105 protein-coding genes and 1 tRNA gene (2 of these 106 only partly in view) are annotated in these 113,046 nt (G+C 64.6%); 38 read left to right on the top strand and 68 right to left on the bottom strand.

Annotated elements, in window-relative coordinates; translation table 11 throughout:
- The 5 genes from L6639_RS08660 to ptsN form a co-directional block, all read left to right on the top strand.
- On the top strand, positions 1–603 hold the 3' portion of the coding sequence (locus tag L6639_RS08660; RefSeq protein WP_237860763.1) for an LptA/OstA family protein. It extends 117 nt beyond the left edge of the window; the window shows 603 of its 720 coding nt (coding positions 118–720); its start codon lies off the left edge, out of view; its stop codon occupies positions 601–603.
- A 237-nt stretch (positions 604–840) separates the two neighbouring features.
- Entirely contained in the window at positions 841–1,854 is a 1,014-nt protein-coding gene (gene lptB, locus L6639_RS08655; protein ID WP_237860761.1) for an LPS export ABC transporter ATP-binding protein, read from the top strand.
- Between the two features lie 90 nt (positions 1,855–1,944).
- Positions 1,945–3,570: an RNA polymerase factor sigma-54 gene (gene rpoN / locus L6639_RS08650; RefSeq protein WP_237860757.1), complete on the top strand. Its 1,626-nt coding sequence runs from the start codon at positions 1,945–1,947 to the stop codon at positions 3,568–3,570.
- An 84-nt stretch (positions 3,571–3,654) separates the two neighbouring features.
- Positions 3,655–4,254: a ribosome hibernation-promoting factor, HPF/YfiA family gene (gene hpf / locus L6639_RS08645; RefSeq protein ID WP_237860755.1), complete on the top strand. Its 600-nt coding sequence runs from the start codon at positions 3,655–3,657 to the stop codon at positions 4,252–4,254.
- A gap of 224 nt (positions 4,255–4,478) precedes the next feature.
- The gene (ptsN, locus tag L6639_RS08640; RefSeq protein WP_008141251.1) at positions 4,479–4,940 is read left to right on the top strand and encodes a PTS IIA-like nitrogen regulatory protein PtsN; all 462 of its coding nucleotides are present in this window, start codon (positions 4,479–4,481) and stop codon (positions 4,938–4,940) included.
- Between the two features lie 15 nt (positions 4,941–4,955).
- On the opposite strand, the gene L6639_RS08635 is transcribed toward ptsN, so the two are convergent.
- Positions 4,956–5,594, bottom strand: a complete 639-nt coding sequence (locus tag L6639_RS08635) for a TetR/AcrR family transcriptional regulator (protein WP_237860753.1) — start codon at positions 5,592–5,594, stop codon at positions 4,956–4,958.
- A gap of 278 nt (positions 5,595–5,872) precedes the next feature.
- Between L6639_RS08635 and L6639_RS08630 the strand changes: the two genes are divergently transcribed.
- From L6639_RS08630 to L6639_RS08620, 3 genes are all read left to right on the top strand, one after another.
- Positions 5,873–6,676: an SDR family NAD(P)-dependent oxidoreductase gene (locus L6639_RS08630; RefSeq protein ID WP_237860751.1), complete on the top strand. Its 804-nt coding sequence runs from the start codon at positions 5,873–5,875 to the stop codon at positions 6,674–6,676.
- Between the two features lie 39 nt (positions 6,677–6,715).
- Complete coding sequence (locus L6639_RS08625; protein ID WP_237860750.1) at positions 6,716–7,846, top strand: DUF5938 domain-containing protein; 1,131 nt, start codon at positions 6,716–6,718, stop codon at positions 7,844–7,846.
- Between the two features lie 204 nt (positions 7,847–8,050).
- Complete coding sequence (locus L6639_RS08620; RefSeq protein ID WP_237860748.1) at positions 8,051–9,589, top strand: acyl-CoA synthetase; 1,539 nt, start codon at positions 8,051–8,053, stop codon at positions 9,587–9,589.
- A 30-nt stretch (positions 9,590–9,619) separates the two neighbouring features.
- Here L6639_RS08620 and L6639_RS08615 read toward each other — a convergent pair whose 3' ends face one another.
- The 11 genes from L6639_RS08615 to L6639_RS08565 form a co-directional block, all read right to left on the bottom strand.
- Positions 9,620–10,552, bottom strand: a complete 933-nt coding sequence (locus L6639_RS08615) for an FAD binding domain-containing protein (protein WP_237860746.1) — start codon at positions 10,550–10,552, stop codon at positions 9,620–9,622.
- On the bottom strand, positions 10,549–13,236 hold the full coding sequence (locus tag L6639_RS08610) for a molybdopterin-dependent oxidoreductase (RefSeq protein WP_237860744.1): 2,688 nt from the start codon (positions 13,234–13,236) through the stop codon (positions 10,549–10,551). Before L6639_RS08610 ends, L6639_RS08615 begins: the two co-directional genes overlap by 4 nt.
- Positions 13,233–13,895 carry a TetR/AcrR family transcriptional regulator gene (locus L6639_RS08605; protein ID WP_237860742.1) on the bottom strand — a complete coding sequence of 221 codons (663 nt, stop codon included), beginning with the start codon at positions 13,893–13,895 and terminating at the stop codon, positions 13,233–13,235. The genes L6639_RS08610 and L6639_RS08605 overlap by 4 nt, the downstream gene beginning before the upstream one ends.
- 194 nt (positions 13,896–14,089) lie before the next feature.
- On the bottom strand, positions 14,090–14,362 hold the full coding sequence (locus L6639_RS08600) for a BQ00720 family protein (RefSeq protein ID WP_128948788.1): 273 nt from the start codon (positions 14,360–14,362) through the stop codon (positions 14,090–14,092).
- A 51-nt stretch (positions 14,363–14,413) separates the two neighbouring features.
- Positions 14,414–14,839, bottom strand: a complete 426-nt coding sequence (locus tag L6639_RS08595) for an Hsp20 family protein (RefSeq protein WP_212235616.1) — start codon at positions 14,837–14,839, stop codon at positions 14,414–14,416.
- 232 nt (positions 14,840–15,071) lie between these two features.
- Positions 15,072–16,157, bottom strand: a complete 1,086-nt coding sequence (locus L6639_RS08590; protein WP_237860740.1) for a sn-glycerol-3-phosphate import ATP-binding protein UgpC — start codon at positions 16,155–16,157, stop codon at positions 15,072–15,074.
- A 4-nt stretch (positions 16,158–16,161) separates the two neighbouring features.
- A complete protein-coding gene (gene ugpE / locus L6639_RS08585; protein WP_237860738.1) occupies positions 16,162–17,010 on the bottom strand; it encodes a sn-glycerol-3-phosphate ABC transporter permease UgpE in 849 nt (282 codons plus the stop codon).
- Between the two features lie 2 nt (positions 17,011–17,012).
- On the bottom strand, positions 17,013–17,894 hold the full coding sequence (gene ugpA, locus L6639_RS08580) for a sn-glycerol-3-phosphate ABC transporter permease UgpA (RefSeq protein ID WP_237860736.1): 882 nt from the start codon (positions 17,892–17,894) through the stop codon (positions 17,013–17,015).
- 66 nt (positions 17,895–17,960) lie between these two features.
- Entirely contained in the window at positions 17,961–19,277 is a 1,317-nt protein-coding gene (gene ugpB, locus L6639_RS08575; protein ID WP_237860735.1) for a sn-glycerol-3-phosphate ABC transporter substrate-binding protein UgpB, read from the bottom strand.
- A gap of 219 nt (positions 19,278–19,496) precedes the next feature.
- Positions 19,497–20,699 (bottom strand): CaiB/BaiF CoA transferase family protein, encoded by a 1,203-nt coding sequence (locus tag L6639_RS08570; protein WP_237860732.1) that lies wholly within the window; start codon positions 20,697–20,699, stop codon positions 19,497–19,499.
- A 171-nt stretch (positions 20,700–20,870) separates the two neighbouring features.
- On the bottom strand, positions 20,871–21,296 hold the full coding sequence (locus L6639_RS08565) for an organic hydroperoxide resistance protein (protein WP_237860730.1): 426 nt from the start codon (positions 21,294–21,296) through the stop codon (positions 20,871–20,873).
- 158 nt (positions 21,297–21,454) lie between these two features.
- Here L6639_RS08565 and L6639_RS08560 point away from each other — a divergent pair, with 158 nt between their 5' ends.
- Positions 21,455–21,913: a MarR family winged helix-turn-helix transcriptional regulator gene (locus L6639_RS08560; protein ID WP_237860728.1), complete on the top strand. Its 459-nt coding sequence runs from the start codon at positions 21,455–21,457 to the stop codon at positions 21,911–21,913.
- 7 nt (positions 21,914–21,920) lie between these two features.
- On the opposite strand, the gene L6639_RS43260 is transcribed toward L6639_RS08560, so the two are convergent.
- The 3 genes from L6639_RS43260 to L6639_RS08545 all read right to left on the bottom strand — a co-directional run bounded on the left by L6639_RS43260 (position 21,921) and on the right by L6639_RS08545 (position 22,889).
- Positions 21,921–22,157 (bottom strand): GIY-YIG nuclease family protein, encoded by a 237-nt coding sequence (locus tag L6639_RS43260; protein ID WP_237860726.1) that lies wholly within the window; start codon positions 22,155–22,157, stop codon positions 21,921–21,923.
- Positions 22,158–22,315: 158 nt separating this feature from the next.
- Positions 22,316–22,391, bottom strand: a tRNA-Ala gene (locus L6639_RS08550).
- 90 nt (positions 22,392–22,481) lie between these two features.
- A complete protein-coding gene (locus L6639_RS08545) occupies positions 22,482–22,889 on the bottom strand; it encodes a TIGR02300 family protein (RefSeq protein WP_128959501.1) in 408 nt (135 codons plus the stop codon).
- 160 nt (positions 22,890–23,049) lie between these two features.
- Here L6639_RS08545 and aroA point away from each other — a divergent pair, with 160 nt between their 5' ends.
- From aroA to trpB, 8 genes are all read left to right on the top strand, one after another.
- Positions 23,050–24,387, top strand: a complete 1,338-nt coding sequence (aroA, locus tag L6639_RS08540; RefSeq protein WP_237860724.1) for a 3-phosphoshikimate 1-carboxyvinyltransferase — start codon at positions 23,050–23,052, stop codon at positions 24,385–24,387.
- Positions 24,384–25,022: a (d)CMP kinase gene (cmk, locus tag L6639_RS08535; protein WP_237860722.1), complete on the top strand. Its 639-nt coding sequence runs from the start codon at positions 24,384–24,386 to the stop codon at positions 25,020–25,022. The genes aroA and cmk overlap by 4 nt, the downstream gene beginning before the upstream one ends.
- Positions 25,023–25,290: 268 nt before the next feature.
- Positions 25,291–26,997 carry a 30S ribosomal protein S1 gene (gene rpsA, locus L6639_RS08530; RefSeq protein WP_057752276.1) on the top strand — a complete coding sequence of 569 codons (1,707 nt, stop codon included), beginning with the start codon at positions 25,291–25,293 and terminating at the stop codon, positions 26,995–26,997.
- Between the two features lie 189 nt (positions 26,998–27,186).
- Positions 27,187–28,167 (top strand): signal peptide peptidase SppA, encoded by a 981-nt coding sequence (sppA, locus tag L6639_RS08525; protein ID WP_237860720.1) that lies wholly within the window; start codon positions 27,187–27,189, stop codon positions 28,165–28,167.
- A gap of 182 nt (positions 28,168–28,349) precedes the next feature.
- A complete protein-coding gene (locus L6639_RS08520; protein WP_007598410.1) occupies positions 28,350–28,655 on the top strand; it encodes an integration host factor subunit beta in 306 nt (101 codons plus the stop codon).
- Positions 28,656–28,725: 70 nt separating this feature from the next.
- Complete coding sequence (locus L6639_RS08515; protein ID WP_237860718.1) at positions 28,726–29,118, top strand: lipopolysaccharide assembly protein LapA domain-containing protein; 393 nt, start codon at positions 28,726–28,728, stop codon at positions 29,116–29,118.
- 65 nt (positions 29,119–29,183) lie between these two features.
- The gene (locus L6639_RS08510; RefSeq protein WP_237860716.1) at positions 29,184–29,843 is read left to right on the top strand and encodes a phosphoribosylanthranilate isomerase; all 660 of its coding nucleotides are present in this window, start codon (positions 29,184–29,186) and stop codon (positions 29,841–29,843) included.
- A complete protein-coding gene (gene trpB / locus L6639_RS08505; protein WP_237860715.1) occupies positions 29,840–31,057 on the top strand; it encodes a tryptophan synthase subunit beta in 1,218 nt (405 codons plus the stop codon). The genes L6639_RS08510 and trpB overlap by 4 nt, the downstream gene beginning before the upstream one ends.
- A 79-nt stretch (positions 31,058–31,136) precedes the next feature.
- Here the strand turns inward: trpB and L6639_RS08500 are convergent, their stop codons facing one another.
- Positions 31,137–31,481, bottom strand: coding sequence for an endonuclease domain-containing protein (locus tag L6639_RS08500; protein WP_237860713.1), 345 nt, complete (start codon positions 31,479–31,481; stop codon positions 31,137–31,139).
- Between the two features lie 72 nt (positions 31,482–31,553).
- Here L6639_RS08500 and trpA point away from each other — a divergent pair, with 72 nt between their 5' ends.
- From trpA to L6639_RS08470, 6 genes are all read left to right on the top strand, one after another.
- On the top strand, positions 31,554–32,390 hold the full coding sequence (gene trpA / locus L6639_RS08495; RefSeq protein ID WP_237860711.1) for a tryptophan synthase subunit alpha: 837 nt from the start codon (positions 31,554–31,556) through the stop codon (positions 32,388–32,390).
- A gap of 110 nt (positions 32,391–32,500) precedes the next feature.
- Complete coding sequence (accD, locus tag L6639_RS08490; protein WP_237860709.1) at positions 32,501–33,442, top strand: acetyl-CoA carboxylase, carboxyltransferase subunit beta; 942 nt, start codon at positions 32,501–32,503, stop codon at positions 33,440–33,442.
- On the top strand, positions 33,439–34,782 hold the full coding sequence (locus tag L6639_RS08485; protein ID WP_237860706.1) for a bifunctional folylpolyglutamate synthase/dihydrofolate synthase: 1,344 nt from the start codon (positions 33,439–33,441) through the stop codon (positions 34,780–34,782). The genes accD and L6639_RS08485 overlap by 4 nt, the downstream gene beginning before the upstream one ends.
- Positions 34,783–34,815: 33 nt before the next feature.
- Positions 34,816–35,556, top strand: coding sequence for a metallophosphoesterase family protein (locus L6639_RS08480; RefSeq protein WP_237860704.1), 741 nt, complete (start codon positions 34,816–34,818; stop codon positions 35,554–35,556).
- Between the two features lie 79 nt (positions 35,557–35,635).
- On the top strand, positions 35,636–36,061 hold the full coding sequence (locus tag L6639_RS08475) for an SRPBCC family protein (protein WP_237860703.1): 426 nt from the start codon (positions 35,636–35,638) through the stop codon (positions 36,059–36,061).
- Positions 36,058–36,534: a MarR family winged helix-turn-helix transcriptional regulator gene (locus L6639_RS08470; protein WP_237860701.1), complete on the top strand. Its 477-nt coding sequence runs from the start codon at positions 36,058–36,060 to the stop codon at positions 36,532–36,534. The genes L6639_RS08475 and L6639_RS08470 overlap by 4 nt, the downstream gene beginning before the upstream one ends.
- Positions 36,535–36,587: 53 nt before the next feature.
- On the opposite strand, the gene trxA is transcribed toward L6639_RS08470, so the two are convergent.
- The 15 genes from trxA to ubiE all read right to left on the bottom strand — a co-directional run bounded on the left by trxA (position 36,588) and on the right by ubiE (position 56,041).
- Complete coding sequence (gene trxA, locus L6639_RS08465) at positions 36,588–36,908, bottom strand: thioredoxin (protein WP_007598398.1); 321 nt, start codon at positions 36,906–36,908, stop codon at positions 36,588–36,590.
- A gap of 69 nt (positions 36,909–36,977) precedes the next feature.
- Positions 36,978–40,487, bottom strand: a complete 3,510-nt coding sequence (addA, locus tag L6639_RS08460; RefSeq protein WP_237860699.1) for a double-strand break repair helicase AddA — start codon at positions 40,485–40,487, stop codon at positions 36,978–36,980.
- Positions 40,481–43,624 carry a double-strand break repair protein AddB gene (gene addB / locus L6639_RS08455; protein ID WP_237860697.1) on the bottom strand — a complete coding sequence of 1,048 codons (3,144 nt, stop codon included), beginning with the start codon at positions 43,622–43,624 and terminating at the stop codon, positions 40,481–40,483. The genes addA and addB overlap by 7 nt, the downstream gene beginning before the upstream one ends.
- A 90-nt stretch (positions 43,625–43,714) precedes the next feature.
- Complete coding sequence (locus L6639_RS08450) at positions 43,715–44,437, bottom strand: nucleotidyltransferase family protein (RefSeq protein WP_237860695.1); 723 nt, start codon at positions 44,435–44,437, stop codon at positions 43,715–43,717.
- Between the two features lie 125 nt (positions 44,438–44,562).
- Entirely contained in the window at positions 44,563–44,880 is a 318-nt protein-coding gene (locus L6639_RS08445) for a PilZ domain-containing protein (RefSeq protein WP_237860693.1), read from the bottom strand.
- 89 nt (positions 44,881–44,969) lie between these two features.
- A complete protein-coding gene (gene tsaE / locus L6639_RS08440) occupies positions 44,970–46,502 on the bottom strand; it encodes a tRNA (adenosine(37)-N6)-threonylcarbamoyltransferase complex ATPase subunit type 1 TsaE (protein ID WP_237860692.1) in 1,533 nt (510 codons plus the stop codon).
- Positions 46,499–49,003, bottom strand: a complete 2,505-nt coding sequence (locus tag L6639_RS08435) for a sensor histidine kinase (protein ID WP_237860688.1) — start codon at positions 49,001–49,003, stop codon at positions 46,499–46,501. Before L6639_RS08435 ends, tsaE begins: the two co-directional genes overlap by 4 nt.
- A 188-nt stretch (positions 49,004–49,191) precedes the next feature.
- Positions 49,192–49,791 (bottom strand): TetR/AcrR family transcriptional regulator, encoded by a 600-nt coding sequence (locus L6639_RS08430; RefSeq protein ID WP_237860686.1) that lies wholly within the window; start codon positions 49,789–49,791, stop codon positions 49,192–49,194.
- Between the two features lie 10 nt (positions 49,792–49,801).
- Positions 49,802–50,479 (bottom strand): cupin domain-containing protein, encoded by a 678-nt coding sequence (locus L6639_RS08425; RefSeq protein ID WP_237860684.1) that lies wholly within the window; start codon positions 50,477–50,479, stop codon positions 49,802–49,804.
- Positions 50,480–50,504: 25 nt separating this feature from the next.
- Positions 50,505–51,215 carry an SDR family NAD(P)-dependent oxidoreductase gene (locus L6639_RS08420; RefSeq protein ID WP_237860682.1) on the bottom strand — a complete coding sequence of 237 codons (711 nt, stop codon included), beginning with the start codon at positions 51,213–51,215 and terminating at the stop codon, positions 50,505–50,507.
- A gap of 3 nt (positions 51,216–51,218) precedes the next feature.
- On the bottom strand, positions 51,219–51,590 hold the full coding sequence (locus tag L6639_RS08415) for an MAPEG family protein (RefSeq protein ID WP_377808202.1): 372 nt from the start codon (positions 51,588–51,590) through the stop codon (positions 51,219–51,221).
- Between the two features lie 143 nt (positions 51,591–51,733).
- Positions 51,734–52,192, bottom strand: coding sequence for a dUTP diphosphatase (gene dut, locus L6639_RS08410; RefSeq protein ID WP_237860677.1), 459 nt, complete (start codon positions 52,190–52,192; stop codon positions 51,734–51,736).
- Positions 52,189–53,637, bottom strand: a complete 1,449-nt coding sequence (gene coaBC / locus L6639_RS08405; protein WP_237860675.1) for a bifunctional phosphopantothenoylcysteine decarboxylase/phosphopantothenate--cysteine ligase CoaBC — start codon at positions 53,635–53,637, stop codon at positions 52,189–52,191. The genes dut and coaBC overlap by 4 nt, the downstream gene beginning before the upstream one ends.
- A gap of 71 nt (positions 53,638–53,708) precedes the next feature.
- Positions 53,709–55,283: a 2-polyprenylphenol 6-hydroxylase gene (ubiB, locus tag L6639_RS08400; protein WP_237860673.1), complete on the bottom strand. Its 1,575-nt coding sequence runs from the start codon at positions 55,281–55,283 to the stop codon at positions 53,709–53,711.
- Complete coding sequence (gene ubiE, locus L6639_RS08395) at positions 55,280–56,041, bottom strand: bifunctional demethylmenaquinone methyltransferase/2-methoxy-6-polyprenyl-1,4-benzoquinol methylase UbiE (RefSeq protein ID WP_237860671.1); 762 nt, start codon at positions 56,039–56,041, stop codon at positions 55,280–55,282. Before ubiE ends, ubiB begins: the two co-directional genes overlap by 4 nt.
- Before the next feature lie 81 nt (positions 56,042–56,122).
- Here ubiE and mutM point away from each other — a divergent pair, with 81 nt between their 5' ends.
- Positions 56,123–57,004 carry a bifunctional DNA-formamidopyrimidine glycosylase/DNA-(apurinic or apyrimidinic site) lyase gene (gene mutM, locus L6639_RS08390; protein WP_237860670.1) on the top strand — a complete coding sequence of 294 codons (882 nt, stop codon included), beginning with the start codon at positions 56,123–56,125 and terminating at the stop codon, positions 57,002–57,004.
- Between the two features lie 263 nt (positions 57,005–57,267).
- On the opposite strand, the gene L6639_RS08385 is transcribed toward mutM, so the two are convergent.
- Complete coding sequence (locus L6639_RS08385) at positions 57,268–58,008, bottom strand: ParA family protein (protein WP_237860667.1); 741 nt, start codon at positions 58,006–58,008, stop codon at positions 57,268–57,270.
- 244 nt (positions 58,009–58,252) lie between these two features.
- On the opposite strand from L6639_RS08385, the gene ggt reads away from it, so the two are divergent.
- Positions 58,253–59,932 (top strand): gamma-glutamyltransferase, encoded by a 1,680-nt coding sequence (gene ggt, locus L6639_RS08380; RefSeq protein ID WP_237860665.1) that lies wholly within the window; start codon positions 58,253–58,255, stop codon positions 59,930–59,932.
- Positions 59,933–59,938: 6 nt separating this feature from the next.
- Here ggt and L6639_RS08375 read toward each other — a convergent pair whose 3' ends face one another.
- Both L6639_RS08375 and L6639_RS08370 read right to left on the bottom strand, forming a co-directional pair.
- On the bottom strand, positions 59,939–60,343 hold the full coding sequence (locus tag L6639_RS08375; RefSeq protein ID WP_237860663.1) for a hypothetical protein: 405 nt from the start codon (positions 60,341–60,343) through the stop codon (positions 59,939–59,941).
- Between the two features lie 109 nt (positions 60,344–60,452).
- Positions 60,453–61,814, bottom strand: a complete 1,362-nt coding sequence (locus L6639_RS08370; RefSeq protein ID WP_237860661.1) for a serine protease — start codon at positions 61,812–61,814, stop codon at positions 60,453–60,455.
- Between the two features lie 89 nt (positions 61,815–61,903).
- Here L6639_RS08370 and L6639_RS08365 point away from each other — a divergent pair, with 89 nt between their 5' ends.
- On the top strand, positions 61,904–62,713 hold the full coding sequence (locus L6639_RS08365) for a HesA/MoeB/ThiF family protein (RefSeq protein WP_237860659.1): 810 nt from the start codon (positions 61,904–61,906) through the stop codon (positions 62,711–62,713).
- 3 nt (positions 62,714–62,716) lie between these two features.
- On the opposite strand, the gene L6639_RS08360 is transcribed toward L6639_RS08365, so the two are convergent.
- Together L6639_RS08360 and L6639_RS08355 are read right to left on the bottom strand one after the other, a co-directional pair.
- On the bottom strand, positions 62,717–63,553 hold the full coding sequence (locus L6639_RS08360; protein WP_237860657.1) for a hypothetical protein: 837 nt from the start codon (positions 63,551–63,553) through the stop codon (positions 62,717–62,719).
- A gap of 37 nt (positions 63,554–63,590) precedes the next feature.
- The gene (locus L6639_RS08355) at positions 63,591–64,592 is read right to left on the bottom strand and encodes a 2-hydroxyacid dehydrogenase (RefSeq protein WP_237860655.1); all 1,002 of its coding nucleotides are present in this window, start codon (positions 64,590–64,592) and stop codon (positions 63,591–63,593) included.
- A gap of 326 nt (positions 64,593–64,918) precedes the next feature.
- On the opposite strand from L6639_RS08355, the gene L6639_RS08350 reads away from it, so the two are divergent.
- Positions 64,919–65,449, top strand: a complete 531-nt coding sequence (locus tag L6639_RS08350; RefSeq protein ID WP_237860653.1) for an SH3 domain-containing protein — start codon at positions 64,919–64,921, stop codon at positions 65,447–65,449.
- 38 nt (positions 65,450–65,487) lie between these two features.
- Here the strand turns inward: L6639_RS08350 and irrA are convergent, their stop codons facing one another.
- Complete coding sequence (irrA, locus tag L6639_RS08345; RefSeq protein WP_237860651.1) at positions 65,488–65,976, bottom strand: iron response transcriptional regulator IrrA; 489 nt, start codon at positions 65,974–65,976, stop codon at positions 65,488–65,490.
- A gap of 351 nt (positions 65,977–66,327) precedes the next feature.
- On the opposite strand from irrA, the gene fabA reads away from it, so the two are divergent.
- The 3 genes from fabA to fabI all read left to right on the top strand — a co-directional run bounded on the left by fabA (position 66,328) and on the right by fabI (position 69,053).
- Complete coding sequence (gene fabA, locus L6639_RS08340; RefSeq protein ID WP_237860649.1) at positions 66,328–66,849, top strand: bifunctional 3-hydroxydecanoyl-ACP dehydratase/trans-2-decenoyl-ACP isomerase; 522 nt, start codon at positions 66,328–66,330, stop codon at positions 66,847–66,849.
- A gap of 40 nt (positions 66,850–66,889) precedes the next feature.
- Positions 66,890–68,113, top strand: coding sequence for a beta-ketoacyl-ACP synthase I (fabB, locus tag L6639_RS08335; protein ID WP_128948745.1), 1,224 nt, complete (start codon positions 66,890–66,892; stop codon positions 68,111–68,113).
- A gap of 139 nt (positions 68,114–68,252) precedes the next feature.
- Positions 68,253–69,053, top strand: coding sequence for an enoyl-ACP reductase FabI (gene fabI / locus L6639_RS08330; RefSeq protein WP_237860647.1), 801 nt, complete (start codon positions 68,253–68,255; stop codon positions 69,051–69,053).
- Here fabI and L6639_RS08325 read toward each other — a convergent pair.
- The 3 genes from L6639_RS08325 to L6639_RS08315 form a co-directional block, all read right to left on the bottom strand.
- Positions 69,050–69,646, bottom strand: a complete 597-nt coding sequence (locus L6639_RS08325) for a glutathione S-transferase family protein (RefSeq protein WP_237860645.1) — start codon at positions 69,644–69,646, stop codon at positions 69,050–69,052. The genes fabI and L6639_RS08325 overlap by 4 nt on opposite strands.
- Complete coding sequence (locus L6639_RS08320) at positions 69,643–70,107, bottom strand: GNAT family N-acetyltransferase (protein WP_237860643.1); 465 nt, start codon at positions 70,105–70,107, stop codon at positions 69,643–69,645. Before L6639_RS08320 ends, L6639_RS08325 begins: the two co-directional genes overlap by 4 nt.
- A gap of 76 nt (positions 70,108–70,183) precedes the next feature.
- On the bottom strand, positions 70,184–71,110 hold the full coding sequence (locus tag L6639_RS08315; protein ID WP_237860641.1) for a hydrogen peroxide-inducible genes activator: 927 nt from the start codon (positions 71,108–71,110) through the stop codon (positions 70,184–70,186).
- A gap of 113 nt (positions 71,111–71,223) precedes the next feature.
- Here L6639_RS08315 and katG point away from each other — a divergent pair, with 113 nt between their 5' ends.
- On the top strand, positions 71,224–73,383 hold the full coding sequence (gene katG, locus L6639_RS08310; protein ID WP_237860639.1) for a catalase/peroxidase HPI: 2,160 nt from the start codon (positions 71,224–71,226) through the stop codon (positions 73,381–73,383).
- Positions 73,384–73,463: 80 nt separating this feature from the next.
- Here the strand turns inward: katG and pnp are convergent, their stop codons facing one another.
- From pnp to rimP, 8 genes are all read right to left on the bottom strand, one after another.
- Positions 73,464–75,620: a polyribonucleotide nucleotidyltransferase gene (pnp, locus tag L6639_RS08305; RefSeq protein ID WP_237860637.1), complete on the bottom strand. Its 2,157-nt coding sequence runs from the start codon at positions 75,618–75,620 to the stop codon at positions 73,464–73,466.
- A gap of 377 nt (positions 75,621–75,997) precedes the next feature.
- Positions 75,998–76,267, bottom strand: a complete 270-nt coding sequence (rpsO, locus tag L6639_RS08300; protein WP_028133641.1) for a 30S ribosomal protein S15 — start codon at positions 76,265–76,267, stop codon at positions 75,998–76,000.
- Between the two features lie 2 nt (positions 76,268–76,269).
- The gene (gene truB, locus L6639_RS08295; RefSeq protein WP_237860635.1) at positions 76,270–77,385 is read right to left on the bottom strand and encodes a tRNA pseudouridine(55) synthase TruB; all 1,116 of its coding nucleotides are present in this window, start codon (positions 77,383–77,385) and stop codon (positions 76,270–76,272) included.
- Positions 77,382–77,837, bottom strand: a complete 456-nt coding sequence (gene rbfA, locus L6639_RS08290) for a 30S ribosome-binding factor RbfA (RefSeq protein WP_237860633.1) — start codon at positions 77,835–77,837, stop codon at positions 77,382–77,384. Before rbfA ends, truB begins: the two co-directional genes overlap by 4 nt.
- 156 nt (positions 77,838–77,993) lie before the next feature.
- The gene (gene infB / locus L6639_RS08285) at positions 77,994–80,684 is read right to left on the bottom strand and encodes a translation initiation factor IF-2 (protein ID WP_237860630.1); all 2,691 of its coding nucleotides are present in this window, start codon (positions 80,682–80,684) and stop codon (positions 77,994–77,996) included.
- Between the two features lie 70 nt (positions 80,685–80,754).
- Complete coding sequence (locus L6639_RS08280; protein ID WP_237860628.1) at positions 80,755–81,438, bottom strand: RNA-binding protein; 684 nt, start codon at positions 81,436–81,438, stop codon at positions 80,755–80,757.
- A 23-nt stretch (positions 81,439–81,461) separates the two neighbouring features.
- Complete coding sequence (gene nusA / locus L6639_RS08275; RefSeq protein ID WP_128948735.1) at positions 81,462–83,072, bottom strand: transcription termination factor NusA; 1,611 nt, start codon at positions 83,070–83,072, stop codon at positions 81,462–81,464.
- 2 nt (positions 83,073–83,074) lie between these two features.
- The gene (gene rimP, locus L6639_RS08270) at positions 83,075–83,836 is read right to left on the bottom strand and encodes a ribosome maturation factor RimP (RefSeq protein WP_237860626.1); all 762 of its coding nucleotides are present in this window, start codon (positions 83,834–83,836) and stop codon (positions 83,075–83,077) included.
- 383 nt (positions 83,837–84,219) lie between these two features.
- Here rimP and L6639_RS08265 point away from each other — a divergent pair, with 383 nt between their 5' ends.
- Entirely contained in the window at positions 84,220–85,302 is a 1,083-nt protein-coding gene (locus tag L6639_RS08265; RefSeq protein WP_237860623.1) for a DUF2336 domain-containing protein, read from the top strand.
- On the opposite strand, the gene trmB is transcribed toward L6639_RS08265, so the two are convergent.
- The 15 genes from trmB to murJ form a co-directional block, all read right to left on the bottom strand.
- Complete coding sequence (trmB, locus tag L6639_RS08260; RefSeq protein WP_237860620.1) at positions 85,299–86,009, bottom strand: tRNA (guanosine(46)-N7)-methyltransferase TrmB; 711 nt, start codon at positions 86,007–86,009, stop codon at positions 85,299–85,301. The two genes, L6639_RS08265 and trmB, sit on opposite strands and share 4 nt — an antisense overlap.
- Positions 86,006–87,163 (bottom strand): M20 family metallopeptidase, encoded by a 1,158-nt coding sequence (locus tag L6639_RS08255; protein ID WP_237860617.1) that lies wholly within the window; start codon positions 87,161–87,163, stop codon positions 86,006–86,008. The genes trmB and L6639_RS08255 overlap by 4 nt, the downstream gene beginning before the upstream one ends.
- Positions 87,164–87,248: 85 nt before the next feature.
- On the bottom strand, positions 87,249–87,662 hold the full coding sequence (locus L6639_RS08250) for a helix-turn-helix domain-containing protein (protein WP_148773487.1): 414 nt from the start codon (positions 87,660–87,662) through the stop codon (positions 87,249–87,251).
- Between the two features lie 229 nt (positions 87,663–87,891).
- Complete coding sequence (gene lnt, locus L6639_RS08245) at positions 87,892–89,505, bottom strand: apolipoprotein N-acyltransferase (protein ID WP_237860615.1); 1,614 nt, start codon at positions 89,503–89,505, stop codon at positions 87,892–87,894.
- Complete coding sequence (locus L6639_RS08240; RefSeq protein ID WP_237860611.1) at positions 89,502–90,620, bottom strand: hemolysin family protein; 1,119 nt, start codon at positions 90,618–90,620, stop codon at positions 89,502–89,504. Before L6639_RS08240 ends, lnt begins: the two co-directional genes overlap by 4 nt.
- 1 nt (position 90,621) lies before the next feature.
- Complete coding sequence (ybeY, locus tag L6639_RS08235) at positions 90,622–91,131, bottom strand: rRNA maturation RNase YbeY (protein WP_237860610.1); 510 nt, start codon at positions 91,129–91,131, stop codon at positions 90,622–90,624.
- Between the two features lie 62 nt (positions 91,132–91,193).
- Positions 91,194–92,192: a PhoH family protein gene (locus tag L6639_RS08230; RefSeq protein ID WP_092289320.1), complete on the bottom strand. Its 999-nt coding sequence runs from the start codon at positions 92,190–92,192 to the stop codon at positions 91,194–91,196.
- A 64-nt stretch (positions 92,193–92,256) separates the two neighbouring features.
- A complete protein-coding gene (gene miaB / locus L6639_RS08225) occupies positions 92,257–93,654 on the bottom strand; it encodes a tRNA (N6-isopentenyl adenosine(37)-C2)-methylthiotransferase MiaB (protein ID WP_237860607.1) in 1,398 nt (465 codons plus the stop codon).
- 128 nt (positions 93,655–93,782) lie between these two features.
- Positions 93,783–94,463: an HAD family hydrolase gene (locus L6639_RS08220; protein WP_237860605.1), complete on the bottom strand. Its 681-nt coding sequence runs from the start codon at positions 94,461–94,463 to the stop codon at positions 93,783–93,785.
- Between the two features lie 5 nt (positions 94,464–94,468).
- Positions 94,469–94,924, bottom strand: a complete 456-nt coding sequence (locus tag L6639_RS08215) for a Fur family transcriptional regulator (RefSeq protein WP_237860604.1) — start codon at positions 94,922–94,924, stop codon at positions 94,469–94,471.
- A gap of 38 nt (positions 94,925–94,962) precedes the next feature.
- Positions 94,963–95,448, bottom strand: a complete 486-nt coding sequence (rimI, locus tag L6639_RS08210; protein WP_237860602.1) for a ribosomal protein S18-alanine N-acetyltransferase — start codon at positions 95,446–95,448, stop codon at positions 94,963–94,965.
- The gene (tsaB, locus tag L6639_RS08205) at positions 95,445–96,137 is read right to left on the bottom strand and encodes a tRNA (adenosine(37)-N6)-threonylcarbamoyltransferase complex dimerization subunit type 1 TsaB (RefSeq protein WP_237860600.1); all 693 of its coding nucleotides are present in this window, start codon (positions 96,135–96,137) and stop codon (positions 95,445–95,447) included. Before tsaB ends, rimI begins: the two co-directional genes overlap by 4 nt.
- A gap of 190 nt (positions 96,138–96,327) precedes the next feature.
- Positions 96,328–96,897 carry a NifU family protein gene (locus L6639_RS08200; RefSeq protein ID WP_237860598.1) on the bottom strand — a complete coding sequence of 190 codons (570 nt, stop codon included), beginning with the start codon at positions 96,895–96,897 and terminating at the stop codon, positions 96,328–96,330.
- Between the two features lie 162 nt (positions 96,898–97,059).
- Positions 97,060–98,112, bottom strand: a complete 1,053-nt coding sequence (trpS, locus tag L6639_RS08195) for a tryptophan--tRNA ligase (RefSeq protein WP_237860597.1) — start codon at positions 98,110–98,112, stop codon at positions 97,060–97,062.
- A gap of 81 nt (positions 98,113–98,193) precedes the next feature.
- A complete protein-coding gene (gene murJ, locus L6639_RS08190; RefSeq protein ID WP_237860594.1) occupies positions 98,194–99,726 on the bottom strand; it encodes a murein biosynthesis integral membrane protein MurJ in 1,533 nt (510 codons plus the stop codon).
- Between the two features lie 125 nt (positions 99,727–99,851).
- Here murJ and L6639_RS08185 point away from each other — a divergent pair, with 125 nt between their 5' ends.
- Entirely contained in the window at positions 99,852–100,853 is a 1,002-nt protein-coding gene (locus L6639_RS08185) for an adenosine kinase (RefSeq protein ID WP_237860592.1), read from the top strand.
- Between the two features lie 126 nt (positions 100,854–100,979).
- On the opposite strand, the gene L6639_RS08180 is transcribed toward L6639_RS08185, so the two are convergent.
- Positions 100,980–102,686, bottom strand: a complete 1,707-nt coding sequence (locus tag L6639_RS08180; RefSeq protein ID WP_237860590.1) for an AMP-binding protein — start codon at positions 102,684–102,686, stop codon at positions 100,980–100,982.
- A gap of 109 nt (positions 102,687–102,795) precedes the next feature.
- Positions 102,796–103,989 carry a serine hydrolase domain-containing protein gene (locus L6639_RS08175; RefSeq protein WP_237860588.1) on the bottom strand — a complete coding sequence of 398 codons (1,194 nt, stop codon included), beginning with the start codon at positions 103,987–103,989 and terminating at the stop codon, positions 102,796–102,798.
- A 339-nt stretch (positions 103,990–104,328) separates the two neighbouring features.
- Between L6639_RS08175 and L6639_RS08170 the strand changes: the two genes are divergently transcribed.
- Together L6639_RS08170 and L6639_RS08165 are read left to right on the top strand one after the other, a co-directional pair.
- Positions 104,329–104,649, top strand: coding sequence for a hypothetical protein (locus L6639_RS08170; RefSeq protein WP_128948714.1), 321 nt, complete (start codon positions 104,329–104,331; stop codon positions 104,647–104,649).
- 270 nt (positions 104,650–104,919) lie between these two features.
- Complete coding sequence (locus tag L6639_RS08165) at positions 104,920–106,413, top strand: NAD-dependent succinate-semialdehyde dehydrogenase (RefSeq protein ID WP_237860587.1); 1,494 nt, start codon at positions 104,920–104,922, stop codon at positions 106,411–106,413.
- Positions 106,414–106,575: 162 nt separating this feature from the next.
- Here L6639_RS08165 and L6639_RS08160 read toward each other — a convergent pair whose 3' ends face one another.
- Positions 106,576–107,490, bottom strand: coding sequence for a phosphoribosylaminoimidazolesuccinocarboxamide synthase (locus tag L6639_RS08160; protein ID WP_237860585.1), 915 nt, complete (start codon positions 107,488–107,490; stop codon positions 106,576–106,578).
- 77 nt (positions 107,491–107,567) lie between these two features.
- Positions 107,568–108,485: a pirin family protein gene (locus tag L6639_RS08155; protein ID WP_237860582.1), complete on the bottom strand. Its 918-nt coding sequence runs from the start codon at positions 108,483–108,485 to the stop codon at positions 107,568–107,570.
- 242 nt (positions 108,486–108,727) lie between these two features.
- Here L6639_RS08155 and L6639_RS08150 point away from each other — a divergent pair, with 242 nt between their 5' ends.
- On the top strand, positions 108,728–109,789 hold the full coding sequence (locus L6639_RS08150; protein ID WP_237860579.1) for an AraC family transcriptional regulator: 1,062 nt from the start codon (positions 108,728–108,730) through the stop codon (positions 109,787–109,789).
- A 144-nt stretch (positions 109,790–109,933) separates the two neighbouring features.
- Positions 109,934–111,361 (top strand): serine hydrolase domain-containing protein, encoded by a 1,428-nt coding sequence (locus L6639_RS08145; protein ID WP_237860576.1) that lies wholly within the window; start codon positions 109,934–109,936, stop codon positions 111,359–111,361.
- 4 nt (positions 111,362–111,365) lie between these two features.
- On the opposite strand, the gene L6639_RS08140 is transcribed toward L6639_RS08145, so the two are convergent.
- Positions 111,366–112,736 (bottom strand): MmgE/PrpD family protein, encoded by a 1,371-nt coding sequence (locus L6639_RS08140; protein WP_237860574.1) that lies wholly within the window; start codon positions 112,734–112,736, stop codon positions 111,366–111,368.
- Positions 112,737–112,859: 123 nt separating this feature from the next.
- On the opposite strand from L6639_RS08140, the gene L6639_RS08135 reads away from it, so the two are divergent.
- Positions 112,860–113,046, top strand: the start of a protein-coding gene (locus L6639_RS08135) for an FUSC family protein (protein WP_237860572.1). Its footprint extends 929 nt past the window's final position; only the first 187 of its 1,116 coding nucleotides appear in the window; the start codon lies at positions 112,860–112,862; its stop codon lies beyond the right edge, outside the window.

The following is a 113,046-nucleotide window of genomic DNA, read 5'->3' as shown; positions in this document are numbered from 1 at the left end:
GCGATGCAGGGCTTTTCGCAGAATCGCGATCAGCCGATCCAGATCGAGGCCGCCGCGCTCGAAATGCGCGACAAAAAGAAGGAAGCAACCTTCTCCGGCAATGTGAAGGTCGTGCAGGGCGACACCACCATGACCTCGAAGACGCTGGTGGTGTTCTACGAATCCAGCAGCGACAAGCAGCCAGCGCCGCAGGCCGCGCCCGTCAAGGGCGCGAAGGCGGCGCCGCCGATACAGTCGGCGACGCCGGGGCCCGGCGGCGCCTCCTCGATCAAGCGGCTGGAAGCGCGTGGCAATGTCGTCGTCACCCAGAAGGACCAGGTGGTGACAGGCGAGACCGCCGTGTTCGACACCAAGACCAACCTGATCACCATGCTAGGTGGGTCTGGTGGCCAGGTGGTGCTGACCCAGTGCCAGAATGTGCTGCGCGGCGACCGCCTCAAGGTCGACATGACCACCGGCGTCTCCCGGGTGGAATCCGACAGCGGCAAGGTGCAGGGTCTGTTCATCCAGTCCCAGGGCGGCTCGGACGGGAAATGCGGGACGCCCGCAACGCCTGGCTCGGGCCCGGCGATGCCGTCGCTGATCCCCGGTAAACCAAAGTAAATCAATAGCTTATATAATAATTTGCGGCCGCCAGGTTGAAGCCGGCCCGACAAGATTGTATCTACCCCACGGGCTTTCGAAGCGGGGTTCGCCGCTTTTCGGGCGTGTTTCACTGGGCATGAGACATCCCTTCACTCATGCTGTGCTGTGCCGGCGAATCGCTGGGGCCGGTGCAGCAGATCGCGAGATCACGCACGATCGTCGTGCAAGATTGTCGTGAAAGGCTAGAAGGCGGGGATGGTCGATCTTTTCAGCATGTTCCGACGGCGCCCCGCCAAGCGCGGCCGGCCAGGATTTGCCCGTCAGGACATCACCGCGCTCGGCGACAGCGTCGGCGGGCTCATGCCGAGCCCTGTCAGGGATGCGCCGCCGATCGCGCGTGAGCAGCCCATGCACGCCTCGGATCCCTATGGCGTCGAGGCCCCGCCGCGGCCAAGGCCGGCGGCGGCCCCGCCTCCCCAGGCCAGATCCAGTGCGAAGTCCAATGCCAGGACCAACGGCACGGGCGGGCCGCAACTGTTGCGGCGACCCGGCTTCCTGGCTGTGCATAGCGTGGAAAAGAGTTTTGGCAGCCGCCAGGTCGTGCGCGGCGTCAGCATCTATGTGCGCCGCGGCGAAGCCGTCGGGCTGCTCGGTCCGAACGGCGCCGGCAAGACCACCGTGTTCTACATGATCACCGGCCTGATCAAGGCCGATCGCGGCGCGATCGAGCTCGATGGCCACGATGTCACGAAGCTGCCGATGTATCAGCGCGCGCGGCTCGGCATCGGCTATCTGCCGCAGGAAGCCTCGATCTTCCGCGGCCTCACCGTCGAGCAGAACATCCGCGCCGTGCTCGAGGTCGTCGAGCCTTCGCGCAAGAAGCGCGAGCAGCAGCTCGACTCGCTGCTCGACGAATTCAACATCACGCGCCTGCGAAAATCACCGTCGATCGCGCTGTCGGGCGGTGAGCGCCGCCGCGTCGAGATCGCGCGCGCGCTCGCAACGCGTCCGAACTACATGCTGCTCGACGAGCCCTTCGCGGGCATCGATCCGATTGCGGTGGGCGACATTCAGGACCTCGTCCGCCACCTCACCAATCGCGGCATCGGCGTCCTGATCACCGACCACAATGTCCGCGAGACGCTCGGCCTCACCGATCGCGCCTATATCGTCTATGCCGGCGAAATCCTGACGGAGGGAAGCCCGGACGAGATCGTCGCGGATCCGGATGTCCGTCGCCTTTACCTTGGCGAGGAATTCCGCCTCTAGCCCTTTTTTCCGTCTAGTCAAGCCGTGTACATCGGGTCGGGACTAAGATAAGCAAGAATCGGACCAATTTTCGGGAACGGTTCTTGTTAGATGGCGCTTTCGCAGAGATTAGAGTTCCGGCAATCGCAGTCGCTGGTCATGACGCCGCAGCTGATGCAGGCGATCAAGCTGCTGCAACTGTCGAATCTCGATCTCACCACCTTCGTGGAGGAGGAACTCGAGCGTAACCCTCTGCTGGAGCGGGCCAACGACGAGGGCGGCGGCGAAGCTCCGACTGAACCCGGCCAGTTCAGTGACCATGATGGCGACGATTCAGGCAATCAGGGCGCCGACGACGGCTTTGGCGGCAGTGGCGAGGCCTTCGAGCCTGGCCAGGAAGAATGGATGAGCAAGGATCTCGGCTCCCGCGCCGAGATCGAGCAGACCCTGGATACGGGCCTGGACAACGTCTTCTCCGAGGAGCCCGCCGAGGCGGCCGCACGCAACGCCCAGGACGCTGCGCCGACCACCTACACCGAATGGGGCGGCGGCGCCTCGGGCGACGAGGACTACAATCTTGAAGCCTTCGTCGCGGCAGAGATGACGCTGTCCGACCATCTCGCCGAGCAGCTGTCGGTGGCCTTCACTGGCGCGGCCCAGCGCATGATCGGGCAGTATTTGATCGACCTCGTCGACGAAGCCGGCTATCTGCCGCCCGATCTTGGCGGCGCGGCCGAGCGGCTTGGCGCAACGCAAGAAGACGTCGAGGGCGTTCTTGCCGTGCTGCAAAAATTCGATCCGCCCGGCGTCTGTGCGCGATCCCTGAGCGAGTGCCTTGCGATCCAGCTCCGCGAGCTCGACCGCTACGATCCGGCGATGCAGGCGCTCGTCGAGCATCTCGATCTCCTCGCAAAGCGCGACATCGTGTCCTTGCGCAAGCTTTGCGGCGTCGACGACGAGGACATCGCCGACATGATCGGCGAGATCAGGCGGCTCAATCCCAAGCCCGGCATGAAGTTCGGCTCGGCGCGGCTTCAGGCCATGGTGCCTGATGTCTATGTCCGCCCGGGTCCTGACGGCGGCTGGCATGTCGAGCTCAACAGCGACACCCTGCCGCGCGTGCTGGTCAACCAGACCTATTACTCCGAGCTGTCGAAGAAGATCGGCAAGGATGGCGACAAGTCGTATTTCACGGATGCACTGCAGAACGCGACGTGGCTGGTGCGCGCTCTCGACCAGCGCGCCCGCACCATCCTGAAAGTCGCCACCGAGATCGTGCGCCAGCAGGACGGCTTCTTCACCCATGGCGTCGCGCATCTGCGGCCGCTGAATCTGAAGGCGGTGGCCGACGCCATCCAGATGCATGAATCCACGGTGTCGCGCGTCACCGCCAACAAATACATGGCGACAAATCGCGGCACATTCGAATTGAAATATTTCTTCACGGCCTCGATCGCCTCGGCTGACGGCGGTGAGGCGCATTCGGCCGAAGCCGTGCGTCACCACATCAAGCAGCTGATTGATTCGGAAGTGCCGGCCGCGATCCTGTCGGATGATACCATCGTGGAACGCTTGCGCGCCTCGGGCATTGATATTGCCCGCCGCACGGTCGCGAAGTACCGCGAAGCCATGCGCATTCCGTCCTCGGTGCAACGCCGTCGCGACAAGCAGAGCGCTCTTGGTAACGTCCTTTCCACCGCAATGTCCGATCGTTCCCGCAACACCGAACCGGCCTGATTGCGCTGGCGCGAAATCGCGCTACTCTCTTCCCCCCATCGCGACCGATCCAAGCTAGGCCAATTGAACCAAGCGAGGCATCACATGACTCTTCGGATCTCGGGCAAGAGCGTTAGCGTCGGTGAGGCCCTTCGCGGCCGCGTCACCGACCGGACCGAAGAGGTCCTGCGTAAATATTTCGACGGCAATTATTCCGGCCACATCACGCTCAGCAAGGACGGCCTCGGCTTCCGCACCGACTGTGCGCTGCATCTCGATTCCGGGATTACGCTGGAAGCCGATTCGAACGCGCAGGACGCCTATGCCAGCGCCGACCAGGCGCTGATCATGATCGAGAAGCGCCTCAAGCGTTACAAGAGCCGGCTCAAGGACCGTTCGGCCCGCAAGGCCCATGTCGCCTCCGCGGCGCTGGCCGCGATGGACGCCACCGCCTACGTGCTCGAGGCCCCCGGCGAGGGCGACGACGAGGACGAGGTCACCGGCTATAGCCCCGTGATCATCGCCGAGGCCACGACGTCGCTGAAGCAGATGTCGGTCAGCGAAGCTGTCATGGAACTCGACCTCAGCGGGGCACCCTGCCTGGTATTTCAGCATGGGTCCTCCGGCCGGGTGAACATCATCTACCGCCGGGCCGACGGCAATGTCGGCTGGATCGACCCGCCAGGCACCAAATCGGGGGGTTAGACCGGTGTCCGGGGCAACCCCGTATCAACCACAGGTCTTAACAATGACCGTTGCAAAGCCGCACGCGGGAGTTGGCACCGGGATTGCGTTGGAGTAGAAGCGCCCCACATCAGGACCGGGGCTAAGTCCTCCTCCTGCTTGACCTTCTTGACGCCGGTCGGGCTCGATCTGATCGAGACGGCCAATTCGGAACCTGACGGTTTAATTCACTCCGGAACACTTCCATGCCGATTACCGATCTGGTCGCTCCCGAGGCGATTCTCCCGGCATTGAAGGTCAACAGCAAGAAGCAGGCGCTCCAGGAGCTCGCGGCCAAGGCTGCGGAACTGACCGGACAAAACGAACGCTCGGTGTTCGAGGTGCTGCTCCAGCGCGAGAAGCTCGGCACCACCGCGGTCGGCTACGGCGTCGCCATTCCTCACGGCAAGCTGCCCAAGCTCGAGAAGATCTTTGGCCTGTTCGCCCGGCTCGATCGTCCGATCGATTTCGAGGCAATGGACGGCCAGCCGGTCGATCTCGTGTTCCTGCTGCTCGCACCCGAAGGCGCCGGCGCCGATCATCTGAAGGCGCTCGCCCGCATCGCCCGCCTGCTGCGTGATCAGGACATCGCCAAGAAGCTGCGCGCCTCGCGCGACGCCCAGGCGATCTATTCGGTGCTGGCCCTGCCGCCGGCGACCGCGGCGTAACGCCTCGCATTCGCCTCAGCACACCGTCGGCAGCAGGCGCCGGACTTCGTCGAGCAGTTCGGGGACAGCCGCCTTGTCACCCGCGAGGTGCTTGAGCAGCGCACTCTGAAACAGACCGTCGAACAGCGCATAGAGCGCGGCTGGCGACGACGCCGGCCGCTTGCGGCCGAATTCGGCGTAGCGCGAGGCGATGCGCCAGATCATCGCTTCCAGGCTCTTGTCGATCTCGAGCACGTCCTTGCGGAACGCCGCCTCGAACATCGCCTGCGAGCGCAAATCGTACCAGAGCCGGTGCATGCGGGCTTCGTTTTGCAGCGTGGCTGCGAGCTTGGCGAGAAAACCTTCCGTCAATTCGTCACGGCTCGTTGCCGTCGCGACGACCTCGTCATACCGCGTCACGCACTTCGCCTTGTAGTGGCGCACGCAGCAGCAGATCAGGTCGAGCTTGTCGCTGAAATAATAGTGGAACACGCCGTGCGTGAAGGCCGAGTTCTGCGCGATCTCGCGCAGGCTGGTGCGCGCGAAGCCGAGCTCTCCGAGCGTTTCAAGCGCGGCCTCGGCAAGCTCGATGCGCCGCGCGTTGAACTTCTCGTCGCGCAGCACCTCGGCCGCATCGGCCACACGCCGGGCCGCTCCCGTCACCTGCCGCGCCATCGCGTCCCTTCCTCAGACCCCGTTCTTTCAACGACTTATACCGCGTTGTCAGCGGAATCGCTCCATCCCCCTCACAACCACTTCCCTTGACAACTGTCAAATTGGTTCTTGACAAGTGTCAAGATTCTGGCGGAGGTTCGCACCAAGAATTTGGACAGTCGTCAAGACGTCCGACCATGGAGGAACGCTTCGCTGGGCGCGGCCAAATGGCCAGCGCCCAACGACCTGGTGCGCGCATAGCGCCCCACGATCAATCACCAGCAACGGAGGAGTGCGTCATGAATGGGAAGAGCCTTGCGGGCAGGAAAGCCCTGGTCACCGGCGGTGCGAGGGGAATCGGCGCGGCGATCGCGCAGGCACTGGCCCAAGCCGGCGCCTCGATCATGATCGCAGACATTCTGGAGGAGGCCGGCCGCGCCAGCGCAGCCGCAATCGCCAAGGAAGATGTCGCGACGGGCTTCGTCCAGCTCGACGTCACCGATGACGCGCAATGGGAGCGGGCGGTGGCCAAGACTGTCGCCACTCTCGGCGGCTACGACATCCTCATCAACAACGCCGGCATCGAGATCACGTCGCTGATCTCGGAGGTCAGAGCCGAGGACGCGCGGCGGATGTGCGACGTCAACATCGTCGGCACCGTGCTCGGCATGAAGCACGCCTTCCGCGCGATGCGGCCTGGCGGGCCGGCCGGCAAGGGTGGCGCTGTCGTCAACATCGCCTCCGTCGCGGCGACGATCGCCTTCCCGAGCATCGCCGTCTACTCCGGCACGAAGTCCGCGGTCGACCGCATGACGCGGGTCGGCGCGATGGAAGCCGGCAAGCTCGGCTTCGGCGTGCGCGTCAACTGCATCTATCCCGGCCTGATTCCGACCGACATGGGCATGCAGCTCGCCAACGACATCGTCAAGATCGGACTCGCGCCCGACGTCAACGCCGCGGTCGGCTCGGTGGTGGAGCAGACGCCACTCGGCAAGCTCGCGGAGGTCGGCGACATCGCCAATGCCGCGGTGTTCCTGTGCTCGAACGAGGCGCGCTTCATCACCGGCATCGGACTGCCGGTCGATGGCGGCATGGGCATGTGAACTGCAAAACCTGACAACAAAAATTTCCGGAGGAAAGCTATGAGTGCGAAGAAGCCCGTCATCGTCTATGGCGCGTCCGGCTACACCGGCCGGTTGGTCTGCGAATACTTGCGCGAATACAACATCCCCTTCGTCGCGGCCGGCCGCAGCGCCGAGAAGCTCAACGCCGCGATGAAGGCGAACGTGGCCGGCATCGAGACCGCCGACTACGAGGTGGTGGAAGTGCCGCACACCGTGAGCGCGCTGACGGAATTGTTCAACGGCGCCTCGGTTGTGCTCAACACCGTGGGTCCGTTCGCCAAGTTCGGCGGCGAGGTGGTGCAGGCCTGTTGGGCGTCCCGATGCCACTACACCGACACCACAGGCGAGCAGGATTGGCTGATCACGCTCGAGCAGGAATGGGGCACCAAATTCGCCAATGCCGGGCTGCTGCTCGCGCCGGGCATCGCGCAGATGTACACCACCGGTGAGATCGCAGCCCAACTGTGCCTGGAGACGCCTGGCCTCGACACGCTTGATATCGCCGTGTTCTGGGGCGGCAGCCCGACCATCGCCTCGACCCAGACCATTCTGGTCAACGCCGCGATGGCCAAGGCCTACTATCTGGAGCAGAACAAATATGTCGAGCATCAACCCGATGCCGGCCTCTACAACCTCGCCATCCCCGGCCAGCACGAGCTGGCGCTGGCGTTGCCCTGGGGCGGCACCTCGCATCCCGTCTGGTTCAAGCGCGATCCGCGCGTGGCCAATGTGAAGGTGCTCGGCGGCGTGTTCAATCGTGGACTGATGCTGGGCGTGCCGCAGATCGTCGCCGCCGCGCTGGACGCGACCAAGGACATGAACCCCGACGACCGCTACGCCGCGCTGGCGCAGACCGCCGCCGGCGTGATGAACACCATGCCGCCGCGCGAGAACCCGCGCGTCAACAAGTCGCTGGATTCGGTGCATGCCTCTGGCCCGCTGGGGCGCGCGCACTGCGTCATCAACGGCAACAGCAACTACAAGCAGACTGGAATGCTGCAGGCCTATGCCGCCGCCCACCTGCTGCAGCAGCCGCCCAAGCGCGTCGGCTTCGCCTCCGGCTGCCAGGCCTTCGGCCATCACGAGCTGCTCGGGCAATTGCGCAGTTTCGGTCTGGTCAGCAAGCCTGTTCTGACCGTGCACGATTAGGGGACATGGCGGCGACGGCGATCCTTCTTTACCTCTCCCCATCGGGGAGAGGTCGATTTGCGCAGCAAATCGGGTGAGGGGCCGCGGCTCAACGCGAGACCGTAACCCCTCACCCGGCGCTGCGCGCCGACCTCTCCCAAGGGAGAGGTGGATCTACGACGCGGCGCGACTCTAACCTGACCTCTACATGCTTCGGGGGCGACCATGCGCTTCATCGACTATCTGGACAAAGGCGCCTCGCTCGGCGCCGATGCGCCGTGCCTGACCATGGACGGGCGCGACCTCAGTTATCGCGAGGTGCAGCAGCTGAGCTATCGCGTCGCGCGCGGGCTCGATCGATCGGGCATCGCGCCCGGCGAGAAGGTCGCGATCCTCTCCGGCAACGATCCGGTCGCGTTTGCCTGCGTGTTCGGGATTTCCCGCGCCGGCGCGGTCTGGTGCCCGATCAATCCCCGCAACGAGGCGGCCGAAAACCGCATCATCCTCGATCAGTTCGACTGCAGCCTGCTGCTGTTTCATTCGGGCTTCGCGCCGATGGTCGAGGCGATGCGAGCAGCGCTGCCGAAGCTGCGCGTCCTCGTCTGCCTCGATGCCGAGCTGCCCTTCGCGCCCTCGTTCGCGAGCTGGCTCGCCGGCCTCACCGAGGATCCCTATCAACGCGAGACGGTCGACGATCTCGCGATGATTCCCGGTACCGGCGGCACCACAGGCAAGCCGAAGGGGGTCATGTTGTCGGGCCGCAACATCGAGACCATGACGGCGCTGACGCTGATGGGCTATCCCTTCAGGGGACGTCCGGTCTATCTCGCGCTGGCGCCGCTAACCCACGCGGCCGGTGTGCTGTGTTTCCCGATCATGACGCTCGGTGGTCGCATCGTGATCATGCATCACCCCGATATCGCCGAATTCCTCGATCTGATCGCGCACTACCGTGTCACGCACACCTTCCTGCCGCCGACCGTGATCTACATGCTGCTCGATCATCCCAAGCTCGACTCCGCCAACCTCGAATCGCTGCAATGCTTCTGGTACGGCGCGGCGCCGATCTCGTCCGCCCGGCTCGCGGAAGCGCTCCGGCGCATCGGGCCGATGGCGCAGCTGTTCGGCCAGACCGAAGCGCCGATGATGATCTCGATGATGGCGCCCGCTGAGCATTACAACGCCGACGGCACCATCGCGATGCAGCGCCTCGCTTCGGCCGGGCGGATCAGCCCGCTGGTGCAGGCTGGCATCATGGATGGCGACGGCAATCTGCTGCCACCGGGCGCGCGCGGCGAGATCGTGGTCCGCGGCTCGCTGGTGATGGAGGGTTACTACAAGAATCCAGAGGCCACGGCGGAGGCCTCCGCGCATGGCTGGCACCACACCGGCGACATCGGCTACATCGACGACGACGGCTACCTCTATATCGTCGATCGCGCCAAGGACATGATCATATCAGGCGGGTTCAACGTCTACTCGATCGAGGTCGAGAACGCGCTGCGGGCGCATGAGGCCGTGCAGGATTGCGCCGTGATCGGCCTTCCGGACGAGAAATGGGGCGAGCGGATCGTCGCCGTGGTGCAGCCTCGCGCCGGCCAGAGTGTCGATGCGACGGCGCTGGCGGCCTTCGTCAAGCAGCAGATCGGCAGCGTCAAGACACCGAAGCAGATCGAAGTCTGGGACGATCTGCCACGTTCCAAGGTCGGCAAGGTGCTGAAGCCTGACATCCGCGCGCGGCTTGCGGGTCGCTCAGGCGGCTAGAGCGTGATGGGGTGCCGCCTGTGCGACCAGCTAATCCAAAAGCCGCTCCAGCACGTCGCGCATCAGCCCTTGCAGAAGATCGAGCTTGTAGGCCGTCATCGGCAATGGTTTGGCGCCCGAGGTCGCCGCTTTCGCCGCATCTTCGATCGATGCCGCATTGGCAATCTTGCCATGAAGCGCGACTTCCGCGGCGGCGAGGCGAAGCGGCACGGGCGCGATGCCGCCGGCAGCGAGACGCACGAGCTGGAACTTGCCGTCGGCGATCACGACGCGGGCGCAGAGTTCCACCAGCGGCCATTCCGCATAGGTTCGGCTGATCGCGCGCTTGTAGGAAGCGCGCTCGCCTTCGAGCGGAGCGGGAAGCGCAATGCTCTTGATCATCTCGCCTGCTGCGAGCGTATGATCGGCGTGCGCGACCAAGCCATCGCCGAGCAGGCCGGCGATCGTCAATCCGCTGCGCCTGTCAGTGGCGATGGTCGCATCATGGGCCAGCAGAGCCGCCGCCATGGTCGAGGGATGCGGCGCGACGCAAGGCCCGAGATCGAAGGCAACGCCATAGAGATGATTGCCAGACCGGGCAGGGCAGGTGCTGCCGCCTTTCTTCAGGCAATCGATGTCGGCCCGGCGGAAATACCAGCAGCGCGTACGCTGCGCCAGATTGCCGCCGAGCGTTGCAACCTGGCGCACCTGTGGCGTGGCGAGGCCTTGCGCGCTCGCCGCGATGCCGGGATAGGCAGCGGCGATGCGTGCGTCCATCGCGATCGTGGCGATGGTGGTCAACGCACCGATCTGGGCTGCTCCGTCGGCGTCCCAGGTGATCGCCTTGTCGCCGGTGGCCGAGATATCGATCGGTAGTCCCTGCGACACGCCGCTGCGGCGGCGTTCGCTGAAGTCGGTGCCTCCGGCGCGGAATTCGGGCGTGGGCTTGGCAGTCGGCTCGGCGGTCATGACGGCGACGCTCATGCTGCATCCCTCCCTTTCAGCGCGGCCACCAGACGATCCGGCCGGAACGGAATTTCGGTCAGTCTCACGCCGATCGCATCGCGGATGGCGTTGGCGATCGCGGGCGAGGTCGGCACGGTGGCGACTTCGCCGATGCCGACGCTGCCGCCCGGCACATGCTCGAAACCGGCCTCGTCGAAATGCACCTCCAGTTTCGGCATGTCGGCAATCCCGGGAATGCGGTAATCCTCCATGCTGCCGCTCAGGATGTGGCCGCTCGAAGGATCGGTCTCCCGCGCTTCATAGAGTGCGTAGCCGATGCCCTGGATCACCGCGCCTGCGGCCTGGCTTCGCGCCAGCGTCGGCGCGGCGAGCTTGCCGATCGCGAGGCCCGTATAGGCGTTGAGGACGCGCACATGGCCGAGCCAGGTATCGACCTCGACTTCCATCACCTGCACCGAGCTCGGCACGCCGGCGCCGACCACCATGTGGTTCATCAGGCGCAGCACCCAACCGAACACCCGGCCCATGAGGCCGGCCTCGTGCAGCGCGGGCCTCACGCCGGGCGGCGGCTTGCCGTCTTCCTGGCGTTTCGCCGACACGGCGATGTCGGGAGAAGCCGCGATCATCTCGCGCCACGGCGCGTTCGAGCCCGGAGCCGGTGTGCGAGACGCGGTGCGCTTGATTTCCGCTTTCAGCTTGTCGATGGCGAGCAACGTCGGCGGCACCACCGAGGCGGTGACGCGGCTGCCGCCGGACCCCGGTCCGGGCGGCAGGTTGGAGCGGCCGATGCGAACTTCGACATCCTGCGGCTCGAGATCGAACGCTTTCGCGACGGTGTTCGCGATCACGCTGCGCGTGCCTGTGCCGATATCCTGTACCGCGCAGCTTGCGACGAGGCGGCCGCCCTTGACCGCGAGCTCGACCGAGGAGCCGGTCTGCCAGAGATAGAGCCAGTAGCCGGTGGCGACGCCGACGCCGCGCCGGTAGCGGCCGGACTGCGAGGCGGCCGGCTTGCGGCTCTTCCAGACGTCGAGGCCGGCGGCCCAGTCGTACAATCGCTGGCGGTTGGGATCGGGGTCCCAGAGCTTGCGCAGCTGAATCGGATCGACCTTCATGCGCAGCGCCGCCTCGTCGATCGCCTGCTCCAGCGCAAACGACATCGGCGGACCGCCGGGGCCGCGGAACGGCGCGCCGGGCGGCAAATTGCTGAGCACGTCGAAGTCGACGAGCTCCTTTGCTTCGGCCGGATAGATCAGCCGCGCCAGGCCGGCGATCAGCGAGTTCACGGCGGCGCCGGTGTCGGCATGCGCGGTGAGCGACAGCGCCTTGAGGCGGCCTTCCGTCGAAGGCAGCAAGGACAGCTTCAGCTCGGCGGCCGGACGATAGCCGGCGACGGAAAGCTCCTCTTCGCGATCGAAGGCGACCCGCACCGGCGCCTTCGCGGCGCGCGCGAGCTCGATCGCGGCGATGGTCTCCAGCCCAACGCTGCCCTTGGAGCCGAACCCGCCGCCGACATGATCGGCGATCACACGCACCTTGTCGTGCGGAAGGCCGTAGCGCTTGGCGATCTTCTCCATGCTCTCGTGAATGGCCTGGGTCGAGATGTGCACGGTAAGCTGATCGCCATCGAACCTGGCCACGGCGGCATGTGGTTCGAGACTTGCGTGCTGTTGCGTCGAGACGCGGAAGGTTTCCTCGACTAGCAACGGATTGCGTTGCGCCCGCGCCTCGTCAAGCCAGCTCTTGGCCTGCTTGGCTTTCTGCGAGAACGGCGCCGAAGGCCCGCGCACGTTGCCCTTCCACGACACCGGAGCGCCGCCGGCGCCCTCGGATACGTTGCCGGCACGCTTGCGGTCCTTCTTTTCGAACACGACGGGCGCATCGTCGCGTCGCGCTGCATCGAGCCCGATCACCGCGGGAAAAGGCTCGGGCCTGAAGGTGATCGCGGCGATTGCCTTCAGTGCGGTGCGGCGATCCTTGGCCGCGACGGCTGCAATCGGCGCGCCGACGAAGCGGATCATGTTGTCATCGTCGAGCAGCGGAACGACCGCGGCAACACCGGCAATGGCGCGCGCCGGCGCCAGATCCAGCCCGGTGATCCTCGCATGCGCGACGTGCGCGCGCAGGATGACGCCTTCGAGCTGGCCGTCATGGTGGATGTCGACGGTGTAGCGAGCCAGTCCCGTCACCTTGTCGCGGGCTTCCAGCCGCGGCGCGATGGGATCGTTGCCGTCGAAGCGGCCCGAACATGCTTCGGCGACGGCGCGATAGATGCCTTCATAGGCGCCGCAGCGGCAGAGATGCCCTGAGAGCGCGGCGGCGATCTCCTCGCGCGAGGGTGTCGCCGTGCCCTTGGTTCCGCGCCAGCTGTCATGGAAGGCGGTGGCTTCGACGACAAAGCCGGGCGTGCAGAAGCCGCATTGCAGGGCGTCGTGCGCCATGAACGCCTTCTGCACCGGATGCAATCCGGTGCTACCTATACCCTCGATGGTCGTCAGCGATTTGTCGGCGGCCGCCTGCGCCGGCAACAGGCAGCTCACGACCGGCGTTCCGTCGAGCAGCACGGTGCAGGCGCCGCAGACGCCGGAGCCGCAGACGAGTTTGGTGCCGGTGAGGCCGCCATCGCGGATCACGTCGATCAGGAGCGCATCCGGATCGTCGGGGAGCACCAGAGGCCTTCCATTGATCGTCGTGGTGGTCATTTTCGAACTCCCGTTTTGCGTGGGGATTTCTTCGCAGACGGCACCATCGCGCCTGCGATCAGCATGCGCAGCATGGTCTCGAGCTGTTTCAGGAACGCGTCGACCGGCTGCATGGACGGAAAAGCGGATTTGGTGCCGTGGACCGCCATCTCGACGCAGCGCGCGAGCTCGCGCACGGAGACGCCGCTTGCGAGCGTGAGCTTCTGCTTGCGGCACACCCGCGCGATCGTGGTGGCGATCTCGTCGGCGAACCGGGTGGCATAGCTCTGGTAGAGGTCGCGCGCCTGCGCGAGGTGCTCGGAAAACAGCTCCTCGGTATGGGGCGAGTCCTTGAGCGAAGCGAGCAGCGACTGCATCCGCGCGCCGATCTCGGCGACCAGGATGTCGGCAAGCTTGAGGCCGGCTTCTTCCGCCGCCTTCGCGGCCGCGATTTCGGCAGCGAGCCCCTGCTCGTAGAGCCGCTCGATCACGGCGCGAAACAGCGCCTCCTTGGAGGCGAAGTGATGATAGAGCGCCTGCCGCGTCAGCCCGGCCTCCTCCGCCGCCTGCTCGATCGAGGAGCGGCGGAAGCCGTGGCGCCGGAACACGCGCATGGCGGCGTCGAGGATACGGTCCTGCGGAGGGGCCTTGGCCTGCATTTTGTCAGATTTGACAAACATGAATGAAATGTCAAATCACGGATTGATGACGGTCTCGTGCGCATGAGCCGAGGCCGCCCCCGCGCGCGGGCAGGGACATCGCCGAATTCCCGTTGGCTCGCGATAGCGATGCGAAAACATCACCTCAAAATGAAGACGGGCATGCCTTCCTGCGAAGGCATGCCCGCTAAATCTCTAGTCGCGCGAAGCGCGTGTCAGTGCACGCTGACGGCCTGCAACTCGTTGCTCCAGGCGTTGGCGACCGCGGCTTCGCGGCTGTCGGTCAGCATGATCGGCGTGCCGTCGGCGGCGTGGAGCGCGAACAGCTTGAGGCCGGGCGCGATCTTCGGGGCTTCGGGGAACAGGCCGGGCACATCCTCGGAGCGGATCTGCTTCACATAGGCGATATGGCCTTCGCCGAGGTTTGCCAGCGTCTCGGGTGAGACGTTCTTGGCTTCGTATTCGAACGCAACGTGACCTTCACTCATGGTCTCGACTCCTCTCTCGAAACTAAGCGGTCGAGTCCGCTACTCGTTCCATTATTCGTGCTCATTGATAGCGATTGTCTTAACGATCCTCTCCGGTTCAGGCCGGGCCAGGTCGATCGACAACAACCCGTTCTTCAGATCCGCACCCAGCACCAGCATCCCCTCCGCCAGCACGAAGGTGCGCTGGAAGTGGCGCGCGGCGATGCCGCGATGGATGTATTGCCGGGTCTTGTCGTCCTGCTGCCGCCCGCGAATGACGAGCTGGTTTTCCTCAATGGTTACATCGAGTTGATCGCGGGTGAAACCGGCGACCGCCAGCGTGATGCGCAGGCGCTCGGGCTGGTTGTCAGCACCGCCGCACCTCTCGATATTGTAGGGAGGATAACCGTCGGCGCCTTTGACGACGCGATCGAGCACGCGCTCGATCTCGTCGAAGCCCAGAAGGAACGGACTGGAAAGCGTGGGAACACGAGACATAGTTTACAAAGTCCTCTCGAAGCGACTTTGGTGTTTCGGGGCCCGATCAAGGCACCCCTTGGTCAGCAATATGGGCATATCCCCGTGTGGGTTCAAGCACGTAGCGGGGGGTGTGGATTCACTCCTTGCGACGTCGGGTCGCGATGTGGATTTTTCGGGCGATTTATCCCAATGAAAACAGATCCCCTTCTACTGTGCATGGGGTTGTTTCGCCGATCGGGGCTGGAACCGGTCAGATCTCGATCCGCTTCCGTCCGTCGCCGCTGAACAAATGCAGCTTGTTGCGGACTGCGGCGACACGGATCTTCTGGCCGATGGCCGGCGCTTCGGTTCCGGGGATGCGCACGATCACCTCGCCGGGCGGCAACTCGCCCGGATTTGTCGCGACGCCCTGCTGATCCTGCGCACGCGATCCGTAAACGAAGGTTTCTGCACCGACGCGCTCGATCGCGTCGATCGTCAGCGACAGTGCAACACCGCCCGATGGCGTCTGGTCGGTGATGGCGAGATCTTCCGGCCGGATGCCGAGGATGTCGGCTTCGCCGGCGCTGCCGCCGAGCTGCGGTTTGATCTCGTCCTGCCGTGTCGACATCAGATTCATCGGCGGCGCACCGATGAAGGAGGCGACGAAAGTCGTCGCCGGCTTCTCGTAGATCGCGAGCGGATTGCCGACCTGCTCGACCTGGCCGCCATTCATCACCACGAGAATGTCGGCGAGCGTCATCGCTTCGAGCTGGTCGTGGGTGACATAGATCGAGGTGACGTTGAGCCGGCGCTGCAATTTGCGAATCTCGACGCGCATCGAGATGCGCAGCTTGGCGTCGAGGTTTGACAGCGGCTCGTCGAACAGGAACACCTTCGGCTGGCGCACGATGGCGCGGCCCATGGCGACGCGCTGGCGCTGGCCGCCGGAGAGCTGCCCTGGCTTGCGGGTGAGCATCGTCCCCAGTTCGAGGATGCGTGCGGCCTCCTCGACGCGGGTCTTGATCTCGGCTTCCTTCATGCCACGGTTGCGCAGGCCGTAGGCCATGTTGTTGAAGACGCTCATATGCGGATAGAGCGCGTAGTTCTGGAACACCATCGCGATGTCGCGGTCGGCCGGCTCGACCTGGTTCACGACACGGCCGCCGATGTTGATCTCGCCCGAGGTTATGGTTTCGAGCCCCGCTACCATTCTGAGCAGGGTCGACTTGCCGCAGCCCGAAGGACCGACCAGCACGCAGAACTGCCCGTCGGCCACATCGACATCGACGCCTTTGATGGCCTCGAAGCCGTTGGGATAGGCCTTGCGGACGTTGCGCAGCGTAACATTGGCCATGGGCCTATTTCTCCGTCTCGATCAGGCCCTTGACGAACAGGCGTTGCAGCAGCACGACGACCGCCACCGGCGGCAGCATCGCGAGCACCGCGGTGGCCATCGCGACCGACCATTCGGTGAGTGCGTCCTTCACATCGATGATCTTCTTGATGCCGATCACGATGGTCTGCATATCGTCGCGCGTCGTGATCAGGAGTGGCCAGAGATACTGATTCCAGCCGTAAATGAAGAGGATCACGAACAGCGCGGCGATGTTGGTCACCGAGAGCGGCAGCAGCGTATCGAAGAAGAAGCGGATCGGACCTGCTCCATCCATCTTCGAGGCCTCGACCAGCTCCTTCGGCACCGTCATGAAGAACTGCCGGAACAGCAGCGTCGCGGTTGCCGACGCGATCAGAGGCAGGATCAGGCCGGAATAGGAATCCAGCATGTGCAGGTCGGACGTGATCTTGTAGGTCGGAAAGATTCGCACTTCGACCGGCAGCATGAGCGTGATGAAGATGGTCCAGAACGTCGCCATCCTGAAGGGAAAGTTGAAGAACACGATGGCGTAGGCCGATATGATCGAGATCGCGATCTTTCCGAGCGCAATACCAACCGCCATGATCAAGCTCGACAGCAACATGCTGCCCACCGGCTCGCGCGTCGTCTTGCCGGTGCCGGACATGATCGTGTTCCAGTAGGTCTCCAGCGCGTGGCCGCCCGGATACAGCGGCATCTGGCCGTTGGCGATGACGGAATTGTCGTGGGTGGAGGCGATGATCGCGAGATAGACCGGGAAAGCGACCACGATCACGCCGGCGATCAGCACCAGGTGCGGCAACAGATTTCCAAATCGTCGATGCTCGACCATTGTCAGTAATGGACCTTCTTTTCGACGTAGCGGAATTGGACCGCGGTCAACGCGACGACGATGATCATCAGGATCACGGATTGCGCGGCCGAGCCGCCGAGGTCCGAGCCGGCCTTGCCGTCCAGGAAAACCTTGTAGACGAGCGTTGAGGTGGAGCCGTTCGGGCCGCCTTCGGTTGCGGTGTCGATGATGCCGAGCGTGTTGAAGAAGGCGTAAGTGATATTGACGACGATCAGGAAGAACGTCGTCGGCGACAGCAGCGGAAAGACGATGGTCCAGAACCGCCGCATTGGCCTCGCGCCGTCGATCGCAGCGGCCTCGATCACACTCTTCGGGATTGACTGCAGGCCGGCGAGAAAGAACAGGAAATTGTAGCTGATCTGGTTCCAGACGGCGACGATGACGATCAGGATCATGGCATGATTGCCGTTGAGCACTGGATTCCAATCGATGCCGTTACGCTGCAAAGCGCGCGCGATCATGCCGAGCCCGGGCTGGAACATGAAGATGAATAGCACGCTCGCCACCGCAGGCGCGACCGCGTAGGGAATGATCAGGAAGGTGCGATAGATCTGCACGCCAGCGATGTTGCGGTTCGCCATGACAGCGAGCAGCAGGCCGATCGCAAGCGAGAAGAACACGACGAGCAGCGAGAAAAAGAAGGTCGTGCCGATCGCGTGATAGTATTCGGGAGTCTTCAGCAGGTTGACGTAGTTCTCGAACCAGACGAACTCGGTCGAGAGCCCGAAGGCATCCTGCACCAGGAACGATTGCCAGAGCGCCTGCGCAGCCGGCCAATAGAAGAAGATCAGGGACACCGCAAGCTGCGGAAATACCAGGAGGCAGGCGAGCAGCCTGCCTGGAAAGATCGCCCGGTTCTCCATGAAGCCCCCGCCTCACTCGCTGAGAGTCGTGGCTGCGGACCATCCACAGCCACGACTGATGAGGTCCTACTTGGTCGCGGTCCGCTCGAACTGACGCAGCATCTGGTTGCCGCGCGAGACGGCAGCGTCGAGTGCATCCTTGGCCGACTTCTTGCCGGCGAGTGCCGCCTCGATCTCCTCGGACCAGACGTCGCGCATCTGCACCATTCCGCCGAAACGCAGGCCGCGCGAGTTCTCGGTCGGCGGCTTGTTGGTGAGCTCCTTCAACGGCACTTCCAGGATCGGGTTCTTCTCATAGAAGCCCGACGCCTTGGTCTTGTCGTAGGCCGCCTTGGTGATCGGCAGATAGCCGGAGACCTCGTGCAGATAAACCTGACGATCTGTGTCGGACAGGAAAGTGAAGAACTTCGCGATGCCCTTGTACTCTTCGCTGGATTTGCCGCCCATCACCCACAGCGAGGCGCCACCGATAATGGAGTTCTGGGGCGCATCCTTGGCGTCCGGGAAATACGGCATCGGAACGGCCGTATAGTTGAACTTCGCGTTCGCCTTGACGTTCGGATAGAAGGCCGACGACGTCATGTAGAGCGCGCATTCGCCTGAAGTGAAGCGGCCTTCGCCGGTATTGGTGCGACCGGAATAGTCGTAGCTCTTGTCTTTCTGAAGCTCGACGAGATTTTCGAGCAGCTTGGTCTCGAGCGGGTTGTTGAAGTCCAGCACGGTATCGAAGCCGTCAAGGCCGTTGGCCTTGGTGCCGATCGGAATGTTGTGCCAGGCCGAGAACTGCTCGATCAGGCCCCATGTGATCCAGCTCGAGGAGAAGCCGCAGGTCGGGCTCGTTGCGTGCAGCTTCTTGGCGTCGGCGAACACCTCGGGCCAGGTCTTCGGCGGCGCGTCGATGCCGGCCTTCTTCAGTGCGTCGAGATTGGCCCACATCACCATGCTCGACGAGTTGAACGGGAACGAGAGCATCTCGCCCTTTGCGGTCGAGTAGTAACCTGTGATGGCCGGCAGATAGGACTGCGGGTCGAACTTCTCGCCTTGCTCCTTCATGAGGTCGGAGACCGGCTTGATGGCGCCCTTGGCGGCCATCATGGTCGCAGTACCGACCTCGAACACCTGCATAATGCCCGGTGCGTTGCCGGCGCGGAACGCTGCGATGCCGGCATTCAGTGTGTCGGCATAGCTGCCCTTGAAGGTGGGAACGATCTTGTAGTCGCTCTGCGATGCGTTGAAATCGTTGGCCAGCTTGACCACGACGTCGTTGTTGGGGCCGGTCATCGCGTGCCACCACTGGATTTCAGTCACGGCCAGCGCCGGCGAAGCCGTCATGCCGACAGCGACTGCAACAGTGGCAGCCGCCCCAAAAAATCGAAGAGCCATCAAGAAACCTCCCTCAGCCGTCAATAAAGAAGCGCTTGCGCTAGCAGCGCCATATGACGTTCACATGACTGTGTAAGCGGCCGAAACGAAAGCGGCAAGCGCTGGAAAAGGGAAGCCATCAAATAGGCGAACGCGCCGCGCGCAGCCACAGCTGTTCGCGGTGCACACCGATGCCCGCGCCGCACTGCGGCATCATAGCGCCAGAGGAGGTCAGGGGCCCTAGCGCTTGCGCTCGGGCCCGCAGACCACGCCGCTCTCGACCATCGCGTCGATCTCCGACTTTGAGTAGCCGAACTCGCCCAGCACCTCCTGGGAGTGCTGGCTGAACTTCGGCGGCAGCCGGCGCAGGCTCGGCTTGCTGCGGTCGAGCCGGATCGGCGAGGCCACGCCCTTGTACCAGTCCTTCTCGATGACATCGCCGCGCGCGATGGTGTGCGGATTGGTCAGCGCCTGGTCGATCTTCTGCACGGGGCCCGCGGGCAGGCCCGCGGCGAGCAGGCGATTGCACAGCGGCTCGGCCTCGTGCTGGCTGAATACCGCGGCGAGCTCGGCGCGCAGCGCCTCGCGGTTGGCGATGCGGTCCTTGTTGCGGGCAAAGCGCGGATCGGTCCCGAGCTCGGGCTTGCCGATTTCCTTGGCGAGCTTGCGGAAGGTGCCGTCATTGCCGACGCCGATGAAGATGTCGTCGGTCTTGGTCGGGAAGATCGCGTACGGCACGAGGTTCGGGTGCTCGTTGCCGGTGAGACCGGGCGGCTTGCCATGCATGAAATAATTCGCGGTGTGCGGATGCATGATGGCGAGGCCGGTTTCGTACAGCGTCGTCTCCAGGAACTGGCCCTTGCCTGAGCGTTGCCGTTCGGAGAGCGCCATCAGGATGCCGATCGCGGCGTAAAGGCCGGTGGTGATATCGACCAGCGGCACGCCGATCCGCATCGGGCCGCTCTCGGGCGACCCCGTCGCCGCGATCATGCCGGTCATGGCCTGGATGATGGCGTCATAGCCGGGATTGCCGCCGCGCGGGCCGTCGGCGCCGAAGCCGCAGATCCGGCAATGCACGAGGCGCGTAAATTTTTGGGCAAGCACATCGTTGCCGATGCCCCATTTCTCCAGCGTGCCCGGCTTGAAATTCTCGATCAGGACGTCGGCCGTCTCCAACATCTTGAGCAGCACGACGCGGCCGCCTTCGGACGCGAGGTCGAGTCCGATCGAGCGCTTGTTTCTGTTGATGCCGATGAAATAGGCCGCGTCGTCGTCGTGGAAGGGAGGACCCCAGTCGCGCACCTCGTCGCCGGCGGGCGGCTCGACCTTGATCACGTCGGCGCCGTGGTCGGCGAGGATCTGGGTGCAGTAGGGACCGCCGAGTACGCGCGTGAGATCGATGACGCGCAGCCCGCTCATTGCGCCCAAAACGGCTTCAGTCATGCCTTCGCTTCCCTGTGTCGATATTGATCACAGGCCTAGCGAGGTTCGAACGCGCCAGCAATGGCTTGTCGCGTGGGGGCGTATGCGTCGCGGCGCAATCCCGCGGCGTGGGAAATCTCGCGGTAACGGCCGGCCCGAGGGGGATCCCGGGCCAGCCAATTCACCGTCGGGTCAGACGACCGTCAGGCGAACGTCGACGTTGCCGCGCGTCGCGTTGGAGTACGGGCACACCTGGTGCGCCTTCTCGACCAGCGCCTCGGCGTCCGCGCGGGACAGGCCCGGCAGCGAGACGGCCAGGTCGATGTCGAGACCGAAGCCGCCGGCCGCGCGTGGGCCGATGCCGACAGTCGAGGTCACGGAGGCATCAGCGGGAACCTTCGGGCCGCCCTGCGAGGCCACGAACTTCATCGCGCCGATGAAGCAGGCGGCATAGCCGGCCGCAAACAGCTGCTCGGGGTTGTTGCCGGCGCCGCCGCCACCGCCGAGCTCCTTCGGCGTGGTGAGCTTGACGTCGAGTGCGCCGTCGAGGGTCGCAGCATGGCCGTCGCGGCCGCCGGTGGCTTTTGCGCTGGTCTTGTAGAGGACGTTCACGGACATTTTCGTCTCCTCAGGGGGACTTCGGGTTGGGGTGCGATCTGTATTGCAAACAATTAGATTGCGTGCAATTGAAATTGGCGTGCCTCACATTTAATTGTTCGCAATTGAATGTGGGCCCGCCCGGTCCCACAATGCGGGTCAGTCTCGAGAGATTCTCTATGGCCCGGAAATCAGCGACCCTCGATCCGCAACGCCTCGACAACCAGATCTGCTTCGCGGTCTATTCGGCCGCGCACGCCTTCAATCGCGTCTACAAGCCGCTGCTCGACCGGCTCGGCCTGACCTATCCGCAATATCTGGTGATGCTGGTGCTGTGGGAGCGCGACGATGTGCCGGTGAAGGACATCGGCGAGAAGCTGTTTCTTGATTCAGGCACGCTGACGCCGCTGCTGAAGCGGCTGGAGGCCGCCCATCTGGTCAAGCGCACGCGAAGCAGTGAGGACGAGCGTCGGGTGCTGATCGCGCTGACCCCGCAGGGCCATGCGTTGAAGGACAAGGCGCGCAGCGTGCCGCAGTCGATCCTGGCGGCCTCGGACTGCTCGGTGTCGGAGCTGGTCGCGATGAAGGACGAGATCGTCGCGCTGAGGGATCGGTTGAATGCGGTGATTGGGGAGTAGGGACAAGTCAGAGGCGCTTCTTGGCGAAGGCGCGGCCGGACGCTGACTTCAGGCACTTCTCGAATGCGAAGGCCTGCTTCTCATTGCTGAACGCAAGGTAGGTCTCAATGCGCCATGGCCCGTACTTTGATGTGTGGGGCACCTCGCCGGCATTATGTTTTGTCAGACGAGCACGCAGGTCGTCGGTGATTCCGACATAGCAGTGGAGGGAATCAAGACTCTCAAGGATGTAGACGTATTTCACGGCACGCTCCCCAGCTGTCGAGGGAGAGCTTACACCCGCTTTCGATCCGCTGAAGCCCGGCTTCGCCCTCCGGGCTACGCCGCGGCAGCCTTCGCTAGCTTCGCTACGATAGAGCGGAGTTGGCTTGCCGAGCCGAAGCTCGCGAAGCGAGCGAAGGCTGGTGGAGCCAGGCGGGATCGAACCGCCGACCTCTTGCATGCCATGCAAGCGCTCTCCCAGCTGAGCTATGGCCCCTTAACCTTGGGATGATCCTGGGGGATCACTCCCGACCGGCGAGCCTTTCGACTCGCGCGGTGCACCCTTTTTCACAGATCAGGACTGATCTCAAGTCTCTTCATCACCTCCGACATCGCCAATGATGTCGGTCACGTCCTCATCGCCCTCTTCTTCGTCGGCAATGAAGGTCGAATCATCGTCATCGTCGTCGTCGAGGGTCTCGTCGACCTCGATATCGTCCTCGGATTCGGGAACGACGGCCTTGACCTTGCCGGTGTTCTCCTCGGCATCAGCCTCCTCCAGCGAGACCTCCTCGACCTCCGCCGGCTCCGGCGCGGTATCGGCGGCTGCTGCGTGACGGGCTTCGGCGCCGCGAGGCATCCGGGCCGGCGCCACAGGCGCGATCGGCACAACTTCGCCGGTATAGGGCGAGATCACCGGATTCTTGTTGAGGTCGTAGAACTTCTTGCCCGTGGTCGGGCAAATACGTTTGGTTCCGAGTTCGGACTTGGCCACGGCAGAGGAATCCTGGGAATGTCTGAAAAGCGGTGCTTCACTTGGCTAGTTGGCGGCCCGCTGTCAATAGCGCATTACGAGAGAAAGACATGCTCGTGACGGCGGGGAGACCATGTGGTAGGTGCCCGCCAGCCTCCGAGGCGCATCCAAGGACACAATCTTGACCCATTCCGACAAGCCGACACCCCTGAAGTCGAGCTCAAGCGGTCCCCTGACCGGAAAAGTACGGGTGCCCGGGGACAAGTCGATCTCCCACCGCGCCCTCATCCTGGGCGCGGTGGCGGTCGGCGAGACCCGCATTACGGGCCTGCTCGAGGGCGAGGACGTCCTCAACACCGCCAAGTCGATGCAGGCCCTCGGCGCCAAGGTCGAGCGCACCGGCGATTTCGCCTGGAAGGTGAACGGAGTGGGTGTCGGCGGCTTCGCCCAGCCCAAGGCGCCGCTGGATTTCGGCAATTCCGGTACCGGCTGCCGGCTGGTCATGGGCGCCGTCGCCGGTTGCCCGATTTCGGCGATTTTCGACGGCGATGCCTCGCTGCGCAGCCGCCCGATGCGCCGGATCCTCGATCCGCTCGAAAAGATGGGCGCCAAGGTCGTCTCTGGCGGCGAGGGCGGCCGCCTGCCGCTGACCATCCAGGGCGCGCGCGATCCGCTGCCGATCACCTACAAGACCCCGGTCGCCTCGGCCCAGATCAAATCGGCGGTGCTGCTGGCGGGCCTCGCCGCGCCGGGCACCACCACCGTGATCGAGAGCGAGGCCAGCCGCGACCACACCGAGCTGATGCTGAAGCATTTCGGCGCCGACATCACCTCGGTCGCCGAGGGGGCTCACGGCCGCCGCATCACGCTGGTTGGACAGCCCGAACTGCATGGCGCGACCGTCATCGTGCCCGCTGATCCCTCGTCAGCGGCCTTTCCGATCGTCGCGGCATTGATTGTCGAAGGCTCGGACATCGTTCTTTCCGATGTCATGACCAATCCGCTGCGCACCGGCCTGTTCACGACGCTGCGCGAAATGGGCGCCTCCATCGAGGAAAGCGAAGTGCGCGGCGATGCCGGCGAGCCGATGGCGCGCTTGCGCGTGCGTGCCTCAAAGCTGCGCGGCGTCGAGGTGCCGCCGGAGCGCGCGCCTTCGATGATCGATGAATATCTGGTGCTGGCAGTGGCAGCGTCGTTTGCCGAAGGCACCACGATCATGCGGGGCCTGCAGGAGCTGCGCGTCAAGGAATCCGACCGGCTCGAGGCCACGGCGGCGATGCTCCGCGTCAACGGCGTGAAGGTCACCATCTCCGGCGACGATCTGATCGTCGAGGGTCGCGGCCATGTCCCCGGCGGCGGTACTGTTGCCACCCATATGGACCACCGCATCGCGATGTCCGCGCTGGTGATGGGCTGCGCCTCCGACCAGCCGGTGACTGTCGACGACACCGCCTTCATTGCCACAAGTTTCCCTGACTTCATTCCGATGATGCGTTCCCTTGGGGCCGAGTTTTCATGATTATCGCCATCGACGGACCCGCGGCTTCGGGCAAGGGCACGCTGGGCAAGCGCCTCGCCCATCACTATGGGTACCGTCATCTCGATACCGGCGTAATCTATCGCGCCGTCGCCTACGCCCTGATGGAGTCCGGCCATGATCTCAGGGACGAGACCGCGGCGGTGCAGGCCGCCCTGGAACTCGATCCGGAAAGGTTCGGCAATCCCGCCCTGAAGACCCAGAAGGCGGGCGAGGGCGCGTCCATCGTCTCGGCCATCCCGAGGGTTCGCGAGGTCCTGGTCAACTTCCAGCGGCAATTCGCCGCCGATCCGCCCGGCGCGGTGCTGGACGGACGGGACATCGGAACCGTGATCTGCCCCGATGCCGACGTGAAGATCTTCGTCGTGGCCGACCCCAGGGTCCGGGCCCGCCGCCGCACCATGGAGGCGCGGGCGCGGGGCGAGGAGGCAGACGAGGCGGCCGTGCTGGCCGACATCATCCAGCGCGACGAACGGGACAAGAACCGGCCGATTGCGCCCTTAAAACCAGCCGCGGATGCTTACTTGCTAGATAACTCCCAACTGGATATAGAAGGCGGCGTCCGGGCCGCCATCGACATTATCGAGGCCGTCCGAGCGGGCCGGTCGCGGGGTTAAGCCGCAGCCGTCATTGGAGGAATTGCCCGCTCCCGCTCTTTGAGGTCGATACTCTCGGTCCCTGTTTAGGGACCGACGCGATCCAGGCTCCGGACACAACGATTTCCACGTATCGAACGCGCGGGCCTCTGCCGGCCCGCTTCCGCTGTTTCGGCGCCAAGCCGGGGCAACGAGCGGTCGCTCGAAGGTCTTGCGGGCCTTCCGACACTGCGCGCGCGATACGCCCATGAACCCAACGGCCGGCAAGATTTCCGCAACTGGAGAACAAATGGCTTCGACTTCCGCTGATACCTATAGCCCGTCGCGTGACGATTTCGCCGCGATGCTCGACGAGTCCTTCGCTGGTGGCAACCTGCAGGAGAGCTCGGTCGTCAAGGGCAAGGTGGTTGCAATTGAAAAGGACATGGCCGTCATCGACGTCGGCCTGAAGACCGAAGGCCGCGTTGCGCTGCGCGAATTTTCCGGCCCCGGCCGTGACAGCGAGATCAAGGTTGGCGACGAGGTGGAAGTGTTCCTCGATCGCATCGAGAACGCCCTCGGCGAGGCCGTGCTGTCGCGCGACAAGGCGCGCCGCGAAGAGAGCTGGGGCAAGCTCGAGAAGGCGTTCCAGAACAACGAGAAGGTCACGGGCGTCATCTTCAACCAGGTCAAGGGTGGCTTCACCGTCGACCTCGACGGTGCCGTTGCCTTCCTGCCGCGTTCGCAGGTCGACATCCGTCCGATCCGCGACGTTGCGCCGCTGATGAACAACGCGCAGCCGTTCCAGATCCTCAAGATGGATCGCCGCCGCGGCAACATCGTCGTGTCCCGCCGCACGGTTCTCGAAGAGACCCGTGCCGAGCAGCGTCAGGAGCTGGTGCAGAACCTCGAAGAGGGTCAGGTCATCGACGGCGTCGTCAAGAACATCACCGATTACGGTGCGTTCGTTGACCTCGGCGGTATCGACGGCCTGCTGCACGTCACCGATATTGCGTGGCGCCGCGTCAACCACCCGACCGAGGTGCTCTCGATCGGCCAGACCGTGAAGGTCAAGATCATCAAGATCAACCACGAGACGCACCGCATCTCGCTGGGCATGAAGCAGCTGCTCGACGATCCGTGGCAGGGCATCGAAGCCAAGTACCCGCTGGGTGCCCGCTTCACCGGCCGCGTCACCAACATCACCGACTACGGTGCGTTCGTCGAGCTCGAGCCGGGCATCGAAGGCCTGATCCACGTCTCCGAGATGTCGTGGACCAAGAAGAACATGCACCCCGGCAAGATCGTGTCGACCTCGCAGGAAGTCGACGTGCAGGTGCTGGAAGTCGATTCCGTCAAGCGCCGTATCTCGCTCGGCCTCAAGCAGACCATGCGCAACCCCTGGGAGGTCTTCGTCGAAGGTCACCCGACCGGTTCGGTGGTCGAGGGCGAGGTCAAGAACAAGACCGAGTTCGGTCTGTTCCTGGGCCTCGAGGGCGACGTCGACGGCATGGTCCATCTCTCCGACCTCGACTGGAAGCTTCCAGGCGAGCAGGTGATCGACAACTACAAGAAGGGCGACATGGTCAAGGCCGTGGTGCTCGATGTGGACGTCGAGAAGGAGCGTATCTCGCTCGGCATCAAGCAGCTCGAAGGCGACCCCTTCGCCGAGCCGGGCGATGTCAAGAAGGGCGCGGTCGTGACCTGCGAAGTGCTCGAAGTGAAGGAAAGCGGTATCGAGGTGAAGATCGCCGGTACCGACTTCTCGACCTTCATCAAGCGCTCGGAGCTCGCGCGTGACCGCAACGACCAGCGTGCCGAACGCTTCGCCGTCGGCGAGAAGGTCGATGCCCGCGTGATCCAGTTCGACAAGAAGGCCCGCAAGGTCCAGGTGTCGATCAAGGCGCTCGAAGTCGCCGAAGAGAAGGAAGCCATCGCGCAGTACGGCTCCTCGGATTCGGGTGCGACGCTCGGCGACATCCTGGGCACCGCGCTCAAGAACCGCGACAGCAAGTAAGCGAAACGCTGATTTCGCTGACATCGAAGCCCCGGCGTAAGCCGGGGCTTTTTTGTTGCCGCTCCATCCGGGCTACGCAGCCAGAGGCCTTGTTTTCTTCAAATTGCGCCGCAATTGATGTATCCAGGCAAGCTGATGGTCACGTCGTGACGGCACAACGTCAGCGGCCTTTCATTTGGAGATATCTCGATGTCGCTCGATTCGGACATCATCGTCGATCGCCGCAGGATCCGCCGCAAGCTGACGTTCTGGCGCGTGATGGCCGCTTTGATCGCGATCGCTGCGATCGCGGGCTTTGCGCTGATCGCAACGCCCGGCGCGCGCGGCAGCTTCGTCTCCGCAGGCTCAATCGCACGTGTGGAGATCGATGGCCTGATCCGCAGCGATTCCGAGCGCACGCACGCGCTGGAGCGGCTGGAGAATTCGCAGGCCGCCGCCGTGATCGTTCACGTCAATTCGCCCGGCGGCACCACCGCCGGCTCCGAGCAGCTCTATGATTCCTTGACGCGTCTGAAGGCGAAGAAGCCGCTGGTCGTCGTGGTCGAAGGCCTTGCGGCCTCCGGCGGCTACATCACCGCGATCGCAAGCGATCACATCATCGCCCAGCAGAGCTCGCTGGTCGGCTCGATCGGCGTGCTGTTCCAGTTTCCGAACTTCTCGGAGCTGCTGAAGACCGTCGGCGTCAAGGTCGAGGAGGTCAAGTCCACGCCTCTCAAGGCTGCGCCCAACGGTTTTGAGCCGACCAGCCCGGAAGCGCGCGCCGCGCTGGATGCGCTGGTGAAGGATTCCTATGCCTGGTTCAAGGATCTGGTGAAGCAGCGCCGTGGCATGGATGACACGCAGCTCGAAAAAGTCGTCGATGGCCGCGTCTTCACCGGCCGCCAGGCGATCGATCTCAAGCTGATCGATCAGCTCGGCGACGAGAAGACTGCGGTCGCCTGGCTCGAGGAGCAGAAGGGCGTCAAGAAGGGTCTTTCGGTGCGCGATTACAAGCTCGAGCCCCGCTTCGGCGACCTGACGTTCCTCAAGACGGCGGCCTCAGTAACGCTGGAAGCGCTTGGATTCAGCGCGATTGCGCATCAGATCGAGCAAACTGGCCTGGCGCAGGCGGTCGACCGTGCCGGATTGGATGGAATGCTGGCCCTGTGGCAGCCGGCTGCGTCGAATTGACCTGAAACTGAAGGAACAACGCGAGTTCCGGACCTTTTTCCCGTCTGGCGGGTAGCCTTGCAGCCCGCTTTTTCGGCAAATGTCACGCATTTTCACGACGCTCAACCTTCATTTAGCGTCTTGACAGATCAAGGCATTTTCACGGAAATGGTCATCCGCACGCTTCCGGGTCCTATCTCTCGATGATCAAATCCGAACTTGTTCAGCGTATCGCCGAGCACAACCCGCATCTGTACCAGCGGGATGTCGAGAACATTGTGAATGCGATTCTCGAAGAGATCGTAGCGGCACTCGCACGCGGTGACCGCGTCGAGCTGCGCGGCTTCGGCGCTTTCTCGGTCAAGCATCGCCCCGCCCGCGCCGGCCGCAATCCGCGCACCGGCGCCCATGTCCCCGTCGATCAGAAGAGCGTTCCGTTCTTCAAGACCGGCAAGGAAATGCGTGAGCGGCTCAACCGCGACCATCCGGATCCGGGCGCGCCCGATTAAGTTTGTCGTCCGGGCTTAGCCGAACCGCCGTTCGATGCGGCGGCAGGTGATTCAAGGCGAGCGACACCCGATGCGAAAATTTCTGACCTGGCTGTTCGTGACTCCGCTGGTCCTGATCTTGGTGACCTTTGCGGCTGCCAACCGGCATGACGTCACCGTCTCCTTCGATCCATTCATGGCGAAGGATCCGGCGCTGTCGCGCGACATTCCGTTGTTCCTGCTGCTGATCCTGACGGCCGCGCTGGGTGTCGTGGTCGGCGGCTGCGCGGTCTGGTTCGGCCAGCGGCACTGGCGCCGCGCCGCACGCCGGCATGAGGCGGATGCCCGGGCCGCGAGGGGCGAATTGGCCGGGCTGCAGGCCCAGGCGGCCGCGTCGAAGCCGGGGGCCCAGCGCCTCCCCGTTCCCTCTGGGGTAGGCCTTTACGGGGCCATCGGGCGAGACAAGCAGCGCGCGACGTTGTAGAAGCGGCCCCAACTGAAAAGCCCGTTTCCCGGCCGCCACTTGCGGCCTCAATTTGCTTTGAGACCATGTCCCTGCTCGTCAAAATCTGCGGCCTGTCCACGCGCGAGACGCTTCAAACGGCGCTCGACGCGGGCGCCGACATGGTGGGGTTCGTGTTCTTTCCGCCCTCGCCGCGGCACGTTTCGCTGGAGACGGGGCGCGAGCTCGGCCGGCAGGTGAAAAGCCGCGCGCTCAAGGTGGCGCTGACCGTCGATGCCGACGACGCCACGCTCGACAACATCATGGATGCGCTGTCGCCTGATATCTTCCAGCTCCACGGCCATGAGAGCGTGGCGCGCTTGCGCGACATCAAACAGAAGTTCGGCCGCCCGGTGATGAAGGCGGTGCCGGTCGCGACCGCAGCCGATCTCGCCGTGCTGCCCGGCTATGCCGCAGTCGCCGACCGCATCCTGTTCGACGCCCGTGCCCCGAAGGATGCGACCCGGCCCGGCGGCCTCGGTGCCCCCTTCGACTGGCACTTGCTGGAAAACCTGGAGCTTGATCTGCCGTATATGGTTTCGGGCGGCCTCCATACTCAAAACCTCGCGGAAGCCCTCCGCGTCACCCGCGCCGGCGGCGTCGACGTGTCCTCCGGTGTCGAGAGCACTCCCGGTGTGAAAGACCCGGAGCTGATCAAGGCCTTCATTCGCGCCGCGCGCGCCACTCAAGAGTTGAGCGTTCGATGAACATCGCCAAACCAAATTCCTATCGCAGCGGACCCGACGAGCGCGGTCATTTCGGCATTTTCGGCGGTCGCTTCGTCGCCGAAACCCTGATGCCGCTGATCCTCGACCTGGAGAAGGCCTACACCGCGGCCAAAGCCGATCCGGCCTTCCAGGCCGAGATGAACGGCTACCTCAAGAACTATGTCGGCCGGCCCTCGCCGCTGTATTTCGCCGAGCGCCTCACCGAACATCTCGGCGGTGCCAAGATCTACCTCAAGCGCGAAGAGCTCAACCACACCGGCTCGCACAAGGTGAACAATGTGCTCGGCCAGATCATGCTGGCGCGGCGCATGGGCAAGAAGCGCATCATCGCCGAGACCGGCGCCGGCCAGCACGGCGTTGCCACCGCAACGCTGTGCGCGCGCTTTGGCCTGGAATGCGTGGTCTATATGGGCGCCGTCGACGTCGAGCGGCAACAGCCCAACGTGATCCGCATGGAGATGCTGGGCGCAAAGGTGATGCCGGTCCAGTCCGGAACGCGCACGCTGAAGGATGCGATGAACGAGGCGCTGCGCGACTGGGTCACCAACGTGCACAACACCTTCTATTGCATCGGCACGGTCGCGGGCCCGCATCCCTATCCGATGCTGGTGCGCGACTTCCAGTCGATCATCGGCAACGAGACGAAAGCGCAAATGCAGGAGGTCGAAGGACGCCTGCCGGATTCGCTGGTCGCCTGCATCGGCGGCGGCTCGAACGCGATGGGCCTGTTCCATCCCTTCCTCGACGATCCCTCTGTCGAAATCTTCGGCGTCGAAGCCGCGGGCCACGGGCTCACGCAATTGCATGCGGCCTCGATCGCGGGCGGCCGTCCCGGCGTGCTCCATGGCAATCGCACTTATTTGCTGATGGATGCCGACGGCCAGATCCAGGACGCGCATTCGATCTCGGCCGGCCTCGACTATCCCGGCATCGGCCCCGAGCATTCCTGGCTGCACGAGATCGGCCGCGTCAATTATCTCTCCGCGACCGATGACGAGGCGCTCGCCGCGTTCCAGCTGCTCTCCAAGCTCGAAGGCATCATTCCCGCGCTCGAGCCCGCGCACGCCATCGCCAAGGTGATGGAGCTCGCGCCGAAGCGGCCCAAAGACCACCTGATGGTCGTCAATCTCTCCGGCCGCGGCGACAAGGACGTCCCGCAGGTCGGCGACATCCTGAAGGGCAAGAGCAAGTGAGGCGCGTGTCGCACTCTCTTCACCTCTCCCCGTCGGGGAGAGGTCGGCTGCGAAGCAGCCGGGTGAGGAGTCTCTCCACTCACTCGAACCTCAATGAGGTTTCGATCAGTTCAAGCACGCCCTCAATATTCTCGTACACGTCCGTGTTCGAGACTCGGAGGACGAGGAAACCGCAGGCTTCAAGGACTTCGGTTCTGGCCTTGTCTCGTTCGATCTCGGTCGGGCTGGAATGCGTGACGCCGTCAACTTCGATGATGAGCTTTCCATCCAGCGTCACGAAGTCGACGACGTATCGATCAACAGGATGCTGGCGGCGAAACTTCCAACGGGCAAGCTGCCGGTTGCGCAGCGCCTGCCAAAGCTTTGCTTCGGCACTTGTCTGCGACTCGCGGAGCCTTCGTGCTCTCGACTTGAACCTCTCCATCCCCCTCACCCGGCTGCTTCGCAGCCGACCTCTCCCCGGAGGGGAGAGGTATAGCACAGCGGCCGCCGAATCATGACCACGCGTATCGACACCCGTTTCGCCGAGCTGAAGAAGCAGGGCCGCTCGGCCTTCGTCACCTATGTGATGGCCGGCGATCCCGATCTCACGACGTCGCTCGAGATCGTCAAGGCGCTGCCGAAGGCAGGCGCCGACGTCATCGAGCTCGGCATTCCCTTCACCGATCCGATGGCGGATGGTCCCTCGATTCAGGCGGCCGGTCTGCGCGCGCTCAAGGGTGGCACGACCTTGAAGAAGACGCTGGAGCTGGTGCGCGGCTTCCGCAAGGACGACAACATCACGCCTTTGGTGCTGATGGGCTATTACAATCCGATCTACATCTACGGCGTCGACAAGTTTCTGGCTGATGCCAAGACGTCAGGCGTCGACGGCCTGATCATCGTCGATCTGCCGCCGGAGGAAGACGACGAGCTCTGCATTCCCGCGCTGAAGGCGGGCCTGAACTTCATTCGCCTGGCGACGCCGACCACCGACGACAAGCGCCTGCCTGCGGTACTCACGAACACGTCGGGCTTTGTCTATTACGTCTCCATCGCCGGCATCACCGGTGCGGCGGCGGCGGACGCGAATGCCGTCGGCCAAGCAGTCGCGCGCATCAAGCGGCATACCGCGCTGCCGATCTGCGTCGGCTTCGGCATCCGCACGCCGGAGGCGGCGCGCGCCATTGCCGAGAAGGCCGATGGTTCGGTGGTCGGCACCGCGCTGGTCGACGCGCTCAAGAACAGTCTCGATTCCGAGGGCCGCGCGACCGCCAAAACCGTTAACGCCGTGGCTGAGCTCGCCGCCGCCCTGGCCCAGGGCGTCAAGGGCGCCAAGCAGGCGGCTGAATAGGCCTTAATTCCGCTTTCCAAGCGGGCGACACGGCAGCTTGCCGGGCAAAGGCCCGGCCGCCATATATCTCGTCAGGCGATCCCCTGCGGGCTCGCACATCGGAGCAAACCATGAACTGGCTTACCAATGTGGTCCGGCCGAAGATCCGCAACATGCTGCGGCGCGAGACGCCGGAGAATCTCTGGATCAAGTGCCCGGATTCCGGACAGCTCGTGTTCTACAAGGACGTCGAGGCCAACCAGTTCGTCATTCCCGGCTCGAACTACCACATGCGCATGGGCGCGGTGGCGCGGCTGAAGTCGATCTTCGACAACGAGACCTGGTTCGACGTCGCTCTGCCTGACGTCACGCCGGATCCGCTCAAGTTTCGCGATGAGAAGAAGTACGTCGACCGCATCAAGGATGCGCGGGCGCGCACCAATCTGAACGACGCGATCAAGGTCGGCTACGGCAAGCTCGAAGGCGCCGGCGTCGTCGTCGCCGTGCAGGATTTCGATTTCATGGGCGGCTCGCTCGGCATGGCCGCGGGCGAAGCCATCGTGCGCGGGCTCGAGCTCGCGGTCGAGAAGAAGTCGCCCTTCATCGTGTTCGCCGCATCCGGCGGCGCGCGCATGCAGGAAGGCATCTTGTCGCTGATGCAGATGCCGCGCACCACGGTTGCGGTGCAGATGCTGCGCGAAGCCAAGCTGCCCTATATCGTCGTGCTGACCAATCCGACCACCGGCGGCGTCACCGCATCTTATGCGATGCTCGGCGACGTGCAGATCGCCGAGCCCGGCGCACTGATCGGCTTTGCCGGCGCGCGCGTGATCGAGCAGACTATCCGCGAAAAGCTGCCGGAAGGTTTCCAGCGCGCCGAATATCTGAAGGAGCACGGCATGGTCGACATGGTCGTGCATCGCCACGAGCTGCGACCGACGCTGGCGCGGCTGTGCCGCCTGCTGACCAAGGCGCCGGCGCAGGAGAACGCGTCCAAGCCGACGCAGCCCGTCGTCAGCCCGGCGCAGATCGTATCGGCCGCCGAGACAGCGCCGGCTGCGCCCCACGCGTGAACGCGTCCCCCGACAGCGCGAAGGCGTCGCTCGATGCGTTGATCGGGCGGCTGTCGGCCCTGCATCAGAAGCGCATCGATCTCGGGCTCGAGCGGATGCATCGCCTGCTCGAGCGGCTTGGCCACCCCGAACGCAAGCTGCCGCCGGTGATCCATGTCGCCGGCACCAACGGCAAGGGCTCGACGGTGGCATATCTGCGCGCCACGCTGGAGGCAGCGGGCCTGCGGGTCCACGCCTATACCTCGCCCTATCTCGTCCGCATCAACGAATGCTTCCGCCTTGGTCGCGTCGGCGGCGGCGTGCTCGTCTCCGACGATGAATTGCGCGCAGCGCTGGAACAGGTCGAGCTCGTCAATGCGGGCGAGCCCGCGACGGTCTTCGAGCTGAAGACCGCGGCCGCATTCCTGTTGTTCGCGCAAAATCCTGCGGATGCGGTGCTGCTCGAAGTCGGCCTCGGCGGCCGGCTCGATTCGACCAATGTGGTCGATACGCCGGCGGCCTGCGTGATCACGCCTGTCAGCATGGACCACATGGATTTCCTCGGCAACACGCTGGGCTCGATCGCCGCCGAGAAGGCCGCGATCATCAAGCGCGGCGTGCCGGTGATTTGCGCCGAGCAGGCGGGCGAGGCGATGGCCGTGATCGAGGCGCAGGCCAAGCAGATGCGGGCGCCGCTGTTCGCCGCGAACGAGAGCTGGCACGTCAATGTGGAGCATGGGCGCCTCGTCTATTCCGACGAGCGCGGCCTGATGGATCTCGCCGCGCCGCGCCTGTTCGGCCGCCATCAGTTCGACAATGCCGGCCTTGCCATTGCGACGCTGCGTGCGATCCAGACCTTCAGGGTCAACCAGGCGGCATTCGAGGCCGGCATCGTCGGTGCCGAATGGCCGGCGCGGATGCAGCGCCTCACCTCGGGCGAGCTGCTCGCTCTCGGACCGCAGGGCAGCGAGATCTGGCTCGATGGCGGGCACAATGCCGAGGGCGGTCGCGTCGCCGCCGCCGCGCTCGGCGATCTCGAGGAACGTGTGTCGCGGCCGCTGGTCGTCATCGCGGGCATGATGGCCAACAAGGACGCGAAGGCGTTTCTGGCCAATTTCGCCGGCCTCACCCGTCACATCATCGCGGTGCCGATTCCCGACACCGAGAATGCGATGCCGGTCGATCGCCTCGCGGACGCCGTCCGCAGCCTCGGCATGCGTGTCGAGATCGCGCCCGGCACGCAGGCCGCGCTGCGTTCGCTGTCGAAGCTCGCCTACGAGGTGCCGCCGCGCATCCTGATCACGGGCTCGCTCTATCTCGCCGGTCACGTGCTCGGCCTCAACGGCACGCCTCCTGCATAGATGTCTTGTCTTCGATAAGAGATTGGGAGCGCGATGCGTTTTGCCGCGATTGCCGACGTCCACGGAAACTACCTCGCGCTGGAAGCGGTGCTCGCTGACATCCGCGCGTTTGGGATCACCGACATCGTCAATCTCGGCGACATGCTGAGCGGCCCGCTCGATGCGCGCCGTACCATCGAGATCCTGATGCCACTCGACGCCGTGCATGTGCTCGGCAACCACGACCGCTATCTGCTCGACCGTCCCCCGGAGAAGATGGGCTCGTGGGACCGTCCTGCGCACGCGCAGCTCAACACCGCGCAGCTTGATTGGCTCCGCGCGCAGCCGATGACGCGCGTGTTTCGGGATCAGGTCTTCCTCTGTCACGCGACGCCCGAGGATGACGAGGTCTATTGGCTCGACACCGTGCACCCTGATGGCACCGTGGCACTGTCGCCGCTCGATCGCATCGAGCAGTTCGCGCAAGGCATCACGCAGTCGCTGATCCTCTGCGCCCCCACCCATCTCGCCCGCGCCGTACGGCTTCGCGACAACAGGCTGATCGTCAATCCCGGCAGCGTCGGCAGCCCCGGCTATCGCGACAAGCATCCGTTCCCGCACGTCGTCGAAGCCGGCACGCCGCACGCGCGTTACGCGATCCTCGAACTCATTGATGGTGCCTGGCAGGTGACCTTTCGCCAGATCGCCTACGACCATGAAGCGATGGCCGCACTCGCCCGCCGCAACAATCAGCCGGAGTTGGCGAACGCACTGGCGACGGGGTGGATCAAGTAGACGGCTTCATCGGGTCATGGGGTTGACTCAGATAGTATGCGCGCTTATTATAAGCGTGCATACTAAGGGAGGTCATTCCATGAGCGACGAAGCAACCTGGCAGACGGAATACGCGATCGAGACGACGGCCTCTCCTGAGGCGATCTGGAGCATCTTTCGCAATGTCTCCGGCTGGAAAAACTGGAATGCAGGCATCGAGCAGATCGACATCGACGGGCCGTTTGCATCAGGCACCTGGTTCACCATGAAGCCGCCCGGCGAGGAGGCGCTGCGCTCGCAACTGATCGACGTGCGCGAGAATGTCTGCTTTGTCGATGAAACGCGGGTGGGCGATCTCACCATCCTCGTCGCCCATCGCATCGAGCCGCTTGGCCCGGCGCGGACGCGTATCGTTTACGCGGTCGACGCCCGCGGGCCGCAGGCCGCCGAGATCGGCCCGGCCGTTTCCGCCGATTTCCCCGAGGTGCTCGCGAGCCTGTCCAAACTGGCCGGAGGAGCGCAATGACGAAGCCGCCGCTTCCGACACGTCTGTCAGGCCCCGCCGAAAGCCCGGGCTTCCTGCTCTGGAAGATCTCGAACGCGTGGCAGCGGCGGCAGCGAGCGGCGCTTCAGCCCTACGAGCTCACCCATTCGCAATTCGTGCTGCTGGCAACGGCGACGTGGTTCGCCACGTCCGAGACGCTGACCCAGGCGCGGCTCGCACAACTTTGCGGCGTCGATCCAATGACCACGTCGCAGGTGCTGCGGGCGCTGGAAGCGGCGCAGCTGATCCAGCGAGTCGATCATCCCGAGGATCCGCGCGCCAAGGCCATTTCGGTCACCAAGGCGGGTCGTGATCTTGCCCGCAAGGCGGTCGTGGCGGTCGAGGAGGCCGACGCTGCGTTCTTTGCGCCACTGGGCTCCGATACCAAGCGGCTGGTTGCGATGTTTCAGGCGCTCATCGAAGGCAATGAGCGCACTGAGGCAGATAGCAAATAAAACGGCCGACGAAGCGCCGGCCGTTGTGGAAAATCATCGCGCTGCGACGTGAATCAGACCGCGGAGGTGATCCACTGCTGCAGCTTCGCCTTCGGCGCAGCGCCGACCTGGCGGGAGGCCATCTCGCCGCCCTTGAAGATCATCAGGGTCGGGATCGACATCACGCCATACTTCGACGCGGTCTTCGGGCTTTCGTCGACGTTGAGCTTCACGATCTTGACCTTGTCACCCATCGCGCCGGCGATCTCGTCGAGGGCGGGTGCGATCATGCGGCAGGGGCCGCACCACTCGGCCCAGAAATCGACGACGACGGGGCCGTTCGCCTTGAGCACTTCGGCTTCGAAATCGGTATCGGAAACCTTGCCAACGGCCATTGGAGTACCTCACTCGGTTGAAAGAGAATCGGCGCGACATGGAATCGCGCCCGGGATCATGGTGCCAACCTATGAACGGCCCCTTGCCGGGTCAAGGACGCTCACACTGAGATGAAGGGATGCCAGCGCCGCGTCCAGCGCGGGGGCCGAAATCTCCATATATTCAAGGGCCTCGGTCCAGAGCAGGACCGCGCGGATGGGCTTTTGGGGATAAAGCCGCGATAGCACCGCCCGGTAGAGCGCGAGCTGCCTGACATAGGCGGCGGGCGCATCAGCGGCGCTCCTGGGCGCCGTCTGGTTGGTCTTGAAATCGACGATCAGAACCTCTGATGGGGTCACCACCAGCCGGTCGATCTGCCCAGACACCAGCGCCGGCCGCCGTCCCGGTCGGTCGAGCTTGCCGACGATGGCGGCCTCCGCGCGGCTGCCCGCGGCAAAGACCGGCGCGAATCGCGGCTCGGCGATCAAGGCGAGCACCTTGTCGGCCAAAACGATGCGGTCAGCCTCGGTCCAGTCGGCCGCATTGCGCGCCATGAAGCCGAGCGCGGCCTCGCGCCGGCGCTCGGCGGCGATGTCGGGCAGCGATTGCAGCAACCGGTGCACCAGCGTGCCGCGCTGCAGCGCCAGGGCGCGGGACTGGACTGATTCGCCTGACCGGACCGCGCGGCCTTCCTCGGCCGGCTGGCCGGACGGGCGAACCGGATCGTCGTCGGGTGTCTCGCGCGGCGCTGGCGTGCGCAGCCAGTCCGGCAGCGTGATGGTCTGGTCCACGGCTGCGGCCGGTGTGCCCAGCGCCGCAACATCCTCGGCACGAGCGAATCGGGTCACCTTGCCGAGCGGTGTCTCGATCGTCTGCTTGTCGAGACCCGAGGAGGATAGACCGGTGTCGATCAGGTCGTACCAGCTCAGCTTGCGGACCGTCCGCATATTGCCGGGCATGCAGCCGCCGACGATCAGCCGGTCGGCCGCGCGCGTCATCGCGACATAGAGCAGGCGGCGATATTCGTCCTCGGTCTCCTCCAGCATTGCCTTGCGCGCCTCGGCGACGGGTTTTGGGTCGTCGGCCTTGCGCCCGGCCCACACCACCACCTCGCCGCCATTGCCGCGCGGCACGTTGATCAGCCGGACCCGCTGCGAGTCCGCGGGCGATGACGTGGTATCGACCATGAACACGACCGAGGCCTCGAGGCCCTTGGCGCCGTGCACGGTCATCACCCGCACCTCGTCGCGCGTGATCTCCATGTCGCGCTTCACTTCGGTATCGGCGGAGCGCAGCCAGGCCATAAAACCTTGCAGCGAGGCAGGTGCCTTGCGCTCGCAATTCAGCGCCAGCTCCAGAAATTCGTCGAGCGCGTCATTCGCTTCATGCCCGAGCCGGCGCAGGATGCGCGCGCGGCCGCCGTCGCCGCCGAGCAGCCAGGCGTAGAAGGCGAACGGCGTCTCCTCGCGCGCGCGCATCTCGCAGGCCTCCAGGCGCCGCAGCACGGTCGCGAATTTCTCGTTTCCAGCCGCATGCTCGCCCAGTGCGCGGCGCAGCGATCCCTTGCGGTCATGGGCCAACTGAAACAGGTCGTCGTCGTCGAGGCCGAACAGCGGACTCTTCAGCGCCACAGCCAGCGCCAGATCGTCCTGCGGCAGCAGCAGCGCATCCGCAAGGTTCATCAGATCGATGATCGCGATGTGCTCGGTCAGCTTCAGTCGGTCGGCACCGGCGACGGGAACGCCGGCGTGCTTCAGTGCCTGGATCACCGCGTCGAACGCATTGCCGCGCCGGCGTACAAGAATCAGCATGTCACCATAGCGCAAGGGGCGTCGCTCGTTCTCGTGGCCTGTCAGCGTGCCGCTCTCGACCAGCCGCTTGATCTCGGCCTGAATGCGCCGTGCGAGCTTGACCTCGGGGCTGGTCACGGCGACGCCGTCGAACGGCGCGCGCCAGCCCTCGATCTCCTGTCGGTCGTCCGCCTCGGCAAGATCCCACAGCTCGATCACGCTCGGGCCGGCATCGGCCAGCGCGTTGTGCAGGGGATGACCGATCTCGACGGAATGGATGCTCTTGTAGATCGCGGGATCGCGGAAGACGTGGTCGACCGAGTGCAGGATCGCGGCGCCCGAGCGGAACGAATAAGTGAAAGCCACGGGATCGAATTTCAACCCGGCCGCGGTGAACTTGCGGTGCAGCTCGCGCCGTCGCGCGTCGAACTCGTGGGGCGCCGCGCCCTGGAACGAGAAGATCGACTGCTTCTCGTCGCCGACGGCGAACACCGTGCGGTTCAAGCCTTCGCGCGCGCCCTCGCCGGCCGTGAACTCGGAGATGATATGCGCGACAATGTCCCATTGCCGCGGGCTGGTGTCCTGGGCCTCGTCGATCAGCACGTGATCGACGCCGCGGTCGAGCTTGTAGTGCACCCAGCCCGAGGAGATGCGGTCGAGCATCGCCAGAGTCTTGTCGATGAGATCGTCATAGTCGAGCAGGCCGCGCTCCTGCTTCTCGCGGCGGTAGTTCGCAGCGGCTGCGGTCGCGATATGCAGCAGAGCCGCGGTGCGGTCGCGCATGGTCACCGCGCGGCGCTTCTCGATCAATCCAAACAGGCGGGACGCCTCGTTCTCGAACAGGCGCGCGACGGAGGGATTGTGCTCGCCGAATTTCTTGGTCAGCACCGCCTTGCGCGGCAGCTTGTCGTCGGTGAGGAAGACGGACAGATAAGCATCGACCTGCGCGGCGCCGGAAAACGCCTTGGCCTCGCGGAGCCGGCTCGCCTGATCGTTGTCGGATTTGCTGCCGTCCTCGAGCGCGAAGGCGATGTCGTCCCAGCGCACCCGCGGCAGGAACGGGCCGTCGAGGATCTCGGTCTCGACGTCCTCGATGCCATCGCTCGCATCCACGCCCAGCACAGCGGCCATCTGTTCGGCGGCAGCCCCGGCATTGCCGGCCTCATCGGTCCAGGCCATGAAGTGATCGCGGCTCAGGCACGCCTCGCGCACGACCTCCTTGAAGGTGACGTCGGCGGCGTTTGCCATCGCAGTCAGCAGCGCGCGGCCGGTGACGCTGTCAGGATCGCGCGCGGCCTCCAGAAACACCTTCAGATTGGCGCGCTCCATCATATCGGTCTGGTCGCGGTCGTCCATCACAGCAAAGCGCGCCGGCACGTTGGCCTCGAACGGGAATTGCTGGAGCAGGCGGGTGCAGAGCGCGTGGATGGTCTGCACCTTCAGCCCGCCCGGCGTCTCCAGCGCACAGGCGAACAGCTTTCGCGCCTCCCGCCGCAGCTTTGCGCTGGGATGCGGGATGCCGACGGCGCGGATCGCGGCATCGAGCCCGGTATCGTCAAGCGTCACCCAATGTCCAAGCGTGGTGAACACGCGCTCGGCCATGTTGGCGGCCGCGGCCTTGGTGAAGGTGATGCAGAGGATCTTTTCCGGCGGCACGCCTGACAGCAAGAGGCGGATCACGCGCTGCACCAGCACATGCGTCTTGCCCGAGCCGGCATTGGCCGACACGAAGGCCGACGCGGTCGGGTCGGACGCACGCGCCTGTCGTGCGCGCACTTCGTCGGGGATGGGGCGCGGAAGCTTCACCATTCCTCGATCCCCAGGCCGCCGGCCGCGGACCATTCCTTGATCCGGGCGAGGTCGTCATAGGCGCCGTAGCGGTTGGTCCACATCGGCAGGTTCAGCGAGGTGTAGGGCTGGTTGTCGTCGTCGAAGGCGCGGATCAGCGCCTCCAGTTTGGCTCTTGCGTCGGCGGCAGCAGTGTCCGGTGGAATCGGCTCGTCACCTTTGTTTATCTTGAGCTGGACGATGCGCTCTTCTCCGGCAGGATTGTTGCCGCTCAGGCGCACATAGACGAGCTGACTCACCGACGAACCGGCATCGATATCGGGGAAACCGCCCTCGCGCAGGATCGCGGCTTCCAGTGTCAGTTGCGGTGACAGCCCTAAGCGGACCTGCTTGTCGCTTGGCGGCTGGCCGGTCTTGTAATCGAGGATGGCGTAGCCGCCGCCCTGGCGCCGCTCGATGCGGTCGGCGCGGGCGGAAAGGCGGAAGCTGCGCTCATTGTCGAGCCGGATCGAGATCTCGCCGCGCGTCTCCGCTGTGATCGCCTCGATCGCATCGCGCCGTGCCGTCTCCCATTCGCCGAACCAGCGTGCGATGCGCTGGAAGCGTGGCCACCACAGCGCGCGCGCCTCGGGCCGCTCCATCAGCAGCGCGAAATGTCTTTCGCCGATCGCGCGCAACACGCGGGCGGGATCGTCGGGCAGATGTTCAGCATAGGTCTCGGTGAACTCGCCGATCGCATCGTGGATGGCCGAGCCGCGATCGGCTGCCGACAGCGGCATGTCGACCGGATCGAGCGCGTCGAGCCGTAAGATATATTTGGCGTAGATCGTGTAGGGATCGCGCAGCCAGTCCTCGATCGCGGTGACGGACATTTTCAGCGGCCGCGTCGCGCGCGGCGGGCGCGGCTCGGGCTGCTTGATCGGCTTGACCTCGGCGGGCCGGTCGAGCGCGCCTGCAAACTGCACGTATTTCTCGCCGGCGCGGACAGCCGCCTTCCAGAGCTCGGCGCCCGCAACCGCTTCCAGCCGGTGCAGGAAGCGCGAGGCGACGGCCGGCGCGCCGCCGGCCTTGGCGGAATGGGTGAGGATGACCTCATCGCCGCCGAGCAGTTGCGCAAAATCGTGCGCGGAGAGGCCGATACGCCGCTCCGGCAGATCGAGACCGAGCTCGTGCCGCATCGGCCGGCTAAGCCAGGGATCGATCCGCGGCGCCGGCGGCCACACGCCCTCAATGAGTCCGCCGATGATGACGCGGTCGGCCTGCATCAGCCGCGATTCCAGCGGGCCGTAGATCTGCAGGCGTGCGCCGGGCTTGTCACGCCGTCGCACGGCGCGATCGCTGAACGCCGTCTGGAATACGTCGGCATAGTCAGGCAGCGGCACCATCAGCCCGCTGGTGGTGCCGCCGCGCAGGAGATCGTCGAAGGCGCCGGCGAGCGCGAGGCCTTCGCGCTCCTCGAAGGCAAGCGGAATGCCCTGCTCGTCGCGCGACAGCTCGATGATGATCTCGCGATGGCGATGCGCAAGCTCGGCAAAGTCGAACGGTTTTGACGAGGCCAGGCTTTCGATCGGGGCCAGGGCTCTCTGCAACGCCTCGATCAGCGCCTGGACGCGATCGAGATCTTCCGCCTTGAGACGCGCCCGCGGCTCGGCGGCGTGCAGCGCAGAGATTTCATGGCGCCAGAGCTTTGCCAGCTCCTCGCGAAAGCGGTTGAATTCGCGCAGCAGGCCGCCCGTGCTCGCCGGTGGGCGCGTGCCGCGCAACACCGCAAGCTCGAGGTCCTCGATCTCAGCCTTCCATGCGCCGCTCGCGCGGCCAAGGCGACAGAGCGGGTGTTTCAGCATCGCCAGCAGCGTCGGCGGCTCCAAGCCCCTGGTCGCGGCCTCAGCCACAAGGCGCGCGAACACGCCGGCTGCGGTTTCCATCAGCACGTCGCCGCCGGAATCATCGAAGGCGAGATCCCATCGCGTCAGCGCGGCCATCACCCGCCGCGCCAGCGCACGATCGGGCGTCACCAGCGCCGCCGATTTGTCCAGATGCCGCGCCTCGCGCATCGCAATGGCTATCGCGAGCGCCTCCATCTCCGGATTGGGCGCCTCGACCACGGCGAGGTTCTTCATGCCGCCTGATATCCTCGCGGCCACATCGGGCTGCTTCAGCCGGTCATGCCATTTCTCGGTTGCGCTGGACGGCCGCATCGATTCGGAAGCAAGGAGATCGCGCCCATGCGGTGCAGCCGGCTCCAGGATCTCGACGTCGCCGCGCTTGATGCCGAAGCGCTCGAGCAGCCCGTGCATCGCATATTGCGGATGGTTCGAGGTGGGATTCTCGGTGATGCCCAGCAGGTCCCTGCCGCCGCCGATGATCCGCCAGGCATCGTCGTCCAGGTCAGTGTCGAGCCCCGGCAGCACAACCGCACCATGCGGCAGCGCGGCGACCGCGTGCAAAAATTTTGCGGTGGCCGGCATCGAGCCGGTCGAGCCCGCCGCAATCACGGGGCCATGCGGATGCGCGGTCAGCCGCTTGGCTTCCGCCGCGATCAGCAGATGGCGCCGTGCGGCCGGCTGGATCCGGTTGATCTCGGCGAGATGAGCGGGCCAGGCGATGCGCGCGATGCGCAGAAAATCAAGCGAGTGCTGCCAGTAACGGTCGAGCATGTCAGGCACGAGGCCGTCGAGCTTGCTCCAGTCGACGCCGCGCGTCACCATGTCGTCGATCAGGCGTGCGAGGTCGCCGGCGAGCGCCAGCGTCGAGGCGGGGCCGCCGACCACCAGCGGCGCCAGCACCGGGCCCTTGGCCCAGGCCGCGACCAGCTGTGCCAGGGTCAGCCGCCGTTCCAGCTCGCCGAGCCGCGGCGGAATCTCGAGCGGCGTCGCGCCGGAAAACTGCTCGCCTTCCTCAGCGAAAGCGAGCTCGTCCTCGTCGATGTCGCCGAGCGCGACGATGCGCGGCAGCACCACGGCATCCGTCCTCATTTCCTCAAGGAAGATCTCGCGCACCACGCGCATGGCGCGCCGTGTCGGCAAGTACAGCGTGGCGTCCGCCAGTCGCGCCGGTTCCTTGCGCGCCTCGAATCCCTCGACCAGCCGGCCGTCGAGCAGGCTCGCGACGATCGTGCGCAGGAACGGAACTGAGAGGGGAACGCTGAATACGCGCATGAGCTGCCTGATTCGGGGATCAGGCGCCAATATAGGGAGGCAGCTTCAAATGGATATGGGTGGGCCGAAATCGTCCCCGCTGTTCGCGCCCTACGCCACGCTCTCCAGAAACGCCTCTTCCGCGGCGTGCACCGCATCTGGCGTGCCGACATGCATCCAGACGCCGTCGAGGCGGAGGCCGAACAGGCGCTCCTGCTCATTGGCGCGGTCGAACATTTTGGTCAGCGAGAATTCGCCTTGCGGCGCGCCTTCAAAGATCCTCGGCGACAGGATCGCAGCGCCCGCATAGACGAACGGGACGATCTCTTTCTCCTTGCGCTTGCGCAAGGCGCCGTCGGGCAGCATGCCGTAATCGCCGCGGCCGCTATAGCCGATGCTGGTTGCGGTCGGCGCCATCAGCAGCAGGATGTCCATGCTTGCGGGGTCGAAATTTTCCGCGAGCCGCGTCAGATTGGAGCGGACGCCGTCGATCCACAGCGTATCGGAATTGACGTGGAAGAACGGCGCATCGCCGAGCAGCGGCAGCGCCTTGACCACGCCGCCGCCGGTGCCGAGCACCTGGTCGCGTTCGTCCGAGATGGTCACGCGCGGATGCTGGCGCGTTGCGGTGTGCTCGATGATCTGGTCGGGCAGATAGTGCACGTTGACCACTGCGTCGGTGACGCCGGCCTGGGCGAGCTTGTCGAGCACGTGGTCGAGCAGCGGCTGGCCGGCCACCGGCACCATCGGCTTCGGCATCTTGTCCGTCAGCGGACGCATGCGCAGGCCGAACCCCGCGGCGAGCACCATGGCTTTGGTCGGTTTGACGGACATGCCTAGCCTTCTCGAACCTCGATCATTCGCGTTTGCAGCAATCCTAACACGGACCAGGATAGGCCGCACCGCATCTCAAACGGCCTTAGCCACCCGCCGTGACGGTTGTGCGACGTGTGTTGCCGTCACGCCCCGACGGCTGTGGACCGCGCCTTTTTCTTCTTGTCGCCGACTTTCAGGAAATTGACGCCGATCTGGTCGCCATTCACCCAGGCCAGTTCGCAGCGCCGGTACGCAAGTCCTGTCGACGACAGCAGCAGAAAAAATTCCTTCAGATGCAGGCCTTCGACCGAGCCGTCGATGGTCAGCTTGGCGCCGCTCTCGGAGACGTCCTCCATGGTGCATTCGCGACGCCAGGTGCCGTCAATGCCCATCATCTGGGCCGAAATCCCGCGTTCGAAAACAACCCTGCTATTCCCGCGATGATCCGTCTTGACCGCCATCTGCCTCAAGCTCCAGCCCCGTCTTTGTCCGGCGGCCCGCGGGCGATGATACCGGTGTGATGGCTAACAGCCGGTAAACCGGTTCCGGCTCAGCGGTCAGGCGGCTTTTGCGGCGGCGGCACGTTGGCGAGATACCAGTCGCGCAGATGCGCGAGGGCGGGATGCGCGAGCGAGCGCTGCAGATAGGTCCAGATCCGCGGCTGGTGGCGCAGATAATGCGGCTTGCCGTCGCGGCGGTTGAGGCGAGCGAAGGTGCCGAGCAGGCGCGTGTTGCGCTGCGCCGACATGATGGCATAGAGCTCGGCGAATCCGGCCGCATCGAAGCTCGCATCATCCTTGCGGCGCGCCTTGATGTAGCGCGACAGCAACGTCAGCTCGAGGCTCTCGGGCACATCGATGCGGGCGTCCTGAAGCAGCGACACCACGTCATAGGCGTGCGGCCCCAGCACGGTGTCCTGGAAGTCGATCACGCCGACGCGCGCCATGCCGGCGCGGTCCGCGAGCCAGATCAGGTTGGGCGAGTGGTAGTCGCGGATGACCCAGGTCTTTGGCGCGGCCAGCGGTTTCTTCAGGAGCTCGCGCCACATCGCAAAGAATTCCGCGCGCTTCTCGTTGCTCAGCGGCGCGTTGCGATCGGGCAGATACCATTCCGGCATCAGGCCGATCTCGATCAGCAGCGCATCGGTGTGCCAGGCGGGAATGGTGTAAGTCTGCCCGTCCAGCGGCAGCGTCTCCGGCAGCGTCTTGCCGTGGAGCACGGCCAGCACGTCGGTCGCGGCTTCATAGCGTTCGGGAATCGGCCGCGGCGGATCGCCTTCGATCACGCCTTCGCTGCCGAAATCTTCCGAGATGAGAAAGCCGTGGTCGAGATCGCAATGGTGGATTTTCGGCGCCGAGATACCTGCCGCGCGCAAACCTTCGTCGATGGCGACGAAAGGCTTGATGTTCTCAGCGAGATGCACCGCGGCGCTGTAGGACTTTCCATTGTAGATCGCTGCACCATCGGGGCGCTGCGGCGAGTTCATGAGGATGACGCCGCCGTCGTCGCGGATCAGGCGCGCATAGGAGCGCGTCGAGGCGTCGCCCGGCATATGCTTGCGCGTCGCGTCGAGATGACCTGACGCGTCGAGGAATTCGCGCAACGCCTTCAGCCGCGCAACGGTGGGCGCACTCTTGCCGTAGCCGGTGATATCGGCAGCGCGCGCATTCGAGCCCAGCGCCGGGCGGTGCGTCAGCGCGATGTCGATGCGGTCTGCAGGCATCGCCGATGGCGCCCGCTCGGGCCATTCGATCAGCACCAGCGTTGCATCCGGGAGCGGCGAGAATCCGATCTCCTCGAGCTCGCTCTCGTCCTCGACGCGGTAGAGGTCGGCATGCATCACGGCAAAGGCCGGCAGCTCGTAGCTCTGCACCAGCGTGAAGGTCGGGCTCGGCACTTCCAGCGCGTCGTCGCCGGCGAGATAGCGGATCAGGCTGCGCGCCGCGGCGGTCTTGCCGGCGCCGAGATCGCCCGTCAGCGTGATGGTGTCGCCGGGGCCGACCAGCAGCGCCAGGTCGGCCATCAATTGCGCGGTGGCCGTCTCGTTGTGGAGCGCGACGGAGAGTTTGGTGGGTTCGCTCATTCGGCGGCGTCGCGATGCGCCGCCTGGTCGGTCGGGAAGTCGCAGATCACGACCGTGCCTTTGCCGACGACCGAATCCACCTGAATCTTGCCGCCATGCAGTTCGACGAAGGAGCGCACCAGCGACAGCCCGAGCCCGGCGCCGCGATGACGCGAGCCCTGCGAGCGGCTTTCGAACCAGTTGAATACCTTGTCCTTCATGTCGGCGGGTATTCCAGGTCCGGAATCTGTCACAATGAAGACCACGCTGTGGTCGGTGCGGCGCGCGCTGATCCCGACGGTGGAATCCTGCGGCGAGAAGCCGACCGCATTGGCGAGGAGGTTATAGAGCACCTGCACGACGCGCTTCTCGTCGCCGATGAAGCTGCCGACATCGGGCGCGATCTCGACCTTGAGGCGGATGCGGTCGGTGGCGAGCCGGTCCTGGATACCTTCGGCGGCGAGCTCGATGGTCTTGCTGACGTCGACCGGGCCGAGCTCCAGCTTCATGGCGCCGGCATCGATGGTGGCGAGATCGAGGATGTTGTTGGTCAGCGCCAGCAGCGCATTGGTCGATTTGGTGACGTAGTCGAGATATTCGGCCTGCTTCGGCGTCAGCGGCCCGGTCGAGGGGTCGCTGAGGAAATGCGCGAAGCCGATGATGGTGGTGAGCGGCGAGCGCAGCTCGTAGGAGACGTGGTGGACGAAATCCACCTTCATCTGGTCGGCGGCTTCCAGCGCCTCGTTGCGCTCGCGCAGCGCGCGCTCGACATTCTCGGTGTCGGTAATGTCGAGGAAGGTCAGCATGGTCGCGCCGTCATGCAGCGGCCGGATCATGCCGTCGAGCACGCTGCCGTCCTTGCGCTCGAGCTTGATCGGCACGTCGGCGCGGCTCTCGATCGAGGTGATGGCCTCGCGGATCTGGCGCCACACCACGGGATCGTCGAACAGCTGTTGGCACCAGCCCTCGACGGTCTGGATATGCGGCTCCTCGCGCATGGCATCGTTCGAGAGCTTCCACATCCGGACGAAGGCCGGATTGAACAGCTGCGCCTTGCCGTTGCTGCCGAACACAGCGACGCCCTCGGCGAGGCTGTCCAGCGTCTCGCGCTGGACCCGGATCATGCCGTCGAAGCGGCGGGCCAGCTCGAGGCTCTCGGTGACGTCGTCGAACAGATAGGTGACGCCGCCTTCGGGGTTCGGCGTGGTGACGACGGAGAGCGCGCGGCCGTCGGGCAGGTACCAGGTGTCCTTCGCGGCCTCGACCGCGCGATAGGCCTCGTGCAGCTTGGCCTTCCAGGCGCGGAAATCAGGCTGCTCCGGCAATTTGCGCGCGGCGCGAAGCTGGTCGAGCACGCTGGAATCGTCAGGATTGGTGTCGAGGAAATTGCGGTCGAGATCCCACAGCCGGCGGTAGGAATCGTTGTAGAAGGCGAGCCGGCGCTGGCCGTCGAACACGGCAACGCCTGACGAGAGCTGGTCGAGCGTGCGGCGATGCGCCTCTGCCATCCGCACCAGCGCGGCGCTCAAGGCATTGGCTTCGGATGCGTCGATCGCGACACCGACACTGCCATGGCCGACATTGACGGAGCGCACGTCGTACATGCGCCGCTCGCCGCCGATCACGATCGGGAGCCGCGAGGTGAAGTGAGCCGCCTCCTTCAGACCGCGCTCCATGGCGGTGCGGTCGGAGCTGTCGAGCAGCTCGAGCTTGCGCTCCTGGGCGTCCGCGATGCTGGTCGCGTCCGTCGCGCGGACATAGGCCGGATTGGCGAAGGTCAATGCGCCGTTCTCGCCCTTGGCCCAGATCGGCCATGGCGCCGCGGCAGCGAAGCCGCGCAACATCTCGGTCTCGTCGGAGAGCGCCTTGTAGCGCAAATTGGTCTCGGCCAGATCGCGCCGCAGGCCGGACAATTCGCGAATCCGGACAATGGCCTGGCCGCCGATGGCGCGGCCGATCGCTTCCAGCGTATGGCCGTTGCCGGTGGTCAGTGTGAGCTGGAAGCCGTCGCCGCGTTCGCGCAAGCCATCGACGGCGTGATCCATCTGCAGCGCCGGTTCCGGCGGCAGCCAGGTTCCGAAGGCGAGCACGCGCTGCGGCGACGAATCGCGTGGCAGCACCATGGCGATGTCGCCCGAGATCTGCGCGCGATCGTCGCCGGCCGGCCAGGAGATCAGGATCTGCGGCTCGGCGAACAGAAGCGCGCCGAAGCGGTCGGTCTGCAGCTGGAGTTCCCGGATCCGCCCCAGCAGTGCCGCCTCGTTCTTGGCGGTGCGCACACGGGTCCGCATCAACAGGATCGCGGCCACGACCGTGAACCCAAGCAGAGCCAGCGCGGTGGCCAGCACCGCGAGCTCCTGCCGGTTGAAATCCAGCAATATCGAAAGTGTGTCGACGAGGTCGGCGGCATCAGCCGGCTCAGCCGGCAGCAGCGCTGCGAGAGCGCCTCCGAATAGGCTGTTGCGCACCAGCGAAGTGCACGACAGCAGCGTCCGACGCATCGACACGATCACGCCTGACATAGTTGCCCCAAGACCGCACGAATTGACCTCGCGGCGACCCCCGTCGCGCGCGAATCAAACGACAATACCCCCACCGCGACTCCACCGGTAAGAGTCCAGACCGTGAACAGGAATCTCACGGGGGAAAAAAGCAGATGCCGAACTCTGTCGGGCCGCCACGGGCCCGTATTTCGGCGGATTCGCGCCGGTCAGGAACCGGCGGTGAGCTGGAGTTTCATCACGGTGATCACGTCACGCAGTTGCGTCGCATCGCCCGTGGCACGTTTCACCAGAAGCGCGCCCTGCAGGGCACTGAAGATGAAGCGCGCCAGCTTGGCCGGTGACGCCGCCAGCGCAAATTCGCCGCCGCGGGTTCCGCGCTTGAGGATGTCGGTCAACCAGTCCTGATGGGTCTGGAAGAAGCCGTCGACGCGAGAGCGCAACTGCGGGGGCAGCGCCAGGATTTCGCCGGCCAGGGCCCCGCACAGGCAGATTCGGTCGGGCGTTTTGGCGAAGCCGATATAAGGCTCGAGATAAAACTCCAGCATCGCCAGCGAAGATTGCGCCTGATCGGCGCCGATTGCTGCCAGCGCATCGCCGAAGCGCGCCACGTATCGGTCGATCACGGCCACGCCGAGATCGGTCTTTGAAGGGAAATGATAGTGGATGCTCGCCTTGCGGATACCGAGACCGTCGGCGATGTCCTGGTAGCTGAAGGCGCTGTAGCCGCGCGTCTGGATCAGCGTCTCGGCGAGATCGAGGATCTGTTCGGCGGTCTCGGATCTCGGCTTCGGCGCCGTCGTCGTCATGCAGTCCCCATCATGATGGCATCCGGCGCAGATGACCTCGCTTGATCCAATAGATCGCGCCGCCACTTGAGCCAAGTGCACGCCGGAACATGGGTGGATTCCGGATCCACGTCCCCTTGCCGTACTGGCCGTGGGCGTCACGGAGGTCGCCCGACAAAATGAATATCTCTTCGCCGGCCGCGCAGTCCACCTCTTCCAGCGCCGTGCCGGGCTGCAGGCGCTCCAGTGCCACCTCTTCCCTGCCGGGAATGACGCAGAGCGGAAGCGTAGCCAGGCCCGACTGGCCGCCATCCCGCCAATTTGCGCGCGCGGTGTCGACGACCAGCCGGTCCTTCTCGCTCGGCTCCATCTGCCGGAGTTTGACGAGGATCGTGCAGCCCGGCGCGGTCCGCGGCGTGTGACGGCTGTGCGGTGGATTGCGGACATAGGTTCCGGCCGGATAGTCGCCATGCTCATCGGAAAACACGCCGTCCAGCACCAGAAACTCCTCGCCGAGCGCGTGCTCATGCGCTGGAAACGAGCTGGCGGCGGCGTAGCGAACGAGCGAGGTCGCGCGCGCGACTTCGCCGCCGATCCGGTCGAGCATCCGGCGCTCGACACCCGCCTGCGGGGAGGGAATCCAGGGCATCGTCTCGGTCGGGATGACGACGCGCTGCGTGAAGTCGGCATTGATGCGATCATTCGCCATGACACTCTCCTGAAGTGACGGTCTCCTAGAATTTTTCCGCGAAGGGACGCAGGTCCATCTCCTGGGTCCATGCCGACGGCGGCTGCGCCGTGAGCTGGAGGTAGGCCTGCGCGATCGCTTTCGCATCCATCCGGCCGGTCGTCGCAGCTCCGAAGCGCTGATCGGTTTTGGGCGCGTCGATCAAGCCGTCGATCACGACATGGGCGACGTGAACGCCCATCGGGCCGAATTCGCGGGCCAGCGCCTGGGCAAGTCCGCGCAGCGCAAATTTGGCTGACGCGAAAGCGGCGAAGTTGGCGCCCCCGCGCAGGCCTGCCGTGGCGCCCGAGAAAATCATGGTGCCGCTCCGACGCGCAGCCATGTGTGGAAGCACGGCTTGCGCCGACAGCATCGCGCCGAAGCAGGCAACGCGCCAGACCTCCTCGAATGCCTGCGGCGAAATTTCGCCGAACGGCCGGATCATCAGGACTTGTGCATTGTGAATGAGAACGTCGATGGTTCCGCCAATGGGCTGCAGCGCGCGTTGAACGTCGGTCGCATTGGTCAGATCGCAGGCCAGGTGGGTATAGCTGCCGCCGGCCCGCGCGACCGACGCGCCGATCCGTTCCGACCCGCTTCCGGTCCGTGACAGGCCGAGCACGTCGTAGCCACCTTGCGCGAAAGTCGTGGCGATATCAGCGCCGAGGCCTTCGGCCATGCCGGTGACGAGCAATGTGCGCCGCTTGACGACGGACATCGTTCAGATCCAGCGCAAGATGCTGGCGATGATCGCGATCTGCGCCAGCCAGCCCGCGGTGAACGTCAATGTGCGCGCGGCGGGAATGCCGGCCGCATAGACGAGGTAATGCGCGAGCCGGGCGAAGAAGTAGACCACGACGGCAGCCTTGGTCGCCGCGCTCGAAATGCCGAGCACATGCGCGATCAGCACGATCGGCGCGAAGATGGCGAGGTTCTCGATGGCGTTGCCATGCGCGCGAGCGGCGCGCTGCGCCCAGTCCGCGAGCTTGCCGCTGTCGGGTGCGCCTCCGGCGAGCGCCCCGCCGAGACCGACGGCAACGATGCGATTGAGGACATAGGGCACCCAGAACAATGCCGTCATGAGTGCAGTCAATGTCAGCCAATAGAGCTCGATGGTGACGGCTTCTCCTCCGATTTTAGGAACTCTCGCGATTTATCTACCTATTAGTAGGTAGAGTCAATCGGCGTGCGTTCGCGAGTCCGTGAAGGCCGGGGTTCTAATGGGAGAAGCGGGGGTTAGCGGCCAGTCGACCCAAAGCCGCCGGTGCCGCGATCGGTCGAGGACAGCGTCGCGACCGGGTCGAGCACGGCCTGCAGCACCGGCGCGATCACCATCTGCGCGATGCGCTCGCCGCGCTTGATCACGAACGGCGCCTCTCCGTGGTTGATCAGGATCACCTTGATCTCACCGCGATAGTCGGCATCAACAGTGCCGGGCGAGTTCAGCACGGTGACGCCGTGCTTGGCCGCGAGACCCGAGCGCGGCCGCACCTGCGCCTCAAAGCCGGGCGGCAAGGCGATCGCAAGGCCTGTCGGCACCAGCGCATATTGCCCAGATGCGAGCGTGATCGGCTCGCCCTCCGGCACCGCCGCCATCAGATCGAGGCCGGCGGCCTCCGCGGTCTGATAGGCCGGCAGCGGCAGGCCTTCCGCGTGAGGCAGGCGTTGCAGTTCGACCGTGACTTTGCTGCTCAAGAGGCCGGCTCCAAGGACTTGTCGACAGATTTGTCGGCCACGCTCTTCACGATATGCGCGACCAGTTCGATGGCGACCTGTTCCTTGGTCATCACAGGCCAGGAATCAACCGTGATCTCGCCGTTATCAGCAGCATTCTTGCCGATGAGATGCACGGTGTTGCGGTCGCCGCCCATCACGCCTGATGAAGGCGAGACGTCGTTGGCGACGATCCAGTCGCAGCCCTTGCGCGCGAGTTTTGATTTGGCGTTGTCGATCAGATGCTCGGTCTCGGCGGCGAAGCCGATCACCAGCGGCGGGCGCTTGTCGGCGAGTTTTGAGATCGTGGCGAGGATGTCGGGGTTCTCGACGAGCTGCAATGGCGGCATGCCGGCCGATGTCTTCTTCAGCTTCTGCTCGCCCTCATTGGCAACGCGCCAGTCGGCGACGGCGGCGGCGAAGATCGCGATGTCGGCGGGAAGTGCTGATTGCACCTGCTCCAGCATCTGCCGCGCGGATTCCACGTGCTTGACGGTGACGCCCTGAGGATCATCGAGATCCACAGGGCCGCTCACCAAAATCACCTCGGCGCCGGCGGCACGCGCTGCGGCAGCGATGGCAAAGCCCTGCTTGCCCGAGGAGCGATTGGCGATGTAGCGAACCGGATCGATCGGCTCGTGCGTTGGTCCCGCGGTGATCAGCACCCGCTTGCCGGCGAGCGGCCGCGGCACCGGCGGCCGCAGCAGTTTTTCGGCAGCGGTAGCGATCTCGATCGCTTCCGACATGCGGCCGACGCCGGCTTCGCCCGCTTCCGCCATCTCGCCGGAATTGGGGCCGATCAGCAGCACGCCGTCGCGCTGCAGCTGCGCGACGTTGCGGCGGGTCGCCGGGTTGTTCCACATCAGCGGATTCATCGCCGGCGCCAGCAGGATTTTTTGGCTGGTCGCGAGCAGGATCGCGCTGGCGAGATCGTCGGCATGGCCGTTGGCCATCTTCGCCATAAGATCGGCGGTGGCAGGTGCCACCACGATCAGATCGCAGTCGCGGGCGAGGCGGATATGGCCGGCGTCGAATTCGCTCTGGGGATCGAACAGATCATTGTAGACCCGCTCATGGGAGAGGGCGCTGACCGAGAGCGGCGTGACGAATTGCTCGGCGGCCTTGGTCAGCACGCAGCGCACCTCGATGCGCCGCTCCTTCAGCCTGCGGATCAGGTCGAGCGACTTGAAGGCCGCGATCCCGCCACCGATGATCAGGGTGACGCTGGTCTCAGGGACGGCACTGGAGCGTGCGGAAGATGCCTCGGGCGGCGCAGAAAACGGCGTCAGCGGCTCCTCGCGGCCCTCGATCAGCTCCCGCAGGATGACCCGGACCTCTTCCTCGACCGACCTGTGGTTCCTGGCCGAGCGCAGCCGCAAATAGGTTTTGACGGCATCGTCGAGCTTACGGATGGTCAGGCTTGCCATGACGCCCTCCAGCACGGAATGGTAGCGATGCTATCATCCGTTTGATTGCAATGCAATCAAGCTCTTGGCGATCACAGATTCCGGACGGCGATCAGGATGCCGATAAAGGTCACGGCGATGATCCAGACTGCCACGGTGCGCCAGCGGTTCTTGCGGCCCTCGCTGCGCCCCATCGCAGCGATGCTCTCGGGCGACAGCCGGATGCCTTCCCGCGTCAAGGTCTCGAGCTGCTCCAGCACTGCAACCGAGCGCTGGGCGATGTCGGGCAGGCGCATCAGCACCTTGGCGAGGTCGCCGCCGCCGGCGAGCGCGCCCTGCACCCGGCCGATCGGTCCGAGATTGCGCTCGATCCACTCGCGCACCACGGGATCGGCGACCTTCCAGATGTCGAGCTTGGGATCGAAGCCGCGCGCCACGCCCTCGACCACGACCATGGTCTTCTGCAGCAGGATCAGCTCGGGCCGCGTCGTCATGTCGAACAGGCCGGTGACCTCGAGCAGCAGCGTCAGCAGCCGCGCCATTGAGATTTCCTCGGCGGTGCGGTTGTGGATCGGCTCGCCGATGGCGCGGATGGCTTGCGCGAAATTCTCGACCGAGTGATGCGAGGGCACGTAGCCCGCCTCGAAATGCACTTCGGCGACGCGGCGATAGTCGCGGGTGATGAAGCCGAGCAGGATCTCGGCGAGGAACCGCCGCTCCTTCATCCCGAGCCGGCCCATGATGCCGAAATCGACGGCGACGAGGCGGCCGGCGTCATCGAGGAACAGATTGCCCGGATGCATGTCGGCGTGGAAGAAGCCGTCGCGCAGCGCATGGCGCAGAAAACTCTGGATCACCTTGCGGCCGAGATCGGGCAAATCGACCTGCGCCTCCTCCAGGCGCTTGTGATCGTTCAGCGCGATGCCGTCGATCCACTCCATCGTCAATACGTTGTGCGTGGTGCGATCCCAGTCGACGGTGGGCACGCGGAAATCAGGATCGCCTTCCGTGTTCTCCGCCATCTCCGACAGCGCGGCAGCTTCCAGCCGCAGATCCATCTCCATCGCGACCGAACGCGACATGGTGTTGATGACTTCGATCAGGCGCAACCGGCGCGCCTCGGCCGAATAGGCTTCGGCCTTGTGCGCGACGAAAAAGAAATCGGAGAGGTCGCGGCGGAAGCGCGAGGCTACGTTGGGCCTAAGCACCTTGACCGCGACTGACTTGCGGATGCCGTCGCGCATCACCTCGCCGCGATGCACCTGCGCGATCGAGGCGGCCGCCACTGACGGGCCGAACGTGACGAAAATATCCTTCAGCGGCCGTTCCAGCGACGTCGCGATCGCGGCTTCGGCTTCGGCTTGCGAAAACGGCGGCAGGCGATCCTGAAGGCTTTCGAGGTCGCGCGCCATGTTGAAGCCGACGACATCAGGGCGCGTCGCCAGGAATTGGCCGAGCTTGAGATAGGCCGGGCCCATCCGCGTCAGCGCGCGCGAGATTCGCGGGCCGTGCTTGTCGCCGCGGCGTTCGACGAGGCGCGCCAGCTTCAGCGCAAGCTGTCCGGGCGGCGGCACCAGGCTCGGATCGACGGCGCCGAACACGCCCTCGCGCGCAAACACGAACGCGGCGCGGATCAGGCGCGTGATGTGGGTGATGGCAGAGATCACAAACGCCAGCCCGAATGCAGTGCGACGATGCCGCCGGTCAAGGTCTGCCAGCTCACGCGGGAGAAGCCGGCCTCGCGGATCATGTCGGCAAAGGCGTTGGGCTTCGGAAACTTGCGGATTGATTCGACGAGATATTGATAGGATTCCGCGTCGCCGGTGACCATGCGGCCGAGCGGCGGAATCACCTTGAACGAGAACAGGTCATAGAGCTTGTCGAGCCCGGGCACCTCGACCGTCGAGAATTCCAGGCAGAGAAAGCGGCTGCCGGGCTTGAGCACCCGATAGGCCTCGCGCAGCGCCTTGTCGATCTGCGGCACGTTGCGAATGCCGAAAGCGATCGTATATGCGTCAAAGCTGCGGTCGGCGAAGCCAAGCGCTTCGGCATTGCCCTCGACGAAATCGACCTGGCTCTCGAGATGGCGCTTGGCGGCACGCTCGCGGCCCACGGCGAGCATGTCGGAATTGATGTCGCAGACGGTGGCGTGGAAGCCGGGGCCCGCCGCCTTGGCGGCCCGGAACGAGATATCGCCGGTGCCGCCGGCCACGTCGAGCAGCGCGAACGGCCGGTCGCTGCGGGGCGGGTCGAGCGTGTTGATCATGATGTCCTTCCAGACCCGGTGCAGGCCACCGGACATCAAATCGTTCATCAGGTCATAGCGCGACGCCACGCTGCGAAACACATCGTTCACCAGCGTCTGTTTGTCCCCCAGGGGAACGTCTTTGAAGCCAAAATGCGTGGTTTCGCCCGGCCGATCCATTACTCTACTCCACTGGGCGGACCATAGCCCGCCCGCCGCAATGGCGCTATCACACCGCCCTCATAAGGTGAATGCCTGACCATGCCTGAATTGCCCGAAGTCGAGACCGTCCGCCGCGGCCTTCAGCCCGTCATGGAGGGTGCGAAAATCGTCGTTGCGGAGGCCCGCAGGCCCGATTTGCGCTTTCCGTTCCAGCCCGATTTCGTGGCCCGGCTGCAGGGACAGATCGTCACGGGGCTCGGCCGCCGTGCAAAATATCTCATGGCCGATCTCGCCTCCGGCGACGTGCTGTTGATGCATCTGGGCATGTCGGGCTCGTTTCGCGTCATCAAGCCGGACAACGTGGCCGTATCAGGCGAGTTTCACTATCCCAAGGGCAAGGACTCCGCGCACGACCACGTGCTGTTTCGGATGTCCTCCGGCGCGGACATCGTCTTCAACGATCCCAGGCGTTTCGGTTACATGAAAGTGATCGCGCGCAATGCGCTCGAGGACGAGCCGCTGCTGCGTGGCCTCGGCCCCGAGCCGCTCGGCAATGAATTCGACGCGACGATGCTGGCGCGCGCCTGCGAAGGCAAGAAGACGAATCTGAAGGCCGCGCTGCTCGACCAGCGCGTCGTCGCGGGCCTCGGCAATATCTATGTCTGCGAAGCCCTGCACCGCTCGCATTTGTCGCCGCGCCGCATCGCCGGGACGCTCTCGAGCAAGAAGGGTGAGCCCACGGATCATGCCAAGCGCCTGGTCGGCGCCATCCACACCGTGCTGAACGATGCCATCAAGGCCGGCGGCTCGTCATTGCGCGACCATCGCCAGACCTCGGGCGAGCTCGGCTATTTCCAGCATTCCTTCAAGGTCTATGACCGCGAAGGCGAGACATGCACCACGCCGCGCTGCGGCGGCACGATCAAGCGCTTCACCCAGAACGGCCGGTCGACCTTCTGGTGTTCGAAGTGTCAGAAGTGACGCTGCAACCACTCTGAAAGCTGGCGCAGCGGCAATTTGCCTGACAGGTCAGGCGGCTGCGTGCCGCCACCGGCTCGCTTGGGTCGCGACCGGTTCTACTGTGCATGGGGTTGTTTTCGAAAACTCGGCCGGGGACGCGTTCGCCCTCGCCTGAAAACGCGAAGCGAAGCAATCCGGCCGGGCTGGTGGCCGGATTGCTTCGTCGCTTGGGCTCATTCACCGGATGGCGAAGAGCCCGTCTGGGCCTTGAGCGATCGCCCCGCTCAGGACGCCAGAACGGGGGTTTCGTCCGTCGACAGCTCGGTGGCGGCATGCAGCACTCCGTCTGCTGCCGACAGGACCTGATCGATCAGGAGATTGCCGGCGGAGAGCTCGAGACGGGTCTCGATCCAGCGCCAGAGGCCGCGGACCTCCTCGGTCGACTTGCCGTTCGGCGCGAACTCGCTGACGGCGAGGCCCGAGGCGAGCGAGTCCTGGTGGTCGTTGCGCATCACGATCAGCGGGCGGGCGAGCACTTCGGCGAGATCGAGCGCGGCTTCCTCGGCGAGGGTGTTGGCGGCGTTGTCGATGCGCTGGCCGCGGATCGGCGTCTGGTTCAGCACGAAGCTGTAGGGGCGCTTCCAGGCGCGCGCGACGCTGACGGTGGAGACCGTCGCCTCGATGTCGGCGACGCTTGGGCGGGCCGGGATCAGGCAGAGGTCGGAGTGGCGGATCGCGGCGGTGGTCGCGGCGGACAGGCCGGCCGCGGTGTCGACGATCGCGAGCTGGAGACCGCTGTCGGCCAGCATCTTCAGCCGCGGCGCGAAATCGGCGGCGTGATAGATCGGCTCGACGACGACATCGTCGTTGTTGCGGCGGCGCGCCCAGTTGGACAGGGTGCCCTGCGGGTCGGTCTCGATCAGGCGAACGGTGAAGCCGGCCTGCTTGGCAGCCAGCGCCAGGCCGATGGCGAGAGTGCTCTTGCCACTGCCGCCCTTTTGGGTGGCGAGTACGATCGTGTGCATGGAGAGTTGAATCCTTTGGAGTGCTTGGGTCTCGGGATAACGCCACGCGAACGTGCATCGCATTTTCGATGCTGAGCTCTTCTCGCTCAGGACGTGCCCTGCCCGATCCAAAGGGGACCGCGGATGTCCGAATCAACGGTAATGATGATGGCAGAATCAGGAATGCCAGCTAATCCGTACCATTACTGGACCCGTAATCCTGCGTGTGATGTGCTCGCTATCGTGAACAAGAAGGACATCAGGCATGGGCGGAAACTGGCGCGACCGGACGGCAACGATCTTTGAATGTCAGAAGATGCCGGCGGTCTCGAGCCGCGGCATGGTGGTGAGCAACCACCCGCTGGCGTCCAGCGCCGGCGCCGAGATGCTGGCGGCCGGCGGCAACGCTGTCGATGCTGCGATCGCCACACTGTTCACGCTGACCGTTGTCGAGCCGATGATGGTCGGCATCATCGGCGGCGGCATGGCGCATATCCGCCTCGCCGACGGCAGCCATCGCGTCATCGACGGCCAGAGCACCGTGCCCGCTTCGGTGCGCGACGCCACCTACACGTCGAAGCCGGGTTCGGCTCACGACGTGTTCGACACCGTCGGCAACGAGAATTTGAACGGGCCGAAAGCGGTCGCGACGCCGGGCTCACTGAAAGCCTGGTGTGAGACGCTACAAAGATTCGGCACCATGTCGCTTGCCGACGTCATGCAGCCCGCGATCAAGCACGCCGCGCGCGGCTATGCGGTAACGCCCTATTTGCACGAATGCATCAGCGAGAGCGCCGCCACGATGCGCAAGGACAAGCCGATCGCGGCGGTCTTCCTGCCTGGTGGCGAGCCGCTCAAGGTCGGCGCGCGCGTGGTGCAATCAGAATATGCCGAGACCCTGCGCACTATCGCCGATCACGGCGAGAAGGCTCTCTACGAGGGGCCGCTCGGCGACATCCTGGTCGACTACATGGAGAATTCAGGCGGATTCATCCGCCGCAATGATCTGACCAATTACAAAACGGTCGAGCGGCAGCCGATCCGCGCCGACTATCGCGGCTGGACCATTTTCGGCCCGCCGCCGCCCGCGGCCTCCGGCGTGCACATCGCGCAGATGCTGAACATTCTCGAGGGTTACGACATCGGCGGCCTCGGCTTCGGTACGTCAGAGACCATCCACTATCTTGCCGAGGTCCTGAAGATCGCCTTCGCCGATCGCGCCGCGGCCAGCGGCGATCCTGATTATGTCGGCGTGCCCGTGGAGAAGCTGACCTCGAAGGCCTATGCCGAGGAGCGCCGCCGCATGATCGATCCGTCGCGTGCGCAGGCTTTTGGCGCCGGTGTGACGCAACTCGAAAGCGCGCACACCACGCATATGACGGCAGCGGATAGCTTCGGCAATGTGGTCGCGACCACGCAGACCATCAACAATCTGTTCGGCGCCAAGATCATGATCCCGGGTCTGGGCGCGATCGCCAACAATTACATGAACCTGTTCGATCCGCGGCCCGGTCACGCGTTGTCACTGGCGCCAGGCAAGCGCGTGACAACCTCGATGTCACCGATGATGGCTTTGCGTGATGGAAAACTGCGCTATGCGCTGGGCCTGCCCGGTGGAAAACGCATCTTCCCGAGCGCGATGCAGGCGCTCGTCAACCTGATCGATCACGGCATGACCTTGCAGGAAGCCGTCGAGGCACCCCGCGTCTGGACCGAAGGCAATGCGCTCGAGGTCGAGCAGCAGGTGCCGGAGGCTGTGTGCGCAAAACTTACGGCGCTCGGCCACGAGGTCCAGCCTGTTGCGACCGTCGCCGGCGGCATGAACGGCATCGCCTTCCACGACGACGGCACCATGACCGGCGCCGCCTGCTGGCGCGCGGACGGCACGCCGATCGGGATATCGGGCGGGCTTGCGCGAGGCGGGGTGCGGTTCAGGCTCGCCTGACGGTCGCTATTTTTGTGTGCCGCTACCTTCGAGGTCGGCGGCGGCGCGCGCAATCAGATCGGTTGCGCTCGCATTGGTCTGTGTCGAGCGCACCTTGACGTCGATCGTGATCAACTTCCATTCGCCTTCCGACATGGCGTAGTCCAGCTCGTAGCTCAGTCGCGAAGGCGTCGTATCGAAATAACCACGCAGCAACAGCGCGCCGCTATCGGCGATCCGGGGATCTTCCGTCGCCACGATCGGCATGCCGGCGATGGCGTCGATATGATGTCCGGCGAAAGCCTTGAACGCCCGCTTTAACGTGTCAGCGGAGAAACGTTCCCGAAACGGTTCTGCCATTTTCGCGTAGAGGACGTTGTAGTTGCCGGTGAGATTGGCGTCGTTGAGCGTCAGCAGCGCCACCTTCACCATCACCTCCTCCACCTTCGGCGTCGGCAGTGCCGGCGACTGCGCCCGGGCCGGAAAGCTGAGCAGCCCGGTCGAAACTGCAGCGCAGAGGAGGACTGGACGCCACAACATGCTACTTCCGCACGCAGATCACGCGAACGACGGCGGCTTTGGCGTCCGTCGACGTGCCGTTCGCCGTGATGGCGTGCGCCTTCAGGAAGTCGCGCACCGCTTCCGCGGATACCATCACCGCCTGTGACGCTGGCATGGATGTCGCAGGCCCTGCGACCACCGCCGGCTTCAGCAGCGCGATACCCGCGAACTTGCCGTCGCCGTCGATCGCCGGGCCACCGGAGAAGCCGACGGCAGGAGGCGGCGACAACGCGGAATCGCTTGATGTGGCCGGCGCCAGCGCGCCCTTGACGCTCGACACGCCGGCTGCGCCGCCCTGGTTCTGCGGGTCGGCGATGCCGACGACATCGACGCTCGTCTTCGCCGCACCGCCAGCGAGGCTGAGCGGCTTCAGGCCGCGCGCGCCATAGATGTGCAGCAGCGCGAGGTCGTGCTCCTTGTCCTCGGCGAGGCGGTCGGCGTTGCCGTAGCCGCCGATGGTGATGGCAAGGCAGGAATCGGTGACGAGACGATCCGCCAGAATCGCGCCGTCGTCGCTGACGACGATGCCGGTGCCGTATTCGACGGTCTTGCGCGGCGGCGGTCCGGCTTGTGGTCCCGACGGAAACGCACTGAACGCGCTCGACATCGCGATCACGACCGGTTCGACCGTGTTCTCCATGGCCTGGTCATACAGGATCGTCATGATGCGGACTTCGTCGCCCTTGAAGGTGCCGCGCACGTAAAACTTCTTCAGGCCCTGGAGCCCTGAAAGCACGAAGAAATCGGGCTTCACCACGGTATAGTCGACCTTGCGCCCCGCAGGCTCCTTCTTCTCGGTTTCAGCGAGTTTTGCTGTGGTCGGGTTCGCCTCCTTGCGGCGGCTCAGCAGCACCTGCACGGTTCCGGTCGGCGAAGTCCATTTGGAGCCGTTGGCGTCGGTCGCCTGCTGCGGCACCAGCTTTGCGGGAATGCCAAGCCGCGCGCCGCTGGTCATTTCCGTCACGATTTTCCAGCCGACGCTGTCCTGCTTGCGCCGTGCGGTCTCGGCGAGCGCGGCGCGTTCCTGCGGATTGAGCACGCCGGTCGGCTTGCCGCCTTTGGCCTTCTGGTATTCCTTGATGGCATCGACCATGCGCGAGCTGACGTCACCGGTGATAGCGCCGTTATATTCGCCGACCCAGGCGAGATCGGACTGGAGCGACAGCCGCTCGGCTTGCGCCATTGCGTCGGCCGTTTCCGACGGGGTTTGCAGCGCGGGCGGCTTGATCGGAACAGTCTGGACCACTTTCGGCTTGGCGCCGGGCAGCGGTGGCGTCGTCATCTGGGCGCTGGCGCCTGTGGCGGACGCCAACATCAGTGTTGCCGCAAGCATCGATCTCATGACAAATCCAGCCAGCCCATTGAACGCGCTGCCATTGAAGCACATCTCGTTGGTCGCGAACAATGTTGCGCTGGTTCAGGAGTCAAAGCTTGCTCAGCCCGGACGAACTCGAACGCTATGCCCGCCATATCGTGCTGCGCGACGTCGGCGGACCGGGCCAGGCTGCGCTGAAGCGAGCCTCGGTGCTGGTGATCGGCGCCGGCGGACTGGGCGCGCCCGCTCTGATGTATCTGGCGGCCGCCGGCGTCGGCACGCTCGGCGTGGTCGATGACGACGTGGTGTCGCTGTCGAACCTGCAGCGCCAGGTGATCCACACCACGCCCGATATCGGCCGGCACAAGGTCGAGAGCGCGGCCGAGCGGATCGCAGCACTCAATCCGCATGTCTCCTTCGTCGGCCATGCCACCTGGCTCAATGCCGACAACGCGCTCGCACTGATCAGCGATTACGATCTCGTGCTCGATGGTTCCGACAATTTCTCAACGCGCTATCTGGCGTCGGATGCCTGCTTCTTCGCGAAGCGGCCGCTGATCACTGCGGCGCTCGGCACCTTCGACGGCTCGCTCACCACCATCCGCGCGCATGAGACCAACGAGCAGGGCGAATTCAATCCGACCTATCGCTGCCTGTTTCCGGAAGCGCCGCCGCCGGGTACCGTGCCGGCCTGCGCGGAGGCCGGCGTCATGGGCGCGCTCGCGGGCGTGATGGGCTCGATGATGGCGCTGGAGGCGATCCGCGAGATCGTCGGGTTCGGCGAGGGCCTGGTCGGCCGCCTCCTGATGATCGATGCGCGTGCGATGCGCTTCGAAACGCTGCGCTATGGGCGCGATCCCGCCAATCCGCTCAATGGCGATGGGCCTGTGATGTCAGATCTCAGCGCCCACCGCGTCGGAGGGTGACGCTCAGAGCACGCACCTCTCCGTCGGTGCGGACCGGCTCCCGGAACAATCGGCGAGCGGCCCCAGTCCCCTTCCCTGGACCAGGGCGAACGCTGCGAACACCAACAAACTCGTGGCGATGAAGAGCCACGACTTTGCGATGGGGGCGCCACCGGAATGGTCTGTGTTGATGCGTGCCGCCGCGACTAGCAGGCCGATGGGCGCCACGCCCAGTGTCAGAAGACCTTCCAGGGCGCTGCGGGCGGGCAGGGGCGCCCACATCCATCCGGCCAGCACGGCTGAGATCGTCGCCGCAACATAGGCCAGAAAGATCGCACGCGCGCTCGGCGCCGCTGGATCACGAAGAAGCAAGGAGATCCAGCGCATGATTGCCACGTAGGAGAGTACGCCAACAGTGGCGAGCAACGGACGCCAGACCAAGGGCCAGTGCCAGCGCATTGCGATGAAGTGCCAATCATCCCGATCAAGAGCAGGATGAGCGATGAGCTGGGCCGCTACCCACAGCAAGCTGATTGCGCCGAACATGAACAGCGTCATCCTCAGCGCGGAGTTGCGGACGCCGCGTATCGGCAGCGCGAGGACCAGCCCGCCAAGCACCAAGCCGGATATGGCGCCGCCTGCATCGGTCAGCGACGTCGCTCCGTGACAGCGGAACCAGATGGATGTCAGCAACTGGATGTCACCGCCTGCGGCAATGCAGCCCAGGCCGTGCCCAACCGTTTCATGACAGATCGCCGCAAGAGTTGCCGCCAGAAGCCCGGCGGCCAACACGGTGAGGACATGGTCTCGCTGCGGCGAAGGGGTCACGCGCGATGACAGCTCCGTGTCCCCTGCGCCCATGCGGCAACCCTTCTTCAACGGGAGGACCGCGGCGCCCTCAGAGCATGCTCGGCAGCACGCGATCCGGCGGCTTGTGGGCGTCGAGGAAGGTGCGGATGTTGATGATGACCTTCTCGCCCATCTCGACGCGGCCCTCGATCGTTGCCGAGCCCATATGCGGCATCAAGATCACCTTGCCGGCCTTCGCAAGCCGCACCAGCTTCGGATTGACCGCCGGCTCGTGCTCGTAGACGTCGAGGCCGGCGCCGCCGATCTCGCCGCCTTCGATCAACTTGATCAGCGTGTCCTCGTCAGTCACTTCGCCACGCGCGGTGTTGACGATGTAGGCGTCTTTCCGGATCAGCTTCAGCCGCCGCGCGGACAGCAGATGGTAGGTCGCCGGCGTATGCGGACAGTTCACCGAGATGATGTCCATCCGCGCCAGCATCTGGTCGAGGCTTTCCCAATAGGTCGCGCCAAGCTCTTCGGCGATCTTCGGGGCGACGGGACGGCGGTTATGATAGTGGATCTGCAGACCGAAGGCGCGGGCACGGCGCGCGACCGCCTGGCCGATGCGGCCCATGCCGATGATGCCGAGGCGCTTGCCGCCGATGCGGTGGCCCAGCATCCAGGTCGGCGACCAGCCGGCCCAGGGTTTTCCTTCCGTCAGCACCGAGGCGCCTTCGATCATCCGGCGCGGCACGGCCAGGATCAGCGCCATGGTCATGTCGGCGGTGTCTTCGGTGAGGACTTTCGGCGTGTTGGTGACGGTGATGCCGCGGGCATGTGCGGCCTCGACATCGATATTGTCGACGCCGTTGCCGAAATTGGCGATCAGCTTCAGCTTGCAGTCGGGCTGATTGACGATGTCGGCGCTGATGTGGTCGGTGACCGTCGGAACCAGGATGTCGGCGGTGCGTGCGGCTTCGGCGAGCTGTTCGGCCGACATCGGCGTGTCGTCGAGATTGATGCGTGCGTCGAACAGCTCGCGCATCCGGGTCTCGATCGAGTCCGGCAGCTTGCGCGTCACGACGACGAGGGGCTTTTTCTTCACCGACATGTCCTGCCCTCATGAGGCGTTGCAGGCGGCCTTTGTCGCCAAGGGCCGGCTGTTGAGGCCTCATTAACCCGGTTGTTCGACACTGCCTTTGCCGTGTCGTCCCCGGCGTTTCCTTCAAGCTATCGCCCCGCTTTCCGACCGGAAAATCGGGGCAAACTGGTTGTTCAGATGTCCGTCCTCTCTAGCAGAAGGCCGGGCCAAGACAAGAACCAGGGCTGGCGCTTCGGGAACACCCGCGTGGGGCGGGAGAGGGGCGTTGCGCGGCAGGGTTTGGAATTTTGGGGTGAGGGCCCGGTTCAGCCGGGTCTTCGACAGGAGACGGGTTGATGGCGTTGGGGCGTTTTTGTTCGGTGATGGCGCTCGTTTGCACCTGGTGGAGCGCCTCGGTCGGCCCCTCGCACTCGGCCAAGGACACCACGCCTCAGACCGCCAGCGGCCTGCCGGTGCCGCGCTATGTCAGCCTCAAATCGGATCACGTGAACGTCCGCGCCGGCCCGACCAAGGACAATGACGTGGCCTGGGTCTACACCCGCGCCGGCCTGCCGGTCGAAATCACCGCAGAGTTCGAAAACTGGCGCCGGGTGCGCGATTCCGAAGGCGCCGAGGGGTGGGTCTATCACTCGCTGCTGTCGGGCCGCCGCACTGCGGTGGTCACCATGAAAAACAAGGACGACCTCGCGCCGATCTATGACCACGCCGATCCCGACAGCGCGGTGGCCGCAAAGCTCCAGGCCGGTGTCGTGACGACAGTGAAAAAATGCACCACCAGCTGGTGCCACGTCACCGGCAACGGCTTTGACGGCTGGATCCAGCAGGAGCGCCTCTGGGGCGTCTACGCGGACGAGCAGGTGAATTGACGCGCTGGCTTCGCCGGGACGACGCCAGAGCGTGAGTCTCAGCGCTTCTTACGCAGCCGCACGACCATGTCGATGCGCGCGATCTCGTACCCCTCCGGCACCTCCGGCATCTTGGACAGCGCCAGATGCGGATCCTCGATATCGACCAGCTCGTGGCTGTTCTCGAGATAGTAATGGTGGTGGGTGGTGACGTTGGTGTCGAAATAGGTCTTGGTGCCGTCGACGCTGACCTGGCGCAGCAGGCCGGCATCGGTCAGCTGGTTCAGCGTGTTGTAGACGGTCGCGAGCGAGACCGGGACCTTGGCCAGCGTCGCTTCCTCATAGAGCATTTCAGCCGTGAGGTGGCGCGCGCCCTTGCCGAACAGCAGCCAGCCGAGCGCCATACGCTGGCGCGTCGGCCGCAGACCGGCAGATTGGAGCATCTCGTTGACGTCGTGCCAGGGGCAGCCGGTGAGGGCCGGCTGGCGGCCGGACAGAAGGGCCGCATGGGCATCTTCGTCGTGACGGATCGCGTTGTTTTCGTTCATTTCCAGAATTCGGGCACGCGTGAACACTCTCTATCTGCAATATATGGACAGATAGATGCAGATGCAAGTTTCTCGCAACTAGACTGGTTCTAATCAGCTGAGGAACCGGCCTGGAGCTCCGTCATTTTACCTTCATGGGACGGCTTTGCTACCCGAAAAGGCCTGTGTTAGAGAGCGCGCGGTTCCGCCCAACCGATTTTTGGCGCGGCCAGGCATTGGGGCCCGGCCCGCGGCCGATCCGGCTCTCGGTATTGGCGCCTGAGGACGGCAATTGGTGTTGCCTTCCGAGCAGGATGGGGCCCATTTTTGCCAGAAACGCCGCTCAATCGGGGTTCAAACAGAGGCTTCCGCATGCTGAACAGGCGCAACGGTTACGAATACGAAGATTTGCTGGCATGTGCCCGCGGTGAGATGTTCGGCCCCGGCAATGCACAATTGCCGCTGCCGCCGATGCTGATGTTCGACCGCATCACGGAAATTAACGACAATGGTGGCGAGTTCGGCAAGGGCCTGGTGCGCGCCGAGCTCGACGTGAAGCCTGACCTCTGGTTCTTCGGCTGCCACTTCAAGAACGATCCCGTGATGCCGGGTTGCCTCGGCCTCGACGCGCTGTGGCAAATGGTCGGCTTTTATCTGGGCTGGACCGGCGGCGAAGGTCGTGGCCGTGCACTTGGCTTGAACGAATTGAAGTTCAGCGGCCAGGTGCTGCCCGAGGCCCGCAAGGTTGTGTACAACGTCGATATCAAGCGCGTGATGCGTTCAAAGCTCGTGCTCGGCATTGCCGATGGATGGCTTTCGGTCGATGACCAGATTATTTATCGCGCCAAGGATCTGAAAGTCGGCCTGTTCAAGCAGGGCGTGAACCTGGGCTAACGCGCATTACCAAGAAGACAACGATTTAGGCGAGGCTGTCATGAGGCGGGTTGTGGTCACCGGGATGGGTATCGTCTCGTCGATCGGAAACAACACCCAGGAAGTGCTTGCGAGCCTTCACGAGGCGAAGTCGGGCATTTCGCGGGCGGAGAAATATGCCGAGCTCGGCTTCCGTTCACAGGTGCAAGGTGCACCGACGCTCGATCCTTCGACAGTGGTCGACCGCCGGGCGATGCGTTTCCTCGGACAGGGCGCCGCGTGGAATCACATCGCGATGGAACAGGCGATCCAGGACTCCGGTCTGTCGCCTGACGAAGTCTCCAACATTCGCACCGGTATCATCATGGGCTCCGGTGGTCCGTCCGCTCGCACCATCGTCGAAGCCGCCGACATCACCCGCACCAAGGGACCGAAGCGCGTCGGTCCGTTTGCGGTGCCGAAGGCGATGTCGTCCACGGCGTCGGCGACGCTTGCGACCTGGTTCAAGATCAAGGGCGTGAACTATTCGATCTCCTCGGCCTGCGCGACGTCGAACCACTGCGTCGGCAATGCCTATGAGACGATCCAGATCGGCAAGCAGGACGTCATCTTCGCCGGCGGCTGCGAGGAGCTCGACTGGTCGCTGTCGGTGCTGTTCGATGCCATGGGCGCGATGTCCTCCAAATATAACGACACGCCCGCCACCGCCTCGCGTCCCTACGACGTCAACCGCGACGGCTTTGTCATCGCCGGCGGCGCCGGTGTGCTGGTGCTGGAAGAGCTTGAGCATGCCAGGGCGCGCGGCGCGCGGATCTACGGCGAGATCGTCGGCTATGGCGCGACCTCCGACGGCTACGACATGGTCGCGCCGTCAGGTGAAGGTGCCGAGCGCTGCATGCGCATGGCGATGTCGACGGTGAAGACCAAGGTCGACTACATCAACCCGCACGCCACTTCGACGCCGGCCGGCGACCCGCCGGAAATCGATGCGCTTCGTCGCGTGTTCGGCGCCGGCGAAAAGTGCCCGCCGATCTCGGCGACCAAGGCGCTGACCGGCCACTCGCTCGGCGCGACCGGCGTGCAGGAGGCGATCTACTCGCTGCTGATGATGAACAACGGCTTCATCTGCGAGAGCGCGCACATCCAGGAGCTCGATCCTGTCTTCGCCGACATGCCGATCGTGCGCAAGCGCATCGACAACGTCAAGATCGGCACCGTGCTGTCGAACTCGTTCGGCTTCGGCGGCACCAACGCCACGCTGGTGTTCAGCCGGATGGACGTGTGAGGCCAGCACACTGTCATGCCCCGCGAAAGCGGGGCAGCCAGTACGCCGCGGCATTTCGGCCCATAATTGCTGTCTCTGGAATATTGGATCGCCCGCCTGCGCGGGCGATGACGTCGGAATGATAAGGAGCCGCCGGGCCATGGAAGGTTTGATGAAAGGCAAGCGCGGTCTGATCATGGGCATCGCCAATGATCATTCGATCGCCTGGGGCATGGCGAAGACGTTGCATGCCCACGGCGCCGAGCTTGCCTTCACCTTCCAGGGCGAAGCCCTCGGCAAACGCGTCAAGCCGCTGGCGGAATCGCTCGGCGTGGAATTGGTGCTGCCTTGCGACGTCGAGGACATCGCCAGCGTCGATGCGACCTTCGCCGTGCTTCGCGAAAAATGGGGCAAGCTCGATTTCGTCATCCACGCGATCGGCTTCGCCGACAAGAACGAGCTGAAGGGCCGCTACGCCGACACCAGCCGCGAGAATTTTTCGCGCACCATGGTGATCTCCTGCTTCTCGTTCACGGAGGTTGCAAAACGTGCGGCCGAGCTGATGACGGACGGCGGCAGCATGATCACGCTGACCTTCGGCGCCTCGGAGCGCTCGATGCCCAATTACAATGTGATGGGCGTGGCCAAGGCGGCGCTGGAAGCCTCGGTGCGCTATCTCGCCTCCGACTTCGGGCCGCGCGGTATCCGCGTCAATGCGATCTCGGCCGGCCCCATCCGCACGCTGGCCGGCTCCGGCATCGGCGAGGCGCGCGCGATGTTCGCCTTCATGCAGAAGCATTCGCCGCTCCGCCGCGGCGTCACGCTCGACGAGCTCGGCGGCTCGGCGCTGTATCTGCTGTCTGATCTCTCGGGCGGTGTGACCGGCGAGATCCACTATGTCGATTCCGGCTACAACATCGTGCTGATGCCGCGGCCGGATGATTTGAAGGCCGAAGGCTAACCCGCAGCAATCTTCTCCGCGCGCTGAAACGCCGGACGCGCCATGCAGCGCGCGATGTAGGCGTCGAAGGCCGGGCGCGACGGCACCATCTTGAACAGGCGCACCGCGAAATTCAGCCCCGCGCCGATCGTGATGTCGGCGGCGGAAAATTCCTCGCCGAGAATCCACGGCCCCTTTTCGAGCGCCGCTTCCAGTACGTCGAAGACCTGCGTCGCGCTGCCCCAGGCGGCGGTCGAGGTCGGCACCTCGATCTTGGTGAAGATCTGGATGATCGCCGGCTCGATGCAGCTGGGCGAGAAGAACAGCCATTGCAGATAGCGCGCGCGGCGCGGGTCGGTGGTCGCGGGCGCCAGCTTCGTTTCCGGATAGCGGTCGGCAATATAGGCGCAAATCGCAGCTGCTTCGCCGAGCGCGGCATCGCCGTCGCTGAGTGCCGGCACCTTGCCCATCGGATTGATCTTCAGATAGTCCGGCGCTTTCTGCGCGCCCGTCGAAATGTCGGTCAGCACGCGCTCATAGGGCAGCCCGCTCTCTTCCATCAGCCAGAGCGTCGAGAACGAACGCGAGCGGGGCGACCAATAGAGCCTGATCATGGCGGGCCTCCGGTTTTCTTCCATCGATAATACTTCATCATAAACCCATTCGATGGCTCGATCTCCTCCTTCTCGAACACAAAGCCTTCGCGCTCGTACCAGCGCCAGGCCTTTTCGTTCTCGCGGACGCAACGCAGATACATCTCGTCCGGCATTTGCGTGCGCGTGAAGGCGAGCAGCTTTCGGCCGAGCGATTGCCCCTGATAGGCGGGTCCGACGAACAGCATGTCGAGATAGAGCTTTGCCAGATGCAGTGCGAGCATCGCGGCGATCGTGCCATGGTCGTCGGCAACGAACAGGCTCCAGCCGTTCTCGATCTCGCGCCGGATGCGCGCCCGCAAATTAGCCAGCAGGAATTCGCTCGCTTCGCCAAGTCCGGTCGAGACCCAGCTCTCCATCCAGACGCGGCCGATCTCGTCATATTCCTCGGCACGGGCGGGGCGGATGATTAGATCAGGCATTGGCGCTCTCGGTTCGATCTCTCCGCCGCGGGGGACGTCATTACAATGATATGGGCTGTCTCGGAATATTCCGGTCTCAGGCCTTCTGGCTGCGCGCGGCCTGCCGCGGGCGTGCCTTGCCGGCGGACAGGCACACCACTTCGGAGATTTGCAGCAGTTGCCGCGCCAGCGGGCTCGTTTTACGCCAGACCATGCCGATGGTGCGTGAGGGCTCGGGGTCGCGGAAGCGCGACAGCGAGACCGACGCCGATCGCGTCTCCACTGACACCGCCATCTCCGGAATCAGGGTGACGCCGATGCCGGCGCTGACCATCTGCACCAGCGTCGACAGCGAATTCGCATCCAGCATCTCGCGCGGCGGCGCCGACTGCATGTTGCAGAACGACAGCGCCTGGTCGCGGAAGCAATGGCCCTCCTCGAGCAGCAACAGCCGCATCTCGCGCATCATCTCTCGCGACGGCGCTGGAGTGCCCGCATCCGTGCCCGGCCGCACCAGCAGGAATTTTTCCTCGAACAGCGCGACCTCGGTGAGCGAGGGCTCGGAGACCGGCAGGGCCACGATCGCGGTGTCGAGCCGGCCTTCGACCAGCTCCTGGATCAGCCGCGGCGTCATCGTCTCGCGCACACGGATGTCGAGTTCCGGATGCATGCGCGTCAGGTTCTTGGTGATCTTGGGCAGGAGATACGGCGCGATCGTCGGGATCATGCCGATCCGCAACCGACCCGCAAAACGGTCCTGCGAGGCGCGGGCGAAATCGCCGAGCTCATCGACCGAGCGCAGGATGTCGCGAACGCGCTGTGCGAGCTCCTCGCCGAACCGGGTCAGCGCGACCTGCCGGGCGCTGCGCTCCAGCAGCAGCCCGCCGAGCGCCTCCTCGAGTTCCTTGATCTGCATCGACAGCGCCGGCTGCGAGATGGAACAGGACTCCGCGGCGCGGCCGAAATGACCGTGGCGCGCCAATGCGTCGAAATATCGCAGCTGGCGCAGCGTCAGGTTGATCATCAGAAAATCCTATCGCAGCGATCATTAAAGTCAACTTCCCCTGATCGTTCGCGACGCTTACAGTGGTCTGACCTGGTCAATGGCGCAGTCGGACGCCACCAGAGGAGGTATTCATGGACGACACTTCGAAGTGCCCGTTTTCGGGCGGCAAACGCGTGCCAGCGAACCGCGACTGGTGGCCCACCAATCTCAGCATCGACATGCTGCACAAGAATTCCAGCCTGTCCGATCCGATGGGCGAGGCGTTCGACTACGCCAAGGAATTCAAGACGCTCGACCTGAACGCGGTGATCAAGGACCTCACCGTTTTGATGACGGATTCGCAGGAATGGTGGCCCGCCGATTTCGGCCACTATGGCGGTCTCATGATCCGCATGGCCTGGCACAGCGCGGGTACCTATCGCATCACCGATGGCCGTGGCGGCGCCGGTGCCGGTCAGCAGCGTTTCGCTCCGCTCAACTCCTGGCCTGACAACGCCAACCTCGACAAGGCGCGCCGGCTGCTCTGGCCGATCAAGCAGAAATACGGCCGCAAGATTTCCTGGGCCGATCTGATGGTGCTCGCCGGCAACGTCGCGCTGGAGTCGATGGGCTTCAAGACGTTCGGGTTTGCCGGTGGTCGCGCCGACGTCTGGGAGCCGGAAGAGCTCTATTGGGGTCCGGAAGGCACCTGGCTGGGCGATGAGCGTTACAGCGGCGAACGCCAGCTCGCCGAGCCGCTCGGCGCGGTGCAGATGGGTCTCATCTACGTCAATCCGGAAGGCCCGAACGGCAAGCCGGATCCGGTCGCCGCGGCCAAGGACATCCGCGAGACCTTCTTCCGGATGGCGATGAACGACGAAGAGACCGTCGCGCTGATCGCCGGCGGCCACACCTTCGGCAAGACCCATGGCGCGGGCGATCCGTCGCTGGTTGGTCCCGAGCCGGAAGCGGGCGCGCTGGAAGATCAGGGCCTCGGCTGGAAGAGCAAGCACGCCTCGGGCCTCGCCGGTGATTCCATCACCAGCGGCCTCGAAGTGACCTGGACCACGACGCCGACGAAGTGGAGCAACAACTTCTTCGAGAACCTGTTCAAGTACGAATGGGAGCTGACGAAGAGCCCTGGTGGTGCGAACCAGTGGACGGCCAAGGGTGCTGACGCGATCATTCCTGATGCCTTCGACAAGTCGAAGAAGCATCGGCCGACAATGCTGACGACCGACCTCTCGCTGCGCATGGATCCGGCCTATGAGAAGATCTCGCGGCGCTTCCTCGAGCATCCCGATCAGTTCGCCGACGCCTTCGCCCGCGCCTGGTTCAAGCTGACTCATCGCGACATGGGGCCGATCCAGCGCTACCTCGGCCCGCTGGTGCCGAAGGAGACGCTGATCTGGCAGGATCCGATCCCGGCCGTGAACCACGAGCTGGTGTCTGATCAGGACATCGCGGCGCTGAAGTCCAAGATCCTGGCTTCGGGTCTGTCGGTCTCCGAGCTGGTCTCAACTGCCTGGGCCTCGGCCTCGACGTTCCGCGGCTCGGACAAGCGCGGCGGCGCCAATGGCGCGCGCATCCGTCTTGCTCCGCAGAAGGACTGGGAGGTCAACCAGCCGGCCCAGCTTTCCAAGGTGCTCGGCAAGCTCGAAGCGATCCAGAAGGAGTTCAGCGTTGGTGCGAAGAAGGTCTCGCTTGCCGACCTGATCGTTCTCGGCGGCACTGCTGCGGTCGAGAAGGCCGCCAAGGATGCCGGCGTTGACGTCAAGGTCGGTTTCACGCCGGGCCGCATGGACGCGTCGCAGGAGCAGACTGATGTAGCTTCGTTTGCTCCGCTGGAGCCGCGGGCCGACGGTTTCCGCAACTTCATCGGCAAGCGTCAGCAGTTCATGCAACAGGAGGAGGCGCTCGTCGACCGCGCGCAGCTTCTGCGGCTCACTGGACCTGAAATGACGGCGCTCGTCGGCGGTCTGCGCGTGCTCGGCGCCAATGCGAACGGGTCGAAGAACGGCGTCTTCACCTCCAAGGTGGGAACGCTGACGAACGACTTCTTCGTCAACCTGCTCGACATGAGCACGCAATGGACGCCGGCGGCCGACGGCACCTACGAAGGGCGCGACCGCAAGACCAATGCGGTGAAGTGGAGCGGCACGCGCGTCGATCTCATCTTCGGCGCGCACTCGCAGCTCCGCGCCTACGCCGAGGTCTATGCCACGTCCGACTCCAAGGAGCAGTTCGTGAAGGATTTCGCCAAGGCCTGGACCAAGGTGATGAACCTCGACCGGTTCGACATCGCGGCGTGACGCCAACAACACAGCAAGCGACAAACAAAAAGGGCGGCCGAAAGGCCGCCCTTCGTGTTTCTGACGTTGACTTGGAGCGATTACTCGCCGGCCGCTTCGCGCGGGGCCTTCTCGCCCTCGCCGCCCTTGCCTTCGAGGTCTTCGCCGGTGGTCTGGTCGACGACCTTCATCGAGAGGCGGGTCTTGCCGCGATCGTCGAAGCCGAGCAGCTTGACCTTGACCTTGTCGCCTTCCTTGACGACGTCGGAGGTCTTCTGCACGCGGTTGGCCGCGAGCTGGCTGATGTGAACGAGACCGTCCTTCGAACCGAAGAAGTTCACGAAGGCGCCGAACTCCATCACCTTGACGACGGTGCCGTCATAGATCTGGCCAACTTCCGGATCGGATGCGATCGACTTGATCCACTTGATCGCGGCCTTCATCGCTTCGCCATCGGAGGAGGCGACCTTCACGGTGCCGTCGTCCTCGATGTTGACCTTGGCGCCGGTCTTCTCGACGATCTCGCGGATCACCTTGCCGCCGGTGCCGATCACTTCGCGGATCTTGTCGGTGGCGATCTTGAAGGTCTCGATGCGCGGCGCGTATTCGCCGAGTTCGGCGCGCGCGTTGGTGAGCGCCTTCGCCATCTCGCCGAGGATGTGGATACGACCTTCCTTGGCCTGGCCGAGGGCGACCTTCATGATCTCCTCGGTGATGCCCTCGATCTTGATGTCCATCTGGAGCGAGGTGATACCCTGTTCGGTACCCGCCACCTTGAAGTCCATGTCGCCGAGATGATCCTCGTCGCCGAGGATGTCGGAGAGAACCGCATAGCGCTTGTCTTCGAGGATCAGGCCCATCGCGATGCCCGCGGTCGGCCGCTTCAACGGCACGCCAGCGTCCATCAGCGCGAGCGAGGCGCCGCAGACCGAAGCCATCGACGAGGAGCCGTTGGACTCGGTGATCTCGGAGACCACGCGGATCGTGTACGGGAACTCGTGATGCGGCGGCAGCACCGGGTGGATCGCGCGCCAGGCCAGCTTGCCGTGGCCGATCTCGCGGCGCTTGGTGCCGCCGAGGCGACCGGTCTCACCGACCGAGTAGGGAGGGAAGTTGTAGTGCAGCAGGAACGTCTCTTTGTACGTTCCCGACAACGCGTCGATGTACTGCTCGTCCTCGCCGGTGCCGAGCGTGGTCACGACCAGGCCCTGGGTCTCACCGCGGGTGAACAGCGCCGAGCCGTGCGCGCGCGGCAGCACGCCGACTTCGGCGATGATGTTGCGCACGGTCTTGCTGTCACGGCCGTCGATGCGCTTGCCGGTGTCGAGGATGTTCCAGCGAACGATCTTCGCTTCGAGCTCCTTGAACACGGCGCTGATGCGCAGCTTGTCGTACTTTGGCTCCTGCCCTTCGGGGAAATAGTGGGCGATCACCTTTTCCTTGACCTTGCCGACCGCGGCGTAGCGATCCTGCTTGACCGGGATGGCGTAGGCGGTGCGCAGCTCCGCCTCGACGAGGCCGAGCATTTCCTTCTCGAGCGCGGCGTTGTCGATGACGGTGACTTCGCGCGGCTCCTTGGCGGCCTTCTCGGCGAGTTCGATGATCGCGTTGATGACCGGCTGAAAGTGGCGGTGACCGAACATCACGGCGCCGAGCATGATGTCTTCGTTCAGCTCCTTGGCCTCCGATTCCACCATCAGCACGGCGTCGGCGGTACCGGCAACGACGAGGTCGAGCTGGGTGTCGACCATCTCGTCGAGCGTCGGGTTGAGGATGAATTCGTCATTGGCGAAGCCGACGCGGGCGGCGCCGATCGGGCCCTTGAAGGGCGCGCCGGACAGGGTCAGCGCGGCGGAGGAGGCCACGAGCGCGACGATGTCAGGATCGTTCTCCATGTCGTGCGACAGCACGGTGGCGATCACCTGGGTTTCGTTGCGCCAGCCGTCGACGAACAGCGGACGGATCGGACGGTCGATCAGGCGGGAGACCAGCGTCTCCTTCTCGGTCGGACGACCTTCGCGCTTGAAATAGCCGCCGGGAATGCGGCCAGCTGCGTAGGTCTTTTCCTGGTAGTCGACGGTCAGCGGCAGGAAGTCGACGCCTTCACGCGGCGCCTTCGCCGCGACGACGGTGGCGAGCACCACGGTCTCGCCATAGGTGGCGAGCACAGCGCCGTCGGCCTGGCGTGCGATCTTGCCGGTTTCGAGCTTGAGAGGGCGTCCGCCCCAGTCGATTTCGACTGAATGCTTATTGAACATAGAGGTCTTCTTTCATGGGTTCTCGAAAGAAGGGACGGCTCGAAAAACAAAAACCATGTCAAGATTGCAGGACGCTGATCGGAGCGGGTGATCAGCGTCCTGCGATCCTGCCATGGTCTTTGGATGTCGGATGGCGTCCATCCTTTCGGGTCATACGGGCACCTTGCCCGTTGCGCCCAGCCGCCGGATTGCTGCTGGACTGTCAGTCGGCACGACTGCGAACACCGAATCGCGGTCTTCGCTGATCGTGCTCCCGGATGCGAAGCACCATTGGCCCGCACCGGACGGTACGCGTGAGCCTCGATCAAAAACCCTGAAATAAGCGCTTTCGCTCGAAACCACGCTAAAACGCGCGCCAGTGGCGCGCGCAAGAACTCTTAGCGACGAATGTTGTGCTTCTCGAGCAGCGCCTTGTACCGCGCCTCGTCCTTCTTCTTCAGATAGTCGAGGAGCGAGCGGCGGGTCGAAACCAGCTTCAAGAGGCCACGACGCGAATGGTTGTCCTTCACGTGGGTCTTGAAATGGCTGGTCAGGTTGTTGATGCGTTCCGACAGGATCGCGACCTGAACCTCGGGCGAACCGGTATCACCGGCCTTGGTGGCATTCGTCTTGATGACTTCCGCTTTGCGTTCTGCGGCAATCGACATCGTCAATTTCTCTCGTTGCGACCGGTTGAGGCAGTCAAGCCGGTCAGGTTGAACACACGCTTGGGGATGACTTCGCCATTGCCAACTTCAGCAAGCGCCAAAAGACGGCCTGCCACCGTGACATAGACTGTGCCGCTACTTGTGGGCGCATCCCGTCCGCGCAACAAAACGGCTTGGCCCCGATGGAGCCTTGCCGCATCAGCCCGAGTGACGGCCAGTGCCGGGATGTCGTCCAGCGCGGTCTCAACGGGCATCAGCGCGTCGGCGAGGCTTCCCTCGCCGGACGCGGCTCTATCGCACAAAGCCTCCAGCTGATCCAGCGGAATCATGTCATTTTCGCTGAATGGGCCGACCAGGGTCCGCCGAAGCGCGCAAATATGGCCGTAAGTGCCGAGAATCCGGCCCATATCGCGGGCGAGCGCCCGGACATAGGTTCCCTTGCCGCACTCGGCCTCGAACACAGCCCGGTCGTTATCCGGTTGATCTACAAGGGTTAAATGATGAATCTCGACCGGGCGGGGCGCCAGTTCCACGACCTCGCCGTCGCGGGCGAGGTCATAGGCGCGCTCGCCCTGGACCTTGATCGCGGAATAGCGCGGCGGAACCTGCTCGATCACCCCGGTGAATCGCGGCAGCAGGGCCAGGATGGCCTCACGGGTCGGGCGCTGGTCCGACGTTGCAGTGACCTGTCCCTCGATGTCGTCGGTGTCGCGCTCCTCACCCCAGCACACGGTGAAGCGGTAGCGCTTGCGGCCGTCCATGACGAAGGGAACCGTCTTGGTGGCCTCTCCAAGTGCAATGGGCAGGCCGCCGGAGGCGAGCGGATCGAGCGTGCCGGCGTGGCCGGCGCGCTTGGCATTGAATAGGCGCTTGAGCACGGCAACAGCTTGCGTCGAGGTCATGCCGATCGGCTTGTCGAGCACGACCCAGCCGTGCACGTCGCGCCGATCGCGGCGCACCTGATTGCCCTTCTGCTTGTTCGCGCGCGGATCGTTGTTGACGCGACGCGCCTCCTGATGCGGCTGGGCGTTGCCGCCGACATCAGCAAAGTTATTCTGCACGTCGCGCGTATCGGGCTCTTCGCTGGCGATCGTGCCGTGTGCGGGGTCCATGATCATTGTTCTTCTTCCCGATCCGAATCCGGATTCTGTTCCAGATCCTTGTCCAGATCCTTGTCCAAGTCCTTCTGCACCGCAGGTGTTCGCAAAAGCTTCTCGATCCGTTCCGCTTCGTCGAATCGTTCGTCGACGCGAAAGCGAAGGTCAGGTGCAAATTTCAGGTTAACGCGCCGCGCGACTTCGCCGCGCAGGAATTTCTTGTTGCGATCGAGCGCAGTGATGACGAGATCGGTGTCGCGTCCACCAAGCGGCATCACGTAGATTGTCGCGAGCTTCAGATCGGGAGACATCCGCACCTCCGGCACGGTGATGATGTGACCTTCGAGATCCGCATCATGCACACTGCCTTGCGCCAGAATATCGGCTATCGCGTGGCGAACCTGCTCGCCGACGCGCAGCTGACGCTGCGAGCCGCCGGGCGCGGAACTCTTTTTCTGATGATGGCGCGGCATGGTCGAAAATCACCTCATCGTGCCCGCGTTTGGGACACGAGCATTGTCATTTGTCCTGTTGAAACGAATGGAGCGTGGATGGCCGGAAAAAATCCGGCCATCGCACTCCCGCAATTTCAGCTCAAAAAGATCCGGGCGCTTCGGTAAGATTTGGACTTACAGGGAGCGCTGGATCGTCTCCACGCGGTAACACTCGATCACGTCACCCGCACGCATGTCGTGATAGTTCTCGAAGGCCATGCCGCATTCCTGACCGGCCTGGACTTCCTTCACTTCGTCCTTGAAGCGCTTCAGCGTCGACAGCTTGCCTTCGTGCACGACGACGTTGTCGCGGATCAGGCGCACATTGGCGCCGCGTTCCACGGTGCCGTCGGTGACGCGGCAGCCGGCAACCTTGCCGACCTTGGAGATGTTGAAGATCTCCAGGATCGAGGCATTGCCCAGCATGGTTTCGCGCAAGGTCGGCGCGAGCAGGCCGCTCATCGCCTTCTTCACGTCGTCCACGAGGTCGTAGATGATGTTGTAGTAGCGGATCTCGATGCCGTTGCGCTTGGCGGCGGCAGCAGCTTCCTTGTTCGCACGAACCGAGAAGCCGATGATCGCGGCGTTAAAACCTTCCGCGAGCGTCACGTCGGATTCAGAGATGCCGCCGACGCCGGCATGCAGGATGCGAGCGGCGACTTCGTCGGTGCCGAGCTTCTCCAGCGAGCCGAGGATCGCTTCCAGCGAGCCCTGCACGTCGGCCTTGATGATCAGCGGGAATTCCTTGCGGCCCGCCGTCTTCAACTGCGACATCATCTGCTCGAGCGAGCCGCGCATGCCTGAGATCGAGGCAGCCGCGTTCTCACGCTTCTGGTGCGCGCGGTAGCTGGTGACCTGACGGGCGCGGGCTTCGTTCTCGACCACCGCGAGACGATCGCCGGCTTCCGGCGGACCATTGAAGCCGAGCACCTCGACCGGTACCGACGGACCGGCTTCCTGCACCGTCTCGCCCTGATCCGAGATCAGCGCGCGGACACGGCCCATTTCGGCGCCGGCAACGATGATGTCACCGACGCGCAGCGTGCCGCGCTGGACCAGCACGGTCGCGACCGGACCTCGGCCGCGATCGAGCTTGGCTTCGATCACGGTGCCTTCGGCCGGACGTTCCGAATTGGTCTTGAGGTCGAGGATGTCGGCCTGGAGCGCGATCATCTCGAGCAGCTTGTCGAGATTGGTCTTGTTCTTGGCGGACACTTCGACGTCGACGACTTCACCGCCGAACGATTCCACCTGCACCTCGTGCTGAAGCAGCTCGGTGCGGACGCGCTCCGGCTTGGCGTCGGGCTTGTCGATCTTGTTGATGGCAACGATGATCGGCACGCGCGCCGCCTTGGCGTGGTTGATGGCTTCGACCGTCTGCGGCATCACGCCGTCATCGGCCGCGACCACCAGAACGACGATGTCGGTGACCTTGGCACCGCGGGCGCGCATCGCGGTGAACGCGGCGTGGCCCGGCGTGTCGATGAAGGTGATCTTCTTGCCGCTCTCGGGCGAGAGAACCTGGTAGGCGCCGATATGCTGGGTGATGCCGCCGGCTTCGCCGGAGACCACGTTGGCATGACGAAGCGCGTCGAGCAGCGAGGTCTTGCCGTGGTCGACGTGACCCATCACGGTCACCACAGGCGAGCGCGTCTCGGTGTCGGTGGAATCGTCGACCTGGTCGAACAGGCCCTCTTCAACGTCCGACGCGGCAACGCGCTTGACGGTGTGGCCGAGCTCTTCCGCGATCAGCTGCGCGGTGTCGGCGTCGATCACGTCGGTGATCTTGTGCATCGCGCCCTGCTTCATCAGCATGCGGATGACGTCGACCGCGCGCTCGGCCATGCGGTTGGCGAGCTCCTGGATGGTGATCGCTTCCGGAATGATCACTTCGCGGATCAGCTTTTCCTTCGGCTCATTCGAGACGTGGCCCTTCAGGCGCTGGGTGCGGCGGCGGAACGAGGCGATCGAACGCTCGCGCACTTCGTCGGCATTGAGCGCGGTGACGACGGTCAGGCGGCCGCGCTCTTTCTGCGGGCCAGGCTTATGGGTGGGTTTGGGCGCGACCACAGGACGCGCGGCGCCACCGGGGCCGCGACGGATCTGACGCGGACCATCGTCCTCGTCCGGTCCGGCAGCAACGGCGGGAGCGCGACCCACGGGGCCGCCCGGCCGCGAGGTTGTGGTGGCGGCCGGGCGAGCGGTGGTCGTCGCTCCCGGTCGCGTCACGGTCGGCGCGGGGCGCGGCGCGCTGGTCGCCGGGGCTGAAGTTGCTGCGGCGGGACGCGCGCCGGCTGCCGGCTGCTCGCCTTCGCCAAAACGCTTCTTGGCTTCGGTCTCGGCCTTGCGCTTGGCTTCGTCCTCGTGACGATGACGCTCTTCCTCGGCCTTGCGGCGGGATTCGGCGGCTTCGCGCTCGGCGCGCTCGGCGGCCTCGCGGACGGCGCGGCGCTGGGCCTCTTCCTCGGCCTGGCGGCGCTCTTCGACTTCGCGAACCTTGGCGTCGGCGAGCGCGCTGGCGCGAGCGGAGCGCTCGTCCTCGGTCAACGTGCGGAGCACGACGCCGGAGCCAGAGTTGCGCGGCGGCGCCGGGCGTGACGGGGCGGGCGTGGGCGCAGCCGGCGCCGGCTTTGCAACAACCGTCGGGGCCTGCGGCTCAGGGGTGCCGTCGATACGGCGCTTGCCGCGCTTCTCGACCACGACCTGCTTGCTGCGGCCATGGCTGAAGCTCTGGCGCACAGTGCCCGTTTCGACGCGCGGCTTGAGCGATAGCGTCTTGCTCGGAACGCTCAGCTTCTTGTCGTCAGGGGTCTTGGTATCAACCATTCAGCAGTCCTAATCCTGATTTATTCAGTGTTGTGCGTTTCCGCACCATCCTATCGGGTCGTCGTGTCTCTCAGAAATCCTGGCCGGGCTTTTCGGCAGTCTTGTCAGCGTCCGCCATCCGGTATCGGACCAGCATCTGGCTACGTGACAGGAATGACTTGCTCGCCGGGCCCGCGAGCAGGGCAGCATGTATCACATTTGACCGGGTAAGTGCCAAATCCAATTCTACCGATTTCAGGGCGCTGATGACGGGAATCTGCGGCCTGTTACCGCGATTCCCGGCATTTTGCCGTGCCAGCACGTCCAATTTGCGGATTCCGTCCGCGGCCCCGTCGCTGGCGTGGATCAGGACCTCGACCGTGCCCTCCCTAAGGGCGCTCTCGACCTTGCCGAAGCCGGCGACGATCTGGCCCGCCTTGGCGGCAATTCCAAGGGCTTCGGCCACGCTCCGGACCAGGAGCGCCTCGATGTCGGCGGGAAGCGTCGGGGGAGTGCGCAGCTCGCGCTTGAAGGCTTTGCTAAATTGGTGACGCCGCACGGCTTCCGCAACCACCTCGCGCGAAGCGGTCACCCACATGCCGCGCCCGGGCAGCTTGCGCTTGAGATCGGGAACTATATCGCCGGTGGGCGATACGACGAAGCGGATCAGCTCGTCGATCGGCCGGACCTCGCGGCTGACCGCGCACATGCGCATGGTCGCGGACCTTTCGGCCCGCGGTCCATGGTCAAGTTCGCTGTCAGTGCTGGCAAGCATCCGGGCGACATTCTCCTTCGCCCTTAAGCCGGCTGATCTTCGGCCGCGTCAGCCTCTTCGGCCGGCTTGGCGAGATCGGCCTCGGTGATCCAGCCGGCCTTGACGCGGGCCTGCATGATCATGGCTTCCGCATCGTCGCGGGAGATACCGAGGCCGTCGAGCGCACCGGCGAACTTGGTCTGCTCGCCGCCTTCCTTGCGCTCGGTCCAGCCGACCAGATCGTCGGTGGCGCAGCCGGCGAGGTCCTCGACCGTCTTGATGTCGTTCTCGCCGAACTTCACCAGCATCTTCGAGGTCACGCCGGGCACGTCCTTCACGGCGTCCTCGACGCCCAGTTCCTTGCGGCGGGCTTCGATCTCGGCTTCCTGCTGATCGAGATATTCGCGGGCGCGGCTCTGGAGTTCCTGCGCGGTCTCCTCGTCGAAACCCTCGATGCCGGCGAGTTCCTTGAGGTCCACCATCGCGAGTTCCTCGACCGAGGTGAAGCCTTCGGACGCCAGCAGCTGGCCGACCACCTCGTCGACATTGAGCGATTCCATGAAGACGCGGGTGGAGTTCTCGAAGTCGGCCTGGCGGCGCTCCGATTCCTCCTGCTCGGTCAGGATGTCGATGTCCCAGCCGGTGAGCTGCGAGGCGAGGCGCACGTTCTGGCCGCGGCGGCCGATCGCCAGCGAGAGCTGGTTGTTGGTGTCGGGGACCACGACCTCGATGCGCTCGCGGTCTTCGTCGATGACGACCTTGGACACTTCGGCCGGCGCCAGCGCGTTGACTACGAAGGTCGCGATGTCGGGCGACCACGGAATGATGTCGATCTTCTCGCCCTGCAATTCGTTCACCACCGCCTGCACGCGCGAGCCGCGCATACCGACGCAGGCGCCGACCGGATCGACCGAGGAATCGCGGGAAATCACGCCGATTTTCGCGCGCGAGCCCGGATCGCGGGCAACCGCCTTGATCTCGACGATGCCGTCATAGATTTCCGGCACTTCCTGCGCGAACAGCTTCGCCATGAACTGCGGATGGGTGCGGGACAGGAAGATCTGCGGACCGCGGGTTTCGCGACGGACGTCGAAGATGTAGGCGCGGACGCGGTCGCCGTTGCGGAACACTTCACGCGGCAGCATCTCGTCGCGGCGGATGATGGCTTCGCCGCGGCCGAGATCGACGATCACGCTGCCATATTCGACGCGCTTGACGACGCCGTTGACGATGTCGCCGATGCGGTCCTTGAATTCCTGATATTGCCGGTCACGCTCGGCTTCGCGCACCTTCTGCACGATCACCTGCTTGGCTGACTGCGCGGCGATGCGGCCATATTCCAGCGGCGGCAGCGTGTCTGCGATGGTGTCGCCGACCTGGGCGCCCGGATTGGCGCGCTGCGCGTCGATCAGCGAAATCTGGTTGGAATGGTTTTCGACCTTGTCGACCACCAGCATGTGGCGCGACAGCCGCAGCTCGCCCTTCTTCGGGTCGATCTCGGCGTGAACGTCAGTCTCGCTGCCGTAACGGGCGCGCGCGGCCTTGGCGATGGCATCTTCCATCGCCGCGATGACGATGCCGCGGTCGATCGATTTCTCACGGGCGACGGCGTCTGCGATCTGGAGCAATTCAAGTCGATTGGCGCTGACTGCCATGGCTAGTCTCCTTCGTCAGGCTCGATGTCGCCGCGCCGCGCACGTTCGGCGGCAAGGCGATGTTTCTTCGTATTGGTCGGGGCCGGCTTCTTTTGCTTTTGCGGCTTGGTGTTCTTGGTGGTTTTCGCGCTGATCTCAGCGTGCGGCGCCTGCGGCGGCTCGATGCCGAGATTCCTGCGCATCTGGCGCTCCTCGGCCTTGCCGCGGCGCATCGATTCGGCGATCAGCTCATCGGTCAGCACCAGCCGCGCCTCGCCGATATCTTCCATCGTCAGCAGCACGTCGGCATCGTCGCTGGTCTTGGCGTCGTCGCGATGCAGGTGTACGCGGTCGCCTTCGACGGCACCGAGCGTGCCACGGAACCGCTTGCGGCCTTCATGGGCGACGGCCATCTCGACCTTCACCAGGTGGCCGGAATAGCGCTCGAAATCGGAGCGGCGCACCAGCGGACGGTCGATCCCCGGCGAGGAAATCTCCAGCCGATAGGCGCGGTCGATGGGATCGGCGACATCGAGCACGGGCGATAGCGCCCGCGAGATCGCCTCGCAATCCTCGAGCTGCATCGAACCATCGGGCCGCTCGGCCATGATCTGCACGGTGCAGCCGGCGTCGCCCGAAATGCGGATCCGCACCAAGCGGTAGCCCATGCCCTCGAGCACGGGACCTGCGACCGCGGACACTCGTGCTGCCACGCCCGGCTCGACCACGAGCCTCGGCTCGGCCAGCAACTCGGCGTCGGTGGAACCAGTGGTCGGTTCGGTCATATCAGGGGTCAAGGCGCTCGATGGTTAACGCTTGGCTAAGAGGTCAAAGCCCGCTTCGGAACTTTCCCGACAGCGTCGGGCCGCAATCTTCCGCCGAGCCGCGTTCAGGTAATAAAAAAGAGCGGGTCCTTTCGGGCCCACTCTCACTACGCGGATCGTATGAGAAGATGAATTGGCGGTGATATAGCCCTTTCCGCCGGCCCGGACAAGGCCCATCGCAGGCGGATGCGGGCTTTTTGCGCCTCTGGTCGGCGCCCCCCCGGGAGCGCCGACAGGCGCCCCGGTGAGCAACGCTTCTTTCACGAAGGGGGTCTAAATTCCCCGATTGTGGAGCGGCTTGAGCCATGGCGCGCCCACGGCGTGCCAGATTCGAGTTGCGTTTCATGACCGTTGCCACGTCGCTCATTCCCGGACTGGACGATATCGTCAAACGCGGCGATCCCCGGCGTCGTGGCGAGATCGCGAGCGCCATTGCCGCGCTCTTTTTCCAGGACGCTTCAAATCTTCGTCCCGAGCTCGTCGACCTCTTCGACAATCTCCTGATCGATCTCGTCCCGCATGCCGAGCTTGCCGCGCGGGTCGATCTCGCCGAGCGCTTCTCGCGGTTGGACAATGCGCCGCCTCATCTGGTCGGCCAGCTTGCCCGCGAAAACGAGATCATGGTCGCGGCCCCTGTGCTGCGTCGCTCGCCCGTGCTCGATGAAGCCGCTCTCCTCGAGATCGCGCGGCTGAAAGGCCAGGGCCATCTGCTGGCGATGACGGAGCGGCCGACTTTGTCGACCGAGATCACCGACGTGATGGTCGAGCGCGGCGATCGCGACGTGGTGCGCCGCGCCGCGGGCAATGCCGGCGCGCATTTCTCGCCGGGCGGCTATTCGGAGCTGATCAAGCGCGCGAGCCAGGACGGCGTGCTGACGCTCAAGATCGGCCAGCGCGAGGATCTCTCGGGCGAGCATCTCAAGGAGCTTCTGGACGGCACGCTCGATGTCATCAGGCGCCGCCTGTCCACTGTGGTCAATCCGGCGCGTCAGGTCGAGATCAAGCGCGCGATAGCCGCGATCGAGGAAGCCTCGCTGCCGCCGGGGCCGCGGCGCGACTTCTCCGCCGCGCAACGCACCGTGCTCGGTCTGCATCGCGGCGGCCATCTCGGCGAGAGCGCGCTGCTCGGTTTCGCCAAGGCACATAAATACGAGGAATCGGTCGCCACGCTCTCGGCCATGTCAGGCGTCAGGCTGTCGGTGCTCGATCGCTTGATCTCGGGCGACCGTTACGATCCGATTCTGGTCGTCGGCCGCGTGCTGAATTTGGGCTGGCCGACGGTGCGCGCGCTGATCCTGATGTGGTACGGGCCGCATCGCACGCCTGGTGATGCCGATCTCGAGCAGGCGCGGATGAATTTCACCCGCCTGATGCCGTCGACCGCCGAGCGCGTCGTGAATTTCTGGCGCAACCGACAGACGATCTAGTTTCTGCGAAATCGCAAATACGCCGCCTTGCGTCCCTCGCGCGCGGCTTTTCGTCCATAGCGCGTCATGGTGTAGCCGGCCCAGGGCTGACGGAAGTCATCGGCGCGCTCGGCGAGCCATTTGAAATCCGGCGCGCGCGACAGATGCGACAGCGTCCAGGCGCAGTAATCGTCGATGTCGCAGACGAAGCGGAATTCACCGCCTGCCTTGAGAACGCGCGCCATTGCAGCGATGGTCCTGTCCTGCACGAAGCGCCGCTTCCAGTGCCTTCGCTTCGGCCAGGGATCGGGATGGATCAGATCGATCCGCGACAGCGAGGCATCAGGCAGCCAGGCAAGCAGCTCGGCGGCATCGCCTGCGAAAAGGCGGATGTTGCCGATGTTGGCGGCTTCGATCTGCGCGAGGATCTTGGCCATGCCATTGACGTAAGGCTCGCAGCCGATGAAGCCGGTCGTCGGAAAGTTCTGCGCTTCCGCGGCGAGATGCTCGCCGCCGCCGAAGCCGATCTCGAGCCGCACATCCTCCGCCGCGGGATCGAAGATCTCGTGAGCGTTCGCCGGTCTCTCCGCGGTGATGTCGAGCGACAGATGCGGCAGCAGATGATCGACGAGATCGGCCTGGTGCTGCCTGAGCTTGTGACCCTTGCGCCGTCCGAAGAAGGCGCGCTCGCCATCCGCGTGATTGGGATCTGATTTGCGTTCGCTCATCGCAGCGTCTGGTACAGGCGATAGAGCAGGCGCGCGCGCGGCTCGAGCGAGGAGACGTAGAGCTGCTCATAATGGGTGTGCGCACCCTTGCCGTCGACGCCGAGCCCGTCGAGCGTGCCGGTGTGTGGCGCCGTGAAATTGCCGTCCGAGCCGCCGCCGGTGTGGGTATCGATCAGCTCGAAGCCAAGTTCGGCAGCGAGCGTCTTGGCATGCTCGTACAGCGAGGCGCCGGCATTGCCTTTCTCGTAGGGCGGACGGTTGAGCTCGCCGGTGACGGTCACGGTCACGCCTTCCGTCTTCGAGGTCAGTCCGAGGATCTTGCCGACGAATTCGTCTGCGTCGTTGGCGCTCGGCACGCGCAGATCAACTTCGGCATACGCCTCTTCCGGCGTGACGTTGGGACGCGTGCCGCCGCGCACCACGCCGACATTGACGGTGACGCCGCGCTGCAGATCGGTCATCCCCTCCAGCGTCTGGATGACGTTGGCGAGCTCGCGCACCGCGCTGCGACCGTCTTCGGGCCGCGAGCCGGCATGCGCGGGCACGCCCTTGATGAACACCTGGAAGCGTCCGACGCCCTTGCGTCCCGTGACGATCTTGCCGCCGTCGCGCGCCGGTTCCGTCACCAGCACGTATTTGGCCTTGCGTCCTTCCTGCTCGATGAGGGCGCGCGAGGTCGGGCTGCCGATCTCCTCGTCGGAGGTGAACAGATGGGTGATGCCGAGCGGCGGACGGGTTGGTGCAGCGCAAAGCTCGCGAAAGGCGTGATAGGCGATGTAGGCGCCGCCCTTCATGTCGTAGATGCCAGGACCGAACGCGCTGTCGCCTTCGACCTTGAACGGCAGCCGCGCGATGAAGCCCATGGGATGAACGGTGTCGAGATGACTGAGCACCAGGATACCGGGCCGGTCCTGGCCCCAGGTCGAACGCACCGCGAGATGATCACCGCAGCCATCGACGCCGGCGACACGCTCGAGCGTGACGGGCAGATCGCCATAATGATCGGCAACCATCGAGGTCAGCTTGTTGACCTGCTCAGGTACTTCCGTCGGCGTCTCGATTTCCACCCAGCGGCGGATACCAGCGAGGATAGTTTGGGAATCGAACGAATTGGAGTTCGCCATGGACGTATCTGTGCCTTCGAATCGCATCATTTGAGCGGAGGCAGCGCTAGGTGCGGTCCGCAAATGACGACATAGGCCAGATTTGGCGCAGTCTCAAATCGGAATGAAAAGCGCCTCAGCGCTTGTCCGGGCCTTCGCGGGCGGCGATCTGCTCGACGAGATCGACGATCGAACGGCGCAGCTTCGAATCGGTGATTCGGGTGAACGCCCTGGTCAGGGCGAGCCCTTCTGATGTCGCGAGGAAGTCCGAGACATAAGAGGGCGATGCGCCTTCGGCGAAGCCGTTGGGGCCGGCTACGCCGCTCGGTCCGCCTTCGAACAGGAACGACACCGGCACCTGCAGAATCTCTGCAATTTGCTGGATGCGGCTGGCGCCGACCCGGTTCGTGCCCTTCTCGTATTTCTGGATCTGCTGGAAAGTCAGGCCCAAAGCTTCACCGAGCTTTTCCTGACTCATGCCCAACATGATGCGGCGCATGCGCACGCGACTGCCGACATATTTGTCAACAGGGTTGGGCGCTTTCGACATTTCCTCAGCCCTCCAAACACCACCGTCGGCGCAATGAGCCATTGCCTCAGGTGACAGCGACGTCAAAACTTCACTCTGATTGGGGAAACATTGCGGAGAAATTTAGCAATGCACCGCTGTCTTTTGCAGCGGGGGGCAGAATGGGGAGCCCGCGTGCAGTCTGTCAACCGTGGGACTGCGGTTGTCAAAGGATTCCGGCCGCTCTGCCGGAAATCGCTAACGGCGGCGATCAGGGGCGCCGTTTGGCAACGCGCCGCCGCACCGCCAAAATCACAGCCAGTGCGACGAGCATGGCTGCGGGGATGTCACCGACTCTCGCATAGATCGTGGGCGGGATTGCGGTCGGCAGACTTGCATCCAAAATTCCTTCGATCCCGAGGCCGAGGCTGGCCACCGTGCGTCCCACCGGATCGATCACGGCCGAGATGCCGGTATTGGCCGAGCGGACCAGCGGCAGTCCAAGCTCGATGGCGCGCATCCGCGCCTGCTCCAGATGCTGGTACGGACCGGTCGAAATGCCGAACCAGCCGTCATTGGTGAGGTTCACGATCCAGCCCGGGCGCTCGTCGTGCGTGCCGATTTCGCCGGGGAAGATCGCCTCATAGCAGATCAGCGGCAACGCGGGCGAGGCACTCGGCACCGGCAGTACGTGCCGCACCGTGCCGGGAATAAAGCCGCCGCGCATGCGCGTCAGTTGCTCGAAGCCGAGCTTCTCCATGATGTTCTGGTACGGAAGATATTCGCCGAACGGAACCAGATGCAGCTTGTCATAGACCGCGAGCACGCTGCCGTCGTGGTCGATCACATAGATCGAATTGTAGGCCCGCGTGATCGGCGTGCCCGGCGGCAGATCGGGCGCGCGGACCGAGCCGGTGATCAGCACCGTGCCCTTGGGCAGCAGCTCGGCGATTTGCGCCATCACATCGGCTTCGCGGGTCAGGAAGAACGGAAAGGCTGATTCCGGCCAGATCAGGATGGTCGCAGCGCTCACGCCGGTCGATCGTGGTCCGGATGCGCGGTCCGACAACGCCAGGTATTTCTTCATCACCTCCGCCTTGGCGGAGTAGTTGAATTTCAGGTCCTGCTGCAGGTTCGGCTGCATCAGGCGCAGCTTGGCACCCGCAACCATCGTGGTCGGATGCAGCGACATGCGGATCGCGCCGAACATGCCCATGACGATCAGCAGCGCGAGCGCCGCGGCCGGCACGCGCCACGCCAGGCTGCGGTCGCGCGTGCGGTCGATCAGCACTGCGGGGCTTGCGAAGATCGCAACCGCGAGGAACGTCATGCCCCACTGGCCGATCAGGGATGACGTCTGCGCCAGCGCCAGCGGCTCTGACAGCGCATAGCCGAACGCGTTCCAGGGAAAGCCCGTGAGCGCGTGCCCGCGCAGCCATTCGCCGATCGTGAGGCTTGCGGCGAGCGCGAGAATGCGGGTGGCATCCTTGGTCCAGAGCAAACGGGCCAGCGCGAAGCCGATCGCCGTGAAGATGGAGAGATAGGCCGGCAATCCCAGCACGGCGAACGGCGTCAGCCAGGCGAACACGTCGGCGTCGACAAAGAAGGCGATGCCGATCCAGTAGAGACCGGGGACGAAATAGCCGAGCCCGAACCAGTAGCCGGTCAGCGCTGCCGCGGGGACGCCGCCATAGCGTCCGGCACCGGCGCCGTCGATCAGCCAGACCATCACGGGGAAGGTGATGAACAGCACCGGAAAGAAGTTAAACGGCGCAAGCGCAAGCACGGAGAGCGCGCCGCATGCCATGGCAAGGAGTGCGCGCTTCCATCCCCAAGTCAGGATGATGGCAAGTGCAATCTGTCTGAAGCGCTGGAACGCGGTCACTGCGGGCCGGTCCCGTCGGCAGGCGGCGGGGTCGGGGTGTCGCCGGAAGGCGGCTGGCCGCTCTCGGGTGCGGCCTCGCGGCGGCTTCTCTCGCGCTGGGTACGCGGTGCGGGGCGTTCTTTCCGGGTCGAGATGCGCAGCCGCTTGACGCGGCGCGGATCGGCGTCGAGCACCTCGACTTCGTAATTGCCGGGACCCGAGATCACCTCGCCGCGCACCGGCAGGCGCCCGACGAAGCTGACGAGATAGCCGCCCAGCGTCTCCACTTCCTCGCCGGCCTCGCCGGTGACGAAGTCCTCGCCGATGACGGTGCGCACGTCGTCGAGGCTGGCGCGGGCGTCGGCGATGAAGGCGTTGTCGGGCAGCCGTACGATCGACGGCGGCTCGTCGCTGTCGTGCTCGTCGTCGATCTCGCCGACGATCTGCTCGACGATGTCCTCGAGCGAAACCAGCCCGTCGCTGCCGCCATATTCGTCGACGACGAGGGCCAGATGAATGCGCGTCGCCTGCATCTGCGCCAGCAGATCGATCGCGCGCATCGACGGTGGCACGTAGAGCAGCTTGCGGATGATGCGCGCATCCTGCAGCGGCAGCGCCAGATCCACGGCCTTCAGATCGAGCCCGGCCGGCAGCGGCTTTTTGCGCTTGGTCTTGGTGGCCTCCGACACGCGCGCCCGCGCGGTCATGAAGGCGAGCAGATCGCGGATATGGACGATGCCGACGGGGTCGTCGAGCGTCTCGTTGTAGACGACGAGACGCGAATGGCCGGCGCGCTCGAACCGGTCCATCAATTCGCCGAGCGGGATGTCGCGCTTCACCGCGATGATGTCGGCACGATGCACCATGACGTCTGCGATGCGGCGCTCGTGCAGGCCGAGGATGTTGCGCAGCATGGTGCGCTCGACCGCGGAGAAGCCGGTGTCGTCGGGTGTCGTTGCATTGAGCACGACCTGGAGATCGTCGCGCACCGATCCGGCCTTCCAGCCGAACAGCGTGCGAATGGCACGCAGCAGCCAGCCTTCCGCCGTCGGGCGCATGACCTCGCCCGGCGTCACCACGGCCGGCAGATTGGTCGTGTTGCGCGGATTGTCGTGAATAGGCTCTGAATCAGGCATCTCAATGCGTCCCCGCGCGGTCTGCATAGGGGTCGGGGATGCCGAGATGAGCCAGGATCTCGGTTTCGAGCGCTTCCATTTCTTCCGCGTCGCCGTCGTTCTCGTGATCGTAGCCGATCAGGTGCAGGAATCCATGCACGGCGAGATGGCTCAAATGATGTTCGAACGGCTTGTGTTCCTCGTCCGCCTCGCGCCGCATGGTCTCAAAGGCGATCGCGATGTCGCCGAGCATGCGCGGCGCATCGCCCGGTTTCCACTCGCCTTCGGGCTGGAGCGCGGGAAACGACAGCACATTGGTCGGCTTGTCCACGCCGCGCCAGTTGCTGTTGAGCGTGCGGATGCCGGCATCATCGGTCAGCATCACGGCGACTTCTGCGTCCGCGACGTCTTCGTCGACGGATTCGGCGGCAGCCGCAACGGCACGCTGAATCACCGCTTCGGCGTCAGGCTCGCTCTGCCAGCAATCGGCGACGACGAGGACCTCGGTAATGGGAAGGTTGGGATGTGACATGGCTTTGTTCGGAACGATAAGGCGCTGCGTCAGCGCGCCCGCTTGGTCCCGCTGTTGTCTCGTCAGGATTTGTTGCCGGCGGGCGGCCGCTGCGGCGAGCCTTCATAGGCAGCGACGATTCGTGCCACGAGCTCGTGGCGGATCACGTCCTCGGCCTTGAAATGAACTTGCGCGATGCCTTCGACGCCATCAAGCAGACGCGTCGCCTCGGCAAGACCCGAGGTCTGGCCGTTCGGCAAATCGATCTGCGAGGGATCGCCCGTGACGATCATGCGGCTGTTCTCGCCCAAACGCGTGAGGAACATCTTCATCTGCATCGATGTAGTGTTCTGCGCCTCGTCCAGGATGATCGCGGCGTTGGTCAGCGTGCGGCCGCGCATGAAGGCGAGCGGCGCGATCTCGATCTCACCGGTTTGCAGCGCGCGCTCGACGATGCGCGCGTCCATGAGGTCATAGAGCGCGTCGTAGATCGGACGCAGATACGGATCGACCTTCTCGCGGAGATCGCCGGGCAAGAACCCGAGCCGCTCGCCGGCTTCGACCGCCGGACGCGACAGGATGATCTTGTCGACCTCCTTGCGCTCGAACAATTGCGCGGCATGCGCGACCGCGAGCCAGGTCTTGCCCGTGCCGGCGGGGCCGATGCCGAACACCAGTTCATGGCGCTTCAGCGCGCGGATGTAGGAGTCCTGCGCAGCCGTGCGCGCGCGCACCGGGCGCTTGCGCAAATTGATGCTGTCGAAGGTCGACTTGGCCGACTTGGCGTCGAACTCGAACAGGGAGCCTTGCGCGATGACCGCACGGATTGCGCCTTCGACTTCGCCCTGGTCGACGTCCTGCCCCTTCACCGCGTGGGCATAGAGCGTCTCCAGTACGCGGCGCGCCGCATCGCAGCCGTCGCGCGTGCCGCCAATGGTGATGTGGTTGCCCTTGGAGTCCACGACGACGCCGAGCCGGCGCTCGATCTGCGCCAGGTTCTGGCCGTAGGGGCCGACGAGCGCGGATGCGGCGCGGTTGTCGTCGAAGTCGATGACGACCTGGGTCTCGGGCGGAACTTGCATGTCGCGGTCAAATTTGCGGCTGGGAGCGATAGAAGACGAATCCGATGCGCTTTTTGGCAAGGGTTCAGGCTCCACTGGCGATGGATGATAAAGCGGGCGCGCGCACATTGCGTGGCGTGGCGAGCTCGCCGAGGAAGCTGTAGCGCTCGAGGCTGTCGATCCTGACCGGCAGGATTTGTCCGATGATGTCAGGCGAGGCCATCACATGCGCGGGCTGGAGGAAGGCGGTGCGGCCGACGATCTGGCCGTCCTTGCGCGCCGGACGTTCGAACAGCACGTCGACCGTTGAGCCAACCGCAGCCTTGTTGAAGGCCGATTGCTGGCTGTCGATCAATTCCTGGAGCCGCTCCAATCGCTGGTCCATCTCGGCGGGGGACACCGTCTCCTGCATATCCGCGGCCGGCGTTCCCGGCCGGGCGGAGTATTTGAACGAATACGCCGCAGCGTAGCCGATTTGCGTGACAAGCGCGAGGGTGGCGAGAAAATCTTGCTCGCTCTCGCCGGGGAAGCCGACGATAAAATCTGATGAAAAAGCAATGTCTTGGCGCGCGGCGCGGAAACGGTCGATGACTCGTCGATAATCATCGGCGGTATGTTTCCGGTTCATGGCGGCGAGAATCCGGTCCGAGCCCGACTGCACCGGCAGATGCACGAACGGCATCAAGGCATCGAGATCGCGATGGGCTGCAATCAAACTGTCATCGACATCGCGGGGATGGCTGGTCGAATAGCGCAGCCGGGCGATGCCTGGAACGGTCGCCAAATGTTCGAGCAATCGGCCAAGACCCCAGGTTTTCCCGTCCGGTCCCTCGCCATGATAGGCGTTGACGTTCTGTCCGATCAGCGTCAGCTCGCGCACGCCATTGTCGGCGAGCCGCTTCACGTCGTCGACAATCTTCGCCACGGGGCGCGAGACTTCCGAGCCGCGCGTATAGGGCACGACGCAGAAGGTGCAGAACTTGTCGCAGCCTTCCTGCACCGTGACAAAGGCCGAAATGCCGCGTGCGCGGATCGCGTCGGGCTTGGGCTGGGCCAGGAAGCCGAACTTGTCGGCGGCGGGAAACTCGGTCTCGATCGCGCGGCCTTCGTTGCCGGCGCGCTTCAACAACTCGGGCAGATGATGATAGCTCTGCGGTCCCACCACGACGTCGACCGTTGGCGCGCGGCGCACGATCTCCTCGCCTTCGGCCTGCGCGACGCAGCCTGCAACGGCGATCTGCATGGCGCGACCCTCGCGCGCGGCCTCGTCCTTGGCGACGCGCAGTCGGCCGAGCTCGGAATAGACCTTTTCAGAGGCCTTCTCGCGGATGTGGCAGGTGTTGAGGATGACGAGGTCCGCGTCCTCGGCGCTCTCAGTCTCCACGAATCCTTCCGGAGCCAGCGTGTCCACCATGCGCTGGGCATCGTAGACGTTCATCTGGCAGCCATATGATTTGATGTGCAGCTTGCGCGGCGGCGTCATGGAACCCGAAAATGGCGGTGGAGGACGGCCCTCAGATATAGGCTGAGGGGCCGAAAATCCAGCGATTGAGGGACGAAAGGAGCCATTCCGGGCGGTGACGTGCGGAATCGCGAGTTTTGGCGCCGGATTTAGCCCGCCAGGGCGTCAGCCGCGACCCGCCGGACCAGCTCCGGTAATTGATGCATGTCGGCAAAGGTCAGGTCGGCGCCGGCCTGGCGCAGGGTCTCGGCATGGCCGTCGGCGCAATGGCTGCCACCGTAAAAGCCGAACACTTTCATCCCGGCCGCTCGCGCGCCGGCAATGCCGGCAAGGCTGTCCTCGATCACGATGCAGCGCTCCGGCGGCACGCCCATCTGCTTGGCTGCGAACAGGAACAGGTCCGGTGCCGGCTTGCCGTTCGCCACCTGCGAGGACGAGAAGATATTCGGCGCGAAGCGTTCATAGAGTCCCGTGCTTCCGAGACTCACTTGCATGCGCGGATGCGTACCGCTCGAGGCAACGCAGACACGTTGCGTCACGACATCGAGGACGTCGTGGATGCCGCGGATCGCTTCGAGGTCGGCTTCGAAGGCGCGAAACAGCTCGTCCTGGAGATCGCCGTGATAGGCCTCGGGCAGCTTGCGGCCGAGCTCACTTTCGATCTCGAGATTGGCCTGTTTTGTCGAGCGGCCGAGGAAGCGTGCGGACACCTGCTCCGACGTGATCGGATAGCCGTGCCGGGTCAGCACATCCGCATGCGCGCGACAGGAGATCAACTCGCTGTCCACGAGGACGCCGTCGCAATCGAAAATGATGAGATCTATTGGCACGAGACCTAGGACGTCGGTTTGTCGTCGTCGAGCGGGACGCAATAGAGCTCGAGCCTGTGATCGACCAGCTTGTAGCCGAGCTTGCGGGCGATCTCCGCCTGCAGCTTCTCGATCTCTTCGGAGGTGAACTCGATCACTTTGCCGTCGCGCAGGTTGATGAGATGGTCGTGATGGCTGTCGCGCATCGTCTCGTAGCGCGCGCGGCCCTCGCGGAAATCGTGGCGCTCGATGATGCCGGCATCCTCGAACAGCTTGACGGTGCGATAGACGGTCGAGATCGAAATCTTGTCGTCGACGGCGACACAGCGCCGGTACAATTCCTCGACGTCGGGGTGATCGACCGCTTCCGCAAGGACGCGCGCGATCACGCGGCGCTGCTCGGTCATGCGCATGCCGGTGGCGGCACAGCGCGCCTCGATGCCGGTTGTCTTGGATGCCGAAGAAGGTTTGAGTCCGGTCATATCGTATCCGCCTGACGGGGCGCTTTCTGCCATCAATGTTACGACAAGTCACGTCGCATCAGAAGTGCGTTCAATTGTTCCCCGTTGGCCTGCTTATAGTAGCGTTCGCGGCGTCCGACCACCACGAATCCGGCCCGGTCATAGAGCCGTCGTGCGGGCTGGTTGTTCTCCTCGACCTCCAGAAAGATTGTGCGCACGCCACGCCCTGCGAGGTGACCGAGATGGGTCATCAGCAGCGCGCGGGAGAGGCCGCGGCCGCGGTAGGACGGATCGACCGCGACCGAGAGGATCTCGGCCTCGTCCGCGCCGATCCGCGACACCGCGAAGCCGATGATTTTGCGGCCGAGGCGCAAGCGGTGGACGAGCGTGTTGCGCTCGCTGAGCATGGTCTCGAACTCGCTCTCGCCCCAGCCATGCGCGAAAGAAGTGCCGTGAAGCTGCGCCAGCCGTGCCGCGTCGCGCGCCGACGCCGGCTCGACGGCGGCCGTGCCGCCGCGCCACCAATCCGAAAACCATCTCATCATGAGCTTGCGGCGTGTGCGAGCGGCGGCAATGCGGCCGGCTTTGCATCGGGCGCCTTCAAATAAAACGGCCGCGCCGGATTGGTGTCGGGATTGGCCGCGGCGCCGAGCCACGCGACCCAGCTGATGTCGGGTGCGGGCAGTGCGTCGACAGTAACAGGTTGTGGCGCATCCTTCGGCCAGCGCTCGGCAAGAATCCTGGCGGCATTGCCGACCAGATGCGGCGCGCCGAACTGCGAAGCTGCGAACGCCTCGTCGATGGGGGCGATGCCTGGCTGCACGAGCTGACTGCCGTCGCCGGCGACGATCTGGAAATAGACGTGGTCGTGCCGCGCATCGATCGCCGAGATCACGGGCGCCGAACCGCTCCGGCCAACGATGGGGGCCGCATACGCGGAGAGTGTCGTGAGGCCCACCGCCGGCCGCTTGGCTGCGAGCGCAAGACCGCGTGCTGCTGAAATGCCGACGCGCAAGCCGGTGAAGCTCCCGGGACCGACCGTCACAGCGATGCGGTCGAGCGCCGTGAACGCGAGACCGGCCGATTGCATGACGCGCGCGATCATCGGCATCAGCGCCTCGGCGTGGCCGCGCTTCATGAGCGATTGCTCCTGCGCAAGGAGCTCGCCGGCGTCGGTATCGAGCACGGCGGCCGCGCACGCCTCCAGCGCGGTATCGATGGCAAGGATCAGCATGAAAAAGCGAATGGTAGGTGGCGAATGGTGGGCAGTCTATCCGATCGGAATGCCATTCGCCATTCGCTACTCACCATCCGCCCACCGGTTACAAGAGCCGTCATTCCGGGATGGTGCGTTGGCACCAGACCCGGAAACTCGAGATTCCGGGTTCGGTCCTACGGACCGCCCCGAAATGGCGACGACGTCGTCACATCGGCCGGACTTCGACCACGTCAGGCACGAAGTGCTTCAGCAAATTCTGGATGCCGTGCTGGAGCGTTGCGGTTGATGACGGGCAGCCCGAGCAGGCGCCCTTCATGTTGAGATAGACGATCCCGTCCTTGAAACCGCGGAAGGTGATGTCGCCGCCGTCATTGGCGACCGCCGGCCGCACCCGCGTCTCGATCAAATCCTTGATCATGTCGACCGTCTCGGCGTCGGCCTCGTCGAAGAACTCGTCCTCGTCGTCGAGATCGACATCGCTCGCAGCCGCGCCGTCGGCGAGCAGCGGCGCGCCGGACATGTAGTGCTCCATGATGGCACCCAGGATCGCAGGCTTGAGCTGTTGCCATTCACCGTTCGCCTTGGTGACGGTGATGAAATCCGATCCATAGAACACGCCGGTAACGCCGGGCACTTCGAACAGCTTTTCCGCGAGCGGCGAACGGGTTGCGGCTTCGCGGCTCGCAAACTCCATCGGGTTGCCGTCGGAAACGACGCGGCCGGGAATGAACTTCAGCGTGGCGGGATTGGGGGTGGCTTCGGTTTGAATGAACATGGTTTTCTCCAGACGTCGCCGGTTCAAGGCCGGCGCGTGGCCTCTTCCCTAGCAGATGGCGACGGAGAACGCACGATCAAGGGGCGGTGAGGGAGTTTCGCCGCCATATCAACGGGTTAGGCGCCAGCTTACCCTCCCCTGGAGGGGGAGGGTAAGCCAGTGTCAGCGCCGGCGGATGAAGCCGACGATGTCCTTGGAGAGCTTCATGGTCTCCTCGGCGATGGCGCGAGCCCGGTCGGAACCATCGTTCAGGATGGCGTCGATGTGGCCGGGGTCCGCAACCAGGCGCTTCATCTCGCCGGCGATCGGTGCGAGCTTGCTGACGCACAGCTCGGCCAGCGCGTTCTTGAAGCTGGAGAACTGCCCGCCGCCGAACTCGCGGAGCACGTCGGCCTTGGAGCGATCGGAGAGGGCCGCGAAAATGCCGACGAGATTGTCCGCCTCGGGGCGCGCTTCCAGGCCCTTCTCTTCACTCGGCAACGGCTCCGGGTCGGTCTTCGCCTTGCGGATCTTCTGCGCGATAGTGTCGGCGTCGTCGGTCAGGTTGATGCGCGAATTGTCCGACGCATCCGACTTCGACATCTTCTTGGTACCGTCGCGCAAGCTCATCACGCGCGTCGCCGGGCCGGTGATGAAGGGTTCCGGCAGCGGGAAGAACAGGCCGTCATTGGTGCCCTGGGCGCGAATGGAATCGCCGAAATCATTGTTGAACTTCTGCGCGATGTCGCGCGAGAGCTCGAGATGCTGCTTTTGGTCCTCGCCCACGGGAACATGGGTGGCGCGGTAGAGCAGGATGTCGGCGGCCATCAACACGGGATAGTCGAACAGCCCGACCGAGGCGTTCTCGCGGTCCTTGCCGGCCTTCTCCTTGAACTGAGTCATGCGGCCGAGCCAGCCCATGCGCGCGACGCAGTTGAAGATCCAGGCAAGCTCGGCATGGCCGGAGACCTGGCTCTGGTTGAACACGATGTGCTTCTTCGGATCGATGCCGGCGGCGATGAACGCCGCGGTCACCTCGCGGGTGTTGCGCGCGAGCTCGACCGGTCCGCCCCAGACATCCAGGCCTTGGGTGATCGCGTGCATGTCGACGACGCAATAGATGCAGTTGTGGGTTTCCTGCATCTTCACGAAGTTGACGATCGCGCCGAGGTAGTTGCCGAGGTGCAGATTGCCCGTCGGCTGGACGCCCGAAAAAACCCGTTCAACGAATGGCATGGCACGCCTTCTCTTAGGTGGTCGGCCGTCGTTTCCAACAGCGGGGCTGCCCCGTCAAGGGCATTTCGCAGCGGGACCTATTCAGCCGGGCCGCTTCAGGGCGGCCGCCGCCTCGCGCCAGGAGGCCGCGCCGAGGATTTGCAGGAGCAGGCCGTAGACGGCGATCCCGGCCGCAATCTGAAGGCCCAGCACAATAAAGCGAATGAGGCCATGGGCCTCAGCCGGCATCAGACTTGTGGTCAGCCAGAGCAGGGCGCCCATGGCGGCTGCGGCAAGCACGATCCGCGGCAGCCGCTTGCGGGCTGATGTGTCCACCGAGAAGCCGAATTCGCTGGTGCCTTTCCGGAGCAGCGAGACGGCGCTGCTCCAGGCGCCGGCCGCGATGCTGGCGGCGATTCCGCTTGCGCCGAAGAAATGCCCGAGCAGGACGGCGAGGGCCATTGCGACCACAAGGCCCTTGGCCGTCGCCAGCAGCGGCGTCATCGTGTCGCTGCGTGCGAAAAAGGCCGGCGACAGCGCCTTGATCAGCACATGCGCCGGCAGGCCCAGCGCCAGCCACATCAACGCGTGTGCCGTTGCGGTGCTGTCCTCCGCGCCGAAGGCGCCATGTTCGAACAGCAGCCGCACGATTGGTTCTGCCAGAATGGCAAGGCCCAGCGTGGCCGGCAGCGCGAGCCCGGTCGCCAGCTCCAGCGCGCGCGATTCGGCATGCGCCACCGCGTCGCGATCGCCGCTGCCGACCGCACGGGTCAATTCCGGCACCAGCACCGTGCCCATGGCGACGCCGACAATGCCGAGCGGCAGCTCGATCAGGCGGTTGGCGAAATAGAGCCAGGACACGGCCGATGGCGTCGTGGAGGCGATGATCGCGCCTGATACCATCAGCCATTGCGGGCCAGAGCTTGCGATCATGCCGGGAATGGCCTTGGCGAAGAATCCGCGCATCTCCTTGTCGAAGCTTGCACGCAACGGCGTCGCCAGGCGCGCGCTTCGCTGCGAGCCCAGCATCACAAGTTGCAGCAGGCCGGCGATGCCGACGGTAGCAGCCAGCATCCATGCAGAAAGAGCCGCATCGGCGTGCCAAAGCAGCAGCACGGCGATGGCGGCAATCAGCGCGATGTTGAACAGCAGGGGCGAGAACGCCGTGAGTGCAAATCGCCCCTGCGCGTTCAATAGACCCATCAGCACTGTAACCGGGCCCGCAAAGGCGAGATAAGGCAGCATCAGCCGCGCATTCTCGACGGCGAGGTCGAGCGTGGCGCTGCCGACGAAACCCGGTGCGATGATCATGATGATCAGCGGCATCATGAGCGCAATGCCGATCGAGACCACGATCAGGGATGCGCTCACCGTGCCGAGCACCCGCCCCGCAAAGGCCGACGCCGCTTCCTCGCCATCGCGCTCACGGACGCGCAGCCAGGCCGGGATCAGGGCGGCATTGAGTGCCCCTTCGCTGAGCAGCCGCCGCACCATGTTGACGAGCTGGAAGGCGGCCAGAAACGCATCCGCGACAGTGCCGGTGCCGAGCAGCGCCGCGATCAGGGAATCGCGCGCAAAGCCCAGCAGCCGCGAGGCCAATGTTCCCGTGGAGACGGTCAGGAAGGAGCGGATCATCGGTTGTTATAATACCGTTGCTTGCTCGGGCCCGGCCGAACGTGATAGGCCGCCAGCTACATTTTCAGACCGACAGGAAGCGGATTTTCCGCAACTCCGCAATCCGGCAAACAGGATCAAAGTGAATGGCTGACGTGAAATATGACGTTCTCGGCATCGGCAATGCGTTGTTCGACGTGCTGGTCCGAACCGATGAGGGTTTTCTCGCGAAGCACGGCATGACCAAGGGCAGCATGTCGCTGATTGACGAGGCACGGGCCGCCGCCATTTACAATGACATGGGCCCGGCGACGGAAGTCTCAGGGGGGTCTGCCGCCAACACCATTGTCGGCATCGGCAGCCTGGGCGCGCGCGCCGCTTATGTCGGCAAGGTCAAGGACGACCAGATCGGCAAGCTCTACGTCCACGACATCCGCGCCGCCGGCGTTGCTTTCAACACACCGCCCGCGAAGGACGGTCCCGCCACCGGCTGCTCCTACATCCTGGTGACGGGCGACGGCGAGCGCACCATGAACACCTATCTCGGCGCGGCGCAGGATCTGTCGCCGGCCGACATCGATCCGGCCGAGATCGCCGCTGCCAAGATCGTCTATCTCGAAGGCTATCTCTGGGACCCGCCGGGCGCCAAGGAGGCCTTCCTCAAGGCCTCCAAGATCGCCCACGAGGCCGGCCGTAAGGTGGCGCTGACGCTGTCGGACTCCTTCTGCGTCGGCCGCTATCGCGACGAATTTCTGGGGCTGATGCGTAACGGCACCGCCGACATCGTGTTCGCCAACGAATCCGAATTGCACTCGCTGTACGAGACCTCCGACTTCGACACCGCGCTGAAGCTGCTGCGCAGCGACGTCAAGCTCGGCGTGGTCACCCGCAGCGAGAAGGGCTGCGTGGTGGTGACGCCGACCGACGCTGTCGCCGCGCCTGCCTCGCCGATCACGCAACTGGTCGATACCACCGGCGCCGGCGATCTGTTCGCCGCCGGTTTCCTCTATGGTCTCTCGCGCGATCTGTCGCACAAGCAGTGCGGTGAGCTCGGCGCGCTTGCGGCCGCCGAAGTGATCCAGCACATCGGCGCGCGTCCGCAAGTGTCGCTGAAGGAGCTGGCCCAGCAGCGCGGGCTGACGGTTTAGTCGTCGTCTCTCTCCCCGTCATTGCGAGCGAAGCGAAGCAATCCAGTCGTTCCGCGGAGGCAGTCTGGATTGCTTCGTCGCAAGAGCTCCTCGCAATGACGATGTGGCAACGGCGGTGCGCCCACCTCACGCCGTCTTCGCCGCCTTTAGCCCCAGTCGCTGCTCCACGGCATCCCGCATCACGAATTTCTGGATCTTGCCGGTCACGGTCATCGGGAATTCGTCGACGAACTCGACGTAGCGCGGGATCTTGTTGTGGGCGATCTGGCCGTCGCAGAAGCCGCGGACTTCTTCGGCGGTCAGCGTTTCGCCTGATCTCACGCGGATCCAGGCGCAGAGCTCTTCGCCATAGCGCGTATCGGCGACGCCAAAGATCTGCACGTCCTGGATCTTGGGATGGCGGTACAAGAATTCCTCGATCTCGCGCGGATAGAGGTTCTCGCCGCCGCGGATCACCAGATCCTTGATGCGCCCGACGATGTTGCAATAGCCCTCGTCGTCGATGGTGGCGAGGTCGCCGGTATGCATCCAGCCGGCGGCATCGAGCACGTCGCCGGTCTTTTCCTTCTCCTCCCAATAGCCCAGCATGACGCTGTAGCCGCGGGTGCAGAGCTCGCCACGCTCGCCGCGCTTGACGATCTTGCCTTCGAGATCGACGACCTTCACCTCGACATGCGGATGAATCCGCCCGACGGTGGAAACGCGCCGCTCCAGCGGGTCGTCCGTCGCGCTCTGGAAGCTGACCGGACTGGTCTCGGTCATGCCATAGGCGATTGTGACCTCGCGCATGTTCATCTCGGTGTTGACGCGCTTCATCACCTCAATCGGGCAGGGCGCGCCGGCCATGATGCCGGTGCGCAACGATTTCAGATTGAAATTCTTGAATTCAGGATGATCGAGCTCCGCGATGAACATGGTCGGCACGCCGTAGAGCGTCGTGCATTTCTCCTGCTCGATCGCACGCAACGTCGCCAGCGGATCAAACCCCTCGCCGGGATAGACCATGGTCGCACCCAGTGTGACGGAGGCGAGGTTGCCCATCACCATGCCGAAGCAGTGGTAGAGCGGGACGGGAATGCAGATGCGATCCGCTTCCGTCAGCCGCATCGCGCGCCCCGTGAAATAGCCGTTGTTGAGAATATTGTGGTGGGTCAACGTCACGCCCTTGGGCGAGCCCGTGGTGCCGCTGGTGAACTGGATATTGACGGGATCGTCGAACTGAAGCGCGGCGCCGAGAGCAGCAAGCTGCTCGCGATGCGCAGGCCCGCCCATGCGGGCGACGTCCTCGAACGGGATGGTCCCCGATGCTGAAGGGCCGCCAATCTGGATCACGATCCGCAGCGCCGGCAGCCGCGCTGCCTGGAGCTTCCCCGGCGCGGCGCTCGCCAGCTCCGGCAGCAGCGTGTTGAGCATCTCCATGTATTGGCTGGTCTTGAACGCCGTCGCGGTGACGATCGCAGCGCAGCCGACCTTCTTCAGGGCGAATTCAAGTTCGCTCAATCGATAGGCGGGATTGATCGTCACCAGGATCAAGCCGGCCTTGGCGGCGGCGAACTGGGTCAGCGTCCATTCCGGCCGGTTCAGCGACCAGATGCCGATCCGCTCACCGCGCTCGAGGCCAAGCGCGAGAAAGCCCGCGGCGAGCGCATCGACCCGTTCGGCGAAATCCTTCCAGGTCCATCGCACGCCGTGGCTCGGTGAGACCAGCGCCTCGCGGCCGCCCCAGCGCCGCACCGCGTGGTCGAGGCTGCGGCCGATGGTGTCGCCGAGCAGCGGCGCGTCCGAGATGCCGCACACATAACTGTCGGCTTTGCCTGCAAGATCGTTCGCCAAGGTCGTCTCCTCGAAATCATTGCCTCGTGCCCTGAAGCCGTTGGCGTTTGGGCACGAGGTTATCCGTTGCTGATGAGGCGCGCGACGCCGCGCGCCTCATACTAAGGGGTTACGCGGCCTTTTGCCCGCTTCCGGCATCGAGCCCGGCATAGACGCCGCGCTCGAAGCCGGCGAAGGCCTGCAGGCATTTCGCATCCGCGAACGGCAGCAGCTGCATCAGGATCACGCCGGTGACATCGCGCGCCGGGTCGATCCAGTAGTAGGTGTTGGCAAGGCCCGCCCAGGCGAGGCTGCCGGCGCTGCGGCCTTCCGCGGTCTTGGCGGTATTGATCATGAAGCTAAGGCCCCATTTCTTCGCCTGATCCGGATAGAGATCGACGTCGTTGGTGTAGGGCGGTGCTGCCGTCGTCATCTTGGTCATGTTGAGATCGCCCATCTGGTTCTGTCCCATCATGGCGACCGTCTCGGGTTTCAGCACCTGATTGCCGTTGCCGCGGCCCTTGTTCAGGATCATCTGGGTGAACTTGATGTAGTCGGCCGCGGTCGAATAGAGGCCGCCGCCACCCATGTGGAATTCCGGATTCTGCTCGAGCTCGAACGGCATCGCGGCAAGCTGGCCGTCCTCGCCGCGGGCGTGCATGCCGACGAGGCGCTTGCGCATGCCGTCGCTGATCTTGAAGCCGGTGTCGCTCATGCCGAGCGGCGCAAACAGATTGTCGCGCAGATAAGCATCGAGCCGCTTGCCGCTGACGGCTTCCACCGCCTTGCCGACGAAATCGATGTTGGTGCCGTATTCCCAGCGTGTGCCGGGATCGGTCATCACAGGTGTCTTCAGCGCGGCGTTCTGACAGGTGATGATTCCCGGCGTGCCGGTCTTTTCCATATAGCGCGCGAATTCGCCGTTCCACATATCGTAGCAGAAGCCTGCGGTGTGGGTCATGAGCTGGCGCAGCGTGATCGCACGCTTCGCCGGCCGCAGTTTTGGCTCGCCCTTGGTGTCAAAGCCTTCCAGCACTTGCGGGTTGGCGAGGTCGGGCAGCAGCGATCCCATCGGCGCATCGAGCGACAGCTTGCCTTGCTCGACCAGCTGCATCGCGCCCGCTGATGTCACCGCCTTCGTCATCGAGGCGATCCAGAACACGCTATCTGCTGTCATCGCATCGGGCTTGGACAGGTCGCGCTTGCCGAACGCGCCGTGATAAAGAATGTCGCTGCCGCTGGCGGCGATCGCAACAACGCCGGGAATGTCCTTGGCATCGCTCATCTTGCGCAGAATCTCGTCGATCTGGGCTTTGCTTTGCATCAGCGTTTCCTCCGGTTTGATTATTGTTGGAAGTGTTCGGATTGTCCTCCCGCAAGGCGCGCGCGGCAAGCGTGGCGATATGCACCCTGTGGTCGCGATGTCGTGACTTGACGCTCTGCGCTCCGCGCGGGACGACTGATCTGCAACACTTCTTCGCAATCTGCGGTGGATGGCCGCAACCGGCCGTGACCTTGGATAGGCTCAGGCAGTATGTTTCCGGTGTTTGAAGCACTTGAAACATTTTGTGCGTTGCGGCGTTCAGCTCGTGGCCCGATCGGCGGCTGACGTTGGTACTTGATACAAATTGGCGACCGCCATCGGTCGCGAGGGGACTTTAAAATGATTTCGACCTGGAGCGAATGGAAGCGCTATCCCCGTCCCGGACGCGGCGACAATCTGGAAGCGCCGATCTCGCCCGGCATTTACGAGGTGCGGATCGCCGGATCGGGCGCGCTCTATTCGTTCGGCGCGGTCGACAATCTGGCCCAGGCGCTGGCGCTGCTGCCGGTCGGCTCAAAGTCCTGGTTCGGCCGCCGCGATACCTCGGATGCGCCCGATCTCGAATACCGGACCTGCGCGACCTCCTCGAAGGCCAGCGCCAAGGCCGCGGCCGAACGCATGATCGGCCGGCGCGAGACCTATATGAGCGGCGCGGCTTGATCATCTCCGCAGTGTCGGTGCTGCACCTCTCCCACAGGGAGAGGTCGCGCCGCAGGCGCGGGTGAGGGGTTACGCTCTCGTGGGACCTGCGCCCCCTCACCCGATTTGCTGCGCAAATCGACCTCTCCCCGCTGGGGAGAGGTAAAGAGCTGGCCGCTTCCGAGTTTAGCTCCCGGCAGATGTGCGTTGCGGGACGGTGCATTGTGCGCCTGATGTCCCTATATTCCGGCCGATCCGATCGCCCCAAATGATCGTCCGAGGAGTAACGCCATGACCCCGACCGCCGCTGCACGCGCCCAGCTCGCCACCGCCACCCTGCGTGACCGGTTGAAGGACCCGTCGCTGCTGAAGGAGGCCTGCTACATCGACGGCGCCTGGGTCGGCACGCCGGTTTTTGCCGTGAACAATCCCGCGACCGGTGTCGAGATTGCAAAGGTCCCGCAGCTCGGCGCTGATGATACCACTAAAGCGGTCGAAGCCGCGCAGCGCGCGTTTCCAGCCTGGGCCAAGCACACCGCCAAGCAGCGCTCCAACATTTTGCGCAAATGGTTCGAGCTGATCATCGCCAACCGCGAGGACCTCGCGCTGATCCTGACCTCCGAACAGGGCAAGCCGCTGTCGGAAGCGCTTGGCGAGGTCGATATCGGCGCCGCCTATATCGAGTTCTTTGCGGAAGAAGCCCGCCGCGTCTATGGCGAGACCATTCCGACGCAGCGGCCGGATGCGCGGCTGCTCGCGATCAAGCAGCCGATCGGCGTCTGCGGTGCCATCACCCCGTGGAACTTCCCCAACTCGATGATCACGCGAAAGGTCTCGCCGGCGCTGGCCGCGGGCTGTACCGTGGTCCTCAAGCCCGCCAACGAGACGCCGCTTTCGGCCCTCGCGCTGGCCGTGCTCGCCGAGAAGGCCGGCATCCCCAAGGGCGTGCTCAACATCATCACTGGTGATGCGCCGCCGATTGGCAAGGTGTTGTGCGAGCATCCAGCGGTGCGCTTCGTCGGCTTCACCGGCTCGACCGCCGTCGGCAAGATCCTCTACCAGCAGGCCTCGGTCGGCGTGAAGCGGCTCGGCCTCGAGCTCGGCGGCAACGCGCCGTTCGTGGTGTTCGACGACGCCGACATCGACGCGGCGGTTGAAGGCGCGATCGTCTCGAAATACCGCAACATGGGCCAGACCTGCGTCTGCGCCAATCGCCTCTACGCCCAGGACAAGATCTACGACGAGTTCGTCAAGAAGCTGTCGGCGAAGGTCGCGGCGATGAAGATCGGCGACGGCACCGAGAGTGGAGTCACGCAAGGCCCGCTGATCAACATGAAGGCGGTCGACAAGGTCGAGCGTCACATCGCGGATGCCGTCAAGCGCGGCGCCAAAATCGTCACCGGCGGCAAACGCAGCGAGCTCGGACGCTCCTTCTTCGAGCCGACGGTGCTCGCTGATGTGAAGCCGGACTCGCTGGTCTCCCAGGAGGAGACTTTTGGTCCGCTCGCGCCGGTGATCCGCTTCAAGGACGAAGCCGACGTCATCGCGATGTGCAACGCCTCTCCGTTCGGCCTCGCCTCGTACTTCTACTCCCGCGATATCGGTCGCGTTTGGCGCGTCGCCGAAGCGCTGGAGTCGGGCATGGTGGGCGTCAACACCGGCCTGATCACGACAGAGGTCGCGCCCTTCGGTGGCGTCAAGGAAAGCGGCCTCGGCCGCGAAGGCTCACGGCACGGCATGGAAGAATATGTCGAGATCAAATACGTGATGATGGCGGGGGTGTGAGGCCTCGCATGAGTCCCTCCACGTCATTGCGAGCGACTTGTCCGCTGTAGCTCGAAGAGCGTAGGCGGAAGCGAAGCAATCCAGAAACTTTCCACTGAGACAGTCTGGATTGCTTCGCCGCAAGAGCTCCTCGCAATGACGGAGCGAGAGTATATAGCCGAGCTAAATCTTCAGCTCTTCGCCCGTCACCCGCCGATATGCTTCCAGGTACCGCTTGCTCGTTGCATCCACCACACTCGCCGGCAGTGGTGGCGGCGGCGCGTCGCCGTTCCAGCGGCCGGCGCGGCGCTCGGCGTCGAGATAATCGCGCAAGGGCTGCTTGTCGAAACTCGCCTGCGACTGGCCGGGCTTGTAGGCATCGACCGCCCAGAAGCGCGATGAGTCCGGCGTCATGACTTCGTCGATCAGGATGATGCGGCCGTTCTTGTCGCGGCCGAACTCGAACTTGGTATCGGCGATGATGATGCCCTGCTCGCGCGCCAGCTCCTCGCCGAGCGTGTAGATCGCGCGCGTCATGCTTTCGAGCGTGTAGGCCACCTCGTCGCCGACGACCTCGCGCATCTTCGCGATGGTGATGTTCTCGTCATGACCGGTCTCGGCCTTGGTCGCGGGGCTGAAGATTGAAGGCTCGAGCTTCTCGCTCTCGACGAGGCCGGGTTTCAGCTTCTCGCCCGCCAGCGTGCCGCTCGCCGCATATTCCTTCCAGGCCGAGCCGGAGAGATAGCCGCGGATCACGCATTCGATCGGAAACACGGTAGTGCGGCGGGACAGCATGGCGCGGCCGAGGATCTCGGCACGATGCGGCTTCAACGCCGGTACGGCCGCGATGATCTCGTCGGTGTCGGCGCTGATCATATGATGCGGCACGATGCCTTCGAGCTTGTTGAACCAGTACGCGCTGATCTGGGTCAGCACCGCGCCCTTCATCGGGATGGTCTCGCCCATCACGACGTCGAAGGCGCTGATGCGGTCGGTGGTGAGGAGCAGCAGGCGGTCGTCGTCGACGGCGTAGATATCGCGCACCTTGCCACGGCCGATCTTGGTCAGGGGCAGGTCGCTGGAGAGCATGGTGGTCATCGCAAGGCTTTCGTAGATTTGGCCTTCAGGAAATAAGTCCGGCCGCGCCTGATGGTGCGGCCGGGCACCGGATTAGCCTATTCCGGTAGCGGAATGAACTCATGTTCCTGCGGAACTGCGGCGAAGCGACCGGTTTTCCAGTCCTGCTTGGCCTGCTCGATCCGCTCCTTGCTGGACGAGACGAAATTCCACCAGATGTGGCGCGGGCCTTCCAATGCATCGCCGCCGAGAAACATCATTCGCGTCGCCTTGAGCGCCTTCACTGTGATGCGGTCGCCGGGGCGGAAGATCAGCAGCCGGGGCCCTTCATAGCGCTCATTGGCGATCTCGACCTCGCCGTCGACGACATAGATCGCGCGCTCCTCGTGATCGGGGTCGAGCGGTACTGTCGCGCCGGCGGTGGCCGTGACCTCGGTGTAGAACCAGGGCGAGACCATCTTCACCGGCGAGGCGATGCCGAAGGCGGATCCGGCGATCACCCGCGCGGTAAAATCGCGCTCGGAGATCATCGGCAGATCGCCCGCCGCATAATGCTGGAACGAGGGCTCGATCTCCTCGGAGCCTTCAGGCAGCGCGATCCAGCTTTGCAGGCCGAGCATCTTCTGCCCCGAGGCGCGCTGCACATCCGGCGTGCGCTCGGAATGGGCGATGCCGCGCCCGGCGGTCATGAGATTCATTGCGCCGGGCGCGATCTCCTGCACATTGCCTTCGCTGTCGCGATGCATGATGGAGCCGTCGAACAGATAGGTCACGGTGGCAAGGCCGATATGCGGATGCGGCCGCACGTCCATGCCCTTGCCGGAGACGAACTGCACGGGGCCGAAATGATCGAAGAAGATGAAGGGCCCGACCATCTGCCGCTTGCCATGCGGCAGCGCCCGCCGCACCTCGAATCCGTCGCCGAGATCGCGGGTGCGCGGCACGATGACGAGATCGAGCGCATCGCATGTTTTGGGATCGCCGAGCACGGGATCGTTATCAGGCATCCAGCTCATGACGGGCTCCTTTTGACTTTCTTGCGCTTAATCGTAGCAGAATTTCGTATAGCCGTCGCGACAAAGCCTGCGTCGGACTTCGCGGGCAATAGCTCCACATCCTCTGCTGTCATGCCCCGGCTTGAGCCGGGCGATGACAGCGGTGGATGCCGCTCCAGCAGTGGTGCGCGGATGGTCCTTGAAAAAAGGCGCCCAACAAACGATGTTCGACCGACCGCAACCGCGACTGATCGCAGCGTCCAATGACCCTTGCCACCCTCGACCTCGCCTTTCGCGCCGCCAGCGTCGCGCTGCTGCTGATGCTGGCGGCGTCGCTGCTGCATGATTATCGCAATGTGCTGGCTGCCCGCCTTGGTGCGGCCTTTGTGCTCGGCTCGGTCGCGCATGCGGTGAGCTATTCGCTGGACGTCACGTCGCGGGTTCCGCTCTGGCATGCACCGCTGATCGCGTTGTCGACCGGCACCATCGTGGTGTTCTGGTTGTTTACGCGCGCCCTGTTCGACGACGAGTTTCGCCTGCGCTGGTGGCACGGTTTGATCTGGGCGCTGGTGATGGCCTACAGCTTCGCGGGCTGCGTCTGGATTGCCCCCAGCGGCCATGTGCGGTTCTCGGTGACGATGGTCAATCTGATCGTGCTCGGTTTCATCGCGCTTGCGGTCGGGCAGATGATCGCCTCCTGGCCGGCCGACCTGGTCGAACGCCGCCGCCGCGTTCGCGTCTTCATCGTCTGCGCGATCGCGCTCTATGGCGGGCTGAACGCGGTGCTCCAGATTGCCGCCGCCGGCGACCACGTCGGTGCTGTCGCCGAAACCATCAATGCCGGCGCGCTGACCTGCACCGTCGCTGCGATCGTCTATGCTATGATGCGCGTTGACGGGGCGGATCTGTTTCCGGCAGCAGTGGAGGCGGCGCCACCAATTGTTTTCAGTCAGCCTGCGGCCGATGACGCCGCCGATCAAAAGCTCATCGACGCCCTGATGCGGCTGATGGCTGACGAGCGGATCTATCGCCAGGAGAACATCACCATCGGCGTGCTGGCGGGCCGGCTGAAGATCCCGGAATACCGGCTGCGCCGGCTGATCAACCAACGGCTCGGCTATCGCAACTTCAATGTGTTCCTGAACAACCACCGCATCGAGGAAGCCAAGGCGGCGCTGGCCGATCCCACCCAGGCCGAGGTTCCCGTCATCACCATCGCGATGGACGCCGGCTTCCAGTCCCTCGGCCCGTTCAACCGCGCCTTCAAGTCGGTGACGGGCGTGACACCGACGGAGTACCGGCGGCTCAAGGCCGACGCGGCCTAGATTTAAAGCCTTTGAATTTACATAAGAATTCCGAAATCAATCAGCCCCGATCAGTTTCGGCGAGGCCGATTTCCAAATCCGGCGAGCGTGGTTCGCCCGCATCCGGCCTGCTCTTCGCATTCGCCCCATAGCCGGAGAAAGCCCGTGACCCGCCGCCGCAAGATCCTCCTCCTCACCACCGCCATTGCCTGTGCCGGCCTCGCGCTCGGCGCGGCGCGGGCCCGCGATGTGCCGAAGGTTGCCACCGGCTTCATCGCCCACACGCTCTGCTCGGAATTTTTCGTCTCCGGCCTCGATGTCAGGCGCGACCTCACGGACACCACCGGCGCGATGCCGGGCACGGATCTGCTGACCTGGGCGATGGATCTTCAGGTCGATCGCACGCGCAAGGATGTCACGGTGTCCCTGTTCGGCATCGGCCGCAGCCATGCTGTCTATCGCGAGGGGCTCGGCTGCACACTCGAGCACGGGCAGGGGATTGCCAATGTCGCATTGCCGTCCGACGACAAGCAGCCTGCCTTGTTGCCCGAGATCGCTGGTCCGGGACTTGTCGCCCCGCAAAGCGAGGGCCTGGCAGCCGCGCTCGACCGCGCCTTCACTGAGCCCGCGCAGCCGCCTTATCGCCGCACCCGCGCGATCGTCGTCATGAAGGCCGGCCGCATCATCGCCGAGCGCTACGCCGACGGCGTCGGGCCGGAGACGCAACTGCTCGGCTTCTCCATGACGAAGTCGGTGATGTCGGCGCTGACGGGCATCCTCGTGCGCCAGGGCAAGCTGAAGCTCGCCGGGCCCGCGCCTGTCGCCGCCTGGCAAAGTCCTGACGATCCGCGCCATGCCATCACCGTCGATCAGTTGTTGCGTCACACCGCCGGCATTGCGCTCGGAAGCTCGTTGGAGGCCAAGCTTGGCTCCGTGCTCGAACCGGTCAACACCATGAAATATGCCGAGGACGATATGGCGAGCTTTGCCGAGCGCGCGCCGCTCGCGACAGCGCCGGGGACGGCGTGGAACTATCACGACGGCAACTACCTCATCCTCGCGCAGTTGATCCGCAACGCCGCCGGCGGCAAGCCCGCCGATGCGCTCGCCTTCGCGCGCCACGAATTGTTCGCGCCGCTCGGCATGCATCACGTCACGCTGCAGCTCGACGCTTCGGGCACGATCGAGGGCTCCGGCGAGATGATGGCGTCCGCGCGCGACTGGGCGCGGTTCGGCCAGCTTTATCTCGATGACGGCGTCGTCGGCGGCAAGCGTATCCTGCCGGAGGGCTGGGTGAACTACTCGGCGTCCGCCACGCCAAATGCCTGGGTCGGCATCGGCGCGGGCTTCTGGACCAACCAGGGCGACAGCTTTGGCGCAAATTTTCGCATCAAGCACGGCTGGCCGCGCGATGCCTTCTTCGCCAAGGGCACGATCGGGCAGTACGCGATCATCATTCCATCGGAACGTCTGGTGATCGTGCGAATGGGCCGCTCGCAGAATTGGCCGCCTGAAGTGGATGGCGTGTTCGATCTCGTGCGCGATGTCGTGGCTGTCACGCGCGAGCAGGGGAAGTTGGCGGGTGCGAATTAGGCCGCTACTGCCGTCCCAGCTCCGTCGCCGTCGCCACGCGATCGAACCGCTCCAGCGTCATGATCGCATCGGCGAACTTGTCGGCCCGTGCATTGAGCACGGGCCGCGCCAGCGTCAGAAACTTCTGCTGCATCGCCTGTGCATCCGGGAATGAATTCGGCTCGCCGGACGGATCGGCATAGAGCCGCTCATGCACGCCATCTTCAGTCGTGATGCTGACGCGGGCGCCGAAGGGATGGGTGCGGCCGACCTCTAACCGGTCATCCTGCACCACGTCGAACTTGTCGGCGAGTGCGTCGATCGCGGCATCGCCCAGCCTGGCGTAGTCGTCCCAGCCGAATGAGCCTTGATCAAGCGCGAGCGCGCCGGTGAAGAACATCGAGAATTGGCCGCCGACGATCGAGGTCGGATGCCGTTTGGTGGCGGCATCGCCGGTCAGTGTGATGCCGTTGCGATGCAGGCCGATCTCGACGCGCTTGACCTGGTCGGGCGTCAGATTGTGCTCGCGCCGCATCGCGATCAGCGCGTCGATCGCGGCATGAGTGTAGCGGCAGCTCGGATAGGGTTTCACGCCGATCTTCATGGTCTCGTAGGTCCTGCCGAGCCCGGCGACCGCCTTGTCGGGATGCGCATCGTCGGTGTAGCCGGCGAGCAGGCCGTGCTTGCCTTCGACCGATTCCGTCGCGCCGACGAAATCGTTGCGCGCCAGCGTCGCGGCGATCACGCCGTTCATCGCGGCGGCGCCGACCTGGTAGCGCTTGTTCCAGGCGCCGTTCATCAAGAATTGCAGCGAGCCCGCGGCCTGGCTGCCGGCGACGCCGAAGGCGGCGATGATCTGTTGCTCGGAGAGCCCGAACAGTTTCGCCGCCGCAGCTGCCGCGCCATAGGTGCCGGCGGTCGCGGTCGGGTGGAAGCCGCGCGCATAATGCGAGGTCGGGTCGAGCGCGTTTCCGAGCCTGCAGCAGACTTCGTAGCCCGCGACGATCGCGGTCAGCACGTCGCGCCCCGAGGCACCGACCATCTCGCCGACGGCGAAGGCGGCCGGAACCACCGGCGCGCTCGGATGCAGCGAGGAGTCCGCATGCGTATCGTCGAAATCGAGGGAATGACCGAGGGCGCCGTTCAGCAGCGCCGCCACGGCCGGGGTCCAGGTCTTGCTGTCGCCGAACACGGTGGAATCGCCCTTGGTGTCGAGCGACAGCGCTTCCAGCATCTTCAGCAGCGACGGGGTGGATTCGGCCTCGCGCCGCGCCCGGATGGCGCTGCCCAGAAAGTCCAGCGTCAGCACCTTGGCGCGATCCAGCACCTCCGCCGGAATATCGGCGAATTTCAGCTTGGCGACATAGGCGGCGAGCGTTGCGGTTTCGTGGGCCATCGTGTTTCCTCGTTTTGGCCGGCAAGTTAGGCGGGCTGATTTTGCCTTTCAAGCGGCCTTGGGGCCGCGGGCATCAGCTATGCTTTTGGCTGGCGCGATGGGATCGGACCGGGACTTCAGATGATGATTTCAGCAAGAGAGCTGTTCGACCGCGTCTGGTCGCGCAGGACGCAATTGGGGCTGGCGGTCCGGGTCACCGTCGCGGCCACCGGCGCCTATGCGCTCGCCACCGCGCTGCATCTGTTGTTGCCGCTCTGGGCCGTGCTGACGTCGATCATCGTGACCCAGATGAGCGTCGGCCGCTCGCTGA

This window comes from Bradyrhizobium zhengyangense (genome assembly GCF_022012555.1).
Classification (GTDB): Bacteria; Pseudomonadota; Alphaproteobacteria; order Rhizobiales; family Xanthobacteraceae; genus Bradyrhizobium; species Bradyrhizobium zhengyangense.
This window is presented reverse-complemented; position numbering and strand designations above follow the sequence as displayed.

Bases quoted from the DNA above. Each gene is read 5' to 3' on its own strand.
- lptB (WP_237860761.1), top strand. From the start codon at position 841: ATGGTCGATCTTTTCAGCATGTTCCGACGGCGCCCCGCCAAGCGCGGC.
- rpoN (WP_237860757.1), top strand. From the start codon at position 1,945: ATGGCGCTTTCGCAGAGATTAGAGTTCCGGCAATCGCAGTCGCTGGTC.
- hpf (WP_237860755.1), top strand. From the start codon at position 3,655: ATGACTCTTCGGATCTCGGGCAAGAGCGTTAGCGTCGGTGAGGCCCTT.
- ptsN (WP_008141251.1), top strand. From the start codon at position 4,479: ATGCCGATTACCGATCTGGTCGCTCCCGAGGCGATTCTCCCGGCATTG.
- L6639_RS08635 (WP_237860753.1), bottom strand. From the start codon at position 5,594: ATGGCGCGGCAGGTGACGGGAGCGGCCCGGCGTGTGGCCGATGCGGCC.
- L6639_RS08630 (WP_237860751.1), top strand. From the start codon at position 5,873: ATGAATGGGAAGAGCCTTGCGGGCAGGAAAGCCCTGGTCACCGGCGGT.
- L6639_RS08625 (WP_237860750.1), top strand. From the start codon at position 6,716: ATGAGTGCGAAGAAGCCCGTCATCGTCTATGGCGCGTCCGGCTACACC.
- L6639_RS08620 (WP_237860748.1), top strand. From the start codon at position 8,051: ATGCGCTTCATCGACTATCTGGACAAAGGCGCCTCGCTCGGCGCCGAT.
- L6639_RS08615 (WP_237860746.1), bottom strand. From the start codon at position 10,552: ATGAGCGTCGCCGTCATGACCGCCGAGCCGACTGCCAAGCCCACGCCC.
- L6639_RS08610 (WP_237860744.1), bottom strand. From the start codon at position 13,236: ATGACCACCACGACGATCAATGGAAGGCCTCTGGTGCTCCCCGACGAT.
- L6639_RS08605 (WP_237860742.1), bottom strand. From the start codon at position 13,895: ATGTTTGTCAAATCTGACAAAATGCAGGCCAAGGCCCCTCCGCAGGAC.
- L6639_RS08600 (WP_128948788.1), bottom strand. From the start codon at position 14,362: ATGAGTGAAGGTCACGTTGCGTTCGAATACGAAGCCAAGAACGTCTCA.
- L6639_RS08595 (WP_212235616.1), bottom strand. From the start codon at position 14,839: ATGTCTCGTGTTCCCACGCTTTCCAGTCCGTTCCTTCTGGGCTTCGAC.
- L6639_RS08590 (WP_237860740.1), bottom strand. From the start codon at position 16,157: ATGGCCAATGTTACGCTGCGCAACGTCCGCAAGGCCTATCCCAACGGC.
- ugpE (WP_237860738.1), bottom strand. From the start codon at position 17,010: ATGGTCGAGCATCGACGATTTGGAAATCTGTTGCCGCACCTGGTGCTG.
- ugpA (WP_237860736.1), bottom strand. From the start codon at position 17,894: ATGGAGAACCGGGCGATCTTTCCAGGCAGGCTGCTCGCCTGCCTCCTG.
- ugpB (WP_237860735.1), bottom strand. From the start codon at position 19,277: ATGGCTCTTCGATTTTTTGGGGCGGCTGCCACTGTTGCAGTCGCTGTC.
- L6639_RS08570 (WP_237860732.1), bottom strand. From the start codon at position 20,699: ATGACTGAAGCCGTTTTGGGCGCAATGAGCGGGCTGCGCGTCATCGAT.
- L6639_RS08565 (WP_237860730.1), bottom strand. From the start codon at position 21,296: ATGTCCGTGAACGTCCTCTACAAGACCAGCGCAAAAGCCACCGGCGGC.
- L6639_RS08560 (WP_237860728.1), top strand. From the start codon at position 21,455: ATGGCCCGGAAATCAGCGACCCTCGATCCGCAACGCCTCGACAACCAG.
- cmk (WP_237860722.1), top strand. From the start codon at position 24,384: ATGATTATCGCCATCGACGGACCCGCGGCTTCGGGCAAGGGCACGCTG.
- rpsA (WP_057752276.1), top strand. From the start codon at position 25,291: ATGGCTTCGACTTCCGCTGATACCTATAGCCCGTCGCGTGACGATTTC.
- sppA (WP_237860720.1), top strand. From the start codon at position 27,187: ATGTCGCTCGATTCGGACATCATCGTCGATCGCCGCAGGATCCGCCGC.
- L6639_RS08520 (WP_007598410.1), top strand. From the start codon at position 28,350: ATGATCAAATCCGAACTTGTTCAGCGTATCGCCGAGCACAACCCGCAT.
- L6639_RS08515 (WP_237860718.1), top strand. From the start codon at position 28,726: ATGCGAAAATTTCTGACCTGGCTGTTCGTGACTCCGCTGGTCCTGATC.
- L6639_RS08510 (WP_237860716.1), top strand. From the start codon at position 29,184: ATGTCCCTGCTCGTCAAAATCTGCGGCCTGTCCACGCGCGAGACGCTT.
- trpB (WP_237860715.1), top strand. From the start codon at position 29,840: ATGAACATCGCCAAACCAAATTCCTATCGCAGCGGACCCGACGAGCGC.
- L6639_RS08500 (WP_237860713.1), bottom strand. From the start codon at position 31,481: ATGGAGAGGTTCAAGTCGAGAGCACGAAGGCTCCGCGAGTCGCAGACA.
- trpA (WP_237860711.1), top strand. From the start codon at position 31,554: ATGACCACGCGTATCGACACCCGTTTCGCCGAGCTGAAGAAGCAGGGC.
- accD (WP_237860709.1), top strand. From the start codon at position 32,501: ATGAACTGGCTTACCAATGTGGTCCGGCCGAAGATCCGCAACATGCTG.
- L6639_RS08480 (WP_237860704.1), top strand. From the start codon at position 34,816: ATGCGTTTTGCCGCGATTGCCGACGTCCACGGAAACTACCTCGCGCTG.
- L6639_RS08475 (WP_237860703.1), top strand. From the start codon at position 35,636: ATGAGCGACGAAGCAACCTGGCAGACGGAATACGCGATCGAGACGACG.
- L6639_RS08470 (WP_237860701.1), top strand. From the start codon at position 36,058: ATGACGAAGCCGCCGCTTCCGACACGTCTGTCAGGCCCCGCCGAAAGC.
- trxA (WP_007598398.1), bottom strand. From the start codon at position 36,908: ATGGCCGTTGGCAAGGTTTCCGATACCGATTTCGAAGCCGAAGTGCTC.
- addA (WP_237860699.1), bottom strand. From the start codon at position 40,487: ATGGTGAAGCTTCCGCGCCCCATCCCCGACGAAGTGCGCGCACGACAG.
- addB (WP_237860697.1), bottom strand. From the start codon at position 43,624: ATGCGCGTATTCAGCGTTCCCCTCTCAGTTCCGTTCCTGCGCACGATC.
- L6639_RS08450 (WP_237860695.1), bottom strand. From the start codon at position 44,437: ATGTCCGTCAAACCGACCAAAGCCATGGTGCTCGCCGCGGGGTTCGGC.
- L6639_RS08445 (WP_237860693.1), bottom strand. From the start codon at position 44,880: ATGGCGGTCAAGACGGATCATCGCGGGAATAGCAGGGTTGTTTTCGAA.
- tsaE (WP_237860692.1), bottom strand. From the start codon at position 46,502: ATGAGCGAACCCACCAAACTCTCCGTCGCGCTCCACAACGAGACGGCC.
- L6639_RS08435 (WP_237860688.1), bottom strand. From the start codon at position 49,003: ATGTCAGGCGTGATCGTGTCGATGCGTCGGACGCTGCTGTCGTGCACT.
- L6639_RS08430 (WP_237860686.1), bottom strand. From the start codon at position 49,791: ATGACGACGACGGCGCCGAAGCCGAGATCCGAGACCGCCGAACAGATC.
- L6639_RS08425 (WP_237860684.1), bottom strand. From the start codon at position 50,479: ATGGCGAATGATCGCATCAATGCCGACTTCACGCAGCGCGTCGTCATC.
- L6639_RS08420 (WP_237860682.1), bottom strand. From the start codon at position 51,215: ATGTCCGTCGTCAAGCGGCGCACATTGCTCGTCACCGGCATGGCCGAA.
- coaBC (WP_237860675.1), bottom strand. From the start codon at position 53,637: ATGGCAAGCCTGACCATCCGTAAGCTCGACGATGCCGTCAAAACCTAT.
- ubiE (WP_237860671.1), bottom strand. From the start codon at position 56,041: ATGGATCGGCCGGGCGAAACCACGCATTTTGGCTTCAAAGACGTTCCC.
- mutM (WP_237860670.1), top strand. From the start codon at position 56,123: ATGCCTGAATTGCCCGAAGTCGAGACCGTCCGCCGCGGCCTTCAGCCC.
- L6639_RS08385 (WP_237860667.1), bottom strand. From the start codon at position 58,008: ATGCACACGATCGTACTCGCCACCCAAAAGGGCGGCAGTGGCAAGAGC.
- ggt (WP_237860665.1), top strand. From the start codon at position 58,253: ATGGGCGGAAACTGGCGCGACCGGACGGCAACGATCTTTGAATGTCAG.
- L6639_RS08375 (WP_237860663.1), bottom strand. From the start codon at position 60,343: ATGGTGAAGGTGGCGCTGCTGACGCTCAACGACGCCAATCTCACCGGC.
- L6639_RS08370 (WP_237860661.1), bottom strand. From the start codon at position 61,814: ATGAGATCGATGCTTGCGGCAACACTGATGTTGGCGTCCGCCACAGGC.
- L6639_RS08360 (WP_237860657.1), bottom strand. From the start codon at position 63,553: ATGGGCGCAGGGGACACGGAGCTGTCATCGCGCGTGACCCCTTCGCCG.
- L6639_RS08355 (WP_237860655.1), bottom strand. From the start codon at position 64,592: ATGTCGGTGAAGAAAAAGCCCCTCGTCGTCGTGACGCGCAAGCTGCCG.
- L6639_RS08350 (WP_237860653.1), top strand. From the start codon at position 64,919: ATGGCGTTGGGGCGTTTTTGTTCGGTGATGGCGCTCGTTTGCACCTGG.
- irrA (WP_237860651.1), bottom strand. From the start codon at position 65,976: ATGAACGAAAACAACGCGATCCGTCACGACGAAGATGCCCATGCGGCC.
- fabA (WP_237860649.1), top strand. From the start codon at position 66,328: ATGCTGAACAGGCGCAACGGTTACGAATACGAAGATTTGCTGGCATGT.
- fabB (WP_128948745.1), top strand. From the start codon at position 66,890: ATGAGGCGGGTTGTGGTCACCGGGATGGGTATCGTCTCGTCGATCGGA.
- fabI (WP_237860647.1), top strand. From the start codon at position 68,253: ATGGAAGGTTTGATGAAAGGCAAGCGCGGTCTGATCATGGGCATCGCC.
- L6639_RS08325 (WP_237860645.1), bottom strand. From the start codon at position 69,646: ATGATCAGGCTCTATTGGTCGCCCCGCTCGCGTTCGTTCTCGACGCTC.
- L6639_RS08320 (WP_237860643.1), bottom strand. From the start codon at position 70,107: ATGCCTGATCTAATCATCCGCCCCGCCCGTGCCGAGGAATATGACGAG.
- L6639_RS08315 (WP_237860641.1), bottom strand. From the start codon at position 71,110: ATGATCAACCTGACGCTGCGCCAGCTGCGATATTTCGACGCATTGGCG.
- katG (WP_237860639.1), top strand. From the start codon at position 71,224: ATGGACGACACTTCGAAGTGCCCGTTTTCGGGCGGCAAACGCGTGCCA.
- pnp (WP_237860637.1), bottom strand. From the start codon at position 75,620: ATGTTCAATAAGCATTCAGTCGAAATCGACTGGGGCGGACGCCCTCTC.
- rpsO (WP_028133641.1), bottom strand. From the start codon at position 76,267: ATGTCGATTGCCGCAGAACGCAAAGCGGAAGTCATCAAGACGAATGCC.
- truB (WP_237860635.1), bottom strand. From the start codon at position 77,385: ATGATCATGGACCCCGCACACGGCACGATCGCCAGCGAAGAGCCCGAT.
- rbfA (WP_237860633.1), bottom strand. From the start codon at position 77,837: ATGCCGCGCCATCATCAGAAAAAGAGTTCCGCGCCCGGCGGCTCGCAG.
- infB (WP_237860630.1), bottom strand. From the start codon at position 80,684: ATGGTTGATACCAAGACCCCTGACGACAAGAAGCTGAGCGTTCCGAGC.
- L6639_RS08280 (WP_237860628.1), bottom strand. From the start codon at position 81,438: ATGCTTGCCAGCACTGACAGCGAACTTGACCATGGACCGCGGGCCGAA.
- nusA (WP_128948735.1), bottom strand. From the start codon at position 83,072: ATGGCAGTCAGCGCCAATCGACTTGAATTGCTCCAGATCGCAGACGCC.
- rimP (WP_237860626.1), bottom strand. From the start codon at position 83,836: ATGACCGAACCGACCACTGGTTCCACCGACGCCGAGTTGCTGGCCGAG.
- L6639_RS08265 (WP_237860623.1), top strand. From the start codon at position 84,220: ATGACCGTTGCCACGTCGCTCATTCCCGGACTGGACGATATCGTCAAA.
- trmB (WP_237860620.1), bottom strand. From the start codon at position 86,009: ATGAGCGAACGCAAATCAGATCCCAATCACGCGGATGGCGAGCGCGCC.
- L6639_RS08255 (WP_237860617.1), bottom strand. From the start codon at position 87,163: ATGATGCGATTCGAAGGCACAGATACGTCCATGGCGAACTCCAATTCG.
- L6639_RS08250 (WP_148773487.1), bottom strand. From the start codon at position 87,662: ATGTCGAAAGCGCCCAACCCTGTTGACAAATATGTCGGCAGTCGCGTG.
- L6639_RS08240 (WP_237860611.1), bottom strand. From the start codon at position 90,620: ATGCCTGATTCAGAGCCTATTCACGACAATCCGCGCAACACGACCAAT.
- ybeY (WP_237860610.1), bottom strand. From the start codon at position 91,131: ATGTCACATCCCAACCTTCCCATTACCGAGGTCCTCGTCGTCGCCGAT.
- L6639_RS08230 (WP_092289320.1), bottom strand. From the start codon at position 92,192: ATGCAAGTTCCGCCCGAGACCCAGGTCGTCATCGACTTCGACGACAAC.
- miaB (WP_237860607.1), bottom strand. From the start codon at position 93,654: ATGACGCCGCCGCGCAAGCTGCACATCAAATCATATGGCTGCCAGATG.
- L6639_RS08215 (WP_237860604.1), bottom strand. From the start codon at position 94,924: ATGACCGGACTCAAACCTTCTTCGGCATCCAAGACAACCGGCATCGAG.
- rimI (WP_237860602.1), bottom strand. From the start codon at position 95,448: ATGATGAGATGGTTTTCGGATTGGTGGCGCGGCGGCACGGCCGCCGTC.
- tsaB (WP_237860600.1), bottom strand. From the start codon at position 96,137: ATGCTGATCCTTGCCATCGATACCGCGCTGGAGGCGTGCGCGGCCGCC.
- L6639_RS08200 (WP_237860598.1), bottom strand. From the start codon at position 96,897: ATGTTCATTCAAACCGAAGCCACCCCCAATCCCGCCACGCTGAAGTTC.
- trpS (WP_237860597.1), bottom strand. From the start codon at position 98,112: ATGCCATTCGTTGAACGGGTTTTTTCGGGCGTCCAGCCGACGGGCAAT.
- murJ (WP_237860594.1), bottom strand. From the start codon at position 99,726: ATGATCCGCTCCTTCCTGACCGTCTCCACGGGAACATTGGCCTCGCGG.
- L6639_RS08185 (WP_237860592.1), top strand. From the start codon at position 99,852: ATGGCTGACGTGAAATATGACGTTCTCGGCATCGGCAATGCGTTGTTC.
- L6639_RS08175 (WP_237860588.1), bottom strand. From the start codon at position 103,989: ATGCAAAGCAAAGCCCAGATCGACGAGATTCTGCGCAAGATGAGCGAT.
- L6639_RS08170 (WP_128948714.1), top strand. From the start codon at position 104,329: ATGATTTCGACCTGGAGCGAATGGAAGCGCTATCCCCGTCCCGGACGC.
- L6639_RS08165 (WP_237860587.1), top strand. From the start codon at position 104,920: ATGACCCCGACCGCCGCTGCACGCGCCCAGCTCGCCACCGCCACCCTG.
- L6639_RS08160 (WP_237860585.1), bottom strand. From the start codon at position 107,490: ATGACCACCATGCTCTCCAGCGACCTGCCCCTGACCAAGATCGGCCGT.
- L6639_RS08155 (WP_237860582.1), bottom strand. From the start codon at position 108,485: ATGAGCTGGATGCCTGATAACGATCCCGTGCTCGGCGATCCCAAAACA.
- L6639_RS08150 (WP_237860579.1), top strand. From the start codon at position 108,728: ATGACCCTTGCCACCCTCGACCTCGCCTTTCGCGCCGCCAGCGTCGCG.
- L6639_RS08140 (WP_237860574.1), bottom strand. From the start codon at position 112,736: ATGGCCCACGAAACCGCAACGCTCGCCGCCTATGTCGCCAAGCTGAAA.